This window comes from Kitasatospora sp. NPDC097691 (assembly GCF_040302665.1).
In the GTDB taxonomy this organism is placed as follows: Bacteria; Actinomycetota; Actinomycetes; order Streptomycetales; family Streptomycetaceae; genus Kitasatospora.
The window spans coordinates 1-108,638 of sequence record NZ_JBEORY010000024.1 but is presented as its reverse complement, the minus strand read 5'-3'; the positions used below and the strand labels follow the sequence as shown (position 1 = coordinate 108,638).

At 72.5% G+C, this 108,638-nt stretch carries 83 protein-coding genes, 3 pseudogenes and 2 CRISPR repeat arrays; of the genes and pseudogenes, 45 read left to right on the top strand and 41 right to left on the bottom strand.

From position 1 onward, the window contains the following. Positions 1 to 728: 728 nt before the first annotated feature. The 4 genes from ABTY56_RS19185 to ABTY56_RS19170 all read left to right on the top strand — a co-directional run bounded on the left by ABTY56_RS19185 (position 729) and on the right by ABTY56_RS19170 (position 4,134). Positions 729 to 1,553 carry a hypothetical protein gene (locus ABTY56_RS19185; protein WP_350630103.1) on the top strand — a complete coding sequence of 275 codons (825 nt, stop codon included), beginning with the start codon at positions 729 to 731 and terminating at the stop codon, positions 1,551 to 1,553. A 248-nt stretch (positions 1,554 to 1,801) separates the two neighbouring features. After that, on the top strand, positions 1,802 to 2,131 hold the full coding sequence (locus ABTY56_RS19180) for a hypothetical protein (protein ID WP_350630102.1): 330 nt from the start codon (positions 1,802 to 1,804) through the stop codon (positions 2,129 to 2,131). A gap of 108 nt (positions 2,132 to 2,239) precedes the next feature. Continuing rightward, complete coding sequence (locus ABTY56_RS19175; protein WP_350630101.1) at positions 2,240 to 3,247, top strand: SPFH domain-containing protein; 1,008 nt, start codon at positions 2,240 to 2,242, stop codon at positions 3,245 to 3,247. After that, entirely contained in the window at positions 3,244 to 4,134 is an 891-nt protein-coding gene (locus tag ABTY56_RS19170) for an NAD(+)/NADH kinase (RefSeq protein ID WP_350630100.1), read from the top strand. Before ABTY56_RS19175 ends, ABTY56_RS19170 begins: the two co-directional genes overlap by 4 nt. Positions 4,135 to 4,354: 220 nt before the next feature. Here the strand turns inward: ABTY56_RS19170 and ABTY56_RS19165 are convergent, their stop codons facing one another. Beyond that, entirely contained in the window at positions 4,355 to 5,806 is a 1,452-nt protein-coding gene (locus ABTY56_RS19165; protein WP_350630099.1) for an amidase, read from the bottom strand. 144 nt (positions 5,807 to 5,950) lie between these two features. On the opposite strand from ABTY56_RS19165, the gene ABTY56_RS19160 reads away from it, so the two are divergent. Continuing rightward, positions 5,951 to 6,604, top strand: coding sequence for a TetR/AcrR family transcriptional regulator (locus tag ABTY56_RS19160; RefSeq protein ID WP_350630098.1), 654 nt, complete (start codon positions 5,951 to 5,953; stop codon positions 6,602 to 6,604). 53 nt (positions 6,605 to 6,657) lie between these two features. Here ABTY56_RS19160 and ABTY56_RS19155 read toward each other — a convergent pair whose 3' ends face one another. Beyond that, positions 6,658 to 7,602, bottom strand: coding sequence for a DUF1906 domain-containing protein (locus tag ABTY56_RS19155; RefSeq protein WP_350630097.1), 945 nt, complete (start codon positions 7,600 to 7,602; stop codon positions 6,658 to 6,660). Between the two features lie 244 nt (positions 7,603 to 7,846). On the opposite strand from ABTY56_RS19155, the gene ABTY56_RS19150 reads away from it, so the two are divergent. The 19 genes from ABTY56_RS19150 (at position 7,847) to ABTY56_RS19060 (ending at position 34,797) form a co-directional block, all read left to right on the top strand. Next, positions 7,847 to 9,793 (top strand): phage tail sheath C-terminal domain-containing protein, encoded by a 1,947-nt coding sequence (locus ABTY56_RS19150; RefSeq protein ID WP_350630096.1) that lies wholly within the window; start codon positions 7,847 to 7,849, stop codon positions 9,791 to 9,793. A 13-nt stretch (positions 9,794 to 9,806) separates the two neighbouring features. Then, positions 9,807 to 10,325: a phage tail protein gene (locus tag ABTY56_RS19145; RefSeq protein ID WP_097239622.1), complete on the top strand. Its 519-nt coding sequence runs from the start codon at positions 9,807 to 9,809 to the stop codon at positions 10,323 to 10,325. Further along, on the top strand, positions 10,322 to 11,149 hold the full coding sequence (locus tag ABTY56_RS19140; RefSeq protein ID WP_350630095.1) for a hypothetical protein: 828 nt from the start codon (positions 10,322 to 10,324) through the stop codon (positions 11,147 to 11,149). Before ABTY56_RS19145 ends, ABTY56_RS19140 begins: the two co-directional genes overlap by 4 nt. Beyond that, positions 11,146 to 12,111: a hypothetical protein gene (locus tag ABTY56_RS19135; RefSeq protein WP_350630094.1), complete on the top strand. Its 966-nt coding sequence runs from the start codon at positions 11,146 to 11,148 to the stop codon at positions 12,109 to 12,111. Before ABTY56_RS19140 ends, ABTY56_RS19135 begins: the two co-directional genes overlap by 4 nt. Further along, a complete protein-coding gene (locus ABTY56_RS19130; protein ID WP_350630093.1) occupies positions 12,108 to 13,340 on the top strand; it encodes a Pvc16 family protein in 1,233 nt (410 codons plus the stop codon). Before ABTY56_RS19135 ends, ABTY56_RS19130 begins: the two co-directional genes overlap by 4 nt. Then, a complete protein-coding gene (locus ABTY56_RS19125) occupies positions 13,337 to 15,388 on the top strand; it encodes an AAA family ATPase (protein WP_350630092.1) in 2,052 nt (683 codons plus the stop codon). Before ABTY56_RS19130 ends, ABTY56_RS19125 begins: the two co-directional genes overlap by 4 nt. Positions 15,389 to 15,452: 64 nt before the next feature. Continuing rightward, positions 15,453 to 15,743 carry a hypothetical protein gene (locus ABTY56_RS19120; RefSeq protein ID WP_350630091.1) on the top strand — a complete coding sequence of 97 codons (291 nt, stop codon included), beginning with the start codon at positions 15,453 to 15,455 and terminating at the stop codon, positions 15,741 to 15,743. After that, on the top strand, positions 15,740 to 18,934 hold the full coding sequence (locus ABTY56_RS19115) for an eCIS core domain-containing protein (RefSeq protein ID WP_350630090.1): 3,195 nt from the start codon (positions 15,740 to 15,742) through the stop codon (positions 18,932 to 18,934). Before ABTY56_RS19120 ends, ABTY56_RS19115 begins: the two co-directional genes overlap by 4 nt. Before the next feature lie 22 nt (positions 18,935 to 18,956). Continuing rightward, on the top strand, positions 18,957 to 19,625 hold the full coding sequence (locus ABTY56_RS19110) for a hypothetical protein (RefSeq protein WP_350630089.1): 669 nt from the start codon (positions 18,957 to 18,959) through the stop codon (positions 19,623 to 19,625). A gap of 32 nt (positions 19,626 to 19,657) precedes the next feature. Further along, positions 19,658 to 19,963: a tail protein X gene (locus tag ABTY56_RS19105; RefSeq protein ID WP_350630088.1), complete on the top strand. Its 306-nt coding sequence runs from the start codon at positions 19,658 to 19,660 to the stop codon at positions 19,961 to 19,963. After that, positions 19,960 to 21,060 carry a phage late control D family protein gene (locus ABTY56_RS19100; RefSeq protein ID WP_350630087.1) on the top strand — a complete coding sequence of 367 codons (1,101 nt, stop codon included), beginning with the start codon at positions 19,960 to 19,962 and terminating at the stop codon, positions 21,058 to 21,060. The genes ABTY56_RS19105 and ABTY56_RS19100 overlap by 4 nt, the downstream gene beginning before the upstream one ends. A 6-nt stretch (positions 21,061 to 21,066) precedes the next feature. Beyond that, positions 21,067 to 21,774 (top strand): phage baseplate assembly protein V, encoded by a 708-nt coding sequence (locus tag ABTY56_RS19095; RefSeq protein WP_350630086.1) that lies wholly within the window; start codon positions 21,067 to 21,069, stop codon positions 21,772 to 21,774. Between the two features lie 82 nt (positions 21,775 to 21,856). Continuing rightward, positions 21,857 to 22,222 carry a GPW/gp25 family protein gene (locus ABTY56_RS19090; protein ID WP_350630085.1) on the top strand — a complete coding sequence of 122 codons (366 nt, stop codon included), beginning with the start codon at positions 21,857 to 21,859 and terminating at the stop codon, positions 22,220 to 22,222. Further along, the gene (locus tag ABTY56_RS19085) at positions 22,219 to 24,783 is read left to right on the top strand and encodes a baseplate J/gp47 family protein (RefSeq protein WP_350630084.1); all 2,565 of its coding nucleotides are present in this window, start codon (positions 22,219 to 22,221) and stop codon (positions 24,781 to 24,783) included. The genes ABTY56_RS19090 and ABTY56_RS19085 overlap by 4 nt, the downstream gene beginning before the upstream one ends. Continuing rightward, positions 24,780 to 27,500, top strand: coding sequence for a baseplate J/gp47 family protein (locus ABTY56_RS19080; RefSeq protein WP_350630083.1), 2,721 nt, complete (start codon positions 24,780 to 24,782; stop codon positions 27,498 to 27,500). The genes ABTY56_RS19085 and ABTY56_RS19080 overlap by 4 nt, the downstream gene beginning before the upstream one ends. A 91-nt stretch (positions 27,501 to 27,591) precedes the next feature. Next, positions 27,592 to 29,844: a hypothetical protein gene (locus ABTY56_RS19075; protein ID WP_350630082.1), complete on the top strand. Its 2,253-nt coding sequence runs from the start codon at positions 27,592 to 27,594 to the stop codon at positions 29,842 to 29,844. 142 nt (positions 29,845 to 29,986) lie between these two features. Beyond that, entirely contained in the window at positions 29,987 to 33,469 is a 3,483-nt protein-coding gene (locus ABTY56_RS19070; protein WP_350630081.1) for a DUF6519 domain-containing protein, read from the top strand. Between the two features lie 53 nt (positions 33,470 to 33,522). Further along, positions 33,523 to 33,915: a hypothetical protein gene (locus ABTY56_RS19065; protein WP_350630080.1), complete on the top strand. Its 393-nt coding sequence runs from the start codon at positions 33,523 to 33,525 to the stop codon at positions 33,913 to 33,915. A gap of 129 nt (positions 33,916 to 34,044) precedes the next feature. Beyond that, complete coding sequence (locus tag ABTY56_RS19060) at positions 34,045 to 34,797, top strand: AfsR/SARP family transcriptional regulator (protein ID WP_350630079.1); 753 nt, start codon at positions 34,045 to 34,047, stop codon at positions 34,795 to 34,797. A 160-nt stretch (positions 34,798 to 34,957) separates the two neighbouring features. Here the strand turns inward: ABTY56_RS19060 and ABTY56_RS19055 are convergent, their stop codons facing one another. Continuing rightward, positions 34,958 to 36,553 carry a sodium:solute symporter gene (locus ABTY56_RS19055; protein WP_350630078.1) on the bottom strand — a complete coding sequence of 532 codons (1,596 nt, stop codon included), beginning with the start codon at positions 36,551 to 36,553 and terminating at the stop codon, positions 34,958 to 34,960. Positions 36,554 to 36,893: 340 nt separating this feature from the next. Between ABTY56_RS19055 and ABTY56_RS19050 the strand changes: the two genes are divergently transcribed. After that, complete coding sequence (locus ABTY56_RS19050; RefSeq protein WP_350630077.1) at positions 36,894 to 37,592, top strand: hypothetical protein; 699 nt, start codon at positions 36,894 to 36,896, stop codon at positions 37,590 to 37,592. 168 nt (positions 37,593 to 37,760) lie between these two features. On the opposite strand, the gene ABTY56_RS19045 is transcribed toward ABTY56_RS19050, so the two are convergent. Next, positions 37,761 to 38,111: a hypothetical protein gene (locus ABTY56_RS19045; RefSeq protein WP_350630076.1), complete on the bottom strand. Its 351-nt coding sequence runs from the start codon at positions 38,109 to 38,111 to the stop codon at positions 37,761 to 37,763. Between the two features lie 88 nt (positions 38,112 to 38,199). Between ABTY56_RS19045 and ABTY56_RS19040 the strand changes: the two genes are divergently transcribed. Next, on the top strand, positions 38,200 to 38,925 hold the full coding sequence (locus tag ABTY56_RS19040; protein ID WP_350630075.1) for a nucleoside/nucleotide kinase family protein: 726 nt from the start codon (positions 38,200 to 38,202) through the stop codon (positions 38,923 to 38,925). A gap of 1,050 nt (positions 38,926 to 39,975) precedes the next feature. Beyond that, complete coding sequence (locus ABTY56_RS19035; RefSeq protein ID WP_350630074.1) at positions 39,976 to 40,476, top strand: GNAT family N-acetyltransferase; 501 nt, start codon at positions 39,976 to 39,978, stop codon at positions 40,474 to 40,476. A 202-nt stretch (positions 40,477 to 40,678) separates the two neighbouring features. Here the strand turns inward: ABTY56_RS19035 and ABTY56_RS19030 are convergent, their stop codons facing one another. The 16 genes and pseudogenes from ABTY56_RS19030 to ABTY56_RS18955 all read right to left on the bottom strand — a co-directional run. After that, positions 40,679 to 40,906: a hypothetical protein gene (locus ABTY56_RS19030; protein WP_350630073.1), complete on the bottom strand. Its 228-nt coding sequence runs from the start codon at positions 40,904 to 40,906 to the stop codon at positions 40,679 to 40,681. 14 nt (positions 40,907 to 40,920) lie between these two features. Beyond that, positions 40,921 to 41,478, bottom strand: a complete 558-nt coding sequence (locus ABTY56_RS19025; protein ID WP_350630072.1) for a hypothetical protein — start codon at positions 41,476 to 41,478, stop codon at positions 40,921 to 40,923. 304 nt (positions 41,479 to 41,782) lie between these two features. After that, positions 41,783 to 42,847 carry a hypothetical protein gene (locus ABTY56_RS19020; protein WP_350630071.1) on the bottom strand — a complete coding sequence of 355 codons (1,065 nt, stop codon included), beginning with the start codon at positions 42,845 to 42,847 and terminating at the stop codon, positions 41,783 to 41,785. 307 nt (positions 42,848 to 43,154) lie between these two features. Then, a complete protein-coding gene (locus ABTY56_RS19015) occupies positions 43,155 to 43,568 on the bottom strand; it encodes an NUDIX hydrolase (protein ID WP_350630070.1) in 414 nt (137 codons plus the stop codon). 40 nt (positions 43,569 to 43,608) lie between these two features. Further along, entirely contained in the window at positions 43,609 to 43,905 is a 297-nt protein-coding gene (locus ABTY56_RS19010) for an NUDIX hydrolase (RefSeq protein ID WP_350630069.1), read from the bottom strand. Positions 43,906 to 44,252: 347 nt separating this feature from the next. Then, complete coding sequence (locus tag ABTY56_RS19005) at positions 44,253 to 45,953, bottom strand: exopolysaccharide biosynthesis polyprenyl glycosylphosphotransferase (RefSeq protein ID WP_350630068.1); 1,701 nt, start codon at positions 45,951 to 45,953, stop codon at positions 44,253 to 44,255. Between the two features lie 1,018 nt (positions 45,954 to 46,971). After that, entirely contained in the window at positions 46,972 to 47,586 is a 615-nt protein-coding gene (locus ABTY56_RS19000) for a hypothetical protein (RefSeq protein WP_350630067.1), read from the bottom strand. A gap of 22 nt (positions 47,587 to 47,608) precedes the next feature. Beyond that, a CRISPR array of direct repeats spans positions 47,609 to 48,674; the repeat unit is 29 nt; unit sequence GGAGCAACCCCCGCGCGTGCGGGGCCGAC. An 18-nt stretch (positions 48,675 to 48,692) separates the two neighbouring features. Beyond that, positions 48,693 to 48,971 carry a type I-E CRISPR-associated endoribonuclease Cas2e gene (gene cas2e, locus ABTY56_RS18995; RefSeq protein WP_350630066.1) on the bottom strand — a complete coding sequence of 93 codons (279 nt, stop codon included), beginning with the start codon at positions 48,969 to 48,971 and terminating at the stop codon, positions 48,693 to 48,695. Further along, positions 48,968 to 49,990, bottom strand: a complete 1,023-nt coding sequence (cas1e, locus tag ABTY56_RS18990) for a type I-E CRISPR-associated endonuclease Cas1e (RefSeq protein ID WP_350630065.1) — start codon at positions 49,988 to 49,990, stop codon at positions 48,968 to 48,970. Before cas1e ends, cas2e begins: the two co-directional genes overlap by 4 nt. A gap of 3 nt (positions 49,991 to 49,993) precedes the next feature. Continuing rightward, a complete protein-coding gene (gene cas6e, locus ABTY56_RS18985) occupies positions 49,994 to 50,767 on the bottom strand; it encodes a type I-E CRISPR-associated protein Cas6/Cse3/CasE (protein WP_350630064.1) in 774 nt (257 codons plus the stop codon). A gap of 4 nt (positions 50,768 to 50,771) precedes the next feature. Next, entirely contained in the window at positions 50,772 to 51,620 is an 849-nt protein-coding gene (gene cas5e, locus ABTY56_RS18980; protein WP_350630063.1) for a type I-E CRISPR-associated protein Cas5/CasD, read from the bottom strand. Further along, positions 51,620 to 52,759: a type I-E CRISPR-associated protein Cas7/Cse4/CasC gene (gene cas7e / locus ABTY56_RS18975; RefSeq protein ID WP_350630062.1), complete on the bottom strand. Its 1,140-nt coding sequence runs from the start codon at positions 52,757 to 52,759 to the stop codon at positions 51,620 to 51,622. The genes cas5e and cas7e overlap by 1 nt, the downstream gene beginning before the upstream one ends. Positions 52,760 to 52,813: 54 nt before the next feature. After that, a complete protein-coding gene (casB, locus tag ABTY56_RS18970) occupies positions 52,814 to 53,416 on the bottom strand; it encodes a type I-E CRISPR-associated protein Cse2/CasB (protein WP_350630061.1) in 603 nt (200 codons plus the stop codon). Further along, positions 53,406 to 55,127 carry a type I-E CRISPR-associated protein Cse1/CasA gene (gene casA, locus ABTY56_RS18965; RefSeq protein WP_350630060.1) on the bottom strand — a complete coding sequence of 574 codons (1,722 nt, stop codon included), beginning with the start codon at positions 55,125 to 55,127 and terminating at the stop codon, positions 53,406 to 53,408. Before casA ends, casB begins: the two co-directional genes overlap by 11 nt. A 229-nt stretch (positions 55,128 to 55,356) precedes the next feature. Further along, on the bottom strand, positions 55,357 to 58,251 hold the full coding sequence (gene cas3 / locus ABTY56_RS18960) for a CRISPR-associated helicase Cas3' (RefSeq protein ID WP_350630059.1): 2,895 nt from the start codon (positions 58,249 to 58,251) through the stop codon (positions 55,357 to 55,359). A gap of 171 nt (positions 58,252 to 58,422) precedes the next feature. Continuing rightward, positions 58,423 to 61,511: direct repeats of the CRISPR family, unit length 29 nt; unit sequence GTCGGCCCCGCGCTCGCGGGGGTTGCTCC. A gap of 299 nt (positions 61,512 to 61,810) precedes the next feature. Next, positions 61,811 to 62,098 (bottom strand): annotated as a pseudogene (locus ABTY56_RS18955) (recombinase family protein); the annotation flags it as partial. 536 nt (positions 62,099 to 62,634) lie between these two features. On the opposite strand from ABTY56_RS18955, the gene ABTY56_RS18950 reads away from it, so the two are divergent. The 5 genes from ABTY56_RS18950 (at position 62,635) to ABTY56_RS18930 (ending at position 68,757) form a co-directional block, all read left to right on the top strand. Then, complete coding sequence (locus ABTY56_RS18950) at positions 62,635 to 64,599, top strand: protein kinase domain-containing protein (RefSeq protein ID WP_350630058.1); 1,965 nt, start codon at positions 62,635 to 62,637, stop codon at positions 64,597 to 64,599. Positions 64,600 to 64,691: 92 nt separating this feature from the next. Continuing rightward, positions 64,692 to 65,648, top strand: coding sequence for a hypothetical protein (locus ABTY56_RS18945; protein WP_350630057.1), 957 nt, complete (start codon positions 64,692 to 64,694; stop codon positions 65,646 to 65,648). A gap of 268 nt (positions 65,649 to 65,916) precedes the next feature. Continuing rightward, entirely contained in the window at positions 65,917 to 66,363 is a 447-nt protein-coding gene (locus tag ABTY56_RS18940) for a hypothetical protein (RefSeq protein ID WP_350630056.1), read from the top strand. Between the two features lie 225 nt (positions 66,364 to 66,588). Beyond that, positions 66,589 to 67,977, top strand: a complete 1,389-nt coding sequence (locus tag ABTY56_RS18935; protein ID WP_350630055.1) for a helix-turn-helix domain-containing protein — start codon at positions 66,589 to 66,591, stop codon at positions 67,975 to 67,977. A 189-nt stretch (positions 67,978 to 68,166) separates the two neighbouring features. Continuing rightward, positions 68,167 to 68,757: a GNAT family N-acetyltransferase gene (locus ABTY56_RS18930; RefSeq protein WP_350630054.1), complete on the top strand. Its 591-nt coding sequence runs from the start codon at positions 68,167 to 68,169 to the stop codon at positions 68,755 to 68,757. 772 nt (positions 68,758 to 69,529) lie between these two features. On the opposite strand, the gene ABTY56_RS18925 is transcribed toward ABTY56_RS18930, so the two are convergent. The 3 genes from ABTY56_RS18925 to ABTY56_RS18915 form a co-directional block, all read right to left on the bottom strand. Then, complete coding sequence (locus ABTY56_RS18925; protein WP_350630053.1) at positions 69,530 to 69,757, bottom strand: hypothetical protein; 228 nt, start codon at positions 69,755 to 69,757, stop codon at positions 69,530 to 69,532. Then, complete coding sequence (locus ABTY56_RS18920) at positions 69,754 to 70,131, bottom strand: site-specific integrase (RefSeq protein ID WP_350630052.1); 378 nt, start codon at positions 70,129 to 70,131, stop codon at positions 69,754 to 69,756. The genes ABTY56_RS18925 and ABTY56_RS18920 overlap by 4 nt, the downstream gene beginning before the upstream one ends. A gap of 139 nt (positions 70,132 to 70,270) precedes the next feature. Next, entirely contained in the window at positions 70,271 to 72,673 is a 2,403-nt protein-coding gene (locus tag ABTY56_RS18915; protein ID WP_350630051.1) for a right-handed parallel beta-helix repeat-containing protein, read from the bottom strand. Positions 72,674 to 73,028: 355 nt separating this feature from the next. Here ABTY56_RS18915 and ABTY56_RS18910 point away from each other — a divergent pair. Beyond that, a pseudogene (locus tag ABTY56_RS18910) lies at positions 73,029 to 73,153 on the top strand (IS110 family transposase); the annotation flags it as partial. A 65-nt stretch (positions 73,154 to 73,218) separates the two neighbouring features. Here ABTY56_RS18910 and ABTY56_RS18905 read toward each other — a convergent pair. Both ABTY56_RS18905 and ABTY56_RS18900 read right to left on the bottom strand, forming a co-directional pair. Next, complete coding sequence (locus ABTY56_RS18905; protein WP_350630050.1) at positions 73,219 to 76,278, bottom strand: Tn3 family transposase; 3,060 nt, start codon at positions 76,276 to 76,278, stop codon at positions 73,219 to 73,221. Positions 76,279 to 76,686: 408 nt separating this feature from the next. Continuing rightward, positions 76,687 to 77,193 carry a hypothetical protein gene (locus ABTY56_RS18900; protein ID WP_350630049.1) on the bottom strand — a complete coding sequence of 169 codons (507 nt, stop codon included), beginning with the start codon at positions 77,191 to 77,193 and terminating at the stop codon, positions 76,687 to 76,689. A gap of 215 nt (positions 77,194 to 77,408) precedes the next feature. On the opposite strand from ABTY56_RS18900, the gene ABTY56_RS18895 reads away from it, so the two are divergent. Next, positions 77,409 to 78,425: a hypothetical protein gene (locus ABTY56_RS18895; RefSeq protein WP_350630048.1), complete on the top strand. Its 1,017-nt coding sequence runs from the start codon at positions 77,409 to 77,411 to the stop codon at positions 78,423 to 78,425. 98 nt (positions 78,426 to 78,523) lie between these two features. Here ABTY56_RS18895 and ABTY56_RS18890 read toward each other — a convergent pair whose 3' ends face one another. Then, on the bottom strand, positions 78,524 to 79,312 hold the full coding sequence (locus ABTY56_RS18890) for a signal protein (RefSeq protein ID WP_350630047.1): 789 nt from the start codon (positions 79,310 to 79,312) through the stop codon (positions 78,524 to 78,526). 180 nt (positions 79,313 to 79,492) lie between these two features. Here ABTY56_RS18890 and ABTY56_RS18885 point away from each other — a divergent pair, with 180 nt between their 5' ends. Further along, positions 79,493 to 79,633: a hypothetical protein gene (locus ABTY56_RS18885; RefSeq protein WP_350630046.1), complete on the top strand. Its 141-nt coding sequence runs from the start codon at positions 79,493 to 79,495 to the stop codon at positions 79,631 to 79,633. Positions 79,634 to 79,717: 84 nt separating this feature from the next. Next, positions 79,718 to 80,071: a hypothetical protein gene (locus tag ABTY56_RS18880; RefSeq protein WP_350630045.1), complete on the top strand. Its 354-nt coding sequence runs from the start codon at positions 79,718 to 79,720 to the stop codon at positions 80,069 to 80,071. A gap of 30 nt (positions 80,072 to 80,101) precedes the next feature. Here ABTY56_RS18880 and ABTY56_RS18875 read toward each other — a convergent pair whose 3' ends face one another. Together ABTY56_RS18875 and ABTY56_RS18870 are read right to left on the bottom strand one after the other, a co-directional pair. Continuing rightward, on the bottom strand, positions 80,102 to 80,686 hold the full coding sequence (locus ABTY56_RS18875; protein ID WP_350630044.1) for a hypothetical protein: 585 nt from the start codon (positions 80,684 to 80,686) through the stop codon (positions 80,102 to 80,104). Between the two features lie 140 nt (positions 80,687 to 80,826). Further along, on the bottom strand, positions 80,827 to 81,666 hold the full coding sequence (locus tag ABTY56_RS18870; protein WP_350630043.1) for an SDR family NAD(P)-dependent oxidoreductase: 840 nt from the start codon (positions 81,664 to 81,666) through the stop codon (positions 80,827 to 80,829). Positions 81,667 to 81,715: 49 nt separating this feature from the next. On the opposite strand from ABTY56_RS18870, the gene ABTY56_RS18865 reads away from it, so the two are divergent. Further along, positions 81,716 to 82,660 (top strand): helix-turn-helix transcriptional regulator, encoded by a 945-nt coding sequence (locus ABTY56_RS18865; protein WP_350630042.1) that lies wholly within the window; start codon positions 81,716 to 81,718, stop codon positions 82,658 to 82,660. Positions 82,661 to 82,718: 58 nt separating this feature from the next. Here the strand turns inward: ABTY56_RS18865 and ABTY56_RS18860 are convergent, their stop codons facing one another. Further along, the gene (locus tag ABTY56_RS18860) at positions 82,719 to 83,465 is read right to left on the bottom strand and encodes a GbsR/MarR family transcriptional regulator (protein ID WP_350630041.1); all 747 of its coding nucleotides are present in this window, start codon (positions 83,463 to 83,465) and stop codon (positions 82,719 to 82,721) included. A gap of 220 nt (positions 83,466 to 83,685) precedes the next feature. Here ABTY56_RS18860 and ABTY56_RS18855 point away from each other — a divergent pair, with 220 nt between their 5' ends. The 4 genes and pseudogenes from ABTY56_RS18855 (at position 83,686) to ABTY56_RS18840 (ending at position 89,784) form a co-directional block, all read left to right on the top strand. Then, positions 83,686 to 84,900, top strand: coding sequence for a serine hydrolase domain-containing protein (locus ABTY56_RS18855; protein ID WP_350630040.1), 1,215 nt, complete (start codon positions 83,686 to 83,688; stop codon positions 84,898 to 84,900). A 163-nt stretch (positions 84,901 to 85,063) separates the two neighbouring features. After that, positions 85,064 to 87,658 (top strand): alpha-amylase family glycosyl hydrolase, encoded by a 2,595-nt coding sequence (locus tag ABTY56_RS18850; RefSeq protein ID WP_350630039.1) that lies wholly within the window; start codon positions 85,064 to 85,066, stop codon positions 87,656 to 87,658. 85 nt (positions 87,659 to 87,743) lie between these two features. After that, a pseudogene (locus tag ABTY56_RS18845) lies at positions 87,744 to 87,890 on the top strand (glutamate--tRNA ligase); the annotation flags it as partial. 295 nt (positions 87,891 to 88,185) lie between these two features. After that, a complete protein-coding gene (locus tag ABTY56_RS18840) occupies positions 88,186 to 89,784 on the top strand; it encodes a glycoside hydrolase family 27 protein (protein ID WP_350630105.1) in 1,599 nt (532 codons plus the stop codon). Between the two features lie 108 nt (positions 89,785 to 89,892). Here the strand turns inward: ABTY56_RS18840 and ABTY56_RS18835 are convergent, their stop codons facing one another. Both ABTY56_RS18835 and ABTY56_RS18830 read right to left on the bottom strand, forming a co-directional pair. Further along, positions 89,893 to 90,372, bottom strand: a complete 480-nt coding sequence (locus tag ABTY56_RS18835; protein ID WP_350630038.1) for an HIT family protein — start codon at positions 90,370 to 90,372, stop codon at positions 89,893 to 89,895. A 169-nt stretch (positions 90,373 to 90,541) separates the two neighbouring features. Continuing rightward, entirely contained in the window at positions 90,542 to 92,236 is a 1,695-nt protein-coding gene (locus ABTY56_RS18830) for a DUF885 domain-containing protein (RefSeq protein WP_350630037.1), read from the bottom strand. A gap of 252 nt (positions 92,237 to 92,488) precedes the next feature. Between ABTY56_RS18830 and ABTY56_RS18825 the strand changes: the two genes are divergently transcribed. Continuing rightward, entirely contained in the window at positions 92,489 to 93,598 is a 1,110-nt protein-coding gene (locus tag ABTY56_RS18825) for a DUF5937 family protein (RefSeq protein WP_350630036.1), read from the top strand. Positions 93,599 to 93,848: 250 nt separating this feature from the next. Here the strand turns inward: ABTY56_RS18825 and ABTY56_RS18820 are convergent, their stop codons facing one another. Further along, positions 93,849 to 94,565 carry a YcnI family protein gene (locus tag ABTY56_RS18820; RefSeq protein ID WP_350630035.1) on the bottom strand — a complete coding sequence of 239 codons (717 nt, stop codon included), beginning with the start codon at positions 94,563 to 94,565 and terminating at the stop codon, positions 93,849 to 93,851. Between the two features lie 148 nt (positions 94,566 to 94,713). Beyond that, positions 94,714 to 95,421 carry a hypothetical protein gene (locus tag ABTY56_RS18815; RefSeq protein WP_350630034.1) on the bottom strand — a complete coding sequence of 236 codons (708 nt, stop codon included), beginning with the start codon at positions 95,419 to 95,421 and terminating at the stop codon, positions 94,714 to 94,716. 213 nt (positions 95,422 to 95,634) lie between these two features. On the opposite strand from ABTY56_RS18815, the gene ABTY56_RS18810 reads away from it, so the two are divergent. The 3 genes from ABTY56_RS18810 to ABTY56_RS18800 are packed head-to-tail and all read left to right on the top strand — an operon-like array spanning position 95,635 to position 98,594. Then, the gene (locus ABTY56_RS18810; RefSeq protein WP_350630033.1) at positions 95,635 to 96,729 is read left to right on the top strand and encodes an ABC transporter substrate-binding protein; all 1,095 of its coding nucleotides are present in this window, start codon (positions 95,635 to 95,637) and stop codon (positions 96,727 to 96,729) included. Next, positions 96,730 to 97,788 (top strand): FecCD family ABC transporter permease, encoded by a 1,059-nt coding sequence (locus ABTY56_RS18805; RefSeq protein ID WP_350630032.1) that lies wholly within the window; start codon positions 96,730 to 96,732, stop codon positions 97,786 to 97,788. Beyond that, positions 97,788 to 98,594 carry an ABC transporter ATP-binding protein gene (locus ABTY56_RS18800; protein ID WP_350630031.1) on the top strand — a complete coding sequence of 269 codons (807 nt, stop codon included), beginning with the start codon at positions 97,788 to 97,790 and terminating at the stop codon, positions 98,592 to 98,594. The genes ABTY56_RS18805 and ABTY56_RS18800 overlap by 1 nt, the downstream gene beginning before the upstream one ends. Before the next feature lie 64 nt (positions 98,595 to 98,658). On the opposite strand, the gene ABTY56_RS18795 is transcribed toward ABTY56_RS18800, so the two are convergent. From ABTY56_RS18795 to ABTY56_RS18760, 8 genes are all read right to left on the bottom strand, one after another. After that, positions 98,659 to 99,603 (bottom strand): L-tyrosine/L-tryptophan isonitrile synthase family protein, encoded by a 945-nt coding sequence (locus ABTY56_RS18795; RefSeq protein WP_350630030.1) that lies wholly within the window; start codon positions 99,601 to 99,603, stop codon positions 98,659 to 98,661. Between the two features lie 111 nt (positions 99,604 to 99,714). Then, positions 99,715 to 100,986, bottom strand: a complete 1,272-nt coding sequence (locus tag ABTY56_RS18790; RefSeq protein ID WP_350630029.1) for a cytochrome P450 family protein — start codon at positions 100,984 to 100,986, stop codon at positions 99,715 to 99,717. Between the two features lie 38 nt (positions 100,987 to 101,024). Further along, entirely contained in the window at positions 101,025 to 102,857 is a 1,833-nt protein-coding gene (gene asnB / locus ABTY56_RS18785) for an asparagine synthase (glutamine-hydrolyzing) (protein WP_350630028.1), read from the bottom strand. A gap of 41 nt (positions 102,858 to 102,898) precedes the next feature. Beyond that, positions 102,899 to 104,263 carry an MFS transporter gene (locus tag ABTY56_RS18780; protein ID WP_350630027.1) on the bottom strand — a complete coding sequence of 455 codons (1,365 nt, stop codon included), beginning with the start codon at positions 104,261 to 104,263 and terminating at the stop codon, positions 102,899 to 102,901. 352 nt (positions 104,264 to 104,615) lie between these two features. Further along, complete coding sequence (locus ABTY56_RS18775) at positions 104,616 to 105,098, bottom strand: copper chaperone PCu(A)C (protein ID WP_350630026.1); 483 nt, start codon at positions 105,096 to 105,098, stop codon at positions 104,616 to 104,618. After that, positions 105,095 to 107,281 carry a heavy metal translocating P-type ATPase gene (locus tag ABTY56_RS18770; protein WP_350630104.1) on the bottom strand — a complete coding sequence of 729 codons (2,187 nt, stop codon included), beginning with the start codon at positions 107,279 to 107,281 and terminating at the stop codon, positions 105,095 to 105,097. The genes ABTY56_RS18775 and ABTY56_RS18770 overlap by 4 nt, the downstream gene beginning before the upstream one ends. A 44-nt stretch (positions 107,282 to 107,325) precedes the next feature. Then, positions 107,326 to 107,547 carry a hypothetical protein gene (locus ABTY56_RS18765; protein ID WP_350630025.1) on the bottom strand — a complete coding sequence of 74 codons (222 nt, stop codon included), beginning with the start codon at positions 107,545 to 107,547 and terminating at the stop codon, positions 107,326 to 107,328. A 138-nt stretch (positions 107,548 to 107,685) separates the two neighbouring features. Next, complete coding sequence (locus ABTY56_RS18760) at positions 107,686 to 108,243, bottom strand: TetR/AcrR family transcriptional regulator (protein ID WP_350630024.1); 558 nt, start codon at positions 108,241 to 108,243, stop codon at positions 107,686 to 107,688. Positions 108,244 to 108,638 lie beyond the last annotated feature (395 nt).

The following is a 108,638-nucleotide window of genomic DNA, read 5'->3' as shown; positions in this document are numbered from 1 at the left end:
CAGACCGGCCGCACCGACGAGAACAGCGGCAGAGGTACGCATACGGAGCTTGAAAGCGGGCATGTAGAGCAGGACCTCAATCGGGTTGGGCCGCGCTCACTCCCCACCCGACCGCGGCCGGACAGGGGCCGAAACGGTCACGGGGAGTGACACGGCAGTGAGCCGCACCCGGCGGGACAGGAACCGGTGTGGCTGACGACGAATGCCAAGGTGCCAGACCGCGACAGCCCCCTCCAAGCCCCCCTCGCTACGACCCCCCGTCGTAGCCGACACACACCGGCAGCAACCCGAGGACCCGGCCGCCCCGACCACCCCGGCCCGCCCCCACCTGCACGAACACCCCCCACCGGACGGAACGGAACAGCACGAACCGGACAGCACTACCCGCCGTCGTGCCACCCCTCCCCGTGTGAGCACCCTCACCAACCCCGACCCCGGCTGCGTCACCGACCGACCCGACCCCATTACACCGCGTCGGCGACATCGCTCTCCGTAGCGAGGGGATGCCCGCACTCGGGCTCGGTCACGTCGAGCCCGATGACGCGCAGCCGATCCGAGACAGGGAGGAGAGCGGGCAGCGGCCCGACACCACTCGAACGCGGGTGGGACCGAGGCGTCGCCGAGCGGGTTGTCGCAGTTCTGTACCGGAACCCGACGGTCCGATCCGCGCCGGGCCTGCGGTGGCTATCGTCTGGCCGGGCAGCGGGCATCGCGACGACGGGGGACGCGTGGACGACGAGGACGAGGTCGTGCCGGGAACGGGCACAACGGCGTGGGCACGGGCCGGCCGGGGGGCGCAGCGGTTCCTGCTGACGGCGTTCGCCGTTGCGGGGATCGCCGTGGTGGTGGCAGCGGTCGCGCTGTCGGCGCTGGTGGACTGGAGCGGACCGAATCCGACCGACACCGGCGACTTCGGGCCCTATCTGCGGTTCTCCGCCCTGTGGGCGGTCGGCGCGGGGGTGGTCGGCCTGGTGGGGGCTGAGGTGCGGCGTTCCCGGAGCGAGGAGTCGGGCCTGGCCTGGCTGGCCTGGTGCGACCTCGGCCTGCTGCTGGCACTGCTGTGGCCGCTGCAGGCGCTGGCCATCGCCGCCGTCGCCACCTTCGGCGCCGTCGCCGGCTCGCGGGCCGGTGGCCGGGCCCGGTGGCTGCGCGGGTGCGCGGCGCCGGCGGCGGTCTGCCTGGCCGTCGCCGGGGCGGCGTGGGGTGTCACCGGGTACGAGGCCGAGCAACCGTGGACGTCCGCCGATCCCGCCGACCGGGCCGTCGTCGGCACCTGGAGCGGCCCGAACGGCGAGACCCTCACCCTGGCGGCCGACGGCGGCTTCCGCGTCACCGCTGCGACCACGGCAACGGAGGCGCGAGACTCCCTCGCGAGCCCCTGGTACCCGGGCGAGGGCCGTTGGAGGCTGACCGACATGGTCGGCCCGGGCCAGACGCTGACCCTCACCTTCGCCTCCGGCACCGACAACCTGGTGGTGTACGGGGCGCTGACCCCGTCCACGCTCTGCCGACCCTTCGCGGAGGAGTGGTGCAGCGCCGCCCTTCACCGGTGACGGTCCGACTGGCCGCACGACCGCACCCACCGATGCCTTCGCCCGTACCGTCCGTGTCGCCGGTCCACGCGTCGCCTTCGGCCTGCTCATGGGCTACACGACGGCGCCGGCGATCCAGCTCCGCCCGTAGGGCCCGTCCGACGGATGGCCATCCGGCCGGCCGGCGGAGCACGACCTGACCGAGCCGGGCGCCGCCCTCCCACGAAAAGCGGGTGACCTCGTCCGGCGCGATGTCGGACACTCCCACCATGCAGGCCTTCCCCATGAACCCGGATCGGCTCGAGGCGCCGGTGCAGCTGATCGACGACACCGGCACCGCGTGGCGGCTCCGGAAGAAGCGGGTCGATCTCCGCGCCGTGCGCCGGCTGATGAAGGACCGCGCCGCGACCGTCGTGCTCGGAGAGAGCGGGGGCACTCGCCCCCGGCTCGTCGCCGATGTCGAGCGCCCGATGCTCTGGGACCAGGTCAAGGACGGCTACCGGGGGCCCGGCGGAAGCCGGACGGCGAACCGCTACCTCGCGCACGAGTTCCGTACGGATGCGGACCGCCGCCTGCTCTACGTGGAAGAGCACTGCTGACCGCAGGGCAGGACACGACCCCCGGCCGCCCAGCACCCCCTTTTTCGTCATCTTGACGAAAAAGGGGGTGGCGCCATATCGTCGTCATGACGAAAAGGGGGTCCTCCGATGGCCGACATCACCCGACGACTCGGGCTGCGCCACCTGCGCGCCGTTCCCACCGCCCACATCCGCCACCTGCGGCGCGGGCGGGTCGCCCACGAGGGGGCCGGACTGGCGTTCTGGTTCCGGCCGCTGACCGCGGCGATCTCCGAGGTCCCGGTGGACGACCGGGAGCTCGCCATGCTCTTCCACGCCCGCACCGCCGACTTCCAGGACGTCACCGTCCAGGCGACGCTCACCTACCGGATCACCGACCCGGCCACCGCCGCCACCCGCGTCGACTTCGGAATCGACCCGGACACCGGCGCCTGGCGCGCGGCCCCGCTCGACCAGCTCGCCACGCTGCTCACCGAGACCGCCCAGCAGCACGCGCTCGGCCTGCTCGCCCGCACCCCGCTCGCCGCCGCCCTCGCGGACGGGGTCAGCGCGGTGCGCGAGCGGATGACCGAGGGACTGGCCGACGAGCCGCGGATCACCGAGACCGGGCTCGCCGTGATCGCCGTACGGGTGGTGGCGCTGCGGCCCGAGCCGGAGGTCGAGCGGGCGCTGCGCACCCCCGCCCGCGAACTGGTGCAGCAGGAGGCCGACCGGGCGACCTTCGAGCGCCGCGCGGTGGCCGTCGAGCACGAGCGCGGCATCGCCGAGAACGAGCTCGCCAACCGGATCGAACTCGCCCGCCGCGAGGAGCAGTTGCTCGCCCAGCAGGGCGCCAACCGGCGGCTCGAAGCGGAGGAGGAGGCCGTCGCCGACCGGGTCCGCACCGACGCCGAGGCGCTGCGCCGCACCCGGCTGGCCGCGGCCGAGGCGCAGGCCGCCCGCGAGCTCGGCGACGCCCGGGCGGCGGCGGAGGCCGCCTGGCTGGCGGCCCACCAGCAGGCCGATCCGGCGGTGCTGCGGGCGCTGGCGCTGATGCGGCTGGCGGAGCACCTGCCGCGGATCGACAGCGTCACGCTCACCCCGGACGTGCTCACCGGCCTGCTGGCCCGCCTCGGTGCCCCCGGGGCGCAGCGGTGACCCTCGCCCCGCGGGTGGTGCTGGTGCACCGGCGCACCGAGTACGAGGAGCTGGTGGCCCGTCACGGCACGCCCGGGCAGGCGGCGTTCTTCCTCGCCTCGCGGGGCCGCTCGGCGGAGGAGGTCGAGCAGCGCCACGCCCGGCAGGCGGCGGCGCTCGCCCGGGCGGCGGCGGCCGTGCCGCTGGACTGGCGGCGCAGCCGGGTCGAGCGGGCGGACCTGCCGCGCTTCCTCTTCGAGCCCGGGGACGTGGTGGCCGTGGTCGGCCAGGACGGCCTGGTGGCCAACGTCGCCAAGTACCTGGACGGCCAGCCGGTGGTCGGCGTGGACGCCGAGCCCGGTCGCAACGCCGGTGTGCTGGTGCGCCACCGGGTGGAGGCGCTGCCCGCGCTGCTGCGGGCGGCGGCGCGCGGCGAGGGGCAGCTGGAGGAGCGGACGATGGTCGAGGCCGTCGCGGACGACGGCCAGCGGCTGCTCGCCCTGAACGAGGTGTACGTCGGACAGCCCGGCCACCAGACGGCGCGCTACCGGCTGGCCGTCGAGGGCGATCCCGAACCGCAGGCCTCCTCGGGGGTGCTGGTCGGCACTGGTACGGGCGCCACCGGCTGGTGCCGCTCGGCCTGGCTGGAGCGCGGCGGCCCGCTCGACCTGCCCGCCCCGGACGCACGTGCGCTGGCCTGGTTCGTCCGCGAGGCGTGGCCCTCCCCCACCACCGGCACCGGCCTGGTGCACGGCCTGCTGGCGGCCGGACGGCAGCTGGTGCTCACGGTCGAGTCCGAGCACCTGGTCGCGTTCGGCGACGGGATCGAGGCGGACGCCCTGGAGCTCGCCTGGGGCCAGAGCGTGCGCCTCGGGGTCTCCGCAACGCGCCTGCGCCTGCTGGCGTGACGTCCGGTGCGGGCGAGTGCGTCGTCGCGTTCGGGTCCGCGCCGGTGCGGGCGGCGAGGAAGCGGCCGGTGACCTCGCGGCGCTGTGCGGCAACGGCGACCACTGCCGCGACGGCGGCAAGGCTGACGGCCATGGCCACGTCGGCCCGGCCGTGCGCCGGGGTCGCCGCGGGCCCGGGCGGCTCTGCCGGGCCCGTCGGCGTGGCGGGGTGGGGGCGCGGTCAGGCGCCGTGGGGGCTGCCCGCCCACACGGTGGGGGTCCGGTGTGCCCAGGGAGCGGCCTGTTCCAGCTGGCCGGCGAGACGGAACAGGACGTCCTCACGGCCGTGTCCCGCGGCGAACTGGATGCCGACGGGGAGTCCGGTGGCGGGATCGGTCTCCAGGGGGACGGACATGGCGGGGGTGCCGGCGACGTTGAACGCGGCGGTGAACGGCGAGCGGTGGAGGACCTGCCGGAGCCAGCCGAGCGCGTCGGTGCCCGCGGCGCCCTCGGCGTACGTGCCCAGGGGGACGGGCAGTTCGGGCAGGGTCGGGGTGAGCAGCAGGTCGTAGTCGGCGAAGTAGCGGCCGACGGCGCGGGCGACGCTGTTGCGCATCGCGAGCGCGTGGACGAAGTCGGTCCCGCTGACCTGCTGCCCGTAGGCGTAGGAGGCCAGCGTCTCGGGTTCGAGGGTGGTGGAGTCGACCGGCCGCCCGGATTCCGCGGCGAGGCCGTCGATCCAGGTCGCCAGATTGGTGGTCCACAGGCGGGCGTTGGCCAGGACGAAGTCCTCCCAGTCGACGCCGAGGTCGACCCGGACCTCTTCCACCCGGTGCCCCAGGGACGCGGCGAGTCGTGCGGAGCGGAGGGTGGCGTCGACGACGGTGCCCTCGACGGCCCGGCCGCCCCAGGGCCGGGTGAGGAGGCCGATCCGCAGGCTGCCCGGGGAGCGGGTGACCTCCTGCGCATAGGGCCGCTCGGGCCGCTGGGCGGAGTAGGGGTCACCGGCCTCGGGGCCGTGGACGAGGTCCAGCAGCGCGGCGCTGTCGCGCACCGAGCGGCTGAGGACGCCGTGGACGGCGAGGCCGTTGAAGATCTCGTCCGCGTCGGGGCCCATGGATATCCGGCCGCGGGTCGGCTTCAGTCCGAACAGGCCGTTGGCGGCGGCGGGGACCCGGATGGAGCCCGCCGCGTCGGTGGCGTGCGCGATCGGGACGATGCCCGCAGCGACGGCGGCTCCCGAGCCGCCGCTGGAGCCGCCGGGGCTGCGGGTCGGGTCCCAGGGGTTGCGGGTGGGGCCGTACAGGACGCCTTCCGTGGTGGTGCTGTAGGCGAACTCCGGAGTGGCGGTGCGTCCGAGCGTCACCAGTCCGGCGCGGCGCAGGCGCGTCATGAGCGCCGAGTCGGCCCCGGCGACGTTCCCGGCGGCGATACGGCTGCCCAGCTCCACCCGTCGGCCGGCCATCGTGACGGCGAGGTCCTTGATCAGGAACGGCACCCCCGCCAGCGGGGTACTGCCCGGGGTCGGCGCGTCCTGGGCGGGCCAGGTCTCGACGACGGCGTTGATCCGCAGGTTCACCGCCTCGGACGCGAGCCGGGCGGTCGAGGCGAGTTCCGCGGCGGTCACCTCGCCGCGGGCCACCAGGTCGGCCAGGCCGACGCCGTCGTGGGTCACGTACTCGGAGAGCTTCATCTTCGTCCGTTCAGGAGGATCGACACCGGTCGGCAATACCGCTCGGTCCCTCACGATACCGATCGGTATTGTGAGGGACCGAGCGGTACCGTAGCATCGGGAGCAGGCGGCGCAACGCCCCACCGGACCGGAGAGGGCCGCATCGTGAGCACGGACAGGGTCGACGGAGCCGACAGGGCCGGCCGGCAGAGCAGGGTGGCCACGTTGCCGCCCCGGGAGCGGATCCTCGACGCGGCGGAGGAGCTCTTCGCACGCGAGGGGATCAAGGCCGTGGGCGTCCAGGCGATCGCCGACCGGGCCGCGACCACCAAGATGGCGCTCTACCGCCACTTCGCGACCAAGGACGCACTGGTCGAGGAATGGCTGCGCATCGTCGCCGCCGACTACACCGCCGCGTTCGACCGGCTGGCGGACGCACACCCCGACGACCCCCGGGCCCAGATCCTGGGGATGGCCCGGTTCATCGCCGACGGACTTCCCGGGATCTCCCACCGGGGCTGCCCGTTCATCAACTCCATCGCGGAACTGCCCGACCGCGCCCACCCGGCGCGTCGGCTGATCGAGGCCCACAAGGCCGGGCAGCTGCGCCGCCTCACCGACCTCTGCACCCGGGCCGGGCTGCCCGATCCGGACGAGGCGGCGGCGGAGCTCACCTTCCTCCTGGAAGGCGCCCAGGTGAGCGCCCAGAACGGAAGCGTCGAGCACGCGGGTCAGCGGCTCCTGCGGATCGTCGGGGCCGTCCTGGAACGCCACCCTGCCCCCGCCCCCGACGGCCCGTCATGGCACGGGAACGGCTGACGGCTGACGGCTGACGGCTGACGGGTAAGCGGTGACAGCCGGCGGCCAAGGGCTCAGGAGCCGCCCGCCACCAGGCCGTCGATCTGGTCGCGGTCGACGCTGAGCGTCACCCCGCCGTACGTCTCGTTGGCGCTGCCCCGGTACTGGTGGATGCGGTGGCCGGTCCACAGGTCGTCCGGCAGCCCGGCCTGGCCGGTGGTCGTGGGCTTGCCGTCCCAGCGGGCGTACCAGATCGCGTCCGGCAACGGGGAGTATCCGGCCTGGGCGGCGGCGACGATGTCCGCGATGCCGGAGTCCATGCTGGAGTAGAAGCCCGACCGGTACCCGGCCTCCTGGAGGGCCCTGGTCCAGCCGGCGGTGAAGTCGACCACCGCCCGGCTGCACTCCGCATCGCCCGAGGGGTACGCCTCCATGTCGAGGTAGACCGGGCTGCCCGGTCCCAGCCCGAGCGTCTGCAGCGCCTGCGCCGCCTCGGCCGCTTCCTCGCCGCCCTGCTCCTCGGCCCGGTCCGGGTCGATTCGCAGCGGCTTGTCCGGGCGCGCGGCGCAGGGCGCCTGGAGCCCGACGTGCGTGGGCACCAGCTGCCACCCCATCGCGCGGACCTGGGCCACCCACTGCGGCGTCAGCCGGCCCTGCGAGCAGGCGCGCTGGCCACCGCTGCTGTAGATGTTCACCGCGCCGTACGGCGAGGCGGTGTGCCAGACGGACAGGGCCTCCAGCGGCGGCGCCGAGCAGGCGTCGAACCCGGCTCCGGTGAACCGGTACTCCGGCAGCGGTTCGTCCGGCCGCGGTCCGGTCGGCAGCGATCCGGTCGGTCGCGGCACGGGCGGCAGCGGCACGGACGGCAGCAACCCGGCGAGGGGGCCGGAAGCGGGCGGGGCAACGGGCACGGGCCGGACGGCCGGCTCCCGTGCGTCGGGGGCGAGCCCGTGGGCGGTGCCGGGGAGCATGGCGAGCACGGCCGCGGCGGGGAGCGCGGCGAGGGACGGTAGGCGCATCCCCCCGTTCTAACCGCCGCCGGGAACGTCCCCGCGTCACGGTGCCGCCGTGCCGCACCCGTTCACCCGCACGCGCGACACCGCCGTCGCTGGGGCCGAGGCCCGTCAGACGTTCGGTGCGGCGTCCCGCGTACGCCATCCGGATGAACCGGGCCGATGTGACGCCACTGTGACGCCGGATCGGACGGCACGGTGACAGACCGTCGCGAGACTGCGAGGGATTCCGCTGACGAAAGGAGCGCCCATGCCCACCGCACCCACGTTCCCGGGCGTGTACATCGAAGAGGTGCCCAGTGGTGTGCATCCGATCGTCGGTGTGCCCACCGCGGTCGCGGCCTTCATCGGCTGGTTTCCACGCGGTCCGATGAACAGCCCGGAGGAGGTCCTTTCCTTCGCCGACGTCGAGCGGAAATTCGGCGGCCTGCACACGGAAAGCGACACGTCCTTCGCACTCCAGCAGTACTTCCTCAACGGCGGCGCGCGGGCCTACGTGGTCCGGGTAGCCGCCCCCGGAGCCGGCGCCGACGCACTCGGCCGGGCCCACGCCGACGTTCCACAGGCCGGCGGCGCGGGCGCGTTCACCGTCCAGGCCCTGAACGAGGGGACGTGGGGCAACGACCTGCGCGTCCAGGTCCTCACGGCGACCGACCCCGACCGATTCGACCTGGTGATCAGCCTGCTGGGCGGTGACACCGGCAACCGGACCGTCCTGCGGCAGGAGACCTACCGGGGGCTGACCACCGACCACACCAAGACCGACGACCCCCTCTACCTCACGACGGCCGTCAACGCGGTGTCCGAACTGGTCACCGTCGGCCCCGTGACGGGAGCGAACGCTCCCTCCCAGCCCGCCCCCAGCGGGCTGGTCTCCTCCGCCGTGGTCGACAAGGGGGCACTCCCCGACACGAACACCCTGGGTGTCACGGTGACGATCCAGGGACTCCCCGCGAGGACGATCACCTTCCCCGGCAAGCCCGACTCCGTCGAGACGCTGGCCGCCGCCTTCCAGTCGGCCCTGCGAACGGCCGTGGCGAACAAGCCCGTCTGGTCCCAGGCCGTGGTGCGGGTGGTCCCCGACAGCGCCGACCCCACCACCAGCCGACTCCAGGTCCTGCCCGGTGCCGCCTCCGAGCTCACCGTCACCGTCGAGAACGACCACGACGACCACACCGCAACCGCCCTCAGCCTGAACGGCGCGACAACCCACGCCGGGGCCGTCGTGCTGGCGGGCGGCGGCGACGGCGCCCATCCCGGCGCGGACGAGCTCGTGGGCAGCGAGGTCGGCACCGGATCGGGCATGTTCGCCCTGGAGAACACCGACTTCACGCTCCTGTGCCTGCCGAGCCTCGGCAACCAGCGCGCCTCGGACAGCGACCCGTTCGCCTCGGACAACACACTGGACGCCAAGTACAGCAAAGCCGTCGGCAACGCCATCGCCTACTGCCGCCGCAAGCGCGCCCTGCTGCTCCTCGACCCCCCGAGCAACCTGAAGAGCCCGACCGCGCTGCGCGACTGGCTCCAGAGTCACAGCTTCGTCCGCGACGAGTACAGCGCCCTGTACTACCCCCGTCTCGACATCGCCGACCCGACCCGCAGCTACCTTCTGCGCTCGGTCGGGCCGAGCGGCACGATCGCCGGCCTGATGGCCCGGATCGACGCGGCGCGCGGCGTCTGGAAGGCGCCGGCCGGGACGGAGGCCAAGCTGTTCGGCGTCCAGGACCTGGGCTACGACCTGACCGACCCGGAGAACGGCACCCTGAACCCGATCGCGGTCAACTGCCTGCGCAGCTTTCCCGCCTACGGCCAGGTCTGCTGGGGTGCGCGGACCCTGGCCGGCGGGGACGCCTCCTCCTCGGACTACAAGTACGTCCCGGTGCGGCGGTTGGCCAACTTCCTGGAGTCGAGCCTGCTGATCGGGCTCAAGTGGGCCGTGTTCGAGCCCAACGACGAACCGCTCTGGTCGCAGATCCGGCTGAACATCGGGTCCTTCCTGCACGGCCTGTTCGTGCAGGGCGCCTTCGCGGGGCGCACCCCGAAGGAGGCCTACCTCGTCCGCTGCGACGCCACCACGACGACGAACACGGACCAGGGGCTCGGCGTGGTGAACGTCCTGGTGGGCTTCGCGCCGGTGCGGCCCGCCGAGTTCGTGATCATCCGGCTTCAGCAGCTCGCCGGTCAGACGCAGAGTTGAGGGGAGCCCACTCATGGCCCAGTTCGCCGTCAACACCAATCGCTTCGACCCGTACAAGAACTTCAAGTTCAGGGTCAAGTGGGACGGCCGCTATGTCGCGGGCGTCAGCAAGGTCAGCAGTCTCAAGCGCACCACCGAGGTGGTGGAGTTCCGCGAGGGCGGCGACCCGTCCAGTGCGCGCCGCTCGCCCGGCCGGACCAAGTACGAGGCGATCACGCTCGAACGCGGAGTCACCCACGACCTGGAGTTCGAGGCATGGGCGTCCAAGGTCTGGCAGCACGGCGCCGCCCTCGGCGCGGAAGTGAGCCTCGCGGACTTCCGCAAGGACATCGTGATCGAGCTCTACAACGAGGCCGGCCAACTCGTCATCGCCTACAACGTGTTCCGCTGCTGGGTGAGCGAGTACCAGTCGCTGCCGGACCTCGACGCCAACGCCAACGCGGTGGCGCTCGCCCACATCAAGCTCGAGAACGAGGGCTGGGAGCGGGATCCGGCCGTGGTCGAGCCCAAGGAGGTCTCGTTCTCCGTATGATCCCCGGACTCGGTATCGGCCCGGCGCGCCCGGTACGGCTGCGGCACGGCCTGGCGGCGCGCCCCGCGACGACGGCCACCGTACGCGTGCTCACCGGAGCCGACGAGGCGGCCCTCGGCGGGAACGGCCCCGGTGGCGAGCACTGGGTCACCCTGGTGCTCGCGACCGTGGTCGCGGAGCTCGGCGGCAGCCGCCCCGAGCCCGACGAACTGCGGGCGCTCAGCGTCGGCGACCGCAATGCGCTGCTGCTCGCCCTGGTGGCCTCGACGTACGGCTCGCTGGTCGAGTGGGTGCTCGACTGCCCCTCCTGCGGTGAACGGCTGGACGCCGCCGTCGACCTGGTGGAGTTGCTGGGCGATGCCGCCCACGCTCCGTCCGGGCCCCGCCCGCCGGAGGGCCTGCCCGCCTTCCGGCTGCCCACCGGCGCGGACCTGGAGGCGCTCGCCGAGCTGGCGCCGACCGTTCCGGACCCGGCCGAGCAGGCCCGACGGCTGCTGCTGGACCGCTGCGTGACGGCCTGGCACACCGTGGACGAGGCGACCGTCGCGGCCGTCGAGACCACCATGGCGGCCGCCGACCCGCTCGCCGACATCGAGCTGCTGCTCTCCTGCGTCGCCTGCGCCACCCCGGTGCCGGCCGTGCTCGACCCGGCGGCCGAACTGGCCGCCCGGCTCACCCCGCCCCGCCGGCTGATGACCGACGTCCACGCCCTCGCCATGGCGTACGGCTGGACCGAACCGGAGGTGCTGGCACTTCCCGCACCGCGCCGGGCCGGCTACCTGACGCTCGTCGCGGACGGCGAAGCCTGGGACGGTGACCAGTGACGGCACCTGCCCCGGTGGGCCTCCTGCGCCGCCTCGTCGCCCGCGCGATGACGGCCGGCCCCGCCGCCCCCGGCCCGGATCACCCCCGGCCGGAGTCGGGCAACGGCCGGGACGCGTCCGCCACGCCGCTGCTGCGCAGCACCGCGGAGTCCCACCTCTCCTGGTTCGCCGCCCGGGCCGCGGCCGCCTCCCGCCTCCACAGCGCCCGGACGTCCCGCCCGGCCGATCCGCCGGGGTTCCCGGCCTGGCCGGACGCCGAGCACGGTCGGCCGGCGGACCCTCAGACCTGGGCCGCCCCATCGGGGCCGCGCCCCGAGGCCGGTGAGCGGCCGGTGCCCACCGGCCTCGACGCGTCAGGATCCGAGGCTCCCGCACCGCTGAAGCCGTACCCGCGGACGGCCCGTCCGCCGGCCGCCGAACGGCGTGTGTCACTCGGCCCGGTCCGAGCGGAGCACCGTACTCCGGCGGCACGGCCGGACGGGCCCGAGCAGAGCGTCGCCGGGCCTCCGGAGGCGGCCCCGGCGCACCCCGCGCCGCGCCGCCGCACACCGGGCGCCGGCCTCGGCCCGGTCGCCGGACCGGCCCGGGAGCCCGGCCTCAGAGCGCAGGACCCCGACCACGCCGCCAGACCGGACGGACCCGGGCCGCTCCCCGTCAGCCGGACCGCCGACAACGCGGCCGCCGCCCCGACGCTGCCGCCGGCCGTGGTGCTGCGCCCCCGCCCCGGCGATCCGGCGCACGGCGCGCCGGCCCCGTCGACGCCCGGCCGGGCAACCCGGCGCGGGCGGAGCACCGAGACGCCCGCACCGGCGCCGGTGGTCGTCCGGATCGGCCGCGTGGAGCTGGTCGTGACGCCCGCCGCGGCGGAGCCGGTCCCGGCCGCACCGCCCGCGCCGGCCGCCGGCCGGCACCCCGACCTGCTCGCCGCCCACCGCCGGCACGGCGGGGGGTGGCCCGGATGAGCAACGCACTCGCCGTTCCGACCGTCACCGCCTCCCTGGTGACCCTGCTGCAGGTGCGCATCGACGCCGCGCAGGTCAATCCCCGGGTGACCGTCAAGGCCGGAGCGCTGGACGACGACGCCAACCCGCCGGTGGTCGGCGTCCACCTGTACCGGATCGGCCGCAACGCCTCGCTGGCCGCCGACGACCTGCCGACCCGCCCCCCGTACGGTGGCACGCTGCGCGAAGTCCCCCGGACGGCGCTGGAGCTGCACTACCTGCTCACCTTCCGGGGCGGGAGCGTCTACCAGAGCGAGCAGCTGCTGGCGCTCTGCGCGGCCGCCCTGCACGCCACCCCCGAGGTGTTCGCCGACCTGATCGACCAGGCCACCGCGGCCCACCACGAGATCGCCGGCAACGACCTGGCCCGGGCCCGTGAGCGGGTGCGGATCCAGCCGGAGTCGCTGAGCATCGACGAACTGACCCGGATCTGGGCGCTGTACCAGCCAGGGGCCTTCGCCCTCAGCCTGGCGGTCGTCGCCGGGCCCGTCGTGGTGGAGTCCCCCGAGGTCCCGGGCACCGTCCTGCCGGTGCTCCGGACCGGCCTGGGCGCCCGGGTGCTGAACGGCCCCCGGCTGGACACCGTGGCCGGTCCCGACGGCCCGGGCGCACCGGTCAGGGCGGCCTCCCCGATGCCGGATCTGCGGCTGTTCGGCTCGGCCCTCGCACCGCTGCCCGGCGAGACCCTCAAGGTGCTGGTCGACGGCGCCCCCGCCCCGGCCACGGTGGTGGACACCACACAGCTGACCATCCCGCTGACCGGGGTGCGGCCCGGCCTGCACACCGTGCAGGTCCTGCGACTGACCGCGCCGCTCGACCCTGCCGTGTCCGTCACCGCTCCGGCCCTGGCCGGCGCCCCCCTCGCGTTCACGGTCCTGCCGACCCTCGGCCCGGTGACCGCCACGCCCGACCCCGGGGCGGGCGGCTACGACGGCACCCTCACCGCCGGCGTCCTCCCGCCGCTCACCGGATCGGAACGGCGGGTGCGGCTGCTGCTCGACCGGGTGCGCCCGGATGCGACCGTGGCGCTCGCGCTCGATGTGGCACCCGCGCCGCAGGCCTCGATCAGCGTCTCGCTGACGGCCGCGCCGCGCGGAGACTACCGGGTGACGCTGGAGGTCGACGGCGTCCGGAGCCTCCCGCCGCTCGACCTCCACGGCCTCTTCCTGCCGCAGGAGGTGACCCTGTGACCACCACCGAGGACGACCGGCCGGCCACCGGCGCCGGCACCGCCGCCCCGCCGCCGCAGGCCGCGCCGACGGCCGTCTGGGCCCGGGACAACCAACGGCACCTCGTGATGCAGGCCGGGGCCGTCGCCGCCCGGCTGGACGGGCGCCCGGCCGACGCCGAGCAGCCCGAGCGGGCCGCGGCGCTGCTGGCCGCCGAGGTCGCGGCGGACACCGGCACGCCCGTCGCGCTGCACCGGATCACGCGCCTCTTCGGCCTCACCCGCTTCGAACAGGACGTCCTGCTGGCCGCCGCGGCGCCCGAACTCGGCCTGCCCTGCGCCACCGGCCCGGCGACCTTCTCCCGGGCGCTCGCCACGCTTGCGGACCCGCACTGGAGCGCGCTCCTGCCCGACGCACCGCTGCGACACTGGCGGCTGGCCGACCTGCCCCTGGAGCCCGCGCCCGGCCGGTACGGCGGCCTGGCCCAGCTGCCGCTCGCGGTGGACGAGCGGGTGCTGCACGCCCTGGTCGGGGCTGTCACCCTGGACGAGCGGCTGCGCGGGCGGGCGCGGACGGCCGAGGACCTCTGCCGACTGACCCCGGCTCAGCTGGCGACCGCCGGGCAGCTCGCCGCCCTGGTCGCTCCCGGGACGGCCGCGCTCCCCCGCCCGGTCTCGCTGGTCGGCGAGGACCGTCTGACGCGCCGCCAGGCCGCGGTACAGGCGGCCCGCGCACTGGGGCTGACCACGCTGGTGACCGAGGCCGGGGACGTACCGCACGACGCCCCCACCGCCGAGCTGTACGGGCGCCTGCTCGCCCGGGAGGCGGCGCTGGGCGGCCGTCTGCTGCTGATCGAGGCACCGGACCGGCCGGTCGGCCCCGAGCACGGCACCGACGGGGACCCGGCCGCCTCCGCCGGGCTGGCGCCCGCGGTGCTGCGCCTCGCCGTGGACGCGGGCTCGTACGGCGTCCCGGTGGTCCTCTCGCTCGCCGAGCCGACGGCCGGCGCCGGCGCGCAGCCCGTCCTGCGGCTGCCGGCCGCCGGCCCGGGCGAACGGCGGGAGCTGTTCGCCGCCGCGCTGGCGGACGCGGGCCTGTCGGCCGGCCCGGCCGAACTGGCCGAGCTGGCGCAGTGCGCCCCGCTCACCCCGGCCACGATCGTGCTGGGTGTCGAGCGGGGCGTCCGGCTCGCCGCCCCCGCTTCGGGGGCCGTCCCGCTGCCGGACCTCGTGACGGCCTGCCGCGCCACTGCCGACCAACCGCTGCACGGCCTCGCCCGACTGCACCGCCCCGTGCGCGGGCTCGACTCGCTGGTGCTCGCCGAGCCCGCCGAGCGGGCGCTGCGGGCGCTGCTGGCGCAGGTCCGCCAGCGGGGCCGGGTGCACGACGAGTGGGGGCACCCCGGGCCGGGCCAGCGGGGTCTGGCGGTCACCGCCCTGTTCAGCGGGCCGAGCGGCACGGGGAAGACCACCGCGGCCGAGGCGGTGGCGGCCGAGCTCGGACGCGACCTGGTCTGCGCCGACCTCGGCCAGCTGGTCAGCAAGTACATCGGCGAGACCGAGAAGAACCTCTCCCGGCTCTTCACCGCCGCCGAGGCGGGGGCCGTCCTGCTCTTCGACGAGGGCGAGGCGCTGTTCGGTCGGCGCACCGCCGTCCACGACAGCCGCGACCGGTACGCGAACCTGGAGGTCAGCTTCCTGCTCCAGCGGCTGGAGACGTTCGGCGGGATCTGCATCGTGACCACCAACACCCGGGAGGCGCTGGACTCGGCGTTCCTGCGGCGGATGCGGTTCGTGGTCACCTTCCCCTTCCCGGACGCCGAGCAGCGGGCCCGGCTCTGGGAGCGGGCGTTCCCGGTCGGCGTCCCGGTCGACGGGCTGGACCCGGTACGGCTCGCGCAGGTCGCGGTGGCGGGCGGCACGATCGCCCAACTCGCGCTGCACGCCGCCTTCCTGGCCGCCGATGCGGACGAGCCGGTACGGATGGCGCACGTGCGCGAGGCCGTGCGGATCGAGTGCGAGAAGCTGGAGCGCCCACTGTCCTCGCACGAGCTGCGGGGGTGGGAGTGAGCGAGCGAATCACCAGGACGGGCGTGCTGAGCGAGCCGTCCGCCGTGCTGAGCGAGGTGGGCGCATGAGTGCCCCGGCCGGCCCGTGGACGGGCGGCGGCGCCACCGCGCCGATCGAGGTGGAGATCGAGCACCTGGTGCTGCGCGGCGTCCGGGAGGCGGACGTGCCGCAGGTCCTGGAGGTCTTCCGCCGCCGGCTGGCACAGCTGCTGGCCGATCCGGCGACCCCGCGCACACCGGTGACCGACGCCCGGGTGCCGGGCCCGGACGACCCGGAGTCCCCCGTCCGGGGCCCGGGCGGCGAGCGGCTGGGGCAGGAACTGGCGGAGGCCGTGGCGAGGGCGGTGCGGAGATGAGCACCCCGTCCGCCGGCACCGGCCTCGCCGGACCGGGCCGACCGCTGGAGGCGGGCACCCGCGACCGGCTGTCCGCCAACTTCCGGCACGACTTCACGCCCGTCCGGGTGCACACCGGCCCCGAGGCCGACGCCGCCGCCCGCTCGCTGGGCGCCCGCGCGTACACCGTCGGCCACGACATCGTCTTCGCGCACGGCTCCTACGACCCGCTCACCGCTCCGGGCCGCGCGCTGATCGCCCACGAGCTCGCGCACGTGGCCCAGCACTGCGGCGTCCCGCACGCCCCGAACCTCCTCGCCGCGGACGGCGCCCGCCTGCCCGCCGCTTCGGCCGCGCTGGAGCGGCAGGCCGAGCGAGCCGCGGCGCTTTCGGACCGCTCGCTGCCGCACGGCTGGTCCTGGCAGCGGGCGACGGCGCCCTTCCTGGGCCGGGCCGAGGAGACCCCGCCGCCCGCCACGGTCTGGCAGCCCTTCACGGTCACGTACGCGGGCGAGGAGCGCACCGTCGAGACGGTGCGGCAGCTCCAGGAGGACCCGGCCGTCGTCCTCGTCGACCTGGGCGCCTTCGTCCTCCCCCAGGAGAAGGGCCCGTGGAAGGAGGAGTACGAGGCCCTGACCACGATGAACGCCAAGGGCGGCAGCGCCCTGCAGGCCGTCACCGACGTCAGCGGCGATCACATCCGGGCGGAGCTGTGGCAGAAGCGCGCGCCGACCGACGAACTGCGCCAGCTCTGGCTCCAGCGCGTCAAGTGGCCCAGGGAGCTGGCCCGCCAGTGGTGGTACGAGGCGGGCGGGAAGGAGCAGAAGTCCGGGGAGTTCCGGCCGGAGTCGCGGGCCGACACGACCCAGATCGACCACATCGTCGAGCTCCAGCTCGGCGGCACCAACGTGCCCGCCAACCTCGCCCCGCACGATGCCAAGGACAACCGGGCGAGCGGGGTCAGGATCTGGACCGATCTGCGCAACGCCGCGAGCCAGGTCGTGAAGGCGCTGAACCGGCAGAACCCGGACTTCGAGCCCCGCAGTCTGACCCTGCGCTTCTCCGGCGTCGTCCAAAAAGGTGCCTACGAGGCGCCGGCCCTGGATACGCTGCCCGCCGGACCGGAGCAGCAGGACGCGGTGATCGCGAAGCGCCGGGGCCAGGCGGTGAACTCCATCGCGGTGCACCGCACCGCCCTCGCCGATCTGGCAGCGGGCACCCGGCCGAACCAGGCACAGCGGGCCGAGCTGGAGAAGGCCTTCGCCGACCGGATCGCCTACCCCGTCTCGGCGGGGCCCGCCTCCCACGTGTTGAGAGTGGCGCCCGAGATCCGGCCGACCGTGCCGGACCCGATCGCCGGCGACCAGGCCAACCACCCGGCGCGCGAGCTGATCCCGGGCATGCTGCTGAAGTCGCTGCACCGGACGGTGGACCACAGCCACGACACCGTCACCGCGAGCTTCGAGGGCGTCCGGGCCGGCACCCGGGTGCCGCTGGCGGTCTCCCCGCTCAAGGGCGGCGGCGACTTCCCCCTGAAGGTGGTCGACCCGGCCGCCACCGGCAGACTGGAGTTCCCGAACAAGACCGAGCGGATCGAGTTCACCTACCCGTACCTGAGCACCGGCCACCTCGACCTGAGGATGGCCGAGGAGGGCCTGGTCGGGAAGGGCACGATCACCCCGAGCATCCCGCTCCTGAACCGGGTGCCGATCGCGGTGACGCTGGACCGCGAGGGGTTGCACGCCTCGGTGAGCCCGGACCGCAGCAAGCTCTCGCTGCCGCCGTTCAGGATCACCGACGCCTCGCTGGCGATCTCCCTCGGACCGGACTTCACGGCAGGCGGCCACCTCGGCTTCGAGCTCGCCCGCCTCCTCACCGGTGACCTGACCGCGGGGGCGGACGCCGCCGGACTGTTCGCGACCGGCACGCTGCACGCCGCCGTGCCCGGACTGGACCGGGCCGAGGCCGCGGTGACGTACCGCCCGCACACCGGGCTGACCGGCCGGCTGGACCTGCGGGCCACGCCCCGGGCCGGGCTGGTGACCGGCGGCGCGGTGTCGGTCGGCTTCGCGGGCGGCCACTGGGACGCGACCGGGGAGGTCGAGCTGTCGGTGCTGGGCACCCCGATCGACCTCAAGGTGGCCAGACGCGACGACCGGCTGGTCTACTCCGGGCACGGCACCGTCACCGTACCCGGCCTGCACCCGTTCGAGCTGCGGGCCTCCTACGACGGCGAGCATGTCACCGGCTCCGGGCACACCACCTTCACCGTGCTCGGCCTCGACGGCACGATGGACCTCGCCTACGACGAGGGCCACTTCACCGGCAAGGGCACGATCAGGCTCAAGCGCGACCGGGTGAGCGGGCAGCTCGTCGCCGTGCTCGACCGGGAGGGCCGGATCTCGGGCAGGGGCGAGGTCCAGCTGGAGATCCGGCCCGGCCTGGTCGGCCGGGCCGCCGTGCTGCTCTCCCCCGACCATCGGCTGCGGGTCGAGGGCGAGTTGCGCTTCCCGCCGTACCGGTTCCTGGAGCCACGGGGCAACCGCTACCAGATCTTCGACATCCCGTTCCCGGAGATCCCGCTCTTCGCCGTGCCGCTCGGCCCGGTCTCGCTCGGCCTGGTGGCGCAGCTGAGCGCCGCAGCGGCGTTCAAGTACAGCTTCGGACCGGGCGAGATCCGAGACCTGGTGATCGCGGCGGCCTTCAACCCGCTGGAGCAGGACACCGACCTGGAGGTCGGGGCCAAGGCCCGGCTGGTGCTCCCCGCCGAGGCGGGCCTGGAGCTGCGGGTGCGGGCGGCGGCCGGGCTCTCGGCGGGCGTGGCCAGCGTCACCGGCGGCATCAGCGTCACCGGCGGGGTGCTGCTGAAGGGCGGTCTGAACGCGGAGGCGGCGCTGGTGTACGCCCGGAACGTGCTGTCCTTCGACGCGAAGGCCGAGATCAGGGTGCAGCCGGTGCTCACCCTGAGCATCGCGGCGGACATCACGGCCAAGGCGCGGCTGCTGGGCGAGAAGAGCTGGCCGTACGAGCTCGCCGCCTACGCGTACGCGACCGGTCTGGAGTTCGGTCTGGTCGCGCCGTTCCACTACCAGTCCGACCAGCCGCTGCGGCTGCCCGAGGCGAAGGACATCCAGTGGATCACCCCGAAGATCGACGTGATGGCGCTGGCCGGGCAGATCACCGACCGGGTCCGGAGCGGGCTGGCGTTGTAGATGCGCGGGATTGGGGTTGTCGATGAGCGAGTTTCCCGGCCGGCCGAGGGTCACCAAGGGGGCGCTGCTGGTGTTCGGGTCGGTCGTTCCCGTCCCCGTGCAGCTGATCGTGTTCCCGTTGAACCCGGACTCCCTTGCGCGGCGCTTCGACTTGGGGCAGGCCGCCGGGGCGAAGCCTCCCGCCGGGGCGGGCGAGTCGCAGACCCCCGCCACCACGCCCGTCGAGTCGCTGACCCTGTCGCTCGCCCTGGACGCCGCCGACCAGTTGGAGCGCCCGGACGCCAATCCGATCACGTTGGTCAGCGGGTTGCTGCCGGTGATCTCGGCGATCGAGCAGCTGATCCATCCCTCCACCGTCCTGGCCAAGTTGACGAAGCTGCAGGCGGAGATCGGGCTCGCGGTCATCACGCCGCAGGGGCTGAACTGGACGGTCCTGGTCTGGGGCGCGGGTCGGGTGCTCCCGGTCAAGGTGGCCGGCCTGTCCGTCACCGAGCAGGCCTTCGACGCCAGGCTGAACCCGATCAGCGCCCGCGCGGAACTCCACCTCACCACGCTGAGCCAGGACGAACTCAAGGCCGCCCCCGTGTTCATCAGCGCGCTCGCCGACGTGCACGCGGTGGCCCGGGAGGTGTTCTCGGCGGTGAACACCGCGCAGTCCGCCGCGCGGGCGCCGTCCGTCCTTCCGCTGTGACCGCCCCTCACCCGCCTTTCGCAGGAGGCCCGATGTTCGACTCCGGAAGCCGCTACCGGGACGTCCCGGTCGCGGTGCACGTCGACGAGCGGGGCCGGCCCCGGCCGTGGGTGACCCTGCGCGTGCCGCCGGCCACGGGCCCGACCGTCACCGGCACGACCCGGCCGCACGACCGGCTGGACCTGCTCGCGTACCGGGCCTACGGCGACCCGGGCGCCTGGTGGCGGATCGCGGACGCCAACCCGGCCGCCGCGGCCGCCGGCCCGGCCGCGGTGCTGGAGCCGCCCGGCACGCCGATCGAACTGCCGCAGCCCGTCTCCCCGGAGGCACTGTCGTGACGGCCGTCACCGCCGTCCTGCTGGTCGACAACGCCCCCGCCCCGGGCGAGGTCCTCGACGCGCTCCAGGAACTGGTCGTCGAGACCACCCTGGACGCGCCCGGCACCTTCCGGCTGCGGCTCGGCACGGGGCTGTCCCCGCGCGGCGAGTGGCCGCTGCTCGAAGCCGATCGGTTCACCGCGGGGCAGAGCGTGCGGATCGGGGCCGTCATCGGCACCGTCCCGCTGCCGGTCTTCCTCTTCGCCGGGTACGCGGCGACCCGGTCCGTGGTGTACGGCGAGAACGCCGGGGACTCCTCGGTCGAGGTCGGCGGCCTCGACGCCACCGGCCTGATGAACCTCCAGGACCGCACCCAGGCCTGGCCCAACCTGCCGGACGCCGTGATCGCGGCCCAGATCTTCGCCGGCTACAGGCTCGTCCCCCAGGTCTCACCGACCGGCCCGGTGCTGATCGAGCCCGAGGGCACCACGGTGCAGCGCGGCAGCGACATCCGCTTCCTACGCCGGCTCGCCCGGCGCAACGGCTTCGAGGTGTACACCCTGCCGCAGGCCAACACCGGCATCGAGGTCGGCCACTTCCACGAGGTCTCGGCCGAGGGCCTGCCGGTCGCCACGCTCGCCGTCCGGGCCGGCAGCGCCAGCGGGGTCACCGACCTGCGGATCGGCCACGACATGCTGCGCGCCACGACCGTCACCGCGGACGCGATGGACCTGCGGCACAGCGGGCAGAACGCCGAGGTGACGGCCGTCAGCAGCACGATCGGCGGCACCAGCGTGCTCACCGGGCTGAGCCCGACCCCGGTCACCCGGCTCACCGGCTCCGCCCTGACCGGCGCGGGCGACCTGCGCAAGGCCGCCCAGGCCCTGGTCGACCGGGCGGCCCTGGCGATCGTCGCGGAGGGGACGGTGGACGCCTCGGTCGGCCCGCTGCGCCCCGGCGACCCGATCCGGCTGGCCGGAGCCGGACCCGCCTACAGCGGCCCGTGGCTGGTCCGCAAGGTCGTGCACCGGATCAGCCCCAAGGCGTACAGCCAACGCTTCACCGCGGTGCGCAACGCGGTGGGCGATTCGGGACTGCTCGGCGCACTGGGAGGCTGAACGAACGTGCTGGACCACGCACTGCTGGCGATCGGGGCGAGCACCGACCGCTACTTCGGCAAGTACCGGGGGGAGGTCACGAGCGTCGACGACCCGTTGAAGTCGGGGCGGCTCAAGGCCAAGGTGCCCGAGGTGCTCGGCGACGTCGAGACCGGCTGGGCCCTGCCGTGCACCCCGTACGCGGGGCAGCGCTCGGGCCTGTACACCGTGCCGCCGGTCGGCTCCGCGCTGTGGGTCGAGTTCGAGGCGGGCGATCCGTGCCGCCCGATCTGGACCGGCTGCTGGTGGGGGCCGCTGGAGGCGCCCGGCGCGCCGACCTCGCCGCTGCCCAGCCCGGGCCGACGCGAACTGACCAGTGAGACGGGCCTGACCGTGGCCCTGGACGACGACGGCCACACCCTGACGGTCAGCGACATGACCGGGCAGAACCTGCTGGAGATCAAGGCGGACTCCGGCCAGGTGACACTGCAGGCGCTCACCCAGGTGACCCTGGAGGCGCCGCTGGTCAACCACGGACGGCAGGCCTCCGAGCCGGCCGTCCTCGGTACCCAGCTGCTGAGCTACCTGACCCAGCTCGCCACCCTCTTCAACACCCACATCCACCCGGGCATGGTCGCGGGGCCGCCGGCACTGCCCGTCGTCCCGACCCCGCCGGTCGCCCAGGTCCCCCCTCCCACACCGGCCCTGCTCAGCGTCAAGAACCTGGTGGAGTAGCGCAGATGACAGCAACCCGGCCCGGCACCCGTCCGGACCCAGGACCAGCGGGACCACGCCCCGGCACCGCCCAGGAGGCGTCGTGACCGGGCCGCTCTCCTTCCCGCTGCGCGTCGACGGCACCGGGCGCACCGCGAGCGCCGACCCGGACCGCCACGTCCGCGAGCTGGTCGAACTGGTGCTGCTGACCGAGCCGGGCGAGCGGGTGATGCGGCCCGACTTCGGCTGCGGGCTGCGCTCGCTCGTCTTCGCGCCGCTCGGGGACGTCCTGGCAGCGGCCACCCAGGCGCTGATCAAGGCCCAGCTGCACACCTGGGTGGACGACGTCGTCGCGGTGGACGGGGTGGACACCGTGTCCCGCGAGGACGGTTCCCTGGTGGTCACCGTCACCTACCGCCGCCGTGTCGACCGCGGCGCCGGAGTCGTCCAGGTGGTGGTGCCGGCATGACCGAGGCGATCCTGCCGCCCGACCCGCTCTCCCGGCGCCGGGCCGAACTCCTCGTGGAGGAGGAGCGCGGCAACGGCATCGACTACGTCGAGGTGGACACCGCCGACCACAGCCGGCTCACCGTCGGCCTGCTGCGCGACCTGCCCGCCGGCGCGGACCCGTGGAAGCTGGTCAGTCGCCCCGACCAGGTGCTGGTCAAGGGCGGCGAGCGGATCCGCGGCATCCGGGTGCGGGCCGTCGCCGTCGCCGACGCGCGGACCCTGCTGGTGCGGACCGACAGGCCCGGCGACTTCAGCCGGTACGAACTGGAGCTGGCCGTCCCGGACCTCGACCCGGTGCTGCGCCGGATCGGCTTCTCCTTCATGGCCGCCTGCCCCTCCGACCTGGACTGCCGCACCCCCGGCGCGGGCCCGGCCGACCCCGGCGGGCCCGAGCCGCTGCTCGACAGCGCGGCCAAGGACTTCGCAGGCTTCCGCCGGACGCTGCTGGACCTCGCCGCGCAGCGCCACCCCTCGCTCGCCGACCGGCACCCGGCCGACCCCGCCGTCACCCTGCTCGAACTGCTGGCCTTCCACGCCGACCAGCTGTCCTACGCCCAGGACGCGGCCCTGCTGGAGGGCTACCTCGGGCTCGCCCGCCGCCGGGTGTCGGTGCGCCGGCACGTCCGGCTGGTCGACTACGCGCTGCACCAGGGCCGCAACGCCGCCACGGCGGTGCACCTGGCGGTCGAGGCGCCCCTCACCGTGGCGCGCGGCACCCGGCTGCTGACCACGATCCCGAACCCGCTGCCCGGCGAGAGCGGCGCCCCGGGACCCGGGATCCGCGCCGAACTGGTCGACCGCAAGTCCCTGGCCGCGCCCCCGCTCGACGGTTCGGTGGTGTTCGAGACCGCCCATGACCTGACGGCCGATCCGCTCGGCAACCTGCTGCACCTGCACCACTGGGGCGAGGACGCCTACTGGCTCCCGGCCGGCGCCACCACCGCCTGGCTCTGGGCCGAGAACCCGGCGCAGCCCGGCACCGCCGCCGAGCCGGTGCTGAAGGCCGGTGACCTGCTCGTCCTGGAGCAGGTCCGCTCGCCGCGAACGGGGCTGGCGGCCGACGCCGACCCGACCGCCCGCTGGGTCGTCCGGCTGACCGACGTCCAGCCAGGCGCCGACCCGGCCTACCTGCCTGCCGTCACCCGGGACGCCGACGGCCAGGTGCGGCTGACCGAGCGCACCCACGACGCCGACCCGCAACTGCCGCTGCTCGCCGTCCGGTGGGCCGCCGCCGAGGCACCCGACCGGCCGGTCTGCGTCCGCGCCGTGCAAACCGACGGCGACGTGCTGGAGGACGTCTCGCTCGCCCGGGGCAACACCGTGCTCGCCGACCACGGCGCCACCGTCGACGGGGTCGACATCACCCCGGACGGCTGGGACCCGACGGCCGCCGGGCCGCTCGGCGGGCCGCTCGACCCCCGGCTGCGGCTGCCGGACGGCCCGCTGACCCATCAGGCGGGCGCGCCGGACACCGAGCGGACCGACCTGTCCGGCGGCCCCCGGACCGCCGTCCCGGCCCTGACCGTCACCGCCCGGCCGCGCTCGGGCCCGGCCGAGGTGTACTCACCGGTGCCCGACCTCTTCGACAGCGGGCCGAACGACCTGCACCTGGTCGTCGAGGTGGACGACACCGGGCACGGGCTGATCCGCTTCGGCCGGCCCCCGCTGGGACGGCCGCCACTGCAGGCCGCGACCTTCGAGGCCCGCTACCGGATCGGCAACGGCACGGCCGGCAACATCGGTGCCGAGGCGTTGGCACACATCGTCCTGCCCGGGGCCGACGCCGACCTCGTGCAGACCGTCCGCAACCCGCTTCCGGCCACCGGCGGCACCGAGCCGGAGAGCGTCGAGCACGCCCGGCGCCTCGCCCCCGACGCCTTCCGGGCCCGCCAGGAGCGCGCCGTCACCGAACAGGACGCCGTCGACGCCGTTCTGCTGCTTCCCGCCGTACGCGCGGCGGTGGCCGCACTGCGCTGGACCGGCAGCTGGTACACCTGGCTGGTCTCCGTCCTGCCCGCCGACCCCGCCGCGCTGGTGGACGGCGGCGGCAGCCACCAGGAGCTCTCCGCCGGCCTACGGGCCCAGGTGGTGGCCGCCCTGGACGCCGTCCGGCTCGCCGGACAGGACGTGGACGTCCGGCCGCCGCAGTTCGCCGCGGTCGAACTCGCTCTGCACGTGTGCGCCGCCACGGGGCACAGCCGGGCCGTGGTGCGCCGCGCCGTACGGGACGCCCTGCTCGCCGGCCGGCTGCCGAACGGGCGACCGGGCCTGCTCGCCGGGCCGGCGCTCGGCTTCGGCCGTCCGCTGCTCCTCGGCGAGGTGTACGCGGCGGTGGCCGCCGTCCCCGGGGTGGACTCGGTCAAGGCCCTGGCGCTGCGCCGCTACGACGCGCCCGACAACGGGGAACTCGCCGCCGGGCGCTTGGACGTGGCGCCCTGGCAGGTGCTCCGGCTGGACGACGACCCGAGCCTGCCGGAGCGCGGAGTGCTGCGCCTGGAGATCGACGGAGGTACCCCTTGAGCGCTTCCGGCACCTGTCCCGGCGGCCTGCCCGCCACCCCGCTGCCGGTCGACAACCCGGCGGGCCTGCCGGCGCTGCGCGCCCGGATCGGCGGCTTCGCCTCGTTCCGGCGGACCATGCTGGAGCGGATCGCGGCGCAGCCGGAACTCGCCGGGCTCACCACGCGGGACCAGGACGACCACGCGATCACGCTGCTGGAGCAGTGGGCCGCGCTCGGCGATGTCCTGACGTTCCATCAGGAACGGTACGTCAACGAGCACTTCCTCGGCACCGCGGTGCTCGACGAGAGCGTGCACCGCCTGGTCGAACTGATCGGCTACCGGCCGCGGCCGGGCGTCTCCGCCACCGCGACGCTGGCGTTCACGCTGGCTGTCGGCGCCGCGCTCACCGTGCCGACCGGCTTCCCGGTGCAGAGCGTGCCCGGGCCCGGCGACCAGCCGCAGACCTTCGAGACCCTGGAGGGGTGCGCGGCCGACTGGCGACTCAACGCCCTGCCCGCGTACGGCCGGCCGACAGCGGTCGACCCGCTCACCGGGACCGGCGGCGCGCTGGTCCACCCCGCCGACGCCCCGCGCTGGGCCGGGCGGCTGCGGCCGGGCGACCCGATGCTGGTCGTGGTCGAGGGGGAGGTCGCGATGCGCGTCGAGGTCGCCGCCGAGGCGGACGGCTCCGGCTCGGTCGTCCGCACCACCGTCGCCGCCCTGGACGCCGGGCCGGACGGGCTTCGGCTGCGGCTCGCCGCCCAGGCCCCCGCGGCGGGCGCGGCCGCGTACCGGCCCGCCCGGCCGCTGCTGGTCAACGGGCACGACGCCCCCGACACCACACCGCCGACGCCGTCCAAAGACGGCGGCAAGGTCACCTGGGACCTCGGGACCCCGGTCGACCTGACGATCCCGGCCGCCGCGCCGCTCCCGCTGGACCGCAAGCACGAGTCGCTGGCCGTCGGGACGCCGCTGCTGGTCGTCGACCCCGGCGCGTTCACCCGGGTGGTCCGGGTGAAGGAGACCGCGCCCGGTACCGAGAAGCTCCTGGGCAGCGCCGGGCCGACCAGCCAGGTTGTTCTGGTCACCGTCGAACCCGATCTGCCGGAGATCGCGGACCGCCGCGCGCTCCAGGTCGTCGAGCTCGACGGTGAGGCGGTCCAGTGGCTCGGCCAGGACTACCCGGACCGGCTCGGGAACGAACTCTGGATCCCCGGCCTGGCCGTGGCCGCCCCGCAGCCGCCGACCGCGGCCGGGGCGACGGCCGCCCCCCAGGCCGGGACGGCAGCGGCCGTGCCGGGTGACGCCGTACGGGTGCTCGGCCCGCCCGGCACCGACCGGGCCGCGGCGCCCGTCGTGGCGCCCGCCGACCTGCCCATGGGCCGGCGTCTGGTGCTCGCGGCGCCGGGCGGACGGGCCGTCACCACCACCGTCCGGGGCACCGTCCGGCTGGAACCGGCCGGGGCGAACCCGCCCGCCGGGGGCGTGCGGGCCGGCGACGCCTGCTACCTGGTGGTGCCGCTCGCCGCGCAGCCGGAGGACACCGCACCGCTGGACGCCGCCGCCACCACGCTGCTCGGCAACGCCGCGACCGCGAGCCACGGTGCCACCGTCTCCCGCGAGGTGCTCGGCTCCGGTGACGCCTCGACCGCCTTCCAGCGCTTCACGCTCGCCCACGGCCCGCTGACCCGGGTGCCCGAGGCCACGCCCGAGGGCTCCGTCGCGGCGCTGACCGTCAGGGTCGGCGGGCTCGCTTCCCGGGAGGTGCCGCAGCTGCTCGGCGCCGGGCCGGACGAGGACGTGTACGAGCTGCGCACCGAGGCGGACGGTTCGACCGTCGTGCAGTACGGCGACGGGACGACCGGCGCCCGCCCGCGCAGCGGCGCCGCCAACGTCGTCGCCGACTACCGGTACGGCGCCGGGCTGGCCGGCCGGGTCGGCGCCGGCACCCTCACCCAGCCGCTGCACCGCCTGCCCGGGCTCGAAGCCGTGGCCAACCCGGCCGCCGCACAGGGCGGGGCCGACCGGGAGGACGGCAGCGCCCTGCGCGAGCGGGCCCCGGGGACGGTCCGGACGCTCGGCCGGGCCGTCAGCGCGGCGGACTGCGCGGACCTGCTGGTCGCCACCGGCCAGGTGGCCAAGGCCCGGGCCGCCACCGTGTGGGACGGCCGCGGCCTGCTGATCGCGGTGACGGTGGCCGGGCCCGCCGGCGGCACCTTCGACGCCGCCGGGCGCCGGCTGCTGGCCCGGACCGCCGCCTCGGCCGGCCCGCCGTACCGGCGCGTGGTGGTGGCGGACTTCGCCCCGGTGCCGCTCGTGGTCACCGCTGCCGTCGCCCCGGACCCGGCGGCCGAGGCCGACGCCGTCCTGGCCGGGGTGCGCGCCGCCCTGGCCGAGCGGCTCGGCTTCGACCGCACCGAACTCGCCCGCGCGGTGCACCTGTCCGACCTCTACCTCGCCGCCTCCGCGGTGCCGGGAGCGGCGGCCGTCACCGTCACCCGATTCGGCTTCGCCCGCCCGCCCGGGCTCCCGGACGCCGTCTGGGCGGCGTTCCTGGCCGACCACGGGGCCGACCCGGCCGACGGCCCCCTGCCCGAACGGCTGCGCCTGCTGGACGTCCGGGCCGGCGCGGGCGGCGGCGTGCTGCCGGCCGAACTGCCGGTGCTCGCCCCCGAGGCGCTCACCGTCGCCCTGGCGGCCGCGCCGCCCGCACCGGCCACCCGCGGCCTGACATGACACCCCCGCACCGCCCGTCCCGTCGGCCCGCCCACCTCACTGTGGGCGGGAGTCCGACACCCAGCCCCGACACCCCCCGGAGGTGGCCCGCATGACCGCCGCAGACCAGCTCTACGCCCAGCTCCCGGCCGTGGTCAGGGCCAGGGACGCCGAAGCCGGCAAGCCGCTGCGGGCCCTGCTCGGTGTCATCGGCGAGCAGGCCGACGCCATCGCCGCCGACATCGCGCGCGGCTACGAGGACCACTTCATCGAGACCTGTCAGGACCAGTACGTCCCGTACCTGGCCCGGCTGGTCGGCACCGTCCCACTGTACGACGCCTCGATCGCCCAGGACGACGCCACCGCCCTGATCGAGTTCGACGACCTGCGCGGCCCGCGCCTGCTCCCGTCCGCCGGGGCGAGCGCGCGCGCCGACGTGGCCCGGACCATCGCCGTACGGCGGCGCAAGGGGACCGTCTCGGCGCTCGCCGACGTCGCCCAGCACGCCTGCGGCTTCCCGGTGCGGCTGGTCGAGGGCCTCGCCCGGACGGCCTGGACGCAGCACCTGCGGCACACCCGCCCCGACCTCACCACCGCCCGGCTGCCCACCCGGCTGGACAGCGCACTGGCCGGCACGCCCTTCGACCGCACCAGCCGGCTGGTCGACGTGCGCCGCCCGGACGGCCCCGCCGGCTGGTACCACCCGGGGCACGTGACCGTCGCCGTCCACCGCGAACGCGCCGCCGCCCACCAGCGGGTGCCGGCCCGCCAGGCCGACCAGCCGTGGCGCCACCGGCTGGACCCGCTCGGACTCGACCGCCCGCTGTTCACCCGGGGAAACCGCACCGCCGACCTGCCGCCCGGCTTCGAGGCCGCGTCCGTCCCGGCACCGCTGCGGCCCGCGCTGTTCGAGGCCGACCTGCTCGCCCACCCCGACACCTCGGCGGCGGGAGGCCCGCTGCCCTCGCCCACCACGCTGTACGGCCCGGTCGGCGACCAGGCCGACGCCCCGGCCGCGAGCCTCGGCATCTGGTTCGACGACCGCTTCGCCGCCCCGACGGCCGACCCGGCCGACCCCGGACAGCTCCACGCCACCGTGGTCAGCCGCCGGCTCGACCCGTGGCCGGCGGCCCGGCCGGACGGCGCGGTGCTCGCCGTCGACGTGCGCAACGGGCGGGTGGCCGTGGGCTCCGGGCTCCCACTGCCCGCCGTGCTGCGCGGCTCCTTCTTCCACGGCACGGCCGGAGTGGTCGGCGGCGGGGACTACGACCGCTCCGGGTGGCTCGCGGCCGGCGAGCCCGACCAGGTGCTCACCGTCGCCGCGCTCGGCGCCGACCACACCACGCTGACCGACGCGCTGGCCGTCTGGGCCGCCGGCTCCGCCCGGCACACCGTCATCCGGATCCTGGACAGCGAGGACTACGCGCTGCCCCCCGGAGTCACCGTCACCGGGCGCAGTCTGCTCGTCGAGGCGGCCGACCTGCAGCGGCCGGTGCTGCGCCCCTCGCCCGCCGACGGCACCCTCTCCGTCCGGGGCGACGGCACGCTCACGCTGTCCGGGGTGGCCCTGGACGGCCGGATCACCACCGGGCCCGCGCTCGCCCGGCTGCGGCTGCTGCACTGCACCCTGCTGCCCGGCGGTCCGCGCGACCAGACCGGCGCCCCGGTCGCGGACGGGCCGAGCATCACGGTGGACGGCCCCTCCCCCACGCTCCGGGTCCAGCTCGCCTTCTGCGTGCTCGGGCCCGTCCGGCTGGACGCCCCGGCGGACGAGGTGCTGCTGCTGGACTCGGTGGTCGCCGGACCCGTCACCGGACCGGCCGCGGCCGTCGAGGCCGTCACGGGACCCGGCGCGCCAGGGACCGGGCTGCGGGCCGAGCGGTCCACCTTCCTCGGCACCGTCGCCACCCGGACGGTCGAGGCCAGCGAGTGCCTGTTCACGGCCCGCCTGACGGCCGCCCGCACCCAGCAGGGCTGCCTGCGGTACAGCTACCTGCCACCGGACGACCCGGCCCACCCGGCCGACGCCGGCCGCACACCCCGCCGCTTCGCCTGCCAGCCCGACTCGGCCGTCGCCCGGGTGCTGGCCGCCCACCCCTACGCCACCGGCGCCGCCCGTGACGCCCTGGTGGACGCCGAGCAGCGCCGGGTGCGCCCGGTGCTGGTCTCCCGCCACTACGGCGACCCGGGCTTCGCGGAGCTGGACCCGCGCTGCCCGGCGGAGATCGCCACCGGCGCGGAGGACGGCAGCGAGATGGGCGTCTACTGCCACGTCAAGGAGCCCCAGCGGCTGGACAACCTGCGGCGGCGGCTGGACGAGTACCTGCCGGCGGGCATCACCGCCGGCATCACCGTCATCGTCTGACCACCACCGTCCGCGGGAACCCCCGAGGGCACCCCGACGGTCCCCGAGGCCACCCCGGGGAGCCCGGAGGAGCCCGCCCCGCGCCCGCCGCGCCGTCCGCGCGTACCGGGCAACCCATGCAGCGATCTCGAAGGAGCCGTACATGCCGGGCGACTACACCCGCCTCAGCTTCGACCCAGCCGAGGACTACAGCCGGCCCCGGGCCGAACAAGGCCGGATGCTGCGGGATGCCTACCTCAACGAGCTCGCGGACGGTCTGGACCACCGCCTGCGGGCGCTCGCCCTGGACGTCCTCGGCCCGTGCACCGCGCCGCTCGACCTCGACACCGGCGGCGCCCCCACGTCCACCGGGTTCCGGATCGAGGCCACGGCCGACGGCACGTCCTTCACCATCGGCCTCGGCCGCCTCTACCTGCACGGGCTGGCGCTCGACAACAACGGCAAGGTCGGCCCGCAGGCCCTGCAACCCCCGCAACCCCTGCACGTGGAACCGGGGCTGCAGGACCTGCGGGCCGCGGCGCCCGTCCGGTACACCGACCAGCCGTACCTGAGGAGCGTCCCGGAGCTGACGCCCGGCCGTCGCGTGGTGTACGTCGAGGCCTGGGAGCGCGAGGTCACCGCGGTCGAACGACCCGACCTGATCGATCCCGCCATCGGGGTGGAGACCGACGCCCGGGTGCAGACGGTCTGGCAGGTGAAGGTGCTGCCGGACCCCGCCGACGACGTCGACTGCGGCACGCCGGACGCCGACGTCCCGGGCTGGGCCGCGGCCACCGCTCCCTCCGCCGGCCGCCTCTCCACCCGGGGCGTTGCCGTCCCCGCCTCCTCCGACCCGTGCAGCGTGCCGCCCGACGCCGACTACCTGGGCTGGGAGAACCGGCTCTACCGGGTGGAGGTGCACGGCGGCGGCACGCTCGCCCAGGCCGGCTTCAAGTGGTCCCGCGACAACGCGAGCGTGGCCGCCGCCGTACTCGGCGTGGACGACACCCGGACAGTGCTGACCGTCTCCCGGACGGGGCGCGACGACGTCCAGCGGATCCGGGAGGGCGCCTGGGTGGAGGTCCTGGACGAGACCCGGGAGCTGTCCGGCACCCCGGGGTTCCTCGCCCGGGTGGTCACCGTCGACCGGGTCGACGACCCCACCCAGCAGGTGACGCTCTCGGCCGCCCTGCCGGCGGACTTCGACCCCACCGACGCCTCGCTGCGGACCAGGCTGCGGCAGTGGGACCAGGGCGGCGCGGCGGTCGGCGCCGACGGAACCGTTCCGGTCTCCGCCGCCACCGGCGGTCTCGTGCTGGAGGACGGCGTCCGGATCACCTTCGCCGACGACCCGGCCGGCGGCACGCTGCGCACCGGGGACCACTGGACCTTCACCGCCCGCTCGGCCGACGGCAAGGTCGAGGAACTGGACCAGGCACCCCCGCAGGGCCCGCACCGCTTCTACGGCCGCCTGGCCGTGATCGACCTCCCGAACGAGGTGGCGGACTGCCGGGGCGCGTGGCCGCCGGCCTGCTCGGAGTGCGGGGACTGCACGGTCTGTGTGACCCCCGAGTCGCACGCCGACGGCATCCTGACCGTGCAACAGGCCGTCGACCGGGTGCGCAGGACAGGCGGCCGGGTCTGCCTGGCGGTCGGCCAGTACGAGCTCGACGAGCCCGTACTCCTGGACGCGGCCCAGGGGGTGACCCTCTCGGGGCACGGCTGGCTGACGGTGCTCAGACACCGGGGGGTCGGCCCGGCGCTGGTGCTGCTGGGATGCCGCGGGGTGACGGTCAGCGACCTGGCGGTCCTCTGCGACCCGCCCATCCTCCGGGAGCCGGACGGTGGGGGCGGAGCAGAAGGAGGCGGAGCGGAAGGGGGCGACGGGGGCGGGGGCCCGTTCACCGCGACCGGCATCGCGCTGACGCGCTCGACCGGTGTCGACCTGCTCCGGTGCGCTGTCGTCCGGACCTCACTGCTGCGCAACGGCGGGCCGCAGATCCTGCGCGCCCTGATCAGCGGCCGGGGCGTGGTCGGCGACCGGAGCCCGCTGGGAGGCGAAGCCGTCATGACGGCGATCGCGCTGTCCGGCACGGTCGTCGGGCTCGCCGTCCGCGACTGCGCGCTGCTCGCCGATCTCGCGATCGCCCCGCCCTTCCAGCCGGACCAGCGCTCTACCGATGGCCGGAGGCAGTTCGACGGAGGCCGGTTCCTCCTGCTGGCCGGCTTCGAGCTCGCCGACTCGCTGGTCTACGGCGTGGAGGGCGGCCTGCTGCTGGACGAGCGCGTCCAGCTCGCGCTCGGCGCCACCCTGCACGACTGCCTGATCGTCGGTGACGGCGGCGCCGCCGTCACCTGGCAGGCCACACCCATGAACGCCTCCCTGACCATCCGGGACTGCCGGATCGACGGCGGTGGCGCCGGGATCGAACTCGCCTCCCCCGACAGCGAGATCCGCCACTGCCGGATCACCGCGCGAGCCGCCGCCGACTTCGCTCCGGCCGGGGGCCGCGACGCGGAACAGCCCCCGCCCCGGCTGGACGGCACCGGGATCGCACTCACCGCCCCCCGCCTGGCCGGCGTCCTGTCCGCGGTGACGGTCACGGGCTGCACCCTGGCCACGGCGGCGCCCGCCGTCGCCCTGCAACTCGCGCAGCAGGACGTCGTGATCGCCGACAACCGGCTGGACGGCGGCACCGGAGGCGTCATCATGCGTCCGGGGTCCAGCGGTACGCGCGTGGTCGTCCGGGGCAACGAGGTGACCCGGACCGAGCGGCCCGACTTCCGGTTCGACCCGGGCCAGGAAATGGTCGGCGTCTGGCTGACCGGCGTGACCGACGGCGAGGTGCGCGGCAACCGGATCCACGACCTCTACCCCGTGCCGGCCATCGACCCGGAACGGTTGGATATCGTCGCCGTCGCCCTCCAGGAATGCCGCTCCGTCACCGTCGCGGACAACACCCTCGACGTGCCGCTCCCGGCCGGAAGCACGGCCCGCCTGGTCGCCGGGGTGGTCGGCATGAGCAGCTCCGGCCGGATCGACGTGCTGGACAACGTCATCACCAGCGGCGGCAGGCCCGACCAGGCCGACGGCGGCGGCCCCGCCCTCTCCGCCATGCTGTTCTCCCTCGGCCGGACCCACATCGACACCGCCCTCTTCGAGGTACCGGCTCCCCGGGAACCGCTCGACCCGGAAGCCGACGCCGCGACGGTGTTCGCCCACATGGGTAGCACCGGCTGGTACGCCGAGCAGGAGGAGGGACTGGCTTGGGTGACGGCCGCCCGGGTGTTCGCCCCGGACACCACCGTCCTGACCGCCGCGACCATCCGGGGCAACCGGATCGAGGCGGACGGGGACTCCATCGCCGTCCAGAGCATCCTGAACGGGCCGCTGCTGCTCAACGACAACCTCGTCCGCCGGTCCGACCAACACACGGGTGAGGCGAACCAGAGGACCCTGCTGAACGCCTCCGCGAACAGCATGGTCGTCTCCGCGAACCACCTGGAGACGAAGGCCCTCACCGCCGTCCAACTGGACGTCCCGGTCAACCGCATGGCCGTCACCGGCAACGTCGTCAAGGGCGCGTTCCTGGTGAACGGCCAGGGCCTGCCGGCGCCCTGGGCCGCGATCAACGTCGTGATGTAGCGAACGCGCTCGCGGTTCCCCTCCCCCGCCCGCCCACTCACAACGGATGAGCCATGCACGACAGCACCACCGCCGACCTCCAACAGCTGTTCCGGCAGGAGACCGACAGGATCGACGAGACCTTGGCGCGGCGCGTCGCGGAGCTGGAGGCCCAGCTGAGACTCGCCCAGGAGATCACCGCCGGCGCCACGCGCGGGCCGCGGAAGGCGATCGCCGGCCAGGCCGTGAACGCCGCCAAGGCCGCGCTGCGCGACGTCGTTCAGCTCGCCGAGGATCGGCGGGAGGCACTCACCCTGGCGGCCGAGGAACTGGCGGCGCTGCTGCACCCGCAGGGGACCGGAGGGAGCCCGTCCACTCCGACGGGACCGTCCGGGCCGTCCGGACCGTCAGGGCCCTCAGGACCGTCCCATCCGGCCGGGCCGGCCGCGCCGCCCGCAACCGGGTGACCTGCGCGTCCACCGACGACCGGCGCGCAACCCCGTACGGGTCACCGCTCGTCGACGCGCGGCGGCGAGCGTTGACAGCACGTCGGCCGACCGACAAGGTCGGCAGCGTCCGTTCGTGGGGAGCAACAGATGACGCCTGACCACGCCGGGGCGCACCTCCGGCCGCCCGGAGCCGACCTCCGACTGCTCGGTTGCTGGCAGCTCACGCTGGGCGGTCGGACCGTCGAGATGCCGCCCACCGCCCGCCGGATCCTCACGATGCTGGCCCTGCGTGGACCGGTCGCCAGGGCGGCGGTCTCCTGCACGCTCTGGCCCGAGGCAGACGAGGGCGCGGCGGCCGGGCGGCTGCGCACCGCGCTGTGGCGGCTCTCCGCCGGTCAGCGGCTCGTCGAGACGCGCGGCGAGGTGCTGGTGCTCGCCGCGGCCGTCCGGGTCGACGTCAAGCGGATGCTCACGGCCGCACAGGCACTGCGCGACAGCGCGGAGGCCGTTGAGCCGCCGGTGGCACTGTTCACCCAGGACCTGCTGCCGAACTGGTACGAGGACTGGCTGGTGGTGGAACGGGAGCGGGTCCGGCAGGTCCGGCTGCACGCCCTGGAGACCCTCTCCGCCCGGATGAGCCGTCAGAAGCGCCACGTGGAGGCGGTGGACGCCGCCCTGGTCGCCGTCCTCGCCGAGCCACTGCGGGAGAGCTCGCACCGGGCGGTGATCCGGGCGCACCTGGCCGAGGGCAACGTGGCCGAGGCCGTACGGCAGTACGAGACGTGCCGGGCGGCCCTGCGTGAGCAACTGGGTGTCGAGCCCAGCGCCGAACTCGCCGGGCTGCTGCCGCTGCGCAGCCGCGCCCTCCCCGCCCGGCGGAGGCCGGCGCCGACGCACTGAACGGCCTTGCGCGGGCCGACGCACGGCGGTGTCTCCCGGGTGGACGCCGTGCGGGGCCGGGCCCGTGGATGCGGGCCCGTGGGTGCGGGCCCGTGGCGGGCGGGCGGGTCGGGTGGGTCGGCCGGGTGGGCGTGGCCGGGTGGGCGTGGCCGGGTGGGCGTCAGTCCGGGGCGGGGGCCGCCTCGGGGCGACCGGCGCCGGCGCCGGGGCCGGGGCCGGGGCCGGAGGCGGGCTGGGCGGCGTTCACGAGGACGTGCGGGGTCTCGGGTACGCGGTGGAACAGGCTGAGCAGGCTGCCGACGGCCAGGGTGACCACCACGCCGATGGGGACCAGCCACTGGGCGGCGATGGCCGTGGGCACCGTCCCGGCGGCCGTGGTGACGTCGATCTTCACCGCGCGCACGAGGTAGGTCATCACGGCGACGGTGGCCAGGAAGGCGAGGACGGCGTCGGTCTCGTGGGCGCGCCGTACGAGGCGGCCGAGCAGGAAGGCGCCGAGCAGTGCGCCGTAGGTGTAGCCGGCGATGGTCAGGCCGGTGAGGTAGACGTTGCCGGTGCTGGTACTGAAGGCGCAGGCGAAGACCGCCATCAGCGCGGCCCACACCAGGGTCATCACGCGGGCGAGCCTGAGGAGGAACTCCTCGGAGGGCGTGCTGCGGAAGAAGCTGTGGATGATGTCGGCGACCGTCGAGTTCGACATGGAGTTCAGCGCCGAGGACAGCGAGCCCATGGCGGCGCCGAGGATGCCCGCGACGAGCAGGCCGGAGACCACCACCGGCAGCCCGTGCAGTATGAAGTCGGGGTAGAGGTTGTCGGAGCTGCCCAGTCCGAGCGCCTGGAAGCTCTTGCCCTCGTTGTAGGACCACAGCAGGGCGCCGACGAGGGAGAAGGCGGCGAACTGGAGGGTGACGAACACGCCGGAGGCGATCATCGCCTTCTGGCCGTCGCGCAGGGTCCTGGTGGCGAGGATGCGCTGGACGATGAGCTGGTCGGAGCCGTGGCTGGCCATGGCGAAGATCGCGCCGCCGATGATCGCGGTCGGCAGGGCGAACGGGCTGGTGAGGACGTGGGCGGGGTCGAAGTCGGTGTCGAAGAGCCGGAACCGGCCGGCGTCCAGGGCGCGCGCGTAGCCGTCGGTGCCGACGTGGCCGGACAGCACCGCGACGGTGAGGAGGGCGCCGCCGAGGTACAGGCCCATCTGGATGGCGTCGGTCCAGATGACGGCCTTGATGCCGCCGAGGTAGGTGTAGACGACGGTGATCAGCGTGAGCACGATGATGATCGTGCGGTAGCTGGTGTGCACGCCGAACTCGCCGAGCAGCAGCTTGATCGGGATCGCCGAGGCGAACAGGCGTACGCCCTCGGCGAGGAGCCGGGTGACGACGAAGGTCACCGAGGCGAGCCCCTGGAGCCCGGGGCCGAACCTGCTGCCCAGGTACTGGTAGGCGCTGACGAAGCCGCCGCGCTTGTACAGCGGGATGAGCGCGGTGGCCACGACGACGCGGCCGATGACGTAGCCCAGGGCGAGTTCGACGTTGCCGAAGCCCTGCCCGCCGTAGGCGCCGCCGGGCAGACTGATGACGGTCAACACGCTGGTCTCGGTGGCTACGACGGAGAACGACACAGTCCACCAGGGCATGTGGCCCTCGCCGACGAAGTAGTCCTTCGAGGTCGTCTGACGGCCCGCCAGCCGCAGACCGATCACCGCGATGGCGACCAGGTAGACGACGACCACGAGAAGGTCGAGTTGGCGCACGCTCTCTCTCCTGTCTCTCTCCCGACTCCCATCCCACTCCCTCCCGACTCCTACTCCCCCGGCTCCTACTCTCTCCCGGGCGACGGTCGGCGGGGGCAAGCGGCGGGGACCGTGTCGTACGGCGGCCGGCGGCGATCGGTGCCGGCAGGCGCGCGCCGGAGCCGGCCACAGGAACCGAAAGGGCCGGATGCCTGCTGACACACCGTCCGAACGAATCCGAGAATCTCAGAGTCTCAGAGTCTCAGAGTCTGAGAATCGGATGATCCGTGAGACGGCGGTGAACTCCAGTGGGATGCTGTGGCCTTGGTCCGACCACCGCACCGACCCGGGGGAGCCACCCATGCCACTGTTCGGCAACCGCAAGAACCTTCCGAAGCCGCTGTGCGACGAGCACGGCCCGTGCAAGGCGCTGGCCGGGATCTCGGTCTTCGAGGTCCGGGACCGACTGCGGCTCCTGGTGGCCCCGACCCGTGCCCTGGGTCCTGACCCTATGGCCCGGCCGATCGACGACGAGCTGTCGGTCGTCCTGTGCGTGAACGGCGGGAAGAAGGGCGGGGCGACCGAGGCCCTGTCGATAGCCGAGCACGCCGCCGACCAGTGGAGCGTCAGTCGGGCCGAGCTCTGGGAGCGGGCCTTCGCCAACCTCGCCACCGAGCAGCTCAACCGACAGTCCTTCAACGCGACGAACGGCGACGTCCTGTACGCCGTCAACGGGATGGGGGTGTGGCCCGGCGCCGCCCAGGCCCTGCGCCTGGAGAACGCCCTGGGCGGGACCGAGCTGCCCTACGGCGCGCTCGTCACCCTGCCGACGAGCAACGCGTTCTGCGCGGCGCCGATCCGCACCGGCTCGTCGCTGAACGCGATCCGCTTCATGATCGACCTGTCGAAGCAGCTCCAGGCGAACGACCCGGCCCCGCTGACCTCGTCGATCTTCTGGTACCGGGACGGCTGGCTGGAGAACCTGAACGTCGGCGACAACGGGATGATGCGGCCGTCCGCCCGCTTCCGCGAGATGGCGAACGGCCTGCCGGGCGCGTGACGCCCGTCCGTCTCCCGGCCGTGTGACGCCCGCCGAATGGTTGGGTACTGAGTGTAGGCGGAATACACCCTGGCACACCGGGCAAACAACGCACACCGTCGCTACGACATCTACCGGAGCGTGGGCATACCCCAGCCGCACAGGGTGTACTGACGGCAGCGGCCCTGACTACTCGCCGATCGCAGTCAGGGCACGGCCTCCAAGGTGCCGTTCAGCGCCGACTGAAGCGGTTGTGCGAGAAGTTCGGGCGTGAACCTGGACCCGACGACCGCTGTTCTTCGACCCGGACGCCGGCGAACCCCGCCCGATGCCCGAGAACGCATCACCGAGATGCTCGGCGAGGTGGCGGTGATCGCCGAACAGGTCGGGATCGACCCAGCCTTCATCCACGCCTGGCGCGGCCTCGGATACGTGGTCACCGAGGACACCCGGCACCTGTTCAGCGCCGCCGAGGTCCAGGCGTTCTTCGACGCCGTCTACCGCCGGCGCTCCACCGGCAACACTCCGAGCGACCGTCACGCCACCACGATGATCAGACGCAGAAGCCCCTGTCCCCCAACTTCGCCAACTTCACCGAGACGAGTGGCGCACGAGATAGGTTCTCCTCATGGGACTGCAGCGGGCGGGCGTGCATCATTCGGTTTCGACTTGGCAGCAGCCGTGTCCTCCGACGACCTCTCACGAACGCACTGCGCTGGTCGAACGGATCGCGAAGCGGATCCTGGCCCTCGGCCAGGGCCGTCTGATGGTAGGGATCGACGGTTTCACCGCTGCGGGCAAGACGAGTTTCGGGCACGAATTGGCTGAGCGGATCAGTACTGCGGGACGGCCCGTGCTCCGGGCAACCCTTGATGACTTCAAGAAGCCGTGGAAGGACCGGCACCTGTATGACCGGGAGTCAGGTGAGGGGTACTACCGCAACGCGTACGACTATGACGCGGTCAAGCGGCTGCTGCTTGGGCCCTGCCGGTCGCCGGAGGCAACGTCGTGCGTCCTGTGCAGCATCGACCCGCTGACGCAGAAGGATCATTCCTCAGACCGGACGCCCCTTGCTTCGGATGCGGTGCTGATCGTGGATGGCGTCTTCGCCTTCCGGCCGGAGATCAACGAGTACTGGGACTTCCGTGCCTGGCTGCAGGTAGCTGCGGAACTGTCCGTTCAGCGAGGTGCTGACCGTGATCAGGACTGGGCCGGGAGCGATGCGGAGTCGATCCACCGCAACCGGTATCTGGTGGCAGAGCGCATCTATCTTCAGGAAGTCGACCCGATCCCGATGATGGACGTCGTCATCGACAACTCGACGTTCGCCAGCCCGCGCGTCGTGGACTCGTGACCTCCGGAGGGATCTGCGGCTGCTGGTATCGGGCTCGGTTCAAAGTGCCTGCCGGTCGTCTTTCCCGGTGGCGAGGCTGACGTGGCGATAGACCGTTCCGCGCGAGACCTTGAAGGTCCGGGCGAGTTGCGGGACTGACGGGTGCCCGTGCCGTAGAGCTGCAAGAGTTCGTCGATCCGAGAGTGCGCGCGTCCTGTCCATGGGACGACCATCACGGGTCCGGTGAGACCAGCCAGATCAGATGAGACTCAATCCACCCTGAAAGGTGAAAACCGGGCACGGCCAGCCGCGCGCGCCGCGAATCGGCCGACTACCGCCTGGGACGAGTGAGACACCACCAGGCCCGATGAGGCCGGACCCATCTGCCATCTTCGCCAAACTTCACCAAGACGAACGAGGCCGAACTCGCCAGATCACCGAGACTCCGCAACGCTCACCGAGACAGGACAGCAACTCCCCAGGCCCAGCCGATGATTCGGCTGAGCCTGCACGCGTTCGCCTGCGGCAGACAACCACCGGACGAAGCCGCGCAGGACTACGCGAAGCAGGACGCTCCAAGCAAACATGGACGACCGCCCGACCCCTGCGAGGAAGGCTTCCGCTCTGTCCAGCGTGCTCTCCGCTCCGCCTACTGGATCGCCCGCAGTCTGGACCCCGATGCCGACCGCGCTGTCCGCCGGTGGCTGGCCGCTCGCAGCGCGGCCCGAGTGGACGAGATCGCCAACGGGACAGGCCTGCGCCCGGCCACCCTGAGACTGAGCCTGGTCCGGCTCACCGCCTCCGGCAGCGTCGCCACCGGGAAGGAGGGCCCGGTCTACCGCGTCGTCGCGTCACGCACCCGCAGTACGCCGAAGGGCGGTACGACACAGCAGAGTTGTGCCCTACCGCCCTTCGGCGTACACCGCCAGGCACATGCCCTCATCGCCGTAGTCATCCTCCGCTACGTGATCAGCTCCCGCAGGCGCAACCGGCAGACGCCTTCGCCTCGACCGGGGTCTGCGCGGGGTCGACAGCCTGCGAGGCCGGCCATGTCGGCATCGAGGTCGCCGCATGACCACCACCTCGGTGACCGTCACCGGGATGCTCCCCGAGCACGCCGAGGAGGTGCTGGCGATCTACCAGGCCGGGATCGACGGCGGTGACGCCGCCTTCGAAACCACCGCGCCGACCTGGCAGGCGTTCGACGCTTCCCGGCTCCAGGAGCACCGTCTGATCGCCGTCGACGGCGGCCGAGTGCTTGGCTGGGCCGCGGTGGTACCGGTCTCCGACCGGTGCGCGTACGCGGGCGTCGTCGAGCACTCCGTCTACGTCCACCCCGAAGCACGCGGCCGAGGAGTCGGAGCTGCTCTCCTCGACGCTCTGATCGCCTCCACCGAGGCCGCCGGGATCTGGACCATCCAGTCCGGCATCTTCCCCGAGAACACCGCCAGCCTCGCCCTCAACGCCCGCGCGGGCTTCCGCATCATCGGCACCCGCGAACGCATCGGCCTGCACCACGGCGTCTGGCGCGACGTCACCCTCGTTGAACGCCGAAGCCCCACCGTGTCCTGAACCGCAGGAGGTTGGGCGGCGTGACGGTCGGCTCCGAGGCGTCAGCGCCGTGTTGCATTGAACGCGACATCGTTGCATCTGCTGTCTCAAGCCTGGTCAGAAGCCAACCGAGGGTGCAATCCCAAGGTTGCTCCCTCACAGATCAGCTGCTCAGAGCCAGTGACAGCGGATGCCGCATGTTGCATCCGCTGCAAACCGCTCGTTAGTTGAAGTAGATCCCGCGGAACTCGCCGGAGAACCCGAGCGCCACCATCGCATCGCCGGCGTCCTGCCACGACCACTCCGGGTAGGCGAAGTTCTCCTCGAAGACCTCCACATCCACATCCGGCTCGCGCCATTCGTGGTCGCAGCGGCACCGCACGAAAACCATCTTGCGGGTCTCCAACAGCAGCCAGTCACGGCGGGCCCGGCACTCCGGGCAGGTGATCACGATGCCGCGGGGGTTCAGCTCGTCGAGGTACGGGACCGCCCGAATGGAGCACCACCGGGTGTGGGCTCGGGTTCCATCACCGGGTAGTCAGGGATGTGCAGTTCGAGATCGGCCAGCGGGGGCAGGTCGGCCGGGTCGGTCGAGTTCAGATCGCGTCTCGGCGAGTCTGGCGGTGGCGTGGTCTCCCTCGGGGGAAGTAGGACGTCGACTCCCGGCTGGCGTTCCCACTGGAGCCGGTCCAGCCAGACTGGACCGCCGAGTTCGGGACGGGTCTCGGCGCGGCGGACCGTACCGGAGTTGGCCGGGCAAACGAAGCGGGCGCCCGCAGCCCGCTCGTGGGTGGGGGTGAGGTCGGGTTCGCGGCCGACGGCGAGGTCGGCTGCCACGGCGGCCAGGTCGATGCCGGTGACGAGGCGAACCAGCTGGGCGACGAGATCGCCGCCGATGTGAGCGTTGACCTCGATCAGGCGGGGCCCGGTGACGGAGAGCCGCATCTCGACGCTGGAGACACCGCAGTTGACGTCCCCGTTCGACTCGGGCTCGCTCGGAGGAAATCCGCTTGAACGGCGCACTCGAACAGCACCATCATCAGTCGCCCCCGCCGCCGCGCGGCCGGTCAACTCGACCTTCTGAAAGCGACTTTGTGGTCTCTGGACGTCCAGGTCCTGCTCCGCGCCCTCGAACACCACCCGTGTCTGGAGGTCTTCGTGGAAACCCCACCGGCCCGGCCGCCGGCATCGCGCTTTCCGGCCGACCGGCTGTGCCCGACTACGACACCGAGGAGCCTGTTCAGTGATCGACTTCGACGTACTCACCGAACTCGCCACGCGTTGCTCAGGGCAGTCCCTCTCCCAAGCTGGTGAGCCGCCCAAGACGCTATGGCTCTTCATCGTCTTGGACCAGTCGAGCCCACCGGCGGTGGCCCATGCGCTCGGTCTCGTCACATACGATGCGGGTCACGGTCCACTCCGGTCCGAGGGGGTGGTTCCCGCGATGGTCTGTCGAAACCGCGACCGTCTGGAATCCACGGGCCGGCGAGCCGAGAAGAGCAGTGGCCTGGTGGTAACCGCCCCAGTCGAGCCCGTTCAAGAATGGGTCGAGGAGGAGCAAGGTCGGGTGAGCCCGTGCGTACGTTTCAGCGAGCGCGACCAGAACCTCCAGTCCGACGAGAGGATGAAGCCGGCGATCACCGTCGTCTGTTTCAAGACCGCTTCCGAGCACGAAGTCGGCACGGATCCGATCGTCGACTATCCGGGTGCGCTTGACCGCCCCGCCGACGATTTCAGGAAGGTCTGAGATCACCTTGCGCATCACCCAGTGGTCAAGGCCCAGGTCCTTGGCAAGGTCATGAACGTCGGCGGGAAAGTCACCGCGCCACCGGGGTACCCGGACCACTTGGTAGGGGGAGGCTACGAATGGAACCTCCTGACCGTCGGCGAAGAAGTGGAGCCTGTCGCCCTCCGCCTTGAACTCGGCCCGCCGCGGCTGGGGGTCATACCAGGTGAGTGCCGCGTGTACACGGGACGCCGGGCGGGCGACCCGCTCCATGATGTGGGACGGGGCTGCCAGCCCAGACAGAAGCGAGATGAAGTGGCTCTTCCCGATTCCGTTCGTGCCCAGGAAAATGTTGCACCGGGAGAAGCGCACCGTAGTCGGCTCCTCCAGCCACACGTCCTCCATGATCTCGATCGAGTGGATCCATCCAAAGGGTCGGGCGACGCCCCCGTGCTCCATACGGACCCGGGCCTCGTGGAGATCTCGCCAGCTTCGCAGAAGCGACGCCGGATAGGCGTCGCCGGCGTTGGTATCGACAAGACGCGCGCATCGGGCACAGAGCCAGATGCCGTTGAGAGGATCGCTTCGCTGGCCGGCGTTCAGCCCGCCGGTACCGCGAGGCCCGCCTGGTGCCGCGGCATAGATGTGAGCGGCGGTACCGGTCATTTCGACATCGTCGATGCCCCTTCCGGGCCCGATGGTGAGTGCCCCGCAGCCGGGATTCGAGCAACGAAAGGCCGCCCGAAGCGCGAGGGCACGCTTCGTTGCCTCACTGAAGTCAGCGCGTCGGCCAGTTCCAGTCCCCATTGCTCCCCCACCTATCTCGCTGTCAGCACACCGTAGCCCTGCCGACGGACGGTGGCCGAGTGTCAGCAGCCGCCCTGGCTAACCGAAAGCGCGGCAGAGTCCTCCTCGACCCTGGCGGCCCCGCGCCCGGTGGGCGAGCAGAGCTAACTCAGCAGCCCCTGTGCGTTCACCAAGGATCGGGGAGATTCCGAGGCGTAAGCGCCGGCCGCCGGGTAACAAGAGCGCGGAGGCCAGGCCGTGTCGACCGGACACGGTCAGGCCTGGACCAGGCGAAGCGATCGTGTTCTGTCTGGTTGATCCGGACCGACCAGTGACCGGGCGGCTCCTCGGCGGCGAAGAAGAACCCCCTGCTGACGGGAAGCAGGGGATTCTCGCGGGCTGGGTAGTCCAGGTGGCCGATGTACAGCGCGCCGGCGATGGCCGGCCCGGCCTCTTCTTGGACCTTCCGTGCGAGAGATTCGGCGAGGGATTCGCCGGTCCCGACGCCGCCGCCGGGCGGATCCCAACGGCCGGCCCAGGAGTCCGACGCCGTACGTCGAAGCATCAGGAGCCGGCCGTGGCGGACGATGAGTGCGCCCACGAAGGCGTCGTATCCGTCTCCGCAGGCCCGGTCGATGAGCTCACTGTGCGCGATCAGCGGGTGACGAGTTCCCGTACGGCGTCGTCGGCGGCTGGGATCTCGTCGGGCCCGGCCACTCGTGCGCGTCGTGCTCGGTGAGGGTGACCGGGCCGGTCCGGGTGACAGTGACCTCGAAGGTCAGCTGCCGGGTGAGGGCGCCGCTGCCGGAGGTGTAGTCGAAGTGCCCGAGGTACTTCTCGACCGCGTCGATCCGCAGCCCGGTCTCCTCGTCGACCTCACGCAGCAGGGCCTGCTCGATGCCCTCCCCGTCTCGACCTTGCCCGACAGCAGCTCCCACAGGCCCGCCATGAACTCGCCGGCCGGGCGCCGCAGGAACAGCATGCGGTTGCCGTCGGCGATCACGGCGGCCACGACGAACCGTTCCACCCCGTCCGTCTCGGCGGCGGCGGCGCGGATCGTGTCCTCGAACGCGGGGTCGTCGAAGGGAGAGTTCATAGCAGCGCCTTGTGGTGGTCGCTCACCTTGATGGCCGAGCGGATGTACTGCTCGGCCAGCGGACGATCCTGTTCACGATGCCAGACCAGGAATCCCCCGCAGACTGTGCCCGGTGCGGCAACACCCCGCCATCCTGATCAAGATGACCACCACCGTGCCACGTCACAGCCGCGTCAGTTGGACACCACGTCAGTAACCCTGGCCGCGCACGACCATGCCCAGCGTGCGGACCAGGATGCTGAAGTCCAGGCCGATCGACCACCCGTCGATGTACTGCATGTCGAGTTTCACCACGGCTTCCCAGGATCGGTCGGAGCCGTCTTTGTATTGCCGGAGACCGGTCATCCCCGGCCTGACCGACAACCGGCGCACCGCTCCCTCCTCCAACCGGTCGAAGTGCGGGATCTCCTCAGGGAGAGGAGGCCGGGGACCGACGAGGGACATGTCGCCACGCAGCACGTTGAGCAGCTGTGGCAGGTCGTCCAAAGAGTAACGGCGCAGGAAGCAGCCGAACGGGGTGATCCGCGGGTCCTGGCGAAGCTTGAAGAACACGCCATCGGTGTCGAGGTTGAGTTCGGCGAGTTCGGCGAGTTCGGCCTTGAAACGTTCGGTAATTACCACCATGCTACGGAATTTGAACATGGTGAACGACTCGCCGGCCCGGCCCACCCGCTGTTGCCGGTATAGCACGGGCCCTCGGCTGGTGACCTTGACCAGTGCCGCGAGCACCAGCAGCAGAGGAGAAAGCAGTAGCAGTGCGGCTGCGGCGAAGCTCCGATCGAGGACTGCCTTGAGGATCGCCTGAGCCCCTCTCATCGGTGCCTTCACGTGCACGAGGTTGACCCCTGCTTCGCGCCGCAGATCCAACCGCCGCAGCGCGAGGTCCGCCGGACCTGCGAGTGCGGCCACCGGCATGGCGGCATCCTGCAGGCCGCGCACCAGATGGTGAAGCCGGTCCCCGATCAGTTGCGCGCCTGGTGCGAGAAGGACGAGATCGGCCCGTTCGGCCGATGCTGCGATGAGAACTCTTCGCACGTCGCTGCGTACGGAGGGTTGCTCCGAAGGGAGGCGGGTGATCACCAGGGTGTCGCTGACCACGGGTGCTTCACCGATCGGAACGACTCCCACCACGGTGTACCTGCGCGCGGGGTCGCCCGACAGGCGGTCGGTCACGTGATCGACGAGGGCTGGCTCGCCTACTACGAGGGCACGTTGTGATCCTCTGCGGCTCGTTCGCGCGGTACGCAGGTGCCGCTGGGTCCCCGTTGTGGTGATGGCGGTGCAGATCATGCCCGGAGCGAGCGATGCCAGCGCAACGACCGGATCGGAGTGCTCACCGGTCAGGGCCCGGACAACAGCGAGTACGCCGACCAGCACCGTCCAGTCGCGCAGCACGGCGGCCGTCTGCCCCGGTTCGCCGAGGGAGTCCACGCTGTACCGCCGGCGGCAAGCCCTCAGCAGCATCCAGGCAGCGCCTGCGACCGCCGGGGCAGCCACCGATCCCGGTTGGTACCTGCTGAGCATCGTCCACATCGGCAGGCCCAGGCAGGTGGCATCCACGAACAAGGCTGTCAGCAGGTACCAGCGCGGCTTGGGCAGCGAGGTGTCAGGTGCTCCCGAGTCAGCAGAGGCGCTCCGGCCGCCGTCGTCGACCGACTCCTCGTCAACCAGTTTTGGGGCTCCGACACCCACAAGCACCTGGGCCCGGGCCGCGGGGACAGGCAGCGGGGTCGGGAACAGTTCTTCCGGCCGGCTCGCCCCGGGAAGGGAGACACCGAGGAGCCCGGCGACGACGCGTCGAGTCAGCGTGTAGCCGACCGAGGCCGCTCCCGACGGCGGAGTTGGTGTCCGGGATGTGTCGAGTAGGCCGGAAAGGACACGGCGGATCAACGGCCTATCGTCCACTGGCCTCCTCCTGTTCGCCTACCACCTGCGGCGCGACCGGGCTGATCAGCGGCTGATGTCCTGTGTCGGGGTTCCTGGTTTTCGACCCGGACGTTAGGTACGAGGCGTCGCCGGTGGTGTCGGTGAGCGCCTGGGCAAGCCTTGGAATGCTTCCCAGCTGTGCGAGGAACGACGGGGCCGAGAAACCCAGCGCCACGGCGGGTGCCATCCCGCTGATCGATCCGCCGACTCCGAAGGCGAAGGCCGCAACGGCCCCCAACAGCGTCCGGAACAAGAACATCCATGCGTGAGCGGGAACATCGAGGTACATGCGCAGCGCGGGCGGTCTGGCTCGTACCCTGCCGGCTGGGGTTCTCCGCGCACCCTGCCACAGTGCGATGCTGTTGAAGACAGATAGGACTTCGACAAGGGCACCACCACCCGCACCGAGCAGCGCGAACGCCCACCATTGCATCCCGAACCCCGCCCATTGTCAGTCTTGTCCGCGCACAGTGTCCCGCCGGGTCCGCCTCGGGTGCCAGCGATTCGCCGAACTTCGGCGGCCGACACTTCGCCACCCGTTCGATGTCCGCCCTTTCAGCCCCGTCTCACCGTCCTCAAATGGCCGGTCCGGAAGGGTAGCCGGGCCACTCGTCGGCGGCGCCGAGTTCCACCTTGGCCTGCTCCAGTTCGAGCGACAGTTCGGCAATGATCCGGCGCATCACCTTCCTCGGCCAGATCGGTCCTCAGCTCCGCTGCCGCTGCCGCTGCCTTGGGCGCGCGGTTGGCGTCGGCGAGTTCCTGCATCGCGGTCGGTGTGGAGTCCTGAGCCTTGGCTCGGGCCTGGAAGTCCTGGACGAGGTCGGTGTGGCCGTAGACGATGTCGCGCCGAAGACCGCTCTCGGTGATCAGCTCGGATGCCGTGAGCTTCCGGACGATGAGCGCAGGGGGGTGCTGGCGAGGAGACAGGCCTCCGCGCGGATGGCGGCCCGATCGACGTCCTGGTCGCATGGTCGGCGTCCCATCAGTGCTCCCGCGTCTGGTTGTTGGCAGTCGTACGCTCGTGCGCGTCGATGATGACGCGGCTGCCGGCGGCCAGGGCTGCGGCACGGTCGCGCAGAGGGCGCAACGCCGGCCGGTCCGCGGCCGTGGCCTCCCACCGCTTGAGTCGCAGTCGCTGCTCGACGATGCTGCGGTCGGTGTAGGCCAGATTGGTGCACGCCGAGCGGCATTCCGACTCGTCGGGGCCGTCCTCTGCGGACAGGCCGGCCTCGAGCCGGGCCTGGAGCAGGCCGCGGTCTCGCGTCGCCATACGCAGGTCATGCCTTCGCCGTGGTGGATGTTCGGGTTCGCCTGGTCGAGGGGCCGCTCCACGCTCTTTCCGGCGGTGACCACGCGTCCGGCGAAGCGGACGAGCCCGCACCCGGCGCCGGTACCCGTCGGCCGAGGGCCCGGACACGTGCTCGCCCTCATCGAGCAGGCGCGCGTCCTGCTCGTTCTGCTCCAGCACCATCTCCAGGGTCTCAATGTGGATGTCGTCCATCCACGTCGTGCCGGAGCGCCCCGCGTAGCTCAAGGTCACTTTCGTGTGGGCATGGGCGTACTGCAGGGCGGCTGCCACCAGGCCGCGTGAGGCCATGGCCTACATCTACTGACACCGATGAGGAACCCCCGCGCGTGCGGGGCCGACCAGGACCTGCATGCCCGCCAGGTCACCGGGCAGGAGCAACCCCCACGCGTGCGGGGCCGACATCTCCGCGCCCTGCTGGGTGCCGCGGGTCGCGGAGCAACCCCCGCGCGTGCGGGGCCGACGTCGGGTGGTTGCAGCCACGCCGGCCGGGGCCGGAGCAACCCCCGCGCGTGCGGGGCCGACTCCGACAGCCACTTTCCGAGCGGGTAATCACCGGAGCAACCCCCGCGCGTGCGGGGCCGACTGCGCCCAGAACTCGGCGGGGTATTTCTGCGGGGAGCAACCCCCGCGCGTGCGGGGCCGACCTGCCCCGGCCCTGGAGAAGTACCGAATCTGCAGAGCAACCCCCGCGCGTGCGGGGCCGACTCGACGCCGGCCCGGCGGCCGATCCGGGAGTAGGAGCAACCCCCGCGCGTGCGGGGCCGACTGTCGCCGAGTTCCTCGCGGTCGGTCAGGACGGGAGCAACCCCCGCGCGTGCGGGGCCGACCCTTCTCGGTCAGCTGCTGCTGCAGCTCGGTGAGAGCAACCCCCGCGCGTGCGGGGCCGACATGAGGAGGCGGGCCTGCCAGGCGGTGGCCGGGGAGCAACCCCCGCGCGTGCGGGGCCGACGGCGGTCATCTGGTTGGTGACGTCCAGCATCGGGAGCAACCCCCGCGCGTGCGGGGCCGACGCTCCGGCAGCGGCCGCTTGCCCGGGTTGCCAGGAGCAACCCCCGCGCGTGCGGGGCCGACCCCAAGGGTGAATCCCGCTCAAACCGGCAGTGGGAGCAACCCCCGCGCGTGCGGGGCCGACGGCCCCCCGAGGTCTGCCGGCTATTCGCCGGCGGAGCAACCCCCGCGCGTGCGGGGCCGACGGAGGCACCGAGATGGCAGAGGCTCAACGCCTGGAGCAACCCCCGCGCGTGCGGGGCCGACATCAGGACTTCGGCGGCGGGCGGGGTGACGGCGGAGCAACCCCCGCGCGTGCGGGGCCGACGATCTCGCGCGGGCTGAGCATCCGGAACAGGCAGAGCAACCCCCGCGCGTGCGGGGCCGACACTTCGTGACCTGCGGGTTTAGCGGCGGGAGCGGGCTGAGAGAATCAGTCCGTCGAAGTCGACGGGCTTCCAGCGGTCCTTGCCGGCGGTGCGGACCGTCCAGCCTTGTTCGTTGGTGGCGGGTTCGACGAGGACGGCCTGGCCGTCGCCGATGCGGGTGGCCAGGAGATCCCAGAGGCGGTCGCGGATGCGGCGGCTGGGGGTACCGACGAAGACGCCGGCGTCGACCTCGACCATCCAGCGGGTGAGGTGGCCGCGGAGGCCTTCGGGGGCTGCGATGAGGATGATGACGGTCATGGGCTGCTCGTGTCCTGGGTGAACTCCGGGCCGATGATGGCCAGGTGCTCGTCGCCCATGCCCGGGTCGGAGGCTGTGACATTTGGTGCGCTTTCCGTGCCCGACCAGTTGACGCCGCCTTGGACTGTGCCGACGCGTTCGTCCCAGAGTTCGTTGACCTCGACGTCGGGCATCTCGGTGCCGTCCGGGCTGAGGAGGGTCTTGACGTCGTGGACGATACGGCCCAGCAGCTTGTCCTGGGCGATGCGGTCGCGCAGGCCGAGGCGGGCGTCACGTTCCTCGGTATGGCCCTGTTGGGCGAGGTCGAAGGCCAGGGGGATGGTGTATTCGGCCTTGTAGAGGTCGGCGATGTCGAGGACGAACGAGGTGGCCAATCCGGTGTGGACGAAGCCGAGGCCGGGGCTGGCGCCCAGGCCGGTGATCACTGCGTGGCAGATTCCGTAGAGCGCGGCGTTGGCCGCCGACAGGAGGCGGTTGAGGTCGTCGCCTGCGGCGTACGCGTCACCGGCCTTGTAGACGCGGCCGTTCCACGGGACACCGGTCCGGCGCGATTCGGCCTGGTAGAGCTTGCGGATGCGGGCGCCTTCGCGGCCGCGCAGCTGTTGCATGGTGGCCGTGCTGACGTCCTCGCCGGGGAACCGCATGCGGTACATGGTCCGGGCGACGGCCAGGCGTTCCTTGGTGCGGCTGACCAGCCAGGCCTGGCGGTTGAGGAGGGTCGCGCCACGGCTGGGGCCGAGGCCGGCGGCGTACATGCGTACGCCCTGTTCGCCGACCCAGCACACGGTGGTGCCGGAGTCGGCGAGCAAGTTGACGGCGCCGTGGGTGATGCGGGTCCCGGGGCCGAGGAGCATGACGGCGACCATGGCGGCGGGGACGCGGACGGTCTCGCGTTTGTTGATGACGACGACGGCGTTCTCGTCGCGGTCGATGTGGCTGCGTTCGACGTAGACGCTGGAGACGCGGTCGGCGAGGCGGTGCAGGGTGTGGGGGTGGGCTTTCCACCAGATGTCGGCCATCGGTCAGCGGGCTCCCGGGGGCAGTGGGGCGAGGGTGAGCAGGCCGCAGCCGTAGGCCTTGGAGGGGCCGATGCCGCCGAGGAGGGCGGTTTGCAGGAGGCCGGGGTCGGTGATGCGCAGGTGGCCTTCGAAGGTGGCGGTGGTGAGGGTGACCGGGGTTCGGGTGCCGGGCTTGGTGAAGGTGCTGCGGCTGCGGTCGGTGATCCGCACCTCCCGGGCGGGCTGCGTGTCGGCAGAGGCGTCCGAGGCATCCGGTTCGAGGCCCGGTGCCGGGCTGTCCGTGCGGGCCTCGGGGATGGTGAAGCCCCAGCGGGTGGTGCGCTCCAGGAACCAGCCGAGTTGCTGGGCGGCGGTGCGGTGGGCCATCCGGTAGGAGCGGTGGTGCAGTTCGGCGGCGGTCTTGGTGCGGTTGGGGCTCGTCTTGTCGGGCTTGGCGGTGTTCTGGACGGGGCTGGCCTTGAGCCGGAAGGCGAACTCGCGGCCGGCGGCGAGCTGGGCGAGCAGCGGGCTGTAGTCGCGGATCGCGTAGTGCTCGCCTTCGGCGTCGGGCCATCCGGCCTGTTCGACGATGTGGGTCCAGTCGGGCTTGGAGGGGGTGAGGACCAGCAGCACGGGTCGGCGCGGGTGGTCGCTGTCCAGGCGCCACAGGATCCGGTCGCCGGGGGTCTGGTCGGGGATGCCGGCCGTGACGGCGCCGTGCAGGGCGCGGGGGTTGGCGAGCAGGTTGCGGCTGGCGGCGCGCAGGGGGTTGATGCGGACGCGCGAGAGGTAGGTCATCGGGTCACCAGCCCAGCAGGGCGAACGGGTCGTGGCCGCCGGCCGCCGTGGCAGGCCGGTCGGTCGTGGACGACGGGGTGAGGCCGGTCGGGACGTCGAGCCAGGCGTGGCGGATCCGTCGGGTGGTGAAGCCGCGCTCGCGCGGGTCGAAGGAGCGCGGCACGTCCTGGAGGGTGTCGTCGCCCGAGGCGTCGTCGAAGGTCGCGGCCAGGTCGATCCGGTGCGGCGAGAACGGTTCGGGGCCCCGTTCGGCGCGTCGCCGGTAGGCGGTCTTGGCGGCGTCGCCCGCCTGCCAGGGCTCGGTGGCCAACACGTCCTCCAGAGTCCCTTCGCGTACCGCGCCGAGGGCGATCGGCTGAGTGGGGACGCAGGAGCGCCGCCCGAGGGCGAGCGGGAAGGCGGGGCGGCGGATCGCCTCGGCGAGCGCCGTGACGAGGGCGGCCGGGCCCTGGACTGCCGCCACGAACACCGCGTCCTGGAGGTAGTAGCGGTGGGTGACGTGGGTGTCCTTGGCCGGGGAGGTCGGCTTCTGCAGGCCCCTCGCGTTGACTCCGGCCTGCGGCAGCGGCCGGCCCCGGTAGTCGCTGACGGTGTGGTAGTCGCGCAGCAGCGTGCCCGGCTGGTCGACGCGCACGCCCAGACGCAGTCCGACCAGGTCGGCGAGGTCCGCCTCGCGCGGCCGACCCGCGGCGGCGGCGAGCAGGCCGACGACGCCGGACTTGGTCGGCTGGGGCCGGCTGTCGCGGCGGTTGAAGGCACTGCGGTCACCCCAGGACTGCAGAGGACCGCCAAGCCGCAGCACGAGAACCAACTGCTCCTCGGGGGCCGGTGCGGGGGTGGGCTCGGCGGGCATCAGTTGTCGTTCACCTGCTCGGTGAGGACGGTGAGCAGGCCGTCGCGCAGCTCGGTGAAGGTGCGGTTCACACCGAAAGCGTCGGAGAGCTTCTGCCCGGTCTCGTCGGTGTCGGTGCCGAGGGTGTGGCAGATGCCGACGTAGAGCGGGGTGTCGCCCCACTGGTCGGTGGCGGTGGCGAACTCGGTGGCGAGGCGGCGCGCGGACTCGGCGACGATGCCCCGGCTCGCCGGGACGGGGTTCTCGTAGGCGGAGACGAGGTTCACCGGCTGGTCGACGCGGACGACGACGGCGACCAGGCTGGGGCGGGTGCGATGGGCGAAGGAGTTGCCGTAGCCGGTGGGCATGGAGCGGGCGAAGGAGTCGACGAACAGGTCGACGGCGTCGACGGCGGCCTTGTCGTCGCCGAGGTTCTCGCGTAGCTGGTGGAGGCCGACGGTGGCGTAGCGGTAGAGGGTGGCGGAGTTGAAGCCGATGGTGCCGATCATGCCGGCGCCGGTCTCGTCGGCGGTGTTCTCGTCATCGACAGCCGTGTAGTAGTCGAATTCCAGCTCGGTGGCGTGGGTGGAGATCGCGTGCGCGACCTGCGTCGCGGCATCCACGTTCAGTCCGGGGATGTCGGCGACCATGCGGCCGAACAGCGCGACGTCGGCCGGGTGGCCGCTCTGCAGCTGCTCCTTGACCGGCAGGGCCTTGACGGCCTCCTCCAGTGCCTTCGCGTCGAGGGCGGCGAGGTCCGCGGCGGCATCGGCGACCAGGGCGACGATGCCGTCCAGCTGGCGGCGCCCGTAGAAGAGGAGGTAGGCGGTGTCGCCCTCCTTCCTGCCGGCGGAGATCCCGGTCGACTTGATCAGGGCGCCGGCGATCCGCTGCGCGTCCTCGGCGGCGAGGCCGGCCCGCTCGGCGATGCCCTTGGCCAGCTGAGCGGCGATCCGCTTCGTGCGGGTGGCGAGGTCCTGCGGGTCGCGGCTCTGGGCGAAGTGGATGCGGGTGGCGCGCTTCCAGGCCTGCGAGGAGACCCGGGAGCGGCGCTTGCCGCCGAAGTAGGCCTCCTTGGGGTTGCCGTTGTCGTCCCGGTTCAGGTTCGCCGGCGGGACGGTCTGCAGGATGTGCACGTCGATGTAGAGGCGGTCGGTCATGCGCTTCTCCTCGAAGGATGCTGGTGCCGATGGTGATAGAGCTGCCGGGCGCGGTCAGTCGGCGGGCGCCTGGTCCTTCCACGTCTGGTAGCCGATGGCCCACTTGAGGCGGACCTGCGGGCGCCGGTCGGTGTGGTGCCAGGCCTGGATGTCGGCCATCAGGTGGTCGTAGTCCAGCGGCTGCCCGACGGTGCGCAGTTGGGTGATCAGGCCGCGCAGGTGGACCAGCAGCGCGGACACGCTGGTCGCGCCGGCGAGCTGGGCGACGCGGGTGTCGAGCGCTTCTTCGCTGAACTTGCCGCTTCGGCGCAGGGCGCGAAGCGCCTGGCCGAGTTTGACGCCGCGGCGGTGCATCGGCGTGGACTGGCTCTGCTGGTGGAGGCCGTAGAGGGCGAGGGCGGCGTGTTCGGCCCTCTGTTCGTCGGAGACCTCGTCGCGCAGCGCGAGGGCGTCGTTGACCTCGCAGCTGTAGAGGGGCCACATCTTGGGGCTGTCCATGACGGGGCGTCCCAGGCCTGAGCGCATGGCCGCGAGGTCCTCGCCGGGCGGTCGGCGCGGCTGCTTGGTGCGGGGGTCGATGCGCCAGGTATGGTCGTGCGCGGTGAAGTCGTCCCAGTACCGGCGCCGTTTGGCGGGGGTGGTGTGTTCAGTAGTCAAAGTCCGCTCCAGGGAAGGGGTCGGAGTCGGGGGCGGGTCCGGTCTCGGCTGCCTTGGCGATGGCCGCTTGCCGTACGGCGTCGGCGTGGCGGGGCAGGATGTCGTTGACTTGGCGTCGGAAGTTCGCGCCGGCCGTGCCGAGCCGGTAGGTCTGTGTCTTGCCCGCTTTGCCGCTCTGGTCGAGGGTGCGGCCGCCAAAGGCATTGGCGGGTGCGGCCAGCAGGAGCGTGTTCGCCACGTCCCACGCCCGGCGGTGGGCGAGTTGCTCCCAGGCGAGTCGACCCTGGTCCAGGACGTCCTCGTCGGTTCCGGCGTCACGGACACCGGCGAGCAGGCGGCGCACCAGGGGGTCGAGGGTGTGCAGGAGGAGTTCGCCGGGGCGTTGGCCCTTGTCCCAGGGGATGGGGTCGGTTCCGGCGGCCCGGCGCAGGTCGGCGGAGAGGTTGTTGACGGCCTGGGCTAGCCGTTCCGCCTGCTCGGCGACGTCCAGGAGCAGCTGGTGGGCTTCGCTGTCCTGGTGGAGAGCGAGTAGTGGCAGGGGGATGGCGTCGTGGATGACGTCCTCGACGACGGAGGACTGGGTGCCGTAGACCATGCCGAAGGTCTCGACCTGCAGCGGGTAGTCGGCGGGGAGGTGGTCGTCCTCCTGGAGTGCGCTGACCTGGTCGAGCAGGCTGCTGGTCTCGAAGGCACCGTCGGTCCTTTGGCGGGTGGGTGCGAGGAGGGCTTCCAGGCCTCGCCAGGCGGCCTTCCCCTGGGTGTGGCGGCGCGGCCTGCGCTCGGGCAGGGCCGAGGGCGACTTCTTCGCGGGCGCGGTGAACGTCCAGGCGGTGTGCGGCTCCAAGTCGGACACCGGTGCGAGCCGGTCGCCAGCGCTGATGACCACCCGGGCGACCCTCAGCTGGCCAGCATCGTCCTGGTGCGGGAGCAGACGGACCCGGCGGGCCTGCCACGTCCACAGGTCCAGGAGACCCTCGGCCGCACGGGACTTCCACGCGGGGACGTGCGGCCCGCGCCGCCACTGCGGGCTGCCGAGGGTGCCTGGTGGGGAGACCGGGAGGTTCAGCAGGAGTGTCTCGTACAGCGTGCGCCCGGTCGGGACGATGACACCGAGCTGGCCGAGCGGGCCGGTCGGGTTCCCGGTCGTCTTGCCCGCCTTGACCTGGGGGTCGTCGACGACGCCAGTCTTGATCGCCGCGGTGTCCCAGCAGTGGGCGTGCACGAGCCAGTGGGCGGCCTGGGCCGCTGTCAGGTCGAGCGCGTTCGCATCCGTACGGCTGGCGAACAGGGGGACGTTGTTGCCGCTCGCCGCGGTCGCCACCAGGGCGGCGGAGCCCTTCGTCTCGCCCTTGGCGGTGCGCAGCCCGGCGACCTGCCCGAAGGGGCCCTCGGGATCGAAGAGGTCGAACTTCGCGTGGTGCTCGTCGAGGTAGGTCCGGAGGCTGTCCAGCTCCTCCTTCGTGAATCCGCCCTTCTGCGCGAGCCGTTCGCCCTTCTGCCGGAGAGTCTGAGGTGCTCCGGTGGCGTCGGCGACGACGGGCAGCAGGACCTGGCGCAGGACGGCCGGCAGTTGGGTGGAAAACTCCACGACCAAGCCCGCAAGATCGTGGGACCGGGCCAAAGCTTCGGCGATCCCCAGCTTCACGGGAGGACCGCCGCCGATCGGTCGTACCGTCAGCCACGGTTCGTCGACGAGGTTGTACCCAAGCACGGGCTGTTCTCCCAACTAGCTTTGTCTAGCTTGTTGCTGGTTCATCGTGGCACCGGTGAAGGTCTGTTGTGGGGTGAATGCTTGAATTGCCCTCGGCCCCACGGGATTTGTGCGCGGGGATGGCCCCTGGCTCTGTCTGCGAGCCGGCTCCGGCTGCAAGTCGGCCCCGCGCTCGCGGGGTTGGGGTCGCGTGGGCGGAACGGCAATCCGTCCGTTCCGCCCACGCGCTCTACCGGTACGGGCGTCCTCCGCTCACCACGAGGCCGATCAGGTCGTCGTAGCGCAGTCGGAAGTCGCCGAGGACCGCGGCGCCGTGCTCGTCGAGTTCGAGTGCCAGGCTGTACCGCAGCCACGGATGATCGCGCCAGCCCGCCAGCGGACGGAGCGTCTGCTCGGCCACCACGGTCAGCTTGGCAGGGAGGCGCACCGTCCCGGCGAGAACGTCGTCCACCACCTCGGCCGCGACCTCGCCGCAAGGCCCGAGCCTGCGGCCCGCCATCGTGTGGACGCCGCGGTCGGTTCGGCGCACCAAGACGACCTCGACGCTGCGGTCCCCGTCCCGGACGAGCGCTTCGAACTGCCCTTCCGTCAGCCTGCCCTGGGCTCCGAAGTGCAGGCCGGCCAAGGTCTGCGCGCCGTGATCCCCGGAGCGGGTCAGCACGAACTGGGCGGCTTCCGCACGACGCTTGGCCTGCCGTGCCTCCCAGTCCTGCCGGGCCTGCGCCTCAGCCTCGGTCCACCCAGCCGGGACGACAGGATCGGTGCCGTACACGCGAGCGACCAGATCCGGCACCTGGCCGGGGATACTCCAGGTGCCCCCGGCCTTCGCCGCCCGCTCGACCTCAGCGGCCGTGCGCAGCAAGAGGTAGCGGCCGTAGATCCCTTCGGAGGCCCGCAGGACGTGCGGCACGCTGTCGTCGTCAAGGTGGATTCCGGTAACGGCGACGGTGGGCAGGGACAGCAGGTCGGGGCGCTTCACACCGTCGTGGCGGTGAAGGCGTCCGATGCGCTGGAGGAGCAGGTCCATCGGTGCGAGGTCGGTGATCAGCAGATCGGCGTCGACGTCGAAGGACTGCTCCGCGAGCTGGGTCGCGACGACGATCAGCCGGTCAGGGCGCTCCGATCCCTCCCCCGGCGGTCCGAGGAGTTTCAGCACCTCCTGCGTGCGGTCGGCGCGATGGCCCGCGTGCAAGCGACCGTGCAGCAGTCGGACATCGGCACCGAACTCCTTGCAAAGGGCCTCGAACGTGGACTGGGCTCGGGCCACCGTGTTTCGGATGACCAGAACGCATCCGCCGTCGACCAGACGCTCCCTCAGGTACTCGACCACAGCAACGTCCGCGACCCCAGCGTCGCCCCGAGCGGCTCCGGAATCGGTCCGCGCCAGCGGCTCGTCTAGCACCTCGACCCGCACCCGGAGGTCGTCACGCCAGGATTCGGTGCTCTCGACCAACAGCTCCGGCCGCGCATCCAACCCCAGCCAGGCCGCTGTCACGCTCGGATAGCCCGGTGGCTCGGGAAGCTCCAGCACCGCCGAGGCCTCGGCCGACTGCGCCCCGGCCAGGTATGCGGAAACCAGGCGGCGCCGCTGGTCCGGCGGCAGGGTCGCCGACAGCAGCAGCACCGGTACTCCGGCCTGCCCGAGCCACCACAGGCCCTCCAGCAGGAACTGCGACATGTAGACGTCAGCGGCATGGACCTCGTCCAGGATCACGACCTTGCCGACCAGACCGGCCATCCGGAGCATCACGTGCTTGGTGCGGGTCGCGGCATACAGGAGCTGATCGATGGTGCCGACCGCGAACGGGCTGAGCAGACCACGGCGGCGGCCGAGGAACCACTCGGCGGGAGCCCTGCGCTCCCCGTCCTCGCAGCCGTCGAAGCAGTCGGTCCGCATGCCGAACTCGTCTTCCCCCACTGACGAGTAGCGGGAGTCGGCGTCCTGCCCCCAATCTCCCGCGCCGTCCAGCAGGCCGCGCCACTCCTTGTTGAACGTCCGCTTGCCGTGCAGCAGAGCGACCTGGTCCTCCAGGCCGTCCTCGACCTCTCGCAGCCATGACCGGAACTGGGTGAACATCGGGTCCGCGGTGGCCTGGGTCGGCATACCCAGGAACACCCCGTCCGCGCCGTGTCGCGCGGCCATCAGCTCGGCCGCCGCCAGCGCAGCCTTCGTCTTCCCCTCCCCCATCGGCGCCTCGACGACTACCAGGCCCGGCCGGCCCATACGACGCACTACATCGAGAACCAACTCCTGTGAAGGCCTGGACCCATGGCCGAAGCGGTCCCGGAACATCTCCGGGCCCGGAAGGGCCAATGCTCCCCATCCACCACGCAGTTCGAGCTTCGACCACGCCACCATGGCCCGATTGCGCGCGTGAGACATCGTCACATTCACCAGGTCGGAGACGCCTTTGAAGTGCTGTTCGTCGCTGGCGATCCAGTCCGCCATCACCACGAAGCCCGACAGCTGGAGCTGCATCGCACGGCTTGGCACCATCAAAGGTTCGACGCCGGTAAGCGGCGACTCGCCCTCGTAGCCGAGCTCCCGGGTGAACACCTCTACCAGCGCCGACTGTGCGTGCTTCCAGGGCCGACTGCTTCCCTGCAGCTTCTCGTTCCTCTTCGGCGGACTCAGTTGCCCCAGTGTCGGGATCAGCCCATGGTGACCGGCGACCAACGGCCACACCCAACCAACCTGCTCCTCCGACCACCTCGCTTCAGCGAGTAGCGCCTTCAGCACGCGGGCACCGGCTTTGTCATGCCGCCAATGCGCTCCCTTCACCGCGTACTTGTCCCAGGTGAGCCCTGTCTGGCGGACCGCGGCCCCGCCGGCGGCGTCGAGCTGCTGAAACACCGGCGTGGCCTTGCCACAGTCATGGATGCCGCACAACCAGGCGAACAGACGCCGCCCCTTGCCGGCGCCACCTCCCAGGGCGTCCAGGCGCCGCCGCGTCACCGGCGGCATGTAGCGGTCCCAGACCACCTCGGCCACCGCGGCGGTGTCCAGCATGTGCGACAGTAAAAGGTTGGGAGTCCCACCGGCACGACCCGCCGACTTGCCCCATAGGGCTCCCAGCCAGCCCCTGACTTCCGGTGGATACCAGCGCCAACGGTCCTCGACCATCGTCCCGACCTCCATGTACGAGTACGCTTCGAGAGCCTAGAACCCAGCACTGACAACTCGCTTTGAAGCAAAGGAAGATGAGGATAATAAGACCTCTCCTCGGGCGGGCGCTATCCAATCGAACTAACTCAACCGCCGCCCCCTGAAGCCAAACGCTGCAGGTCAGCAAGCGTCGGCCCCGCGCTCGCGGGGGTTGCTCGACCGCCGCCGAGGCGGCCGAGCTGGCGGCCGAGTCGGCCCCGCGCTCGCGGGGGTTGCTCGGCCGTTGCAGCTCGAAGGTGATGGTGACGACGGTCGGCCCCGCGCTCGCGGGGGTTGCTCCCACTCCCGCCGGCCCGCCCCGTTCGCGACGTCGTCGGCCCCGCGCTCGCGGGGGTTGCTCCTCCGACGCGGAGATGGACGTCCGGGCGATCGTGTCGGCCCCGCGCTCGCGGGGGTTGCTCCGGCAACGTCCTGTTCTCCATCTCCGCCGCCGAGTCGGCCCCGCGCTCGCGGGGGTTGCTCCTCGCCGGAGACGCCCGATGAGCCAGCCCCAGCGTCGGCCCCGCGCTCGCGGGGGTTGCTCCCACCCTCAACCCCGATGGAGACGCGCTGATGGGTCGGCCCCGCGCTCGCGGGGGTTGCTCCAGCACGCCCACGCTGGCCCAGCAGATCGCCGAGTCGGCCCCGCGCTCGCGGGGGTTGCTCCGCGGGCCTCCTCGACCGATCGCTGCAGGGGGAGTCGGCCCCGCGCTCGCGGGGGTTGCTCCTCCGGCGGCCGGCCGTCCGCCGTGGCCGTGTCGTCGGCCCCGCGCTCGCGGGGGTTGCTCCCTGACCGATGCCCAGAAGGCCGCGCGCGCCGCGTCGGCCCCGCGCTCGCGGGGGTTGCTCCGCGGGGTCGAAGATCATCGGCAGCTTGATCGAGTCGGCCCCGCGCTCGCGGGGGTTGCTCCACCGCCGAGCGCCTCCGCACCCCCGTCCGCCGGTCGGCCCCGCGCTCGCGGGGGTTGCTCCCCCATCGCGGCCTGAGGAGGCAACACCCTTGGGTCGGCCCCGCGCTCGCGGGGGTTGCTCCTCGACTTCCAAGTCCGACCAGTCGCCGGGGACGTCGGCCCCGCGCTCGCGGGGGTTGCTCCGCGCCACCGACCTCCTGCGCCCCCTCGCCTACGTCGGCCCCGCGCTCGCGGGGGTTGCTCCGCCACGTGGCGGGAGATCGCGGCGATCACGTAGTCGGCCCCGCGCTCGCGGGGGTTGCTCCTGGTTCGGCCGCTGTTTCAGGCCTCCAGAACAGTCGGCCCCGCGCTCGCGGGGGTTGCTCCCTCTGCGGCCTGCTCGGGACTGCCGTTCGGGTGTCGGCCCCGCGCTCGCGGGGGTTGCTCTCGTCTCGTGCTTGTCCCGGGCGGAGCCCGAGCGTCGGCCCCGCGCTCGCGGGGGTTGCTCTCGTCTCGTGCTTGTCCCGGGCGGAGCCCGAGCGTCGGCCCCGCGCTCGCGGGGGTTGCTCCCGAGTCATTAGCGCCGCCCAGCCATTCGGCCAGTCGGCCCCGCGCTCGCGGGGGTTGCTCCGCCCGCCGCAGCGTCGCGCTCACCTACGAATGGTCGGCCCCGCGCTCGCGGGGGTTGCTCCCCCTTACGCATGAGTGCCAGCATCGCGAGTGCGTCGGCCCCGCGCTCGCGGGGGTTGCTCCAGCGGGGAGCCGATGTCGCGCACGGGCCACTTGTCGGCCCCGCGCTCGCGGGGGTTGCTCCCGCTTCTCGTACGGCTCCTGGGGGCGGTCGTCGTCGGCCCCGCGCTCGCGGGGGTTGCTCCTCGGTGCGCGCGGAGGCGGACTTCTTCCTCAGGTCGGCCCCGCGCTCGCGGGGGTTGCTCTCCGCCTGATCGTCGAGGTGCTCGACACACCTCGTCGGCCCCGCGCTCGCGGGGGTTGCTCCGCTGGATCCGCAGCCAGGAAGACCAGCTCGGCGTCGGCCCCGCGCTCGCGGGGGTTGCTCCTGACCATCGGCCAGACCATCCCCGACGAGCCCGTCGGCCCCGCGCTCGCGGGGGTTGCTCCGACAGGTGCACGCGGACGTCCCGCCAGATGACGTCGGCCCCGCGCTCGCGGGGGTTGCTCCCGGGCGACCAGCTCGGTCAGGTCCTGCCAGTAGTCGGCCCCGCGCTCGCGGGGGTTGCTCCGGGCTGCGTTTCCCCCCGGGGAGGAACAGGTGGTCGGCCCCGCGCTCGCGGGGGTTGCTCCGTCTGGAGGTTCACGGCGAGGGCCGGCGGCGCGTCGGCCCCGCGCTCGCGGGGGTTGCTCCGGCGTCTGCATGGTCATCTGGGCGGCCTGCTCGTCGGCCCCGCGCTCGCGGGGGTTGCTCCGTCGAGCACGCCGGCTGCGGTGGCGACGTCCAGTCGGCCCCGCGCTCGCGGGGGTTGCTCCCCCATGGGTACCACTCCAGGCCTCGGCGGCCGGTCGGCCCCGCGCTCGCGGGGGTTGCTCCGACGAAAGCCCCCCGGTCTGATCCCCACCGTGTCGGCCCCGCGCTCGCGGGGGTTGCTCCAAGACCGGCTTCCGGACGTCGGCCCGGGACGTGTCGGCCCCGCGCTCGCGGGGGTTGCTCCCTCAAGACGCATTCCCGGGATCTCTGGAAGCAGTCGGCCCCGCGCTCGCGGGGGTTGCTCCGGCAGCGGCCTCGGGGTCCCCCAGGATCTGCAGTCGGCCCCGCGCTCGCGGGGGTTGCTCCGCCTCGGTGAGGGCAAGATCCCGACGCAGGTTGTCGGCCCCGCGCTCGCGGGGGTTGCTCCTGGTCCACCACCATCACGATTGCCGTCCCGAAGTCGGCCCCGCGCTCGCGGGGGTTGCTCCTGAACTGGACGGTGCCCGGCGTCCTTGCCGACATCGGCCCCGCGCTCGCGGGGGTTGCTCCCACTTCGCCGGCACGGTGCTCGGCGACTCGGCGTCGGCCCCGCGCTCGCGGGGGTTGCTCCGCCCGCGTGGTCGAGGAGGTGTGCGAGGCCCTGTCGGCCCCGCGCTCGCGGGGGTTGCTCCGGCCCACAGACGAGCAGGGCGACGGCGGCGCCGCCCGCGGCCTGTCGGCCCCGCGCTCACGGGGGTTGCTCCTCGTCTTCCGCGGCTGGGACATCCTCGACGCCGTCGGCCCCGCGCTCGCGGGGGTTGCTCCACGATCCGCTGGAACCCGGTGAAGGGCTGCGAGTCGGCCCCGCGCTCGCGGGGGTTACTCTGTCCCGCGGTTGAGGTACCAGTACTCGAGGCGGTCGGCCCCGCGCTCGCGGGGGTTACTCCCCAAGGCAGCACGGGGGAGGAGAGATGCCCACGCTGGTGGGGTTCCCGTGGTTCGGCGGCGCGGTCTTGCGCTTGCTCGTGTACGTGTCGCCCTGGTTCTTGTACGCGTGGGTCGCGGGGGTGTCGAAGCCGGCGGCTTCCAGGGCCGTGGCGGTCATCCACTGGCTCTGCCCCTCCAGAGGAAGCTTGCCCAAGTACAGGACGGCCTCGGACGTGACCAGGTCCGGCTCCAGGGTGCGGCCGCCGCCGGGGCGGTCGTACCCGTACGGCGGCTGCCCGCCGGCCCAGCGGTCCGTCTTGCGCAGGTGCTTGTGCGCGGCCGTCACGCGGGCCTTGATCCGCTTGAGTTCCATCTCCGCGAAGGTCGACGCCAGCATCAGGGAGGTCTTGGCCGGCTCGTTCCCGAAGGACGACTCGCGGCCCTCCCGGTAGTCGAGGGTGATGCCGTCGTCGGTGAAGACCAGGACCTTGTGGTTCTCCTCCGCCCAGTGGGCGAGGTCCGCGCAGTCCTTGGCCGACCGGAACGCCCGGTCGGCGTGATCTGAGCAGATACGTCCAGGTCCTCGAAAGACCCGACGATCTCCCACTCCTTCGCCAGCGCGTGCCGGTCGCTGACTCCGCCTGCACCAGGTGCGAGACCTTGCCCTCGTCCTCGTGCGTGTCAGAGACACGCGAACCCACCACCGCCCGAACCGGCGCCAACGCCGTCACCATGCCCATGGGCTCCCCCTACCGCCAAGGCAAGCGGGCACCCTCGAACAGGCTGCGCTCGAATGAGTGGACCTTTGTCGAAAAGGCGTCTATCCGCTTCATGATCGACCTGTCGAGGCAGCTCCAGGCGAACGACCCGGCCCCGCTGACCTCGTCGATCTTCTGGTACCGGGACGGCATGGCGAGCGGCCTGCCGACCGCGTGACGCCCGCTGCCGCTGCCTGCTGCCTGCCGAGTTGGCACGCTGTGTGCGAAGCACTCGAGCCGCCGGCATCCGCCACCGGCGGCCGGGAACCCGGTGTCCACGGGGCGCGTCCTCGTCGACGGTCGGCGTGCCGTAGGGTGCCGCGCCGGCAGGCACAGTCGGCGGTGGCGCACGGCGGGCACGACACGGAGCGGGGAGCAGCAGACGATGGACGACCGGACGCAGCAGGGCGACAGACCCGGCGGGGGCGAAACGCCCTCCACCGCCCCGGGCGAGGCCAGTCGGGCCGAGGACGCCCGGGTTGACGACACCCGGACCGGGGACACCCCGGCCGAGGACGCCCGACCCGAGGACGCGCGCGGGGCCTGGGAGCTCCCGGGCTACCTCCACGACCGCGAACTCGGCGCCGGGGCCAGCGGCCGAGTCGTGCTCGCCCACCACCTGGAGACCGGCACCCCGGTCGCGATCAAGTACCTCCACGACCGCGTCGGCACGCCGGCGCTGCGCGCCGAGGCCGAGGTCCTCGCCCGGATCGACTCCCCGCACATCACCCGGCTCTACGAGTACGTGGAGGGCGCGCGGGGCTCCGCCATCGTGATGGAACTGGTGGACGGCATCGCCCTGCGCGACCTGCTGCGTGCGGAGGGCGCCACCACCGCTCAGGCCGCCCTGGTGGTGCTGAAGGGCTCCCTGCTGGGCCTGGCCGCCGCCCACGAGGCCGGGGTGGTGCACCGCGACTACAAGCCCGCCAACGTGCTCGTCGACGCGGCCGGCCTCTCGAAGCTGGTCGACTTCGGCATCGCGGTGCCCAGCGGCGACGACCGCGACGTCTCCGGCACCCCCGCCTACATGCCGCCCGAGCAGTGGGCGGGCCGCCCGGCGTCCCCGGCCGGGGACGTCTACGCCGCCACCGTCACGTTCTTCGAGTGCCTCACCGGTGCCCGTCCCTTCGACGGCGCCACGATCGCCGAACTCGCCGTCCAGCACGCCGAGGCGCCGATCCCGGCCGAGCTCGCGCCCGACCTCGTCCGGCCGCTGATCCTGGCCGGTCTGGCCAAGGACCCCGGGGCCCGTCCCGACAGCGCGGCCACGTTCGTCCGCGAGCTGGAGGCGGTCGCGACGGCCGGCTACGGGCCGGGCTGGGAGGAACGGGGCCGCCTCGACCTCCTGGCCCTGCTCGCCCTGCTCGCGGCACTGCTGCCCGGCGCCGGCGCGGCCGCGGGCGCCACCTCGCTGGCCCACACCTCCCTGGGTTCCCAGAGCTCCTTGGGCTCCTTGGGCTCCTCCGGCTCCCCCGGTGCTTCGAGCGCGCTCGGCCCGCAGGGCGCGGATCCTGTGGCCCAGGGGGTCCTGCGCCGGGTCTCGGCCCGGCACGGGGTGCTCCGGCGCAATCGCGGCAAGGCCCTCACCGGCGTCGCGGCCGGTGCCCTCACCCTGGCCACGCTGGCCGGCCTGGCGGCCGCAGGGGCCACCGGCGGCGGTGCCCGGACGGTCGTCGGCGCAGCCTCCCCGGAGGCGACCACCAGCCTCGGCCCGCAGCAGCCGACGGACGGCGGCGCCTCCCCCTCCCCGAGCGGCGACGGCTCCACGCCGAGCCCGACGGCCTCCGCCGCCTCCCCGACGGCTTCGCCCACGGCCACCGCCGGCACACCCGGCGGCACCCCCACCGCCGGGTCGACCACCAAGGCGCCCACGGCACCGGCCGCGCCGAGCCAGTCCTCCCCCGGCGGGCCGGCCGCACCGTCCGCCCCTGTCGCGCCCGGCCCCACCACGGCCGCGCCGGCATCGCCCCCGGTCACCACCCCGCCGAGCCCGAGCCCGAGCCCGACGGTCGCCCCCGCCACCCTGACGGTCGGCTCGGTCACCCTGAACTCCTTTTCGTGCAGCGGACGTTGGAGCCTGACCGCGACGGTCATGGTGACCGCCCAGGGCGCCGGCAGCGGGACCCTGACGTTCAGCTGGTACCACAGCTCGGGCGGCCGAGCGGTCACCGTCGCGACCGACACGGTGCCCGTGCAGAACGGCACCGCCACCATCACCCGCGCGCATGACTTCGGCTCCGCCGACACCTTCCCGACCTGGGGCGTGCGCGTGACCACCACCCCGGCGGCGGCCAAGCCGGGCAAGACGTCCGCCGAGACGGCCGCCTTCCTCTGCGATCCGCCCCGCTGACGCTCCGGCGTCGAATCCCGGTCTCCCGACTTCCGTTCCTTTCCGGTCCCTCCCGTTCCTGTTCCCGCTCTCGTTCCCGTCCTGGAGAAGCCATGTCCACCTCCCGCCCCGACTCCGCGCCCGACCCGGGCGCGGACAAGACCGTCGTTCTCGGCGGGCACCCAGCCGCCGGAAGCGGTACGGGCGTCGAAGCCGACGCGGGTGAGGCGACCGTCCGGCTGTCCCGCGAGGCGGAGGCGACGGTCCGCCTCACCGGTGACGGTGCCGGTGCCGGTGCCGGTGGCAGGGCGGGGTCGGACGAGGAGGAGGCGGAGCCGGAGAGCGCGACCTTCCTCGACCCCCGCGTCTGGGGCAGCGCACCGCAGAGCGGGCAGACCCTCACCCTCACCGAATCCACGCGGACCGGAGAGTCCACCGCTCCGGCCGAAGCCCAGGACGCCGAAGCGAAGCCCACCGCGCCCGGCGCCATCTCCGCCGGTTCCGCCGGTTCCGCCGGTTCCGCCGGTTCCGCCGGTTCCGCCGGTTCCGCCACGCCGCCGGAACGCCCGCTCGCCTCGGGCGAGTTCCGCCACTTCGGCCCCGGCGTCCCCCCGCGGGCCGCCGCCGCCTGGCACGGTCAGACGGTGCCGGAGGCCGGACAGCCACGGCCTCCCCGCCGGACGTGGCGGTGGCTGGCCCCGTTGCTCGTCCTCCTCCTGGCCCTCGCAGCCTTCCTGTTCTGGCGCCACCTGCGCACACCGGCCCTGGCCGTCACCGGCGTCACCGTGACGACCGACCAGGCGAATCCCGGCTGCGCGGCCACCGCGGTGATCACCGCCGCCGTGGAGACCAACGGCGGTGCCGGTGCGCTGCGCTACCGCTGGGTGCGCAGCGACGGCACCACCTCGGACGAGATCGCGCAGGACGTCCGCTCCGGCGTGCACCACACCGACCTGGTGCTGCGCTGGAGCTTCGAGGGCCAGGGCGCACTCCAGGCCACCGCGACCCTGCAACTCCTCGCCCCGACCACCCGCACCGCCACCACCACCTTCACCTACCACTGCACCTGAGCCCCGCCGCCCAGCCCGCGAGGACCGGTCCCGCCGCATCATGCGGCGGGAGGGCCGGTTCATGGCGGCGGGCTGCTCGTCCGGGCTCAAGCCGAGCCGGTTCACCTGCCTTCGACGTCCTCGGCGTCCTCTCCAGCGGCCCGGCGCCGCTCGTGCCGCAGCCCTGAGCGGGTCTCCTAAGCTGCGGCCATGCCGAAGATCAGACTGAGCAACGACACCGAGAAGACTCTGGGAATATGGGTCGAACCGTGGGGGCGCGGACTACTGGATGAAACCCGACGAGAAGTTCACGGTCGTCACCGGCACTCCGAAGGACCCGGATCCCGACGAAGCGCCGTTCGAGGTCGTCTTCCATGACCAGGGCGCCAGCGTGTGGGTGAACATCGGCGACGAACCCACCGTCCACGACCACTCGGGCAGCGAGATCGACTGCGGGCACCGGCGTCCGGTCGAGGTCCTCCGCTCCTGGACCGAAGCTACCGAAGCCGCCGCGGAACACCCCGACTTGTCAGCCGAACGCCGAGCGGCGGTCCGAGGTCATGCGCAGACCATGCGGTGGCACCTTGCAAGGGCCGGCGCGATCCAGGAGTGCGGGCTGCGGGACGTGCTCGACGACACAGTCGGTGTTCCGGCCGTGTGGAACTCCACTCCTCGCCCGCGGACTTCGATGCGGAACGTGACGGGGCGTGGGGCATCGGGCATCAGCACGGGGTGAAGCCGGCTTTCCGCGCGAGGTCGTCGGGACGGTAAGGGCTCCGTGGGTGGTGCGTCGACCGGATGGCCGGGACTCGATGGCCGAAGCCTGCGGGCCGACCCGTCCCGGCCAACGCGCCTGACGGCGCGATAGGTAGGGTGGAACGGCAAACACGGCTCTGACCAGCGGGGGCGGAACGGGCCTGGAACGCCGGAACACGGGACGCCGGGGGAACGGAGGGGACAGGTGTCACAGGACACGGGGGCCGCGGAGGCGGAGGAGTTCGCGCGGCTGCTGCGGGAACTCAAGACCCGCTCGGGCCTGAGCTACGGGACGCTGGCCAAGCGGCTGCACATGAGCACGTCGACGCTGCACCGCTACTGCAGCGGCACGGCGTTGCCCAACGAGTACATGGCGGCGGAGCGCTTCGCCCGGCTGTGCCGGGCGACCCCGGACGAGCTGGTGGAACTGCACCGGAGCTGGATCCTGGCGGACGCGGCCCGGGGACGGCGGACGGACCGGGTCGCGGAGCCGGCGTCGGCCCAGGTGCAGGCGCAACCTTCGGAGCCGGCGTCGGAACCGGTTCCGACGCCGGCTCCGGTCGCGCCGCAGCAGGCCGACCGGGCGGAACCGGCGGAACCGGGTGAACTCCCGCCAGGGGAGGCGGGCGGGGAGCCGGTCATCGAGCTGCTGGCGCAGCCCGGATCGCCACGGCGCCGCCGCAACGTGCTGATCGCCTCTGCCGCGGCCGTCGCGCTGCTGGCCGCCGTGGTCGTCGTCGTGCGCCCCGGCGTCTGGGGCGGCGACAACGGTTCGGGCGACCGGCAGGCGGCCGGCGCCACGGCGTCGGGCGCACAGGCGACCGGCACGTCGGCGACGGGCACGACGGCCCTGCAGGAACCGCTGCCCTCCGTCACCGGTTCCTCCGCCGGGAACGCAAGCTCGGCGGACACCGCCTCGGCAGCCGCCACCCCGCGCGCGACCGCGGCCACGAGCCCGACCACCACCCCCAGCGCCGCCCAGCCGACCGACGGACCCGCGCCGCTCACCATCGGCACCCGCCCGTACGTCTACGCCGACCAGTGCAGCCAGCACTTCCTCGTCAACAGCGCGCCCGCCCAGGTCGGTCCGCCCGCCCCCGAACGCGACGCCCCGCGCTGGGCCGCCGCCTACGGCGCGGTCTCCTCCGGCGAGCAGCAGATCGCCTTCACCGTCCAGGGCACCGGAGCGGACACGGTCGTCCTCGAGGCGCTGCACGTGCGGATCGCGGCCAAGGGTGCGCCGCTGGCCTGGAACGACTACTCGATGGGCGTGGGCTGCGGCGGCGACGTCGAGACCAAGTCCTTCGACATCGACCTCGACCGGGGCAGCCCCACGGTCACCGTCAAGGGCGGCCAGCGCAACTTCCCGTACAAGGTCAACGAGTCCGACCCGGAGGTCTTCTACGTCACCGCCCACACCAAGGCGCACGACGTCCGCTGGGACCTCACCCTGGACTGGTCCAGCGGCAGCCGCCACGGCACCGTCCGCATCGACAACAGTGGCACCGCCTTCCGCACCAGCGCCGACGTCAACCGCCCGGGCTACGACTACCCGCTGGGCTACAACGAGTGGATCAAGCGGGCGGACGGCTGAGGGGTGTCCGCCCGGTCATGTGCGGAGCCGGATGGTGAGGGCGGCCGCGGTGACGGTGCCGAGGTGGACGTCACCGCGCTCGTCGTCGTGGGTGGCCACTCCTCGGGCGTGTTTTGAGCCTGTTGACGGCCCGTTCGACGGTGTTGCTGGGTCAGTAAACGTGTTGACGATGGCAGAAGGGTAGCGGTCATGATCGCTGTCATGTCTACAGAGATATCCTTCGCTGAGAAACCGACTCTCACCGGCGAGCGCGTGGTTTTGCGTCCGGTCCGTGTGGTCGACGCACTGGCCGCGGCGGCGGCCGATCCGGAAGCGGATCGGCTGACCGGCACCCACGAGACTTTCAGCCTCGAAGCGTTGGAACGCTGGTACGGCTCCCGAGCCGAGCACGCCGATCGGCTGGACCTGGCGATCGCCGAACGGACCACCGGCGAATGCGTCGGCGAGGTCGCGTTGTCGGACCTTGATGTCCAGAACCGTTCCTGCTCGTTTCGGATCAGTCTGTTCGACCGTCGGTCCTTCGGCCAGGGGCTGGGCACCGAGGCAAGCCGACTGATCCTGGCCCACGCCTTCGAAGCCGTCGGCGTGCACCGGATCGAGCTGGAGGTCTTCGCCTTCAACCCGCGGGCCCGCCACGTCTACGAGAAGCTCGGCTTCGTCCACGAGGGAACCAGACGTGATGCTCTGTGCTGGGACGGCGAGTGGATCGACGGACACACCATGGCCATCCTGGCCGACGAATGGGCCACACACCGCGGCCACCCGCACCCAGCGGGCTGATCTCCGGGGCGGGAAGACGAGCCCTGTCTCCTGATAGGCCTTTTCGCTCCGGTTCACGAAGCACCTCGCCGAGCTGTTCCTCCAGTCACTGCACCCGGCGCAGAGGCTCGGCACGGTCACAATCAAGGGCAGCCGGAATACGCCAGAAATGTGCCGTAGGGATCAACCCCGACGGCGTGCGGCGGGGTCGCACTCAGCGACGTGCCGGGCGACCGCGTCGACGCCGGGGCGAGCGTAGCGTTCCAGGGACCGTACGGAGGCGTGGCGGGAGCGGGCCAGCAGCATCGGCGTGGACGTGCCGTTCTCCGCGTCGTGCGTCAACGCACTGTGCCTGAGCTGGTGCAATGTCCATCCCGCCAGGTCCTCGACGGCCTCGGGCCGGGCAAGCGGGTTCGCCAGCAGCCGGGTGGACTCCTCGAAGATCTCCTCCCCCCCGGCGGTAGGAGAGCCGGGCCCGGCTGGTCTCCTCGCACACGTCCAGCGTCGCGGTTCCAACTGGGGACTTGCGACCGGTCAGGAACAGCGGCCCGCGGATGCGGCCGGCGATCAGGCGGGCAACGCCACGCCAACCAATGGGAGCACACGCGCGTCGTGACGGTATGGCACCGTGCAGGGACGCATGAGCGGCGGTTGTGCTTACCGGACCTCCCGCACTTGTTGGCTCGTCAGGGTGGTTCCGCAGTAAATACCGGATTTACTGCGGCAGGGCCTCTACCGTGATCACCACGACCTGCGGCGGGGTGTTCCGGCCACCGGGGTGAGGTATACGCATTTACTGCGGCAGCGCTGAGTGGGGCGGGGCGAGCGTGACGATCGAACCAGTGACCGAACTCGGGGCCGGGGGCGTGCTTCGGTTGCCGCGCGCCCGGGTGGTGCCGCTGTCCGCCCCGCCGGCGTCGTACACCGCGGCGGTCGAGCGGTATCTCACCGGCGCGGGCATCGCGAAGTCCTCCGCGCGGATCTGCCGGATCTCGCTGACGACGTGGGGGTGGATGTTCACCGGCGAACCCGCGGCCGGACTGCCAGTGGGATCCACTCGGTCGCGCCGCCCTTGGCGGTGATCTTGCCGCGCTTGTCCTGCGGGTACAGGTCCTCCACGTTCAGGCACAGGACCTCGTCGGCCCGTGCGGCGGTCTTCTCACGCAGTGAGACGTCCAGGCGCCACAGGGCAGCGATCTGATTCTCCGCTAGGGCCTTGGTGCGGTCCGGCGGCGCCGGCCGCCGCTCGATGCCGATCGTGGGATCGCCTTCAATCCAGCCCTGGCGCTGCCACCAGCCGATCGCCTTGCGCGCGATGGACAGCTCGCGGTTGACGGTGTCGGCGTCCATCTCGTCCGCCCGCGCCGCCGCCAGTTCGGCCAGCACCTCCGGCACGGGAGTCATCCTGGAACACTCGCCGCCTTCGAAGCGCCACCGGCCCGCTGCGTCGTCAACGTTCACCACGCTCAGCTGACCCACTGTCGGATTCGATGAGATGCGGCATCCCCGATATCAGTTCCGTCCGCGCCTCCGCCTATTCCAACAGGTTCGCCTTTCTCATCTTGGCAAGAAGTGCGTTGAAATCCTCCCTCAGCTTGCGAAAGTCCTCCGCATTCGAGTCCGTCTGTTTTTCCGCGCGCTGTGGAAGCGGTTCAATGCACCATTGGTTTGCAAGATCATCCAAGTCGTAGAGCGTCTGCCAAACTAGGTGATTGTCGGTAGTCAAGCTTCCAACGCTCTGGGGGTTATTGTCCCAGGGATCCTGCTCACCGGAGACATTGAGCCCCGGGTCCACCGGGCCATCGGTGATGTAGGCGGTCAGCCGATACAGGAAGTGATTGGCGTGCGTCGGCCTGACGGTTTCCCCTATGCGGTAGTGCTTCCCTCGAGTCCAGGCACTAGCCAGTTCCCCCTTTCCACACGCAGCCCGTACCGCCCACCCGATCGGGCCTCGGCGCGTTTTATTATCGAGGGCATTGAGGATCAGATCACCCGGGCTGTAGAAGTTGCAGCTACCCACAGAGGCATCGAAGGGAGTTCCGCTATAAACAACGCAGATTCGCCGCTCACCTTTAAAAGTATCATAATTTCCAATCCATGCTTCCGGAAGCATCAGCGCGCCGGGCAACGGACCGTTTTCGTACGCGGTTTGATAGTACGTATGGAAAGGAAATCCATGACTCAGAAGGGACGCTTCAACCCTGCCCTTGATACCCGGGGGACCTGTCTGGACTTGGGTGCGGAAGAGAGAATCCCCCGCGGGTTGCAACTTGCCGTCCATCGTCACAGACTGAATATCCTGAATGATCGTGGAATCCACATTACTTCCGAGAATGTTGGACGTTACGATCTTGGGCTCCAGTTTACCCAAGCACAGCCATTTCACACCGCCATTTGGTGTGCCATCTTGCGTCAGGCTCCCTTTCGTTGTGTTCCAATCAGGCTCAACCCCGCCTGTACGCCCGGAATTCTGCGCTTCATATAGGTATCCTTGCGCTTTGGAAGGTATCCCGTTGTCTAGGATCCCGCCCGTCTTCTGCTCGCCCTTGTCGATGTCGATCCCGCCGGAGACGGCCCGATACAATTGCACTTTGGAAAAGTTATTGAGCACTTTCAGGGCAGAGGGTCCATGTCCTCCACGGACGGGGCCGAAGCCCCAGTACGTTGAGTCGGGGGTGATGTCCATGTCCCCTCCGACTACAGCGATGGGCCCCTTGAATACCGCTGGTGCATCAATCTCGGCGTAGCAGCCGAGGTATACGGAGTACGTGGAACTACTCGGGCGTTCACAGCTGATGTTTCGGTGTTTGTTTGCTGCAGTGTGACACGAAACGAAGGTGCACCCAAAGCGCGAATTGTCGCAAATTCCATCACGCCCATTTGATGAGGCATCAACGTTCGTAACTAGTATGGTACTGGCATTGTCGTTGCCCAGGCTGCCGATGTCGAGCCCATTTTGGCCATTGCTGGTAAGGCGGCAATCACGTATCTGCACGAGGCTGGCGTTAACCACCGGTGCGACCTCACTTGAGGATATCTCTATTCCGTTGCGCCTGAAACTGACGACGCTCATTCTCTCGATGCATGCGCCGGTTGCCATAACTCGTATGCCATCCATCTGCGGGGCCTGGAGGGTGGCGGCAGGCATCCCTTGGGCGGGGATCGAATGGAGGGCGAGCTGACGAAGCACGGTATAGTCCGCCCGCCCGCGAGGGGGCCTCATGGCCAATCCGGTCCCATAGCCCACCAGGGCAATTGCGCAATAAACGGTCTCCCGCGCTGGCCCCCCGCCGACTTCACCGATTTTAGTCGAGACAGAGAGGTTGAAATTTCCGGATTTGACATCTGCGAGTATGCGGCTGGTTTCGTCATGATAAGCAAGGCCGGCACCCTCCAGAATGCAACCGTTCGAGATACGGAGAGGCTTCTTAATACGGTAGTCTCCCGGAGGGAGGTAGACGACGCTGCCGTCAGTAGTGTCGAATCGCATCGCGCAGTCCAGGGCGCTTTGGATCGCGTCTGTGTCGTCGGCTTCTTCGTCGGTTTTGCCGTTTCCCACTGCTCCGAAGTCGAGCACGCTCAGGCGTGTGTCGCGACGGGGGCGGATTGTCACCGTGCCTGAATCATCGCAGTCACCGATCCAGTTCGGAGCGCTCACGCACTTGTCACTTGCAGCGCGGACGAGCTGTCCCGAACTGTCGATGCCAACCGCGCCAACCGCGCCGGGCTTATCGGGGCCCAGGCTGCGAAGGGTGAAAACACCACTTATTTGAACTTTGACGTTGCCTTGATTCACCGTTTCCAGCGCAACCCCGAAGAACGGACTGGTGTGCAACTCCTCCGTCTTGATAGCAGGGGTGACGGTGCGTGATCCTGTGGTGCGGACCGCCTGGCCGGCTGTGATGCGCTGTGCGGCTTTCATGATTTCGATGTCCATCGGAACGTCCCTGCCGTCGAGGCTTCGTCGGTCGGACGGGTCGGCGTGAGCGCGGCCGAAGCGCGCGAGCACCCAACCTCGGGGGCTAAGGTCGGTACCCTTCGGCAGTGCACGCAACACAGCACCGTTTGGGGGCCTCTTGCACTGTTCCCCCCTTCCACGCTAGGGGTGACCACCAGCCTGCGCACTTCGCCAAGGCCCGATGGCCGTCCCGACCGCGATCATGCTGATCAAGACCGAGTGCATCCACGGCCGGGAGTTCGCCACCAAGCCGGCTCCGACTCCCTGGCCAGCACCACACCGAAACAGTTGGGAGCACGATGCCGACGTCGGCGGCGTGAGCGTCTTCCTCGGCATGGACGTCAGCAAGGCCGCTCACCATGGCCAGGGACTCACCCCGGCCGGCAATAGGGTCTTCGACAAGCAGCTGCCGACAGTGAGCCGAAGCTGCGGGCCGTCTTCGACAAGGTGGTTGCAGAGCGCGCCATTGGAGCTCGGGTGCCCTTTCGGCTGTACTGGCGCAATTCATGGCATGGACCGCACGGTCACGCGGCCATCCGGAGGCGCCCTACCGCTTCGTTCTCGGGCGGCTCCATGTCCAGGTGCCAGGTACCGAAGCGGCGGGTCTTGCTGGTGATGTACGGGGTGACGGTGGCCAGGTCCACCGGGTCCACCTCCCACCCCTCGTCGATGAGATCATTGGCCACCTTCGTAATGTCCACCGCTGTATGAAAAGTGAGGCAGTTCGCCAGCAGCTCGTTGAACTTGATGGTCTTCTCCTGGTGGTCCGGATCGTTGTCCTGGAGCACGTCGGAGGCGAACATCAGCCAGTTGCTGAACTTGTGGAACGCCTCGACCTTGTTCGTCATCGCCTGGATCGACTCGCGCAGGTCCGGTTCCGACAAGAACCTGAGGAGCACGATCGTCCTCATGACCCGGCCGAGCTCGCGGTACGCCTGGTAGATGCGGTTGCGCCTGGACTCGTTGCCCAGCCTGCGCAGCAGCGCGGCCGAGGACAGCCGCCCCTCGCGGATCGACAGCACCACGCGCATGAGGTCCTGCCAGTGGTTCTCGATCAGCCGCCAGTTGATGACGTCCTTCTGCGGGTCGCCGAACAGCGGGTCGATGTGCTGGTACTTCATCGTGGCGCTGGGCCGGTAGAAGGCCAGGTCCTTCCAGTTGCGGATGCGCGGCAGCAGCTCCACCCCGAGCATGTGCGCGAGCCCGAAGACAGGCAGCGACTGGCCTTGCGTGTCTCCGTGGACGATGTCCACGGTCACCTCGGACTGGTTCTTCAACAGGCCCTCGAACAGATACACCGCCTCCCACACGCCACATGGGATGAAGTGGCTGAAGAGCGCGATATAGGTATCGGACACGTGCCTCATCGAGATGCCGCCAAATCCCCCATACCGGATGTGGGACTCGGCCAACATGTTGTTCTCCCAGGTGTCGTACTGGGAGCCGTCGATCCCGGCCTTGCCGACCTCGCCCCACACGTGCGCCAGGTCGAGCTGAATGAACATGTCGATCACGTCCGCCGAGGCGGCGTTCAGCTTTTCCGCGGTGATGTGCTGATTGCCCGCCAGTGACAGCTCGTGCACCGAGACCTTCTGCCGCATGTGCCGGGCGACCTGCGCGGGCCCCGCGTTCGTCCCGTAGCAGAAGACTGTCAGGACATAGCGGGCGAGTTTGTCGCGGATCTTCGGATCGCTTCCGGAGGCCGGGCCGAAGTGCCGCCACCACCGGATCCAGTACGCCGTGCGGGCGAGCACGTCCAGCAGGCTCCACTCCGGCAGCCGGCGCAGGATCTCCGCCTCCAGGTCCTGCGCGGACGTGCGGCGGTCTTTGCCCTTGCGCGGGGTGAGCACGATTTTCCCCGACGCGGTGTCGATGGTCAGGTCCGCGTTGTCCGGGTACCCGGCGTCCACCTTCGCGGCTGTGGCGGTGAGCTTCTGCTTCAGCGCCGCGGTGAACGCCGGGGCGGTGGCGGGCAGCCCAGCATGCTCGCAGTAGTCGGCAACCAGCGGCTCGCACGCCTGCCAGGACAGCAGCTGGTCGTGCAGGTTGGCGTACGACTCCGAGCCGATGACCGCCACGTCTCCGGTCCGCAGCTCCTGGGTGAGGTAGAAGAGTGTGCACACCTCGAAGTGCCGCCGGTTGATCTTCCCCGGCTTGTGCTTGCAGAATAGAATGCGCTGCCACATCTGCGAGGCGAAGTCGGCCGAGACCGTCTTCGTCTTCTCGGTCCCGTCCTCCTGGGCGACTGTGTAGGTCACCGGCACCCACTGGCTGCCGCGGTGCCGCATGGCCTGGCAGAACCCCACCGCCTGGAGCACCGTGTCGTCGGTGGAGGTGGCGACCATCGACAAGGTCTCGGTCAGGTCGAGCAGAACCTTACGGTGGCTGCGGAAGTGCCGCCGCATCAGCGGCGCGTAGTTGTCGCCGTGGTGGGCGGAGACCAGTTCGTGGTCCTCCGAGAGCTTGGCCAGCCCGCCGGCCTTTTCCAGCCGCTCCAGCACCGTCTTGCCGCACTCGGCGTGCACCGCGTTCTGCTTGCGGGCACTGGTGGGGATGGTGACCGACTCCCCGTCGAAGCCGACCGCGTCCCTGGCCGCCTCCAGCACCTCGCCCAGCACCGCGATCAGCCGCTCGGACTCCGCCCGGTGCCGCTCACGGATCTTCTCCAGATCCTCCTTTGCCTTCTTCGTGATCGACCCCATGCGCTTGCACAGCATCGTCACCAGCTCGTCCCGGGCCCGCACCTTCGCCATGTGCAACAGACTCGCCAGCAGCGCAAACCGCTTCACCATGCCGACCTTGGACATCTCGGCGGCGTCCAGCACCTTCGCCTGCCCAGCGAAGTGCTCCACCTTCCCCGGCGGAACCCCCTGAAGCCATGTCGCCGTCGCCCCCATCGCTTCCAGCCTGTCCAGGTGGGCAAGGTGCTCGCGCAGGTGGGAGACCGTCGGCGCCTTCTCCGGGCGCTTCAGCTCGTCGAACCTGCTGCGACCGCCCGCAGGCACCCGCAGCAGTCCCAGCAACCGGGCGCGGTCGACCTCGTCCATCCGCGACACGATCGCTGCGAAGAAGTCCTCGTTCGCCTCAGTCCTGATCGCCGAGGCCATCTCGTCCAGCGTGCTGTAGCCGGGCAGCTCCATCCTCGCCTTGACCAGCTTCTCCAGCGCCACGTTGATCAGGTCGGCCGGGTTGTCCTTGGTCTGCACGGCCTCCCTAATCGCCACTGCAGCGACCTCCCGGGCCTTCTCCATGTCGTAGGCCACGCCGATCCGTTCACGGATGAAGTCCCGCTGCCGCGCAGCCGTACGCACCGAGTCGTGCCGCGGTGACACGCTCTCGTCCTGCTCCAGCAGACCGCGCACATGCCCGACCACCAACTCCGGCACCTCGCCCAGATCCGGGAAGTAGCCCAGCTTCTGGTAGCTCTTCAGCAGCACTACCAGCGCCAGCAGATGCTCCGGCGAGCGCGCCTTGCCTCGCGTCCACGCCACCTCGGCCGTGCCGGGGGTGAACGCCTCGTGCAACTCGCGAGAGGAGATCGTGCGCTTGAACCGCGGATACGCGGTACGTTCCACCGAAGCCATGCGCCGCATGATCCCGGCCGCTCACTCATACGAAGCACACGCAGCCGAGTCGATCACAGACACCACAAGCACATGACCAGCGAAGAAGCCCCAGCCACCCCGCCGCGAATCATCAGAAGAACCCACGAACGGGTGATCCGCCGGTGGGCCAGAGAGCTTCAGATCACCACCGCAGACGGCCTACGGCACGTTTCCGGCGTATTCCGGCTGGCCTCCACAATGGGCCGCGCCTCCAAGCATCAGGCCATGAGCTACGACCGGCTGATCGACAAGGAGGAACGCATCGAGGCCGAGATCGCAGCCCTGGACGCCAAGGCCGTCGCCTTGCCGGCCTTGAAGCTGCCAGGGACCGCCAACGGCACTGGTGTGACACCGGGGCCGTCTCAGCTCAGACGGCCTGCGGCTCGTTCAGCACAGCATGTCCTGGCCGCTGTTGACGACCGAGCCGTTCGAGAAGTTCCACTCCGGCGTGTGGCCCTCGCGGGAGCAGCCGCTGAACTCGGCGAGGCCGTAGTAGAGGCGGTCGCTGGAGGGGTTGGAGTAGATCGACAGCTTGCTCGTTCCGGGGTAGAACGAGTCCCACCAGGCCGTCCCGTCCCACACGACCGTCGGGGACGCCGGTCCGTACTCGTAGCCGCCGCCGGAGGAGTTCCGCACCTCGATGAAGCCGTTGGCCCTGGTCCAGTTCGTATTGGTGATGTGGGCTTCGGTGTAGGCGCCGGAGCTGCACGAGTCCCACGCGAGGTAGAACGTGCCGACGGTGTGACCCCCGCTCCAGATGTAGCGGGTCGGGCCGAGCTGGGACAGTCCACATGCGTGCGCGCTGGTCGCCGGGCCGGCGACCGCCATCGTCAGGCCGCCGGCTGCCACGGCGAGCGCGGTGAGGCCGGCACGAATCCGGGTGCGGAGTTCCATTTCACGTCCCCCTCGGTGAGTTGAACTTCCTCGTTCGAACGGTGCCACGGACTCCGGGCCGGGGTCCAGGCATCGACTTCCCGGGTTTCTGCAAAGCTTTCGCATCGAGGGGGCGGCCGTGCCGAGCCATGAACTCGGTTGTGAGACAGGATGGTTGGCGTCCCGCAGGACGGGCAGAGCTGCTCCAGGCACACACGACCGGGGGGACGGAATCGATGCCTGCAGCCACGCCGTACGGCGGTTCGGACAGACCGGGATCGACCCGGACCCGCGGGAGTCGTCCGGTCCGGGCCTGGACGACTCCCGCCCACACGGCGGCGCCGCGACGAACACGGGTCGGCCTGGCGGCGCAGTTCGTCCTGCAGTTCCTCTACGTTCCGCTGGGATTCCTGCTCGTGATCTGCCTGGTGGCCCTGCTGGTCTGGATGGTTTCCAGCGGTGGCGGCGGTGGCGGCAGTAGTACGGAGGTCGGCGCTCCGGCCACGATGCTGGTCGGGTTGTCGCGGGCCGGGATCTCCTGGCGCCGCCTGCGGGTCGAGTGGAACGGCAGGCCGGAGGACTGGGAGCCGTTCACCGAAGGGCTCCTGAAGGACCGTTTCGCCCGCGCGGAGAGGAAGAGCGGCTGGGGCCCGGCCGAGCTGCCGCCCAGCGGTGTGCGGCGGGCGGTCACGGGCCTCGGGCGTCACCACTACCGCGGGCTCGCCCCGACGCGGGTCGAGGAGCTGGCGGAGCGGCACGGCTGGTCGGTGGACTGGGCGAGGAGCAGGTCGGTGCAGGGCGAGTTGCACTTCTTCCGCCGCATTCCGCCACCGGAGCAGGCCGGCGTACCCGATCCGTACGGGCCGCCGCCCGCGCCCGGCACGCCGTGGGGGCCGATGCGGTGCCGCGTGGTGGTGCCGCTGCTCACCCTCGTCCTCGCGCCGCGGATGCGCCTCCTGGAGCTCGTCCGCAGCCCGCGCGCGTACGGGCGTCACCTGCGGAAGTACCTGGAGAGGCGCTTCCGGGCCGAGTCGGCGCACGAGCGCAGGAGGGACACCTACCGGTTCGACGGGGCGGGCCGGGTCCTGCGCCGGGTCAGCGTCAGGACCTGGCACTTCCGGGGCGCGGGCGCCGCAGCCGTCCTGCGGGTGGCCGCCGAACAGGGCTGGACGCTCGACCACTCGTTCCCCGCCGATCCGCGGGGCACGCTCCACCTGTGCCGACTGGACGGCGGCCGCGGCCGGAAGCCCTGACGGAAAGTCCCGACGCCGTGCCCGGGGCGGGGGCCGCGGCACGGCCGGGCGCCGGGCGCCGGGGCCGCGGGGCTCAAGAGGCGCCGGGGCCGCGGGGCTCAGGAGGCGCCGGTGGGCGCGGACCGGCCGACCTGGAGGTGGTAGTCGGCGGCGGTGGCGAAACCGCCCGCGCTGCCCCGCACGCTGAGCTCGTGGCGGCCGGGGGTGAGCGGCTCCAGCCGTACCCACAGGCCGCAGGCGTACCGGTAGACCTCCCCTGAGCCGTTGGTGAAGGGGTTGCCCTTGACCGTGTCGAACCTGATCAGGGTCGGCTCGATCGTCTCCACGGAGAGGGCGCGGCCGTCCAGGGTGGCGCTGCCCTGGGCGGCGGTCATGAAGTCCAGGCAGTCGGTCCGGCCGCCGCTCAGGTTCACCACGGGGAAGATGACCGGCATGTCGGCGGGGACGGTGCAGGAGCGTGTGACGGCTCCGCCCGTGGTGCCGGCGAGGAACCAGAGGTCGGCCTTCTGCCCCTGGCCGCAGAGGTGGCCGTCGCGGTCGAGGACGGGGTTGCGGGCCTGCTCGATCGAGGCGGCCCAGCTCCACCAACTCGCCTGGACGTCGTACGGGAGGATGGCCTGCACCCTGGCCGTGTAGGCGGGGTTCGCGTCGGGCGGGGGCTCCTGCGTGGCCGGGGCACTCGGCGAGGGGGCCTCGGCGGTGGCGCCGGAGGAAGTGGGGCCCGAGGAAGGGGTGCCCGAGGTGGCGGACCCGGAGGCGGCGGGGACGGAGCCGGCAGGACCGGAGGTGGCGGGGCGGGCGGCCCGGTCGGGGGCCGGTGAGCCGGTGCAGGCCGCGGTGAGGGCGAGGGCGCCGACGAGTACTCCGGCCAGTCGTCTGGAAAGCATGATCGGGAATCCTACGGGGCGGCCCGCCGACGGCGCGCGGGAAATTCCGGGGGCGGTTCGACCGGCGCCATGTGACGTGCGCCGAGCGGCAGGTCGTACGGAACACCCTCGAATCGCTCGTCGCCAAAGGCCGGGTGCGGCGGCACAAGGAGACCGACCGGCCGGGCGACTTCGCCGAACTTGCTCCGGGAGGCACTGGAACGGCCGACCCCGACCCTGCTCCAGGTGCTCCTCACCGACCCGGACGAGCAGGTACCGCCGCGCATCGATCTCGAACTCGCCGACCACTGGCGGACGTTCACCCGCCGGGCGGCCGCCTGACCCGCCCCGGTGCGGGTCGTCGGGGAGCCCGTCCGTCCGGGGGTGGTTGACCGACCGCCACGGCCGGGCCCTACGGTAGGCGGCATGACGAACTCGGGGACCCCGGACAGCGACAAGACCGACGTCCGGATCAGCATCTTCGGCGGCAACCGCCTTGCGGGCCATGAGATCCACAGCCGCACCGTGACCGCCTCGCTCATCGGCGGCGCCGACATCGACCTGACCGACGTGGACATCCCCGACGGCGCCGAGCTGCGGATCACCAAGCTCAGCCTGATCGGCGGCGTGAAGCTGCGGGTCCGCCCGGAGGTGCGCGTGGTGGTCGGCGGCATCCGCCTCGGCGGGGTCAGCGACGACGGCCCGAGCCGCCCCGGCGGCCCGACCGTCCACGTCGCCGCCTGGGGCCTCCTCGGCGGCGTGAGCGTCCTGCGCGACTGACGCCGACCGGCCGCAAGTCCCGCGCCGACCTCAGGCGGTGGCCGTCGGCGCGGGCGACGTCGCGCCGGCGGGCGGGGCCTGGCAGGGCAGGGTGACCATCACGCTCACGCCCTGGCCGGACTTCACCCCGCCCACGGTGATGGTGTAGTGGTCGGACTCGTGGACGGCCTCGAAGTCCCAGGTGTCCGCACCGGACTTCTTCGAGACGATCTTGAAGCCCTCACCCGCGAGCTTCTCCCGCAGGGCCCGGATCACCTCGGGACGCTGCTCGTCCGCGGCCTTCAACTGGGTCCCCGCGCCGAGCTGGTACGGCTCACCCTCATCGGCTATGCCCATCCCGCGCCCCGAGCACCTGAAGTAGCCGGCCAAATTGGCCCACGGATCGCGCTCGAGGCCCGTCAGCGTGCGCACGTGGTCCTGGACCCGCTCCGCCCGGGTCTTCGCGTCCTCCCGGGACTCGACCCGCACGGGCTTGGCCGGCGCCTCCGACCCTCCGGCGGCCGAATCCACCAGCGAGCACGAGCCGAGCACCAGAGCACCCGACACCATCAGCACGGCCGCCCGCGCCCCCCGTACGGCCGCGCCGGACGGAACGGCCGTCGATCTCTTGAACACGTGCGGTACTCCCCCGTTGAACAGGCGTGCGTTTCTGCCGTCCGGATGCTACGTCACCACCGGGAAGACTCCGCACTCGAAAAGCGCCCGCCGCCCCACCGTGCGGAGCCGGGCCCCGGCCGGCCGGGGCGGCGGGGCCGTCAGCCGTCGCGGAGGATGCGGTGGGCGATCGGCGGGTGCACGCGGAGCAGGGCCAGCAGGGCCCGGGAGGCGCCGATCGGGACGAGGGGGCGGCCGCGTCGGATGCCCCGGACGATCGCGGCGGCGGCCTCGGCGGCCGACAGTTTGCGGACCGCGCCCTCCCGGTCCGCCGTCATCGCCGTGTCGACCAGTGGCAGCACCACCTCCTGCACCCGGACGGACGGCGTGTCGGCCTGCGCCTGGTAGCGCAACGACTGCACCAGCGTGTGCACGGCGGCCTTGGTCGCGCAGTACACGGGCGCGGAGCGCTTCGGCGCGTACGCCAGGCCCGAGGTCACCGCGACGAAGGCTGCCGGGCCGCCCGCCGCCGCGAGGTGCGGCCAGCTCGCGGCCGCCAGCTCGACCACCGAGCGGAAGTTGACGGCGATCTCCTGCTCGGCCCGGTCCAGCAGTTCGGGGCTCGGCCCGCCGGTGAGCGAATCCAGGTGCTGGACACCGGCGTTGGCGACCACCGCGTCCAGCCCGCCGAGCTGCCCGGCGGCGAGCCGGACCACCCTGGCGGCCTCCCCGGGCATCGCCAGGTCGGCGATCACCGCGTGCCGTTCGGGCCGCGCCGCAGCGTGCCGTTCGGGCCGCTCGGTCCGCTCGGGCCGTTCGGGCCGTTCGGGCCCCGAAGCGGCGACGCGACCGCCGCTGTCCGGGACTTCGGGCACGTCGGGGTCGCTGCGCCGGCCGCAGGTGACGACCCGCGCCCCGGCGTCGACCAGGGCGCGGGCCAGGGCGTCCCCGACGCCGCTGGTGCCGCCGGTGATCAGAATGCGCTTTCCACTCACGTTCATGCCTGCCACGATGGCCCGCCGCCGCACCCCGCACTTGTACGATCGCGCCATGGCGCCTCCCCCGTCCCGGCCATCCGGCCGGGCCGTGCACCCCGAACTCACCGCCGCGGCGCTGTGGGCCCTCATCGGAAGCGCCACGCCCCCCGCCCCCGCCGCCCGGCTCGCCGCACAGCACCTCGCCGACGGCACCCCCGTGCCCGAGCACCTGCACCGCGAACTGCTCGCCCACCTCCACCGCCTCGGCTGGCCGACCGTCCTGGCCGCCGCCCGCCGGCTGTTCGCCCTGCCGCAGGACCCGCTGCTGCGCTCCCTCGCCGCCGCCGAGGACGTGGCCGACCTGCTCAGCCGCTCCCGGCTCGCCGAGCCCTGGCTGTACATCGGCCACACCACCCGGGTCGACCTGCGCCCGGGCGAGCTGACGGTGCACCACCTCGGCCACCTCGGCCACCGGCCGCTGCCCGCCGAGACGCTCTTCGTCTGCGCCCTCCACCTGACCGCCGTCGCCACCGTCACCGCCCAGGACGTGGCCGTCGTCCTGCTCACCGGCGACGGCCGCACCCTGCCGCCGTCCGCCGTCCACCCGACGGACGCGCCCGCCCCGATCGCCGCCTGGCGACTGCGCTGGACCGACACCGCAACGACTCCGACGGCACCCCACCAGTCCGAGCGGCGGCTGCTCGGCGAGGTCCGCCGCCGGATCGCCCTCGACCCGGCCGCCCCCTGGCGGGTCGCCGGCACCGCCGCCGGCCTCGGCCTGTCCGCGCGTACCCTGCAGCGCGCCCTGCGCACCGCCGGAACCACCTTCCAGGCCGAATTGACCGCCGTCCGCCTCGACATCGCCGGACACCTGCTGCGCCGCACCGACCTGCCACTCGCCGACATCGCCGCCGCGGCCGGCTTCACCGACCACCCCCACCTCTCCCGCCGCTTCCGTGCCCACCACGGCTGCACCCCCGGCCAGTTCCGCCGCCGGCCCGTCGAGGCCGCGTACTGACACCACAGAGGCAGCGACCGGGCCCGGGTCGGACAGGAAGGCCGCCGCCCGCGACCGGTCACCCCGGCATGCCCCGACGTGCTGCCGTTGACCGCGCCGCCTCCTCGGCCCGCCTCCGCCGTTGCACGGCACGGACGATGTCCGCTCCGGTGTCCTCCAGAAAGACGGCCGCCGTGCCCAGCCTGGCCCCGGCCGGTGTGGCCGCGCCGAGCAGGTCGGCCCCGCTGCGCGTGAACTCGGCGAGCATCGCGTTGCGTTGGGCACTCGCCAGCAGCGCCCGGTACCAGACGTCGTCGTCGACGACGTACCGTTCGCGGCGACCGTCCTCGTCCTGCTCGCGCCGCACCAGCTCCTGGCCGGCCAGGTAGCCGACCGCCTTGGAGACCGACGCCGGGCTCACCCCGAGCCGCTGCACCAGTTCGGCCGCCGTCAGGCTGCCGCTGTCGGTGACGTAGAGGCAGGTGAGCACCCGGGCCACCATGCGCGGCAGGCCGGTGTGCACCAGCAGCTCGGCGAGCTGCGCCGCGTACTCCCGTACCGCCGCCGGATCGCGCCCGTGCGCCGCGCTCACGCCGCCGTCGGACGTTCGCGACGGCCCGGCCTTGCTCCGCCGGGAGCGCCGCAGGGTGGCGCGCTGGGCGTTGTCGGCCCGGTAGCCGGAGGGGCCGCCGTTGCGGGCGATCTCCCGGGTGACCGTCGACGTGGGGCGCGCGAGCTGCCGGGCGATCTCTCCGTAGCCGAGCCCTGCGGTGAGCCCTGCGGCGATCCGGCGGCGGTCTTCCTGGGTCAGCCTGACACCCGGCATGGATGCTCCTCTCGTCGCGGTCGAGTATGCGGTCACCGTAGAGCCCATTGCAGCAGACGGGGCAAGCCCATTGCATACGTCCCCAGGCTCATTGCAAGGATTGACCGTCACTGAGCTGCCCTTACAAGCCGGTTGACCATCGGCGGCATTGATGGATCTGCGAACTGACATCTAGCCTCTTCACGAATCGCGAAACCCATTGCCGCCAGGAGAAGTCCTCATGAAGACCACCGTCCGCACCGCCCTCACCGTCCTGCTCGCCGGATCCCTGCTGGCAGTCGCTCCGGCGGCCGTTGCCGACGACCACGCACGCGACCGCGACCACGACCGCCGGCACGCCGGCGTCCAGTCGGTACTCGACCGCGCGGTGTCCGAGGCCGGCCTGCCGGGGGCCATGGCCGAGGTCCGGGACGGCGACTCGACGTGGTTCGGGCAGGCCGGCACCGCCGACCTGAACACCGGGCGCAAGCTCACGCCACAGGACCGGTTCCGGATCGGCAGCACCACCAAGACCTTCGTCTCCACCGTCGTCCTCCAGCTGGAGGCCGAGCACCGGCTCAGCCTGGACGACAGCGTCGGGCACTGGCTGCCCGGACTGGTCGACGGCAACGGCTACGACGGCCCCCGCATCACGATCCGTCAGCTGCTGAACCACACCAGCGGCATCCACAACTTCGCCAGCACGCAGCTCGCAGCGGACGAGTTCGTCGGCCTGCCGTTCCTGCAGCACCGGTTCGACAGCTTCACCCCGCGTCAGCTGGTGGAGCTCGCTCTCGCCTACGAGCCGACGTTCGCCCCGGGAACGGGCTGGGAGTACTCCGACACCAACTACGTGCTCGCCGGGATGATCGTGGAGCGGGTCACCGGCAGTAGCACGGCGCAGCAGATCGCCCAGCGGATCACCGAGCCGCTGCACCTGAAGAGCACCTACGAACCGACCGGTGACGATCCCCGCATCCACGGCCCGCACGGCCGCGCCTACTCCAAGCTGATGGTGCCCGGCGACACCACCCCCTTCTACGACGTGACCGAGCAGAACCCCTCCCTGGGCTTCGGCTCGGGCGACATGATCTCCACCAACGGCGACCTCGTCACCTTCTTCCGTGACCTGCTCGAAGGCCGGCTGCTGCCGCCCGCCCAGCAGCAGGAGATGTTCACCGTGCTCGACCCGCGCGGCGGATGGATCCAGAACACCCGCTATGGCCTGGGCGTCGCCTCCCTCGACCTCTCCTGCGGCACGGTGTGGGGCATGGGCGGCGCGATCGACGGATCCTGGTCCTACACCTTCGGCACCCGCGACGGGCACCACGTCCTCTCGACGGAGGTCAACGGCGACTGGGCCAACGGCACGTGGACGTGGCCGATCGGCGTCTTCACCCCCGAGTTGGAGGCGGAGTTCTGCAAGCCCGCAGCGACCGACGCCGCCACCTCCTGAACCGACCACCGCACGCCGCACGCCGCACGCCCGCCGACGAATCCCGTGACGGGCGGGGGGGTGGAATCGGCCGACGGACGGGGGGATACTGGATCTTGGAGGTGCTTCTCGGCCGAGCTGGGCTCTTCGTTGTCGGAAACGACCGGGAGAGGTGGTGCCGGCGATGTCGTCTCGTTCGAAGTCGCCCGCTTTCTGGCTCCGGACGTTGACGGTCGTCTTCACGGTGGCGATCTTCGCGATGCTCGTCGATGTCTTCGTCGACAGCGCGATACGACACACGCAGAACGTGACCGCCGCGATCATCGGGGTGTTCGGGGCGCTGGTCCTCGCCCTGCTGGCCTTGGCGAGTCCGGGGACGCTGGAGGAGCTCTCGTTCGGGCCTTTCAAGGCCAAGTGGCAGCGAATCAGGAAGCTCGAAGACGAGGTCCAGTCGCTCCAGTTGGCGATGCTCAGCCTGCTCACGCGGTACGAGCGCAGCCACCTGCGGAAGTTGGTGCCCGGGAACGAGGACGGGCAGGTGCAGTACCGGCCGTCGATGTACCAGGAGTTGGAGCGGCTGTATCACCTGGGCTACGTGAAGCCGCGGCCCGAGTCCCCCGGCCTGATGGGGATGAAGGAGACGTTCGAGAAGGACCCGATCACGCACTTCGCGCTGTCGGAGTACGTGGCCATCACGGCCAAGGGAACCAAGTACCTGGATCTGTACCGGACTTGGACCCCTAAGGTCGAGGTGAGCCGACAGGGGGACGTGACGATCGGCGGCAAGGCCTACGGCCGGGCGGAGAACTGGGAGGACGTCGTGGACTTCGCCATGAGGTCGGGCTGGATCGACGAGCCGGACGGCGAGGACGTGGACTTCGCCCGGAACACGCCGGAGACCCTGCGCACCCCGGAGGCCCTGCGCACGCCGGACGCGGAGCCGGACCGGAAGAAGGACGAGGTCCCTCCGGGGATGGGTGCGATCCCGGAGCCGGACGGCACGGGATTCCGGGTCTGGGCCCCGCACGCCGGTGCGGTGAGCGTCCTCGGGTCGTTCGACGGCTGGGCCACGCCGCACCCGATGGCCACCGAGGGTGACGGCTGCTGGGCGGTCCGGCTGGAGGAGGCCGGCCCGGGTGACGAGTACAAGTACGTGGTCACCACCCGCGACACCGAGCTGTCGCAGAACACCGAGCGGTGGAAGATCGACCCCTACGCGCGCCGGCTGACCGGTTCGGTCGGCAACGCGGTGATCGAGGCCGCCACCTTCGACTGGGGCAAGGAGGAGTGGCACCCCCCGGACCTGGACGAACTCGTCATCTACGAGCTGCACGTCGGCACCTTCAGCGGCGCCCACGACGGCCCGCCCGGGCGGCTGTCCGGGCTGATCGAACGGCTCGACGTGCTGGAAGACCTCGGGGTGACGGCCATCGAGCTGATGCCGGTCACCGAGTACGCCGGAGAGCGGTCCTGGGGCTACAACCCGGTCTCGGCCTTCGCGGTGGCGGGCGACTACGGCACCCCGGACGACCTGAGGACCCTGGTCCGGGAGGCCCATGCGCACGGTCTGGCGGTGCTGTGCGACGTCGTGTACAACCACTTCGGGCCGAACGACCTCGATGCCGGGCTGCGCCGCTTCGACGGCTGGTACCAGAACGACGGCGACGGGATCTACTTCTACAACGACGAACGCCGCGGGACATGGTGGGGTCCGCGCCCGGACTACGGCAGGCCCGAGGTCCGCCGGTACCTGAAGGACAGCGCACTGTGCTGGCTGCAGGAGTACCACATGGACGGCCTGCGATGGGACGGCACCGCGTTCATCCGCAGCGTCGGCGTGAGCAACGAGGGCGCCGACGGACCGGGCGACGGGATCCCCGACGGCTGGCTCCTCCTGCGCGAGGTCAACGGCGCGATCGGGGCCGACCTGCCGGGGAGGATCCGCATCGCGGAGGACCTCCAGGACGACGACGCGCTCACCGCCGACCTCCCCGACGGGGCGGGGTTCGACTCCCAGTGGGACGGCCGGTTCGTCCACGCCCTGCGGGACGCGCTGACCGCCGTCCGGGACGAGGACCGCGACATGCAGCGGGTCTGCGAGGCGATCGGGCACCGGATCGGCGACCGCGCGCTCGCCCGGGTCGTCTACACCGAGTCGCACGACGACGTCGCCCAGGAGCACCACCGCCGCCGCCTGCCCGAGGCGATCTGGCCGGACAACGCCGGGAGTCGGTACGCCAAGAAGCGCTCGACGCTCGGCGCCGTGGCGGTGATGACCGCACCGGGCATCCCCATGATCTTCCAGGGGCAGGAGTACATGGAGGAGACCGCGTTCGACGACCGCACCCGACTCGACTGGGCCGCCAAGCGGCAGAGCCGCGAGGGAATCACGCGGCTCTACCGGGAGCTCATCACCCTGCGACGCAACTGCGGGCGCACCACCGCCGGCCTGCGGGGCGCGGAGGTGGAGACGTACCACTGCAACGACATCGACAAGGTGATCGCCTTCCGCCGCTACCCGACGAACCACCCCGACGACAGCACCGTCGTCGTCCTCAACTTCGGCAACCGCGCATACGAGGAGTACGAGCTCGGGTTCCCCCGCGAAGGGATCTGGCACGTGCGGTTCAACAGTGACGCGAAGGACTACGACCCGGAGTTCGAGAACGCGCCCAGCCCCGACGTCCGCGCCCGCCCCGGGACCAGGGACGGGCAGCCGTGCATGGGCACGGTCGGGGTGGGACGCTACAGCGCGGTCATCCTGTCCCAGGACCCGTGACGGGCGAAGGGGCCGTGACGGGCGCAGGCCACCGAGCAGCCGAGCCCGCCGCTCACACCCCGCGAGGGGAACGACGCACTCTCGCGGGGTGAAGCCTGGCAGGGCCCAGGCACCGGTACGCGTCGCCGTGACCGGCCGGACGGTGGGCCTGCCGCTGTTCGAGTCGCTGGAGGTACTGGGCCGCGAACGAACCCTGGCCCGGCTGGATACCGCCGTGGAACGCCTGGCCTGACACGCCGACCGCCGCCCTCTGTCTGCAACACCACCCCTACCGCCATCTCTGCTGCCTGTGCCCCGGACTCCGGGGCACAGGCAGCTGCCGTCCGGGTCACCCCCAAGGTTCCATGCACCGCTGAAGCACGAGCTGAAGCGTGAGTCGAAACATGAGCTGACACCCAGTCAAATCAACGGATTCCAACACAACAGCCGAGCCTGGCACGACTATTGACGCCAATACAAAACATGAGCAACCTTATTCAAACACAATGGCTCAGCTGACCCTCCACCACCCAGGAGCGTTTGTGCAGATCCGTCGACTGACCCGTTCCGTGCTCGGCAAGGCCGCGATACTCGCCCTGCTGGTGCCGGGACTACCCGCCGCCGTGCTCACCGCCGCCGCTCCCCCGGCCGCAGCGCTGGACAACGGACTCGCCGAAGCCCCACCCCTCGGCTTCAACGACTGGAACGCGTACGGCTGCGACGTCTCCGAGTCGCTGATCAAGTCGACCGCCGACGCGATGCACACCAACGGCATGCAGGCCGCCGGCTACCAGTACGTCAACATCGACGACTGCTGGATGACCTCCAGCCGCGATGCCGACGGCAATCTGGTGCCGGACCCGGTGAAGTTCCCCGACGGCATCGCCGGCACCGCCGCCTACGTGCACACGCTGGGCCTGAAGTTGGGCATCTACGAGGACGCGGGCACCGAGACCTGCGCCGGCTACCCGGGCAGCCTCGGCCATGAGCGCCAGGACGCCGCCGCGTTCGCCGCCTGGGGTGTCGACTTCCTGAAGTACGACAACTGCAACAACCCGGGGACCAGCGCAGCGTCCCGCTACACCGTCATGCGGGACGCGCTGGCGGCGACCGGTCGGCCGATCCTGTTCAGCCTCTGCAGCTGGGGCCAGGAGTCGGACTGGACCTGGGGCGCTCCGATCGGCAACACCTGGCGCACCACGCTGGACATCAGGCCCACCTACGACAGCATGCTCTCGATCTTCCACACCAACGTCGGCCTGGGCGCCTTCGCCGGGCCGGGGCGCTGGAACGACCCGGACATGCTGGAGGTGGGCAACGGCATGTCCGGCACCGAGGACCGCACCGAGTTCAGCCTGTGGGCCATGATGGCCGCCCCGCTGATCTCCGGCACCGACCTCACCACCGCCTCCGCCGACACCCTGAGCATCCTGACCAACCGCCGCGTCCTCGCGGTGGACCAGGACCGGCTCGGGAAGCAAGGCCAACTGATCGCCAGCGGGGGCGGGTTGGACGTGCTCGCCAAGCCGTTGGCCAACGGGGACGTCGCGGTGGCGCTGTTCAACGAGAACGCGACCGCGGCCACCATCAGCACCTCCGCCGCGGCGATCGGCAAGACCCACGCGGCGCACTACACCCTCACCGACCTGTGGAGCGGCACCACCAGCCGCACCACCGGAGCGATCGGCGCCACGGTGCCCGGCCACGGCACGGTGATGTACCGGGTGGCGGGCGGACGTTCGGAGCCGATCCCGTCTGGCGTGGTCTCGGCGACGGGCTCCGGAAGGTGCCTGGACGTCCCGCGGGCCTCGACCGTTCCCGGAACCCAGCCGGAGATCTGGGCCTGCAACGGCGGCGGCAACCAGGTCTGGACCCGCACCCCGACCGGTCAGCTGACCGTCTACAGCGGCGGCGACACCCGCTGCCTGGAGGCGTCCGACGGCCGGACCACGCCCGGCACCACGGTGCGGACCGCGATCTGCGACGGTCGGGCCGGCCAGCAGTGGAAGTTCAACGCCGACGGCACCATCACCGGCGTGCAGTCCGGCCTGTGCCTGGACGTCACGGGCGGCAGCACGGCGAACGGGGCTCTGGTCGAGCTGTGGACCTGCACCGGCAGCAGCAACCAGCGGTGGAAGCTGAGTTGACGTAGCACCGCGCCCGGAGCAGTGGGGCCGGCCGACCGGAACTCCCGGCCCGCCGGCCCCACTTCACTTCGGCTGCACGACGCCTCGACTGTCGGCACACGCCCGTCGTCAGGCCGCCGGGCGCAGGCGGTCCAGCTCGTCCCCGATCGCCGCGCGCAGCGGGTCGTGCCGAGGGCCGAGGGCGAACCGCTCGTCGGACCACCGGTCCCGGGGGTAGAGCCACACCGGCCTGCCCACCAGGTCGGTCGGCTCCCACTCGAACCGCGGCCAGACGTGCGCGTGCAGGAAGCCGTCCGTGTTGCCGAGGATCTCCAGGTTGACCCGCCGGAAGGCCGCGTCCAGGCGACGGGACGCCCGCTCGACCGCCTCCCCGAGCCGGTCCATGTCGGAGAGGAAGGCCAGCCGTCCGTCCCTGGGCAGGTCCGAGAGTCGTTCCACCCGGGGGTCGTCCGCCAGGAGCACCGAGTAACCCGGCAGGAACTGCACATCGCCGATCACGGCGAACCCCGCGGCCAACCGCCGCAGCACCGTGGGGTTCTCACCCCGCAGGGCGCTCCCGATCCGATCCGTCCGCCAGTCGTCAGCCATGGCCGGACTCTACCCGGTCACGACCACCCGCCGGCCGGAGGGTGGTCGCGGGCGCCGTGGTGCGGCTCGGCAGGCCGCCCCCGCACCCCGGCCACACCCGGGCCGCAGGCAGGAAAGCCTCCGGGCCCGGGTGCTACACCCCGCTTGACGCACGGTCATTGACGTACGGTCACAGGACCGCCAGTGCCGGCTCCAGGTCGTCCAGGCCCAGGGAGCCCTGACGCAGGGCCTTCATGTGCCAGCGCTTGAGGTCGAAGTCGGCGCCCAGCCTGCGGCGGGCCGCCTCGCGGCCGGCCAGCCAGGCGCGCTCGCCGAGCTTGTAGCCGATGGCCTGGCCCGGGCGGCCGAGGTAGCGGACGATCTCGCTCTCCAGGACGGCCGGCGTCATCCCGGCGTACTCCGCCATGAAGGCGGCGCCCAGCTCCGGGGTCCAGCGCTCGCCCGGGTGGAACGGGGAGTGGGCCGGGATGACGCTCTCCAGGTGCATGCCGATGTCGATGACGACGCGGACGATGCGCATCATCTGCTTGCCGAGGTAGCCGAGGCGGCGTGCGGGGTCGGCGAGGAAGCCGAGCTCGTCCATCAGGCGTTCCGCGTACAGGGCCCAGCCCTCCACGTTGGCGCTGATCTTGCCGAGGGTGACCTGGTAGCGGGACAGCTGCTCGGCCGCCGCCGTCCAGGAGGCGAGCTGCAGGTGGTGGCCCGGAACGCCCTCGTGGTACCAGGTGCTGACCAGCCGCCAGGTGCGGAACCGCTCCTCGGCGTCGCCGTTGGCCAGCGGCAGGAAGGTCCGGCCCGGGCGGGCGAAGTCCAGGCTCGGGCCGTTGTAGTACGGCGCGGCCGCGCCGCCGGCCGGGGCGATCCGGGTCTCGACGCGGCGCAGCGGGCCGGTGATGTCGAAGTGGCGCCCGTCGAGTGCCTCGATCGCGTCGTCGGTGATCTGCTGCAGCCAGGCGCGCATCCGCTCGGCGCCCTGCACGGTGTGCCCGTGCTCGTCGAGGTGGGCGCGGGCCTGTCGGACGGTGGCGCCCGGGAGCACGCGTCCGGCTTCGGTGCGCAGCTCGGCCCAGACCCGGTGGAACTCCTCCCACGCCCAGCCGTAGGCCTCGTCGAGGTCGAGGTCGGCGCCGGTGTACCGGCGGGCCCCGAGCAGGTAGCGTTCGCGGCCGACGGCGTCCGGCGTGCCCTGCGCGGCGGGCCGGTAGGTGTCGCGGAGCCAGTCCCGGAACGCGGCGACGGCGGCGGTGGCGTCCTTCGCGGCCGAGTCGAGGTCGGGGCGCAGCCGCTGCGGCGCGGGGGCGACGAAGTCGGCGAACCAGCCGGGGCCGCCGGTGGTCTCCCCGGTCCAGGCGGCGAGTTGGGCGGCGAGCACGTCGGCCTGCCGGGGCGCGGCGAGCAGTCCGCGGTCGATGCCCTCGGTGAGGGTGGCCCGGTGGCCGTCCAGCGCGGCGGGCAGGTTCCGCAGCCGGCCCAGCACCGGGGCCCAGTCCTCGTCGGCGGCGGTGGGCATCATCGTGAAGATGTTCCGGAGCTGGTGCACCGGCGTGTGCAGGTTCGCCACGGTCCGCAGGTGCTCGCCGGCCTCGTGGGCCCGCACCTCGGCTTCCAGCCGCTCGCGCAGCAGCCGGGCGCAGGTGTGCTCCGCCGGGTCCGCGTCGGGCCCGGTCGCGGGCAGGGCGTCGAGTCGTGCGAGTGCCTGCCGGGCGAGCCGGACGTGCTCCTCGATCCCGTCCGGTGACAGGTCGGGCATCGTGTCGTCGCCCGGGGCCAGGCCCAGGGCGGTGGAGGTGACGGGATCGAGGGCGGCGACCCGGGCCACGTGGTCGTCGGCGATCTGTCGGGGAGTCATCACGTGGTCGGGCATGTCGTCCTTCTCGCTCGCCCGGCCTCCGCCGTCGGAAGGTCCTCCCTGCGACGGGGACGGGTGTCTCTGGTTCGGAGTCGGGTCGTATCGGTGGGCGTGACGGGTGCGGTGAGGGTTGCCGTGACGGGTGCGGTGACCGCTGCGATGCGGTGGCCGCCATCCTGCGCAGATGCGCCGCGAAAAGTCCCGTCGTTTGACGACATCCGTCAAATGACCACCCTGTTGCCGGTGGGGCGGGTGCAGCATGGGTGCATGAGCGTCTGCATCGACATCGCGGGGCTGCGACCGGAGCACGTCGCCGCCGTACCCTCGCCGCTGGCCGAACTCGGCATGGCGCTGCACGCTCTGGCCGAGCCCGGCCACCACCCGGGGCTCCAGGGCTGGGCGGCCGGCGTGACCGCCCGACTCGACCCGCACCTGGCCGACCGGCTGTACGAGGTCGACTTCCTCTGGCGGACGACCTTCTCCGACCTCTTCCTCCCCTACGCGGGCATCCCCGGCGGCGCGACCCGCCCCGGGACCACGCTCCGCGAGGAGCTCGACCTCCTCGACGAGCTGAGCGACGAGCAGTTCGTCGACGCCGCGCTGGAGTTCAACTACCCGACGCCGTACGGCGATCCGAGCCCCGGCCCGCTCGACGCCCCCGGGCAGCACCGCCGCGCCCTGGAGCTGGCCGCGCTGCGCGGGCCCCGCCAGATGCGCTTCAGCGACCGGCTGCTGACCGACCCGCCCCAGATCCGGCACTGGCTTCGCCGGCTCCTGGAGGACTGCGACGAGGCGTTCTTCGCGGACACCTGGGCCCGGCTGCGCCCCCGCCTCGCGGCCGACACCCGCCACCGGACCGAACTGCTGCGCCGCAAGGGGGTGGCCGAGGCGCTCGCCTCCCTGTCGTCGGCCGTCACCCTGGACGAGGCGCAGGCCCGGGTCACGGTCGACAAGGTCGGCGCCGGCCGGACCGCCACCGCGGACCGCGGCCTGCTCCTCGTGCCCACCAGCGTGGGCTGGCCGCACCTGATGGTGCTGCACCGCGACGGCTGGCAGCCCGTGTTGCACTACCCGATCGCCTCCCCCGAGCTCGGGACACCGCCCCCTTCCGTCGAGCAGGTCACCCTGCGCCTGGCCGCCCTCTCCCACCCCGCCCGCATCCGCCTGTGCCGCCACCTGGCCCGCGGCGCCTACACCACCAGCGAACTCGCCCAGATCCACGGCCTGAGCGCCCCGGAGATCTCCCGGCACCTGGGCGTCCTGAAGAAGGCCGGCCTGGTGACCACAGAGCGCCGCGGCCGGTACGCGCTGCACCAGCTCGACGTCACCGTCGTCGCCCGCCTGGGCAGCGACTTCCTGGAGGGCGTCCTCCGCTGACGGCGCCGCGGGCACGGCCGCCCGACGCCGGCGCGGAGGCCGGTGGAACGGCCTGCGGGCCGCCGGGCCGTCCTCGCCTGCACGCTCCGCCTCACTCGCACCACGCGTCGGCCGCCGGCCCCGTCGCCCCTGATCGCCACTGATCGCCCGGATTATCGGCCGATCCGCAGTCGCCTGGTCGACCTGCACCGACGGGGCGGTGCGCGTAGAGCCCCGGGTGGGCACCTTGCGGCACCCACCCGGGACGGGTTCAGGACCGGTCGCCGGTACGGCGGCGCAGGCCCAGGACGCCGAGGGCGCCGCCGATGATGCCCACGACGATGCCCGCGATGCCCAGGACGCGGGCGGCGGTGTCGGAGGTCGACTCGGCCGCGGCAGTGGTGGGCGCGGCGTCCGGGTGGTGGGCGTCACCGTCCGCGGCGGCCTTGGTGAGCGTCAGGGTCGGGGCGGGGTGCTGGGGCTCGGGCTGGCCGGCCGCGGCCTCGTCGATCCACCGCACGACGTTGCCGTCGTCGTAGGTCTGCAGCGCCTTGAAGACCACCTTGTCGGTGTCGGTGGGCAGCGGACCGAGCGAGATCCGGAAGTCCTGGAACTGGCCGGGGGCGATCTTCGTGCCGGCGTCGGCGGTCCAGGTGACCTTGGAGACGGCTTCGGTGATCTCGTCCCCGTCGTCGGTCTTGATCGGGGTGGCCAGCTTCGTCTTCTCCGCGGTGGCGGTCCAACCGGGGATCGGCTCGGTGGCGACCGAGGCGACCGGGTGGTCGGCCGGCAGGGTGACCTCCAGCTTGGTGGTGGAGGCGGTGTCGCTCTCGTCGGGCACGCGGAAGGCGACCGCCGTGTAGCCGCCCTGGGCGGCGGTTCCGGGCTGCACGGTGACGTGTGCGAACGCGGGGGCGGCGGTGGCCAGCAGGGCGGTGGCGGCCAGTGCGGCCGCGGTGGCGGTGCGGCGGGTCACGAGGGAACGCATGGGTGGGGCTCTCCGTCCGGGAGAAGGGCACGGTACGGACCGGCGCGGCGTGGGTGCCGTGGGCCGGGGTCCGTGCGGGATGGGGTGATGACCGGAGCGACGCGGGCCGATCGGCGGTGCGGGCCCGAGCGGCCCGTCCGACGTACGGCTACGCGTTCACCACCCGTGGAGGTCCCCGGAGGACGAGGGTGTGTCGCAGCACGACCGGCCCGCACCGCACGCCTTCGGCGCTGGGGGCCGGTCCGGTACGGAGGGTTCCCTGCGGCCGGACGGGAGCGTCCTGGCCGACCAGGCGGGCCAGGGTGTCGCGGAACCGCCGCCGCCAGTCACGGGCCGACTCGGGCAGCGCTCGGGCCAGGTCCATCAGGTGCCAGAGCACCGTTTCGACGTGGTGCAGCAGCCATCCCGTCGCGAGCGTCGCGCAGGCGTGGGCGGCGAGCATCGCGGGTGAATGGCCGAGCGCGCCCCCGTGCGCCGCCGCGTGCACGGCGCCGCCGCCGGTCACGGCAGCCGGGTGGTGCATGTGGAGGTGGCCGCCCGGAGCGGTGGGGGGCTTCGCCCGACCCGGCGGAGGTACGACCGGGCTCGCCTGGAACAGCAGGTGCAGGCCCAGCTGGCCTGCCGAGAACATCCCCGTGATCTCCGGCAACGACCGTTGCCTCCCGGCCCCGAAGGCGCCGACTACTGCCGTGAGCGCCCAGCCGAGGAGGAGCGGCCCCGTGCCCACCTGTCCGCCGGCCATCGTGTGGGCGGCGGCTGCGAGCGTGAGGCTCACCGAGGCCAGCACGAACGCCCGCACCAGCCGGACGTCTGCGGCGGCGGTGCGGGAGCCTCGGGCAAGGGCGCGTGCGGGCATGGCCGCCCCATCATGACAGCCCCGGCCGGGGTGAGGTGCCCTGCCCCCGGAGCCCTCGGCCGCCCGCTCCGCTCACCCCTTCCGGAGGACCGCCGTGTCGGATGCCGTCGAAATCCTCCCGGGGTCGCGGGAACTAATCGCTCCTCCGGTCCGACTACCGAAGCCGGGTGGCAACCGTCGGCCGCCGTAACCGAATCCCTTCAGGAGAGTTTCATGCGTTCTCGTGTGCTGTGCGGCATGGCCGCCGCCGTCGCCCTGCTCGTGACGGGCTGCGGCAGCAGTGGGGGTGCCGCGTCCGGCGACGCCGGTGCCTCCGCGGCCGCCGCACCGGGCGGCGGGGCGGCCGGGTCGGCCTTCCCGGTCAAGGTCGCGGACTGTGCCGGGAAGGAGACGGTCTTCGACTCGGCGCCGAAGAAGATCGTCACCAGCAACGCCTCCAGCCTGGAGATGCTGCTGCAGCTCGGCGCGGGCGACCGGGTCATCGGAACGGGCTTCCCGCCCGGCAAGGGCACGCTGCCCGCCGACATCGCGGACGCCGGCGCCAAGGTGCCGGTCCTCGGTGACATGGTGATCCCGAAGGAGAAGCTGCTCGGCTCCGGCGCGGACCTGTACGTGGAGACCTTCGCCGACATGGGAGGCATGGGCGGCGGCATGGGAACCGCCCCGACCGCCCAGGAGTACCAGGCGGCCGGGATCAAGCGGGTGTTCCTGCACTCCACCGCCTGCGCCGCGACGGCCCCGGCCGCCGTGCAGGACCTGACCGGCGTCGAGGGCGACATCAAGAGCCTCGGCCGGGTCACCGGCACCTCGGCCAAGGCCGACGCGCTGGTCGCGGACATGGAGAAGAAGGTCGGCGCCGTGCAGACCGCGCTGGCGGGCGTCGCGGCGGACCAGCGGCCCGGCTACTTCTTCTTCGACTTCGACGCGGGCACCAAGCAGCCGATGGCGGTGGGCAACCGGCAGGTGGCCAACGCGGTGATCACCCTGGCCGGCGCGCGCAACGTGTTCGGCGACGTCGACGGCGACTTCAAGCCCGTCTCCTGGGAGGACGTCGTCGCCAAGAACCCGGACTGGATCCAGCTCGCGGTGCGCAACCGGGGCAGCGACGCCGAGAACAAGAAGGCCTTCGACGACGCGGAGAAGTTCCTGCGCGACTTCCCCGCCACCAAGGGCCTCAAGGCCGTCCAGGAAGGCCACTTCGTGCGCGTCGGCTCCGAGGTGACCACCATCGCCGGCACCCGCAACGCCGACACCGTGCAGCAGATCGCCCACACCCTCTTCCCCGACCAGGTCAAGGACGCCCAGTAGATGACCGCCGCCACCGCGGCGACCGGCCGCCGGCCCGCGCGCACCGCGCGGGCCGGCGTCGTCGCGTCCGCCCTCTCCCTCGCCCTGGTCCTCGCCCTCACCCTGGCCGTGTCCCTCGGCTCCGTGGACATCCCCGTCCGCGAGGTGTGGACGGTCGTCGGCCGTCGGCTCACCGGATCGACCCCGGACGCCGGCACCCGGGACCTGATCGTCTGGCAGCTGCGGATGCCCCGCGCCCTGCTGGCCGCGATCGTCGGAGCCGGACTCGGCCTGGTCGGCACCGCCGTCCAGGCCCTGGTCCGCAACCCGCTCGCCGACCCGTACCTCCTCGGCATCTCCTCCGGCGCCTCGCTCGGCGCGGTCTCCGTCATCGTCCTCGGGGCCGGCACCGGCTTCGCGTTCGGCTTCGGCGTCTCGGCCGCCGCGTTCGCCGGTGCCCTGGCCTCCTTCGCCCTGGTCTGGGCGGTCGCCCGGCGCGGCGGCGGGTTCGCCCCGATGCGCCTGGTCCTCGCCGGGGTGGCCATCGGGCAGTTCCTCTCCGGCTTCACCAGCTTCCTCGTCCTCCAGGCCGGCGACGAGCAGCAGACCCGGGGCGTGCTGTTCTGGCTGATGGGCAGCCTCGGCGCCGCCACCTGGGACCAGCTCGCCGTCCCGGCCGTCGCCGTCGCCCTGGGCTGGCTGGCGCTCCAGGGCCGCGCCCGGCACCTGAACGCGCTGCTGATGGGCGACGAGACCGCGGCCGGCCTCGGCGTCGACACCGCCCGGCTGCGCCGAGAGCTGTTCGCCGTCACCAGCCTGCTCACCGGCGTCCTGGTGGCGGTCTCCGGCGCGATCGGCTTCGTCGGCCTGCTGGTGCCGCACGTGTGCCGGCTCGTCGTGGGCGGCGACCACCGCCGCCTGCTGCCGCTCTCCGCCCTCACCGGCGCCGTCCTCCTGGTGGCCGTCGACACCGTCGCCCGCACCGCCCTGGACACCCAGGAGCTGCCGATCGGCGTCGTGACCGCCGTCATCGGCGCACCCGTCCTGCTGTACCTCCTCGACCGGAAGCTGGAACGCTGATGAGGATCACCGTCGAGGACATCACCGTCACCCTGGGCGGGCGCGACGTCCTCTCCGATGTCGGCCTGATCGCCGCCGAGGGCGAGATCGCGGGGCTGGTCGGGCCGAACGGCAGCGGCAAGTCCACGCTGCTGCGGACCGTCTACCGGCATCTGCGTCCGCACGCCGGGCGGGTGCTGCTGGCCGACCGGGACGTACGGTCCATGGCCCCGGCCGAGGTGGCCCGGCACATCGCGGCGCTGCCCCAGGAACGCGGCTCGGACTTCGAGTTCACCGTCCGCGAGGTCGTCGCGATGGGCCGGACACCGTTCAAGCGCGCCTTCGCCGGGGACGACGACCACGACCGCGCGGCCGTGGCCGAGGCCCTGGAGCGGGTCGGTCTCCAGCCGTACGCGGAACGCCAGTTCGCGGAGCTGTCCGGCGGCGAGCGCCAACGGGTCCTGCTGGCGCGGGCGTTCGCCCAACAGCCGGACGTGCTGGTGCTGGACGAGCCGACCAACCACCTCGACGTCCAGCACCAGGTGGAGCTGCTCGCCCTGCTGCGCGAACAGCGCCGCACCACGCTGATCTCGCTGCACGACCTGAACGCCGCGGCCTCGCTCTGCGACCGGCTGCACGTCCTGCACGACGGCGCTCTCGTCGCCTCCGGGACACCCCGGGAGGTGCTCACCCCGGACGTGCTGGCGACGGTGTTCGGGGTGCGGGCCGCCGTGGTCGAGCACCCGCTGACCGGGGACCCGCTGATCGCCTTCGACCACCGGAACACCGTGCCCGACCCGGCGGCGGAGCCGGCCGTCACCGTGTGAGGCCGGTACGGGCGGCCCCCGGTCCCCCCACGGGACCGGGGGCCACCCGTGCTGCCGGAGGTGGTCAGGAGGCCTCGAAGTGGCTGGGCCGGCCCTCGCGCAGCACCAGGGTGCCCTGCCGCTCGGCATCGGCCCGGCGCATCAGCTGCCAGCTGCCGTCGGGCCGGTGCAGCACGGCCGAGTGCCACGGCGTGGTCCAGGCGTCGGGGGCGTCGAGGAGGCGGATGCCGAACTTGGCGGCTCCGCGCGGCTGCGGGTGGATGGACAGGCGGACGGTGCGGGGGTGGTGCTCGGCGATGAGGTCGCCCCAGGCGCGGCTGCGCTGGATGACTCCGTAGGCCCGCTGCCGGCACTCCCGCTGCAGCGCCGACTTGGTGCCGGTGAAGTCGACGGTGTCCTCGGTGAGGAAGCGGGTGATGCCGCAGTAGAGGGCGAGGGTGTGCTCGTCGCTCTTCACCTCGGCGCGCAGTTCCTCCACGGTCGGGGCGTGGGCGGCGTGGACGCGGGCGCGCTTCTCGTCGTACGGGAGGTCGCCGAGCACGTCGCGCAGGTCGAAGACGGACAGGTGGGTCAGGCCCTCGCGCCGGATCATGGCGGCGAGTTCGTCGGAGTAGGCGTCGATGTGCGGATCCGGGACGCGGATCAGGTCGCCGAAGATGTGGCCGTCCGAGCAGATCTCCATCCGCGCACCCGGCTCGTACACCTCGCCGACCGCCCGGCAGAGGTCGTCGAGGAAGGTGAGGGAGAGGCGTTCACCCTCGTCGGGGAGGTGGCCGAGGACCTTGTCGGGGCTGGGTGACTTGCAGGGGAAGCCGGGCAGGGTGAACACGATCGGATCGCCGTTCTCGACGAACTCGGCTATCTGACGCAGCTGTTCGGGGAAGTCGTCGACGGTGGCCGGGGTGGCGGTGTCGGTGGCCCGGCGGTGCGGCAGGAGCAGGTCGAGGACGGCGGCGCAGGTCTGCCGGACGTCTCTGGAGGTGGGCGTGGCGGTACCGGTGGTGGGCATGCGGCTTCTCCGTGAGGGCATGGCGGGATGGCGCCCCGGCGCCCGCGCCTTCCGGTGGAGGGCGCGGGCGCACCAGGGCGCTGCGAACGGACTGGGGTGTGGCCGGGTCGGTCAGGCGCGCTTGTCGTAGGCGACGGGCAGCTGGTTGACGCCGCGGGCGAGGACGGCCGGGATCCAGGTCAGGTCGTCGAGCGGTCCCGCGGGCCGCAGGCCGGGCAGGCGGCTGAGCAGGGTGGCGACGGCGATCTGCAGTTCGGCGCGGGCGAGGGCGGCGCCGGGGCAGAAGTGGATGCCGTGGCCGAAGGCGAGGTGGGAGTTGGGGCTGCGTTCGAGGTCGAGGGTGTCGGCGTCCGGGAACTGTTCGCCGTCACGGTTGGCGGCGCACAGCGAGACGATGACGGAGTCCCCGGCCGGGATGCGGGTGCCGTGCAGGTCGCTGTCCTCGGCGAAGAACCGCCAGGTGGTGAGCTCGAAGGCGCTGTCGTAGCGCAGGAGTTCCTCGATCGCCCGGGGCAGCAGGGCAGGGTCCTCGCGCAGCCGTTCCAGCTGCTCGGGGTGGCGGAGCAGGGTGATCAGCATGGTGGTGATCTGGTTGGTGACGGGCTCCTGGCCGGCGACCAGGAGCTGGAAGATCATCGAGTCGAGTTCCTCCTGGGTCAGCTCCTTGCGGTCCTTGGCGACGACCAGGCGGGAGAGCAGGTCGTCCTCCCAGTGCTCGCGCTTGTGGGCGACGACGTCGGCGATGTAGGTCTGCAGGCCGAGCAGCCGGGCCTCGTAGGCGGGGCGGCCCGGGTCCTGCGGGCCGACGGGCTGGACGACCTTGCCCCAGTCGCGGTCGAAGCGGGCGGCCAGCTCCGGGGGCAGGCCGATCACCTCGGCGAGGACCCGGAAGGGGTAGTGCGCGGCGAAGCCCGCGACCAGGTCGGCGCCGTCCTCGGCGGGCAGCTCGTCCACCAGGGCGTCGGCGATCTCCTGGAAGCGGGGCCGCAGGGCCTCCACCCGGCGCGGGGCGAAGGCGTCCAGGACGAGGCGGCGCATCCGGGTGTGCTCCGGCGGGTCCTGGTGCAGCAGGTGGACCTGGAGCTGGGAGTGCTGGGGCTCGGGCATGATCGACGCGAGGGAGCGCCAGTTGTCGTTGCCCAGGCGGTGGTTCTTTCCCAGGCGCGGGTCGTTGAGCGCGGAGTGGGCCGCCTCGTAGCCGGTGACGAGCCAGGCGGCGATGCCGGAGGGGAAGCGCACCCGGTGGACGGGTCCGGCCTCGCGCATCCGGCGGTACAGGTCGTACGGGTCGGTCTTGTACGCGGAGCCGTACAGCGGTATCGGTTCGCCGGCGGTGGCGCCGGTGACGGGGCAGCGGCCCTCGGTGCGGTCGGGGGTGGTCATGTCCGGTTCCTCCGGGAGGGGTGGTGCGGCGGAGAGGTTCAGAGGGCGAGGGCGGGGCGGTGGTGGTCGAGCCAGAGGGCGAGGTCGACGACCCGTTCCAGGCGGAGCCGGTGGCCCCATGCCAGCTGGTCGGCGGGGGCGTCGAGGGTGGCCTTGACGGCCGTCTCGTCCGCGATGTCGCGGACGTGCGGCGCGTCCAGGGCCTCGCGGGCGAGCCGTTGGAGGCCCGCGTTGTAGTCGGCGTGGTGGGTGGCCGGGTAGTGGTTCTTCGGCCGCCACAGCACCGAGTCCGGGGCGATGCCCTGGCCGGCGTCGCGCAGCAGGCTCTTCTCCCGGCCGTCGTGGTTCTTCATCGCCCAGGGGGTGTTGAAGGCGTACTCGACCAGGCGGTGATCGCAGTAGGGGACGCGCACCTCCAGGCCCTGGGCCATGCTCAGCCGGTCCTTGCGGTGGAGCAGCTGGCGCAGCCAGCGGGTGAGCGAGAGGTGCTGCATCTCGCGCCGGCGGTGCTCGGCCGGGCTCTCGCCGTCCAGGTGCGGGACGGCCGCCAGGGAGCTGCGGTAGGTGTTCTCGCGGAACTCGCGGATGCGCAGGTGCGCGGCCAGGTCGGGGTGGAGCGGCATGGCGGCGTCGTCGCCGGTGACGAGCAGCCAGGGGAAGGTCTGTGCGGCGAGCGCCTTGGGGTTGTGGAACCAGGGGTAGCCGCCGAACACCTCGTCCGCCGCCTCGCCGGAGAGGGCGACCGTGGAGTGCCTGCGGATCTCGCCGAAGAGCAGGTAGAGCGAGGTGTCCATGTCGCCGACGCCGATCGGCGAGTCCCGGGCGACCACGACGGCCCGCCGGTTGTCCATGTCGAGCAGCGCCCGCGGGTCGAGGACGACGGTGGAGTGCTCGGTCCCGATGAAGGCGCCGGCCTCGGCGGCGTACGGGGTGTCGTGGCCGGTGCGCAGCACGTCGCCGGTGAACTGTTCGGCCTGGTCGCTGTAGTCGACGGCGTAGGAGCGCAGTTTCGCCTCGGGGCCCTGGGTGCGGCGGAGTTCGTCGGCGATGAGGGCGGTGACGACGGTGGAGTCGAGGCCGCCGGAGAGCAGGCTGCACAGCGGGACGTCCGCCTCCAGCTGCGACCTGGCGGCGCGGTCGACGAGCTCACCGATCCGCTCCTTGGTGGTCTCCAGCCGATCCGGGTGCGGGCGGGCGGTGAGCTCCCAGTAGCGGCGCTCGCGGATGCCGTCGCGGTCGAGGACGAGCAGGCCGCCGGGGTGGACCTCGTGGACGCCGGCCCAGACGGTGGGGCCGGTGTTGAACAGCAGGCTGTACGCCTCGCGCAGGCCGTCGGCGTCGACGGTGGGGGTGACCTCGGGGTGGGCGAACAGCGCCTTGGGTTCGGAGCCGAAGACCAGGCCGCCGTCGACGGCGGCCCAGAACAGCGGCTTGACGCCGAGCCGGTCGCGGACCAGCAGGAGGCGCTGCTCGCGCTCGTCCCAGATGCCCAAGGCGTACATGCCTTCCAGGTGGTCGACCAGGGCGTCGCCCCACTCCTGGTAGGCGCGGAGCACGACCTCGGTGTCGCTGCGGGTCTCGAAGCGGTGGCCTCGGCCTCGGAGTCTGTCCCGCAGCTCGTGGTGGTTGTAGACCTCGCCGCTGTAGGTGAGGACCACCTGTGGCCGGTCGGGGCGGTCGGCCATGGGCTGGGCGCCGCCGTCGATGTCGATCACGGCGAGCCGCCGGTGGCCGAGCGCGGCGTTGCGGCCGAGCCAGACGCCGCCGGCGTCGGGGCCGCGCAGGGCCATGGTGGCGGTCATCGCCTCGATGACGGGGGCGCTGTGGCGGACGTCCTGGTGGAAGGACACCCAGCCGGTGATCCCGCACATGCGTGTGCTCCTGACGGTGAAGGGGGGTGGAGGAGGAGGGTTCAGACCGTGCGGGGCGCGGACCGGCCGTGCGACGCCAGCAGCGCGACGGCGAGGCAGGCGCCGGCCGCCGCGAGGCCGAGGCCGGTGTGCAGGCCGGCCGTACCGGCTCCGCCGAGGCTCCAAGCGGCGGTGGCCAGGGCCGGGCCGAGGGTGAAGCCGAGGCTGCGGGCGAGCTGGACCGTGGAACTGGCGGTGGCCGTCGTCGCCGGGGTGGCGGCGCTCATCACCAGGGTCTGGGTGGGCCCGCCGTACAGGCCCATCCCGGCCCCGGCCAGGGCGAGGCGCCAGGCGATGTCCGGCAGGCTCCAGGTGGCGCCGAGCGGCACGAGCAGGAGGAAGCCGAGCGCGGTGAGCGCGACGCCCGCGGTGGCGGTCCGCCGGGCGCCGAAGCGGTCGGCCAGCCTGCCGCCGAGCGGCCCGCCGATCCCCATGGCGAGGGGGAAGCAGAGGATGGTCAGGCCGGTGGCGGTGGCGCTTTCGGCCTCGTCGCGCTGCAGGTGCAGGGCGAGCAGGTAGTGGACGACCGCGAAGGACGCCGCGACGGCCAGGACGGCCGTGGTGAGCCCCGCCGTCCGACTGTCCCGCAGGACGGCCAGGACCGGGCGGCCGCCGCCCCGGCGCAGCCACCACAGGACCAGCGGACCGGCGGGGGCCGCCAGCAGCAGCCAGGGGGCCGCGTCGGCCGACAGGGTGAGCCCGAGCAGCAGTGCGGCGACGGATCCCCCGATCAGGCCCGCGTCGGCGAGCTCGGCACGGCCGGGAGCGCGCAGGACGCCTCCGGCGGGGACGTGGCGGCGGGCGACCAGCCAGGCGGCCAGGCAGACCGGGAGCTTGACGAGGAAGATGGCCCGCCAGCCGAAGTGGTCGAGCAGCAACCCGCCCAGGGCCGGGCCGGTGACGGCGCCGAGCGGCCCCAGGGTCGCCGGCACGCTCATCGCCCGGGCCCGCAGCTGCGGCCGCACCGAGCGCATCGCCAGCACCGGCATCAGGACGAACAGCACGGCGCCGAAGGCTCCTTGGACCACCCGCGCCACGATCAGCGCGCCGGCCCAGGGCGCCGCGGCGGCGGCCACGCTGCCCAGCGCGAAACCGGCGACGGCGGTCAGCACGGCCGGCCGGGTGCCGACGGCGTCCAGCCAGCGGCCGGCGGGCAGGAGCAGGGCCACCAGCGGGAGTTGGTATCCCAGGACGGCCCACTGGGCGGTCTGGGCGGATATGTGGAAGCCGTCGGCGAGGTCGGCCAGTGCGATGTTGACGATGTTCATGTCGAGCATCGCCACGAACGACAGCATCCCCGCGACCGCGACCAGGCTCCAGCGGTCCGCCGCTGCCTGCGGCACCTGCTGTGCCGTCGGCGCGCTCACCGGGCGATCCCCGTGACATCGGGTCCGAACCCGTGCGACGAGCGTTCGTTGGACCGCATGCTCCGTCCTTCCTCCTGGAACCGGGCACCGTCGGCAACGGCACCCGGCACACGAGTCGGACCGGGACCCCGGGAAGTTCCGAACACCTGCATGATTCTTTTCCGGACGGAGGAACGGCTCGGCGCCGGGAACCGCAACACCCGGCACGGCTCGGACGCCGGAACGTGAGCGCGGCCCACTACCGCCGCCCCGCACCGCTGACGGAGGACGGGCAACCACTCCCGGACGGGTCCGGGCGGGCCGGGTCCAGGACCCGACCCGCCCGGGAGGCCGCTCGTCGGCGTCGCCGGAGTCAGCGCGCGGACGCGCCGAGGCCGCCCGGCGGCACGGCCAGGGCCTGCACCACCAGGTCGGGTGTGTCCCGGAACCGCAGGGTCAGCTCCAGCCGGTCGCCGGGGCGCAGCGTCGGCGGACGCGGCAGCAGCAGGTCGGTTCCTTCGGGGCTCATCCGCAGCTCGCCCCGGGCGGGCACGGTCGCCCCCGCGACGGGTGTCCAACTGCCGGAGGCGCCGCGGTGGACGTGCTCCTTGAGGATCGCCTCGCCGCTGCTGCCCCAGCGGGCACCGGTCAGACGGTCCGGTACGTCCCCGGGGTTGCGCAGGACCACGAGCGCGGCCGTGGGCGCGCCGGGGGTCGCGGGCACCAGGACCTTGGCGTCCACCGCCTCCACGGGCGCCGCGCGGCCGGCCCGGCCGGCCGCGCTCCAGGCCGTCAGCAGGACGAGCGTGGCGGCGACGGCGAGCGGTGGGAGCGCCGCCACGACGCGGCGGCTCACCGGGTGCCCCGCCGGGCCGGGGCGGGCTGCCAGGTGCGCAGGCGCAGGCTGTTGGCGACCACCAGGACGGAGCTGGCGGACATGGCGAGCGCCGCGATCATCGGGTTCAGCAGGCCGAGGGCGGCGAGCGGCAGCAGTACAGCGTTGTAGCCGAAGGCCCAGGCCAGGTTGGCCCGGATGGTGCCGAGGGTGCGCCGGGCGAGATGGGCGGCGGTGACCAGGGAGTCGATGTCGCCGCGGACGAGGGTCAGTCCGGCCGCGCCGATCGCGGCGTCGGTGCCGGAGCCCATGGCGATGCCGAGGTCGGCGGCGGCGAGTGCGGCGGCGTCGTTGACGCCGTCGCCGACCATGGCCACGCTCCGTCCGGCGGCCTGGAGTTCGGCGACCACGGCGGCCTTGCGCTCCGGTGTGGCGGCGGCGTGCACGGTGGTGATGCCGAGTTCGGCGGCGACCGCGCGGGCCGGGCCGGGGCGGTCGCCGGTGAGCAGCACCACGTCGGCGCCGAGCTCCCGCAGTCGCCTGACGGACCGCCAGCTTCCGGCCCTCACGGTGTCGCCGACGGTGAGGACGGCGGCGGGGCGGCCGTCGACCTCGACCAGGACGGCGGTGCGTCCGTCCTCCTCGGCCTGTGCCAGGGCGTCGTGCAGCACGGCCTCCCGCGGTGGCTCCTCGGGTCGGCCGATGCGCACGTCACGACCCTCGACGGTGGCCCGTACCCCGGTGCCGGCGGTGGCGGCGAAGCCGGTGGCGGCCGGGAGCGGGCCCGTCCGCTGCCGGGCGGCGTCTGCGACGGCGCGGGCGATCGGGTGTTCGGAGTGGTGCTCGACCGCGCCGGCCAGCCGCAGGACCTCGTCCGCGTCGACGCCCTCGGCGGGGGTGAGTCGGACCAGCTCCATCCGGCCGGTGGTGAGGGTGCCGGTCTTGTCGAGCACCACGGTGTCGATCCGGCGCAGGCTCTCCAGTACCTCGGGTCCGCGCACCAGCACGCCGAGTTCGGCGCCGCGCCCGGTGGCGGCGAGCAGCGCGGTGGGGGTGGCCAGGCCGAGTGCGCACGGGCAGGCGACCACCAGCACGGCGACGGCGGCGGTGACCGCCGCCTGGGTGTCGGCGCCCGCGCCGAGCCAGAAGCCGAGCACGCACACGGCGACGGCCAGGACGGTCGGGACGAAGACGGCGGCGACGGCGTCGGCGAGCCGCTGGGCGCGCGCCTTGCCGGCCTGGGCGTCCGCGACCAGGGCGGCGATCCGGGCGAGCTGGGTGTCCGCGCCGACGGCGGTGGCCCGCACGACCAGCGAGCCGCCGACGTTCAGGGTGGCGCCGGTCACCCGGTCACCCGGGCCGACCTCGACGGGCACGCTCTCGCCGGTCAGCACGCTGACGTCCACTGCCGAGCCGCCCTCGACCACCACGCCGTCGGTGGCGATCCGTTCGCCGGGGCGGACGGTGAACTCCTGGCCGGGCGTCAGCCACTCGATCGGGACGGTCCGTTCCTCGTCGCCCCCGCGCAGCGTCACCTCGCGGGTGCCGAGCGCGGCGAGCGCGCGCAGGGCCGCCCCGCCGCGGCGGCGCGCCCGGCCCTCCAGGAGCCGCCCGCCGAGCACGAACAGCGGCACGCCGACGGCGGCCTCCAGGTACACGTGGGCCTCGCTGCCGGAGGCGGTCAGCGTCATCGGCATCCGCATTCCGACGGTGCCCGCCCCGCCGAACAGCAGCGCGTACGCGGACCAGCCGAAGGACGCCACGACGCCCAGGCTGACCAGGGTGTCCATGGTGGCGCCGGCGTGCCGCAGCCCCTGCCAGGCCCGCCGGTGGAAGGCGGCGGAGCTCCAGGTCACCACAGGCAGTGCCAGGACGAAGCACAGCCACTGCCAGCCGGCGAACTGCCAGCCGGGCACCATCGACAGGGCCAGCACCGGTACCGCGAGCACGGCGGTGACCAGCAGGCGCAGCAGATCGCCGCGGTCCCCGCCCCCGTCCCCCCGCGTCTCGGCGTCGGTGGGATCCTCGGTCACCGGTTCCGCGGTGTAGCCGGCCCGTTCGACGGCGGCGATCAGCTCGGCCACGGGCGTGCCGACGGGGTGCAGTACCCGAGCCCGGCCGGTGACGAGGTTGACGCTGGCGCTGACGCCGTCCAGGCGGGCCAGGCGCTTCTCCACCCGGCCCACGCAGGCGGCGCAGGTCATCCCGCCGACGACGAGGTCGCTGACCTGGCTCTGCGCCGTGGCGCTCACCGGCCGTCCTCCCCCGACGTACCGTCCATGCCGTCCATACCGGGCATCCCACCGTGCCCGTGCCCGGTCCCGGGGCCGCCGGTGGCGGGGCGCAGCCCGGGGGCGACCGGGCCGACGGCGTGGCCGAGGGTGTAGGACGCGGCGAAGACGACGACGAGCAGGAGGGCGAAGCCCGCCAGGACCAGGGGCGGCCGGAGAGCCGGCTTGGCTGTGTTCACACCGCACCAGTCGTGGCGCACCGGCCCCGAGTTCCCGCTGTGACCGTCATCACCCGAACGGCCCGGCCGGCCAGGCACGACTACCCGGCGCGACCGGCCGGTCGTCAGGCCTGACCGGCCGTTAGGTCTGACCGGTTGTCAGGTCTGACCGGTCGGCCGCAGTTCACGCTCGAGGGCGGACAGGGCGAACGTGTGCGCGGAGGCGTGCTGCCAGCGCGCCCGTCCGAACATCACGTCGCCGGAGAGCCCGTTGAGCATGGCCACGGCCCTGATGACGAACTCGGGGACGTCCACGTCGGCGAACTGCCCCAGGGCCCGGCCCTCCAGGAGGATGGCTTCCAGGCGCTCCTCCCAGGCGTCGGACAACGCGGTGAGCAGGTGCCGGCCCGCGTCGTCGTGCTGCTGGGCCAGGACCTGCGTCCACAGGGCGTAGCGTTCGTCGCCCTGGTGGCGGGGCAGGTAGAAGCGGACGAACAGCGCCAGCTTCTCGGCCGGTGATGCGGCCTCGTCCGCGGCCCGCTGGAACCGGGCCCCGAGGTCCGCTTCGCTCCAGGCGAGGACCTCCAGCAGGAGGCGGTCCTTCTTGCCGAAGTGGTAGAGGATGTGCCCGGTGCTCATGCCGGCCCGCGCGGCGATGTCCGACATCCGTACGGCCGCGGCGCCCTTGTCGGCGATGGCACTGATGGCGGCCCGCATCGCCCGTCCCCGTGCCTCGTCGCCGCTGGGCTGGCGCTTCCTGCCCGTTGAGGTCCGGGCAGGCTGGGGAGTGGCACCCGGGCCGGCGCTCGTCGCGGGCCCGGCCGCGCCGTCCGGTGAGATGAAGCGCTGCGGCCGTGCGGGCTCGGACTCTGGCATCGGCACGGCCTCACCTCGGTTCTGGGATCTAGATCAGTAGTCTAGACTGAAAATCTAGTCAGCCAACCCGACCAATCCCAGGAGACACCCGCATGACGCGCGGATTCGACGTCGTGGAGACCTGTATCGCCGACCTGCGCGCGGCGCTGGAGAAGGGCGAGACCACCGCCGTCGCGCTGCTCGACGCCTACCTCGCCCGGATCGAGGCCTACGACCGGCCCGGCACGGCCACCGCG

Bases quoted from the DNA above. Each gene is read 5' to 3' on its own strand.
- ABTY56_RS19180 (WP_350630102.1), top strand. From the start codon at position 1,802: ATGCAGGCCTTCCCCATGAACCCGGATCGGCTCGAGGCGCCGGTGCAG.
- ABTY56_RS19175 (WP_350630101.1), top strand. From the start codon at position 2,240: ATGGCCGACATCACCCGACGACTCGGGCTGCGCCACCTGCGCGCCGTT.
- ABTY56_RS19165 (WP_350630099.1), bottom strand. From the start codon at position 5,806: ATGAAGCTCTCCGAGTACGTGACCCACGACGGCGTCGGCCTGGCCGAC.
- ABTY56_RS19155 (WP_350630097.1), bottom strand. From the start codon at position 7,602: ATGCGCCTACCGTCCCTCGCCGCGCTCCCCGCCGCGGCCGTGCTCGCC.
- ABTY56_RS19150 (WP_350630096.1), top strand. From the start codon at position 7,847: ATGCCCACCGCACCCACGTTCCCGGGCGTGTACATCGAAGAGGTGCCC.
- ABTY56_RS19145 (WP_097239622.1), top strand. From the start codon at position 9,807: ATGGCCCAGTTCGCCGTCAACACCAATCGCTTCGACCCGTACAAGAAC.
- ABTY56_RS19140 (WP_350630095.1), top strand. From the start codon at position 10,322: ATGATCCCCGGACTCGGTATCGGCCCGGCGCGCCCGGTACGGCTGCGG.
- ABTY56_RS19130 (WP_350630093.1), top strand. From the start codon at position 12,108: ATGAGCAACGCACTCGCCGTTCCGACCGTCACCGCCTCCCTGGTGACC.
- ABTY56_RS19120 (WP_350630091.1), top strand. From the start codon at position 15,453: ATGAGTGCCCCGGCCGGCCCGTGGACGGGCGGCGGCGCCACCGCGCCG.
- ABTY56_RS19115 (WP_350630090.1), top strand. From the start codon at position 15,740: ATGAGCACCCCGTCCGCCGGCACCGGCCTCGCCGGACCGGGCCGACCG.
- ABTY56_RS19110 (WP_350630089.1), top strand. From the start codon at position 18,957: ATGAGCGAGTTTCCCGGCCGGCCGAGGGTCACCAAGGGGGCGCTGCTG.
- ABTY56_RS19105 (WP_350630088.1), top strand. From the start codon at position 19,658: ATGTTCGACTCCGGAAGCCGCTACCGGGACGTCCCGGTCGCGGTGCAC.
- ABTY56_RS19085 (WP_350630084.1), top strand. From the start codon at position 22,219: ATGACCGAGGCGATCCTGCCGCCCGACCCGCTCTCCCGGCGCCGGGCC.
- ABTY56_RS19075 (WP_350630082.1), top strand. From the start codon at position 27,592: ATGACCGCCGCAGACCAGCTCTACGCCCAGCTCCCGGCCGTGGTCAGG.
- ABTY56_RS19070 (WP_350630081.1), top strand. From the start codon at position 29,987: ATGCCGGGCGACTACACCCGCCTCAGCTTCGACCCAGCCGAGGACTAC.
- ABTY56_RS19065 (WP_350630080.1), top strand. From the start codon at position 33,523: ATGCACGACAGCACCACCGCCGACCTCCAACAGCTGTTCCGGCAGGAG.
- ABTY56_RS19060 (WP_350630079.1), top strand. From the start codon at position 34,045: ATGACGCCTGACCACGCCGGGGCGCACCTCCGGCCGCCCGGAGCCGAC.
- ABTY56_RS19050 (WP_350630077.1), top strand. From the start codon at position 36,894: ATGCCACTGTTCGGCAACCGCAAGAACCTTCCGAAGCCGCTGTGCGAC.
- ABTY56_RS19040 (WP_350630075.1), top strand. From the start codon at position 38,200: ATGGGACTGCAGCGGGCGGGCGTGCATCATTCGGTTTCGACTTGGCAG.
- ABTY56_RS19035 (WP_350630074.1), top strand. From the start codon at position 39,976: ATGACCACCACCTCGGTGACCGTCACCGGGATGCTCCCCGAGCACGCC.
- ABTY56_RS19020 (WP_350630071.1), bottom strand. From the start codon at position 42,847: ATGACCGGTACCGCCGCTCACATCTATGCCGCGGCACCAGGCGGGCCT.
- ABTY56_RS19000 (WP_350630067.1), bottom strand. From the start codon at position 47,586: ATGGCCTCACGCGGCCTGGTGGCAGCCGCCCTGCAGTACGCCCATGCC.
- cas2e (WP_350630066.1), bottom strand. From the start codon at position 48,971: ATGACCGTCATCATCCTCATCGCAGCCCCCGAAGGCCTCCGCGGCCAC.
- cas1e (WP_350630065.1), bottom strand. From the start codon at position 49,990: ATGGCCGACATCTGGTGGAAAGCCCACCCCCACACCCTGCACCGCCTC.
- cas6e (WP_350630064.1), bottom strand. From the start codon at position 50,767: ATGACCTACCTCTCGCGCGTCCGCATCAACCCCCTGCGCGCCGCCAGC.
- cas5e (WP_350630063.1), bottom strand. From the start codon at position 51,620: ATGCCCGCCGAGCCCACCCCCGCACCGGCCCCCGAGGAGCAGTTGGTT.
- cas7e (WP_350630062.1), bottom strand. From the start codon at position 52,759: ATGACCGACCGCCTCTACATCGACGTGCACATCCTGCAGACCGTCCCG.
- cas3 (WP_350630059.1), bottom strand. From the start codon at position 58,251: ATGGTCGAGGACCGTTGGCGCTGGTATCCACCGGAAGTCAGGGGCTGG.
- ABTY56_RS18950 (WP_350630058.1), top strand. From the start codon at position 62,635: ATGGACGACCGGACGCAGCAGGGCGACAGACCCGGCGGGGGCGAAACG.
- ABTY56_RS18945 (WP_350630057.1), top strand. From the start codon at position 64,692: ATGTCCACCTCCCGCCCCGACTCCGCGCCCGACCCGGGCGCGGACAAG.
- ABTY56_RS18940 (WP_350630056.1), top strand. From the start codon at position 65,917: ATGAAACCCGACGAGAAGTTCACGGTCGTCACCGGCACTCCGAAGGAC.
- ABTY56_RS18930 (WP_350630054.1), top strand. From the start codon at position 68,167: ATGATCGCTGTCATGTCTACAGAGATATCCTTCGCTGAGAAACCGACT.
- ABTY56_RS18915 (WP_350630051.1), bottom strand. From the start codon at position 72,673: ATGGACATCGAAATCATGAAAGCCGCACAGCGCATCACAGCCGGCCAG.
- ABTY56_RS18905 (WP_350630050.1), bottom strand. From the start codon at position 76,278: ATGGCTTCGGTGGAACGTACCGCGTATCCGCGGTTCAAGCGCACGATC.
- ABTY56_RS18900 (WP_350630049.1), bottom strand. From the start codon at position 77,193: ATGGAACTCCGCACCCGGATTCGTGCCGGCCTCACCGCGCTCGCCGTG.
- ABTY56_RS18895 (WP_350630048.1), top strand. From the start codon at position 77,409: ATGCCTGCAGCCACGCCGTACGGCGGTTCGGACAGACCGGGATCGACC.
- ABTY56_RS18890 (WP_350630047.1), bottom strand. From the start codon at position 79,312: ATGCTTTCCAGACGACTGGCCGGAGTACTCGTCGGCGCCCTCGCCCTC.
- ABTY56_RS18880 (WP_350630045.1), top strand. From the start codon at position 79,718: ATGACGAACTCGGGGACCCCGGACAGCGACAAGACCGACGTCCGGATC.
- ABTY56_RS18870 (WP_350630043.1), bottom strand. From the start codon at position 81,666: ATGAACGTGAGTGGAAAGCGCATTCTGATCACCGGCGGCACCAGCGGC.
- ABTY56_RS18865 (WP_350630042.1), top strand. From the start codon at position 81,716: ATGGCGCCTCCCCCGTCCCGGCCATCCGGCCGGGCCGTGCACCCCGAA.
- ABTY56_RS18860 (WP_350630041.1), bottom strand. From the start codon at position 83,465: ATGCCGGGTGTCAGGCTGACCCAGGAAGACCGCCGCCGGATCGCCGCA.
- ABTY56_RS18855 (WP_350630040.1), top strand. From the start codon at position 83,686: ATGAAGACCACCGTCCGCACCGCCCTCACCGTCCTGCTCGCCGGATCC.
- ABTY56_RS18850 (WP_350630039.1), top strand. From the start codon at position 85,064: ATGTCGTCTCGTTCGAAGTCGCCCGCTTTCTGGCTCCGGACGTTGACG.
- ABTY56_RS18835 (WP_350630038.1), bottom strand. From the start codon at position 90,372: ATGGCTGACGACTGGCGGACGGATCGGATCGGGAGCGCCCTGCGGGGT.
- ABTY56_RS18830 (WP_350630037.1), bottom strand. From the start codon at position 92,236: ATGCCCGACCACGTGATGACTCCCCGACAGATCGCCGACGACCACGTG.
- ABTY56_RS18825 (WP_350630036.1), top strand. From the start codon at position 92,489: ATGAGCGTCTGCATCGACATCGCGGGGCTGCGACCGGAGCACGTCGCC.
- ABTY56_RS18820 (WP_350630035.1), bottom strand. From the start codon at position 94,565: ATGCGTTCCCTCGTGACCCGCCGCACCGCCACCGCGGCCGCACTGGCC.
- ABTY56_RS18815 (WP_350630034.1), bottom strand. From the start codon at position 95,421: ATGCCCGCACGCGCCCTTGCCCGAGGCTCCCGCACCGCCGCCGCAGAC.
- ABTY56_RS18810 (WP_350630033.1), top strand. From the start codon at position 95,635: ATGCGTTCTCGTGTGCTGTGCGGCATGGCCGCCGCCGTCGCCCTGCTC.
- ABTY56_RS18805 (WP_350630032.1), top strand. From the start codon at position 96,730: ATGACCGCCGCCACCGCGGCGACCGGCCGCCGGCCCGCGCGCACCGCG.
- ABTY56_RS18800 (WP_350630031.1), top strand. From the start codon at position 97,788: ATGAGGATCACCGTCGAGGACATCACCGTCACCCTGGGCGGGCGCGAC.
- ABTY56_RS18795 (WP_350630030.1), bottom strand. From the start codon at position 99,603: ATGCCCACCACCGGTACCGCCACGCCCACCTCCAGAGACGTCCGGCAG.
- ABTY56_RS18790 (WP_350630029.1), bottom strand. From the start codon at position 100,986: ATGACCACCCCCGACCGCACCGAGGGCCGCTGCCCCGTCACCGGCGCC.
- asnB (WP_350630028.1), bottom strand. From the start codon at position 102,857: ATGTGCGGGATCACCGGCTGGGTGTCCTTCCACCAGGACGTCCGCCAC.
- ABTY56_RS18770 (WP_350630104.1), bottom strand. From the start codon at position 107,281: ATGACCTGCGCCGCCTGCGTGGGCCGGGTGGAGAAGCGCCTGGCCCGC.
- ABTY56_RS18760 (WP_350630024.1), bottom strand. From the start codon at position 108,243: ATGCGGGCCGCCATCAGTGCCATCGCCGACAAGGGCGCCGCGGCCGTA.